Annotated in this window: 101 protein-coding genes, 1 tRNA gene and 10 pseudogenes (2 of these 112 running past the window's edge); 52 read left to right on the top strand and 60 right to left on the bottom strand. The window is 70.1% G+C overall.

All coding sequences use genetic code 11. The features are described 5' to 3' along the window. The 8 genes from pseB to VAB18032_RS09185 all read left to right on the top strand — a co-directional run. On the top strand, positions 1-63 hold the 3' portion of the coding sequence (pseB, locus tag VAB18032_RS09220) for a UDP-N-acetylglucosamine 4,6-dehydratase (inverting) (protein ID WP_013732532.1). The gene continues 948 nt to the left of window position 1, outside the view; only the last 63 of its 1011 coding nucleotides appear in the window; its start codon lies off the left edge, out of view; its stop codon occupies positions 61-63. Next, positions 60-1217, top strand: coding sequence for a DegT/DnrJ/EryC1/StrS family aminotransferase (locus VAB18032_RS09215; RefSeq protein WP_013732531.1), 1158 nt, complete (start codon positions 60-62; stop codon positions 1215-1217). Before pseB ends, VAB18032_RS09215 begins: the two co-directional genes overlap by 4 nt. 9 nt (positions 1218-1226) lie before the next feature. Then, positions 1227-2066 carry a hypothetical protein gene (locus VAB18032_RS09210; RefSeq protein ID WP_013732530.1) on the top strand — a complete coding sequence of 280 codons (840 nt, stop codon included), beginning with the start codon at positions 1227-1229 and terminating at the stop codon, positions 2064-2066. Next, entirely contained in the window at positions 2063-3886 is a 1824-nt protein-coding gene (locus VAB18032_RS09205; protein ID WP_013732529.1) for a class I SAM-dependent methyltransferase, read from the top strand. Before VAB18032_RS09210 ends, VAB18032_RS09205 begins: the two co-directional genes overlap by 4 nt. After that, positions 3879-4613 (top strand): cytidylyltransferase domain-containing protein, encoded by a 735-nt coding sequence (locus VAB18032_RS09200; RefSeq protein WP_013732528.1) that lies wholly within the window; start codon positions 3879-3881, stop codon positions 4611-4613. Before VAB18032_RS09205 ends, VAB18032_RS09200 begins: the two co-directional genes overlap by 8 nt. After that, complete coding sequence (locus VAB18032_RS09195; protein ID WP_043720179.1) at positions 4610-5659, top strand: PseG/SpsG family protein; 1050 nt, start codon at positions 4610-4612, stop codon at positions 5657-5659. Before VAB18032_RS09200 ends, VAB18032_RS09195 begins: the two co-directional genes overlap by 4 nt. Positions 5660-5679: 20 nt before the next feature. Further along, positions 5680-6315, top strand: coding sequence for an alpha-ketoglutarate-dependent dioxygenase AlkB (locus VAB18032_RS09190; RefSeq protein ID WP_013732526.1), 636 nt, complete (start codon positions 5680-5682; stop codon positions 6313-6315). Between the two features lie 171 nt (positions 6316-6486). Next, complete coding sequence (locus VAB18032_RS09185) at positions 6487-7830, top strand: uracil-xanthine permease family protein (protein WP_013732525.1); 1344 nt, start codon at positions 6487-6489, stop codon at positions 7828-7830. A gap of 85 nt (positions 7831-7915) precedes the next feature. Here VAB18032_RS09185 and VAB18032_RS09180 read toward each other — a convergent pair whose 3' ends face one another. The 7 genes and pseudogenes from VAB18032_RS09180 to VAB18032_RS33480 form a co-directional block, all read right to left on the bottom strand. Continuing rightward, positions 7916-9292 (bottom strand): RICIN domain-containing protein, encoded by a 1377-nt coding sequence (locus VAB18032_RS09180; RefSeq protein WP_081476060.1) that lies wholly within the window; start codon positions 9290-9292, stop codon positions 7916-7918. A gap of 209 nt (positions 9293-9501) precedes the next feature. After that, positions 9502-11583: pseudogene (locus tag VAB18032_RS33340) on the bottom strand (DNA gyrase subunit A); the annotation flags it as partial. A gap of 393 nt (positions 11584-11976) precedes the next feature. Then, a pseudogene (locus VAB18032_RS33335) lies at positions 11977-12585 on the bottom strand (LAGLIDADG family homing endonuclease); the annotation flags it as partial. 66 nt (positions 12586-12651) lie between these two features. Continuing rightward, positions 12652-13272 (bottom strand): annotated as a pseudogene (locus VAB18032_RS33495) (DNA gyrase subunit A); the annotation flags it as partial. 31 nt (positions 13273-13303) lie between these two features. Further along, a pseudogene (locus tag VAB18032_RS33490) lies at positions 13304-13942 on the bottom strand (toprim domain-containing protein); the annotation flags it as partial. Positions 13943-13948: 6 nt separating this feature from the next. Next, positions 13949-15421: pseudogene (locus tag VAB18032_RS33485) on the bottom strand (Hint domain-containing protein); the annotation flags it as partial. Beyond that, positions 15395-16914: pseudogene (locus VAB18032_RS33480) on the bottom strand (ATP-binding protein); the annotation flags it as partial. The pseudogenes VAB18032_RS33485 and VAB18032_RS33480, both read right to left, overlap by 27 nt. 235 nt (positions 16915-17149) lie before the next feature. On the opposite strand from VAB18032_RS33480, the gene VAB18032_RS09165 reads away from it, so the two are divergent. Continuing rightward, positions 17150-18409: an SGNH/GDSL hydrolase family protein gene (locus VAB18032_RS09165; protein ID WP_013732521.1), complete on the top strand. Its 1260-nt coding sequence runs from the start codon at positions 17150-17152 to the stop codon at positions 18407-18409. 44 nt (positions 18410-18453) lie between these two features. Here the strand turns inward: VAB18032_RS09165 and VAB18032_RS09160 are convergent, their stop codons facing one another. Further along, complete coding sequence (locus VAB18032_RS09160; protein ID WP_013732520.1) at positions 18454-18894, bottom strand: RrF2 family transcriptional regulator; 441 nt, start codon at positions 18892-18894, stop codon at positions 18454-18456. Between the two features lie 146 nt (positions 18895-19040). Between VAB18032_RS09160 and VAB18032_RS09155 the strand changes: the two genes are divergently transcribed. The 4 genes from VAB18032_RS09155 (at position 19041) to VAB18032_RS09140 (ending at position 22395) form a co-directional block, all read left to right on the top strand. Then, positions 19041-20252, top strand: coding sequence for a globin domain-containing protein (locus tag VAB18032_RS09155; protein ID WP_013732519.1), 1212 nt, complete (start codon positions 19041-19043; stop codon positions 20250-20252). 89 nt (positions 20253-20341) lie between these two features. Further along, positions 20342-21193 carry an alpha/beta hydrolase family protein gene (locus VAB18032_RS09150; protein ID WP_013732518.1) on the top strand — a complete coding sequence of 284 codons (852 nt, stop codon included), beginning with the start codon at positions 20342-20344 and terminating at the stop codon, positions 21191-21193. Between the two features lie 82 nt (positions 21194-21275). Next, positions 21276-21905 (top strand): hypothetical protein, encoded by a 630-nt coding sequence (locus tag VAB18032_RS09145; RefSeq protein WP_013732517.1) that lies wholly within the window; start codon positions 21276-21278, stop codon positions 21903-21905. Positions 21906-22014: 109 nt separating this feature from the next. Further along, on the top strand, positions 22015-22395 hold the full coding sequence (locus VAB18032_RS09140) for a hypothetical protein (RefSeq protein ID WP_013732516.1): 381 nt from the start codon (positions 22015-22017) through the stop codon (positions 22393-22395). Between the two features lie 77 nt (positions 22396-22472). Here the strand turns inward: VAB18032_RS09140 and VAB18032_RS09135 are convergent, their stop codons facing one another. Then, positions 22473-23375: a DUF72 domain-containing protein gene (locus VAB18032_RS09135; protein ID WP_013732515.1), complete on the bottom strand. Its 903-nt coding sequence runs from the start codon at positions 23373-23375 to the stop codon at positions 22473-22475. A gap of 117 nt (positions 23376-23492) precedes the next feature. Here VAB18032_RS09135 and VAB18032_RS09130 point away from each other — a divergent pair, with 117 nt between their 5' ends. Both VAB18032_RS09130 and VAB18032_RS09125 read left to right on the top strand, forming a co-directional pair. After that, positions 23493-24539, top strand: coding sequence for an NAD(P)-dependent alcohol dehydrogenase (locus VAB18032_RS09130; protein ID WP_013732514.1), 1047 nt, complete (start codon positions 23493-23495; stop codon positions 24537-24539). A 32-nt stretch (positions 24540-24571) separates the two neighbouring features. Beyond that, positions 24572-25087 carry a 2'-5' RNA ligase family protein gene (locus VAB18032_RS09125; protein ID WP_013732513.1) on the top strand — a complete coding sequence of 172 codons (516 nt, stop codon included), beginning with the start codon at positions 24572-24574 and terminating at the stop codon, positions 25085-25087. 136 nt (positions 25088-25223) lie between these two features. Here VAB18032_RS09125 and VAB18032_RS09120 read toward each other — a convergent pair whose 3' ends face one another. From VAB18032_RS09120 to VAB18032_RS09105, 4 genes are read right to left on the bottom strand one after another with little or no spacing between them, the layout of a single operon-like run. Beyond that, positions 25224-26189 (bottom strand): siderophore-interacting protein, encoded by a 966-nt coding sequence (locus tag VAB18032_RS09120; RefSeq protein ID WP_013732512.1) that lies wholly within the window; start codon positions 26187-26189, stop codon positions 25224-25226. A 33-nt stretch (positions 26190-26222) separates the two neighbouring features. Continuing rightward, positions 26223-28331: an iron ABC transporter permease gene (locus tag VAB18032_RS09115; RefSeq protein ID WP_013732511.1), complete on the bottom strand. Its 2109-nt coding sequence runs from the start codon at positions 28329-28331 to the stop codon at positions 26223-26225. Continuing rightward, positions 28328-29314 (bottom strand): ABC transporter substrate-binding protein, encoded by a 987-nt coding sequence (locus tag VAB18032_RS09110; RefSeq protein ID WP_013732510.1) that lies wholly within the window; start codon positions 29312-29314, stop codon positions 28328-28330. The genes VAB18032_RS09115 and VAB18032_RS09110 overlap by 4 nt, the downstream gene beginning before the upstream one ends. Positions 29315-29347: 33 nt before the next feature. Next, a complete protein-coding gene (locus VAB18032_RS09105; protein WP_013732509.1) occupies positions 29348-30181 on the bottom strand; it encodes an ABC transporter ATP-binding protein in 834 nt (277 codons plus the stop codon). 292 nt (positions 30182-30473) lie between these two features. Here VAB18032_RS09105 and VAB18032_RS09100 point away from each other — a divergent pair, with 292 nt between their 5' ends. The 4 genes from VAB18032_RS09100 (at position 30474) to VAB18032_RS09085 (ending at position 36242) form a co-directional block, all read left to right on the top strand. Beyond that, a complete protein-coding gene (locus VAB18032_RS09100) occupies positions 30474-32159 on the top strand; it encodes a hypothetical protein (protein ID WP_013732508.1) in 1686 nt (561 codons plus the stop codon). Between the two features lie 134 nt (positions 32160-32293). Next, entirely contained in the window at positions 32294-35062 is a 2769-nt protein-coding gene (locus VAB18032_RS09095; protein ID WP_013732507.1) for an AAA family ATPase, read from the top strand. A gap of 112 nt (positions 35063-35174) precedes the next feature. Further along, on the top strand, positions 35175-35687 hold the full coding sequence (locus VAB18032_RS09090) for a hypothetical protein (protein WP_050814572.1): 513 nt from the start codon (positions 35175-35177) through the stop codon (positions 35685-35687). Positions 35688-35708: 21 nt separating this feature from the next. Further along, the gene (locus tag VAB18032_RS09085; RefSeq protein WP_013732505.1) at positions 35709-36242 is read left to right on the top strand and encodes a DUF3558 family protein; all 534 of its coding nucleotides are present in this window, start codon (positions 35709-35711) and stop codon (positions 36240-36242) included. Positions 36243-36257: 15 nt separating this feature from the next. Here the strand turns inward: VAB18032_RS09085 and VAB18032_RS09080 are convergent, their stop codons facing one another. Continuing rightward, positions 36258-37454 carry an FUSC family protein gene (locus VAB18032_RS09080; protein ID WP_013732504.1) on the bottom strand — a complete coding sequence of 399 codons (1197 nt, stop codon included), beginning with the start codon at positions 37452-37454 and terminating at the stop codon, positions 36258-36260. 245 nt (positions 37455-37699) lie between these two features. Here VAB18032_RS09080 and VAB18032_RS09075 point away from each other — a divergent pair, with 245 nt between their 5' ends. The 5 genes from VAB18032_RS09075 (at position 37700) to VAB18032_RS09055 (ending at position 42489) form a co-directional block, all read left to right on the top strand. Continuing rightward, positions 37700-39799, top strand: coding sequence for a cellulase family glycosylhydrolase (locus tag VAB18032_RS09075; protein WP_043720172.1), 2100 nt, complete (start codon positions 37700-37702; stop codon positions 39797-39799). A gap of 95 nt (positions 39800-39894) precedes the next feature. After that, positions 39895-40275 carry a YccF domain-containing protein gene (locus VAB18032_RS09070; RefSeq protein ID WP_013732502.1) on the top strand — a complete coding sequence of 127 codons (381 nt, stop codon included), beginning with the start codon at positions 39895-39897 and terminating at the stop codon, positions 40273-40275. 95 nt (positions 40276-40370) lie between these two features. Next, positions 40371-41108: a polysaccharide deacetylase family protein gene (locus VAB18032_RS09065; RefSeq protein WP_013732501.1), complete on the top strand. Its 738-nt coding sequence runs from the start codon at positions 40371-40373 to the stop codon at positions 41106-41108. 68 nt (positions 41109-41176) lie between these two features. Continuing rightward, entirely contained in the window at positions 41177-42304 is a 1128-nt protein-coding gene (locus tag VAB18032_RS09060; protein ID WP_013732500.1) for a UDP-N-acetylglucosamine--LPS N-acetylglucosamine transferase, read from the top strand. A 2-nt stretch (positions 42305-42306) separates the two neighbouring features. After that, a complete protein-coding gene (locus tag VAB18032_RS09055) occupies positions 42307-42489 on the top strand; it encodes a hypothetical protein (protein WP_013732499.1) in 183 nt (60 codons plus the stop codon). On the opposite strand, the gene VAB18032_RS09050 is transcribed toward VAB18032_RS09055, so the two are convergent. Then, positions 42447-44792 carry a flippase-like domain-containing protein gene (locus tag VAB18032_RS09050; RefSeq protein ID WP_013732498.1) on the bottom strand — a complete coding sequence of 782 codons (2346 nt, stop codon included), beginning with the start codon at positions 44790-44792 and terminating at the stop codon, positions 42447-42449. The two genes, VAB18032_RS09055 and VAB18032_RS09050, sit on opposite strands and share 43 nt — an antisense overlap. A gap of 126 nt (positions 44793-44918) precedes the next feature. Here VAB18032_RS09050 and VAB18032_RS09045 point away from each other — a divergent pair, with 126 nt between their 5' ends. Continuing rightward, positions 44919-45524: a DedA family protein gene (locus VAB18032_RS09045; RefSeq protein WP_013732497.1), complete on the top strand. Its 606-nt coding sequence runs from the start codon at positions 44919-44921 to the stop codon at positions 45522-45524. Between the two features lie 25 nt (positions 45525-45549). On the opposite strand, the gene VAB18032_RS09040 is transcribed toward VAB18032_RS09045, so the two are convergent. The 10 genes from VAB18032_RS09040 to VAB18032_RS08995 form a co-directional block, all read right to left on the bottom strand. Beyond that, positions 45550-46170 carry a vitamin K epoxide reductase family protein gene (locus VAB18032_RS09040; RefSeq protein ID WP_013732496.1) on the bottom strand — a complete coding sequence of 207 codons (621 nt, stop codon included), beginning with the start codon at positions 46168-46170 and terminating at the stop codon, positions 45550-45552. Continuing rightward, the gene (locus VAB18032_RS09035) at positions 46167-46823 is read right to left on the bottom strand and encodes a DsbA family protein (protein ID WP_043720167.1); all 657 of its coding nucleotides are present in this window, start codon (positions 46821-46823) and stop codon (positions 46167-46169) included. Before VAB18032_RS09035 ends, VAB18032_RS09040 begins: the two co-directional genes overlap by 4 nt. 114 nt (positions 46824-46937) lie before the next feature. Beyond that, positions 46938-47852, bottom strand: coding sequence for a cation diffusion facilitator family transporter (locus VAB18032_RS09030; protein ID WP_013732494.1), 915 nt, complete (start codon positions 47850-47852; stop codon positions 46938-46940). A gap of 150 nt (positions 47853-48002) precedes the next feature. Then, positions 48003-48326 (bottom strand): DMT family transporter, encoded by a 324-nt coding sequence (locus tag VAB18032_RS09025; RefSeq protein ID WP_269764244.1) that lies wholly within the window; start codon positions 48324-48326, stop codon positions 48003-48005. 78 nt (positions 48327-48404) lie between these two features. Further along, entirely contained in the window at positions 48405-49778 is a 1374-nt protein-coding gene (locus VAB18032_RS09020) for an FAD-dependent monooxygenase family protein (protein WP_013732492.1), read from the bottom strand. A gap of 174 nt (positions 49779-49952) precedes the next feature. Continuing rightward, entirely contained in the window at positions 49953-50849 is an 897-nt protein-coding gene (locus tag VAB18032_RS09015) for a bile acid:sodium symporter family protein (protein ID WP_013732491.1), read from the bottom strand. Between the two features lie 68 nt (positions 50850-50917). After that, positions 50918-51658, bottom strand: coding sequence for a cellulose binding domain-containing protein (locus VAB18032_RS09010; protein WP_043720164.1), 741 nt, complete (start codon positions 51656-51658; stop codon positions 50918-50920). A 247-nt stretch (positions 51659-51905) separates the two neighbouring features. Then, complete coding sequence (locus VAB18032_RS09005) at positions 51906-52508, bottom strand: LutC/YkgG family protein (RefSeq protein WP_043723555.1); 603 nt, start codon at positions 52506-52508, stop codon at positions 51906-51908. After that, positions 52505-53914 (bottom strand): lactate utilization protein B, encoded by a 1410-nt coding sequence (locus VAB18032_RS09000; RefSeq protein ID WP_043723550.1) that lies wholly within the window; start codon positions 53912-53914, stop codon positions 52505-52507. The genes VAB18032_RS09005 and VAB18032_RS09000 overlap by 4 nt, the downstream gene beginning before the upstream one ends. A gap of 17 nt (positions 53915-53931) precedes the next feature. Further along, on the bottom strand, positions 53932-54699 hold the full coding sequence (locus tag VAB18032_RS08995; RefSeq protein ID WP_013732487.1) for a (Fe-S)-binding protein: 768 nt from the start codon (positions 54697-54699) through the stop codon (positions 53932-53934). Between the two features lie 184 nt (positions 54700-54883). On the opposite strand from VAB18032_RS08995, the gene VAB18032_RS08990 reads away from it, so the two are divergent. After that, positions 54884-55450, top strand: coding sequence for a nucleosidase (locus VAB18032_RS08990; protein ID WP_043720163.1), 567 nt, complete (start codon positions 54884-54886; stop codon positions 55448-55450). Between the two features lie 37 nt (positions 55451-55487). On the opposite strand, the gene VAB18032_RS08985 is transcribed toward VAB18032_RS08990, so the two are convergent. The 5 genes from VAB18032_RS08985 to VAB18032_RS08965 form a co-directional block, all read right to left on the bottom strand. Then, positions 55488-57071, bottom strand: a complete 1584-nt coding sequence (locus VAB18032_RS08985) for a GGDEF domain-containing protein (RefSeq protein WP_013732485.1) — start codon at positions 57069-57071, stop codon at positions 55488-55490. Between the two features lie 109 nt (positions 57072-57180). Continuing rightward, the gene (locus VAB18032_RS08980) at positions 57181-57708 is read right to left on the bottom strand and encodes a hypothetical protein (RefSeq protein ID WP_013732484.1); all 528 of its coding nucleotides are present in this window, start codon (positions 57706-57708) and stop codon (positions 57181-57183) included. 116 nt (positions 57709-57824) lie between these two features. Next, positions 57825-58235, bottom strand: a complete 411-nt coding sequence (locus VAB18032_RS08975) for a VOC family protein (RefSeq protein WP_013732483.1) — start codon at positions 58233-58235, stop codon at positions 57825-57827. Positions 58236-58293: 58 nt separating this feature from the next. Next, positions 58294-60678 carry an ATP-binding cassette domain-containing protein gene (locus tag VAB18032_RS08970; protein ID WP_013732482.1) on the bottom strand — a complete coding sequence of 795 codons (2385 nt, stop codon included), beginning with the start codon at positions 60676-60678 and terminating at the stop codon, positions 58294-58296. 37 nt (positions 60679-60715) lie between these two features. Further along, positions 60716-61162: a helix-turn-helix transcriptional regulator gene (locus tag VAB18032_RS08965; protein ID WP_013732481.1), complete on the bottom strand. Its 447-nt coding sequence runs from the start codon at positions 61160-61162 to the stop codon at positions 60716-60718. 276 nt (positions 61163-61438) lie between these two features. Here VAB18032_RS08965 and VAB18032_RS08960 point away from each other — a divergent pair, with 276 nt between their 5' ends. Together VAB18032_RS08960 and VAB18032_RS08955 are read left to right on the top strand one after the other, a co-directional pair. Next, positions 61439-66901, top strand: coding sequence for an ATP-binding protein (locus VAB18032_RS08960; RefSeq protein ID WP_013732480.1), 5463 nt, complete (start codon positions 61439-61441; stop codon positions 66899-66901). Between the two features lie 96 nt (positions 66902-66997). Next, entirely contained in the window at positions 66998-67561 is a 564-nt protein-coding gene (locus VAB18032_RS08955) for a GNAT family N-acetyltransferase (RefSeq protein ID WP_013732479.1), read from the top strand. 58 nt (positions 67562-67619) lie between these two features. On the opposite strand, the gene VAB18032_RS08950 is transcribed toward VAB18032_RS08955, so the two are convergent. Continuing rightward, entirely contained in the window at positions 67620-67886 is a 267-nt protein-coding gene (locus tag VAB18032_RS08950) for a metal-sensitive transcriptional regulator (protein WP_013732478.1), read from the bottom strand. Between the two features lie 167 nt (positions 67887-68053). Between VAB18032_RS08950 and VAB18032_RS08945 the strand changes: the two genes are divergently transcribed. The 4 genes from VAB18032_RS08945 to VAB18032_RS08930 all read left to right on the top strand — a co-directional run bounded on the left by VAB18032_RS08945 (position 68054) and on the right by VAB18032_RS08930 (position 72331). Next, positions 68054-68644: a rhodanese-like domain-containing protein gene (locus VAB18032_RS08945; RefSeq protein ID WP_013732477.1), complete on the top strand. Its 591-nt coding sequence runs from the start codon at positions 68054-68056 to the stop codon at positions 68642-68644. Continuing rightward, on the top strand, positions 68641-70404 hold the full coding sequence (locus VAB18032_RS08940; protein ID WP_013732476.1) for a SulP family inorganic anion transporter: 1764 nt from the start codon (positions 68641-68643) through the stop codon (positions 70402-70404). Before VAB18032_RS08945 ends, VAB18032_RS08940 begins: the two co-directional genes overlap by 4 nt. Beyond that, positions 70401-70826, top strand: coding sequence for a carbonic anhydrase (locus VAB18032_RS32775; RefSeq protein ID WP_013732475.1), 426 nt, complete (start codon positions 70401-70403; stop codon positions 70824-70826). Before VAB18032_RS08940 ends, VAB18032_RS32775 begins: the two co-directional genes overlap by 4 nt. A gap of 122 nt (positions 70827-70948) precedes the next feature. Next, positions 70949-72331, top strand: a complete 1383-nt coding sequence (locus tag VAB18032_RS08930; protein ID WP_013732474.1) for an MBL fold metallo-hydrolase — start codon at positions 70949-70951, stop codon at positions 72329-72331. 27 nt (positions 72332-72358) lie between these two features. Here the strand turns inward: VAB18032_RS08930 and VAB18032_RS08925 are convergent, their stop codons facing one another. Both VAB18032_RS08925 and VAB18032_RS08920 read right to left on the bottom strand, forming a co-directional pair. After that, a complete protein-coding gene (locus tag VAB18032_RS08925; RefSeq protein ID WP_043720160.1) occupies positions 72359-72880 on the bottom strand; it encodes a hypothetical protein in 522 nt (173 codons plus the stop codon). 81 nt (positions 72881-72961) lie between these two features. Further along, positions 72962-73084, bottom strand: a complete 123-nt coding sequence (locus VAB18032_RS08920; protein WP_013732472.1) for a 50S ribosomal protein L36 — start codon at positions 73082-73084, stop codon at positions 72962-72964. A gap of 117 nt (positions 73085-73201) precedes the next feature. Here VAB18032_RS08920 and VAB18032_RS08915 point away from each other — a divergent pair, with 117 nt between their 5' ends. Then, the gene (locus VAB18032_RS08915) at positions 73202-73633 is read left to right on the top strand and encodes a cold shock domain-containing protein (protein WP_043720157.1); all 432 of its coding nucleotides are present in this window, start codon (positions 73202-73204) and stop codon (positions 73631-73633) included. A 4-nt stretch (positions 73634-73637) separates the two neighbouring features. Here the strand turns inward: VAB18032_RS08915 and VAB18032_RS08910 are convergent, their stop codons facing one another. The 12 genes from VAB18032_RS08910 to map form a co-directional block, all read right to left on the bottom strand. Continuing rightward, positions 73638-74183 (bottom strand): GrpB family protein, encoded by a 546-nt coding sequence (locus tag VAB18032_RS08910; RefSeq protein ID WP_013732470.1) that lies wholly within the window; start codon positions 74181-74183, stop codon positions 73638-73640. 57 nt (positions 74184-74240) lie between these two features. After that, a complete protein-coding gene (locus VAB18032_RS08905; RefSeq protein ID WP_050814571.1) occupies positions 74241-75887 on the bottom strand; it encodes an ammonium transporter in 1647 nt (548 codons plus the stop codon). Between the two features lie 27 nt (positions 75888-75914). Continuing rightward, positions 75915-76940, bottom strand: coding sequence for an urea transporter (gene yut, locus VAB18032_RS08900; RefSeq protein ID WP_043723534.1), 1026 nt, complete (start codon positions 76938-76940; stop codon positions 75915-75917). A 17-nt stretch (positions 76941-76957) separates the two neighbouring features. Beyond that, positions 76958-77878 carry an urease accessory protein UreD gene (locus tag VAB18032_RS08895; RefSeq protein ID WP_013732467.1) on the bottom strand — a complete coding sequence of 307 codons (921 nt, stop codon included), beginning with the start codon at positions 77876-77878 and terminating at the stop codon, positions 76958-76960. Next, positions 77875-78504: an urease accessory protein UreG gene (gene ureG / locus VAB18032_RS08890; protein ID WP_043720154.1), complete on the bottom strand. Its 630-nt coding sequence runs from the start codon at positions 78502-78504 to the stop codon at positions 77875-77877. The genes VAB18032_RS08895 and ureG overlap by 4 nt, the downstream gene beginning before the upstream one ends. A gap of 33 nt (positions 78505-78537) precedes the next feature. Beyond that, positions 78538-79215, bottom strand: a complete 678-nt coding sequence (locus VAB18032_RS08885) for an urease accessory protein UreF (protein ID WP_232510760.1) — start codon at positions 79213-79215, stop codon at positions 78538-78540. A gap of 20 nt (positions 79216-79235) precedes the next feature. Continuing rightward, complete coding sequence (locus tag VAB18032_RS08880; RefSeq protein ID WP_013732464.1) at positions 79236-79799, bottom strand: urease accessory protein UreE; 564 nt, start codon at positions 79797-79799, stop codon at positions 79236-79238. Between the two features lie 47 nt (positions 79800-79846). Then, the gene (locus tag VAB18032_RS08875; protein WP_013732463.1) at positions 79847-81565 is read right to left on the bottom strand and encodes an urease subunit alpha; all 1719 of its coding nucleotides are present in this window, start codon (positions 81563-81565) and stop codon (positions 79847-79849) included. 38 nt (positions 81566-81603) lie between these two features. Further along, positions 81604-82062, bottom strand: coding sequence for an urease subunit beta (locus VAB18032_RS08870; RefSeq protein WP_013732462.1), 459 nt, complete (start codon positions 82060-82062; stop codon positions 81604-81606). 32 nt (positions 82063-82094) lie between these two features. Then, complete coding sequence (locus VAB18032_RS08865) at positions 82095-82397, bottom strand: urease subunit gamma (RefSeq protein ID WP_013732461.1); 303 nt, start codon at positions 82395-82397, stop codon at positions 82095-82097. A 187-nt stretch (positions 82398-82584) separates the two neighbouring features. Continuing rightward, complete coding sequence (locus VAB18032_RS08860; protein ID WP_050814570.1) at positions 82585-84042, bottom strand: sugar porter family MFS transporter; 1458 nt, start codon at positions 84040-84042, stop codon at positions 82585-82587. 52 nt (positions 84043-84094) lie between these two features. Further along, positions 84095-84874 carry a type I methionyl aminopeptidase gene (gene map, locus VAB18032_RS08855; RefSeq protein ID WP_013732459.1) on the bottom strand — a complete coding sequence of 260 codons (780 nt, stop codon included), beginning with the start codon at positions 84872-84874 and terminating at the stop codon, positions 84095-84097. A gap of 72 nt (positions 84875-84946) precedes the next feature. Between map and VAB18032_RS08850 the strand changes: the two genes are divergently transcribed. Continuing rightward, complete coding sequence (locus tag VAB18032_RS08850; RefSeq protein WP_013732458.1) at positions 84947-85213, top strand: helix-turn-helix domain-containing protein; 267 nt, start codon at positions 84947-84949, stop codon at positions 85211-85213. Positions 85214-85282: 69 nt separating this feature from the next. Continuing rightward, positions 85283-85882, top strand: a complete 600-nt coding sequence (locus VAB18032_RS08845; RefSeq protein WP_013732457.1) for a hypothetical protein — start codon at positions 85283-85285, stop codon at positions 85880-85882. Between the two features lie 81 nt (positions 85883-85963). On the opposite strand, the gene VAB18032_RS08840 is transcribed toward VAB18032_RS08845, so the two are convergent. The 4 genes from VAB18032_RS08840 to VAB18032_RS08825 all read right to left on the bottom strand — a co-directional run bounded on the left by VAB18032_RS08840 (position 85964) and on the right by VAB18032_RS08825 (position 89176). Further along, a complete protein-coding gene (locus VAB18032_RS08840; RefSeq protein ID WP_013732456.1) occupies positions 85964-86161 on the bottom strand; it encodes a helix-hairpin-helix domain-containing protein in 198 nt (65 codons plus the stop codon). A 36-nt stretch (positions 86162-86197) separates the two neighbouring features. After that, the gene (locus tag VAB18032_RS08835; RefSeq protein WP_013732455.1) at positions 86198-87100 is read right to left on the bottom strand and encodes an LLM class flavin-dependent oxidoreductase; all 903 of its coding nucleotides are present in this window, start codon (positions 87098-87100) and stop codon (positions 86198-86200) included. Continuing rightward, complete coding sequence (locus tag VAB18032_RS08830; RefSeq protein WP_013732454.1) at positions 87097-88005, bottom strand: NADP-dependent oxidoreductase; 909 nt, start codon at positions 88003-88005, stop codon at positions 87097-87099. The genes VAB18032_RS08835 and VAB18032_RS08830 overlap by 4 nt, the downstream gene beginning before the upstream one ends. Before the next feature lie 106 nt (positions 88006-88111). Continuing rightward, entirely contained in the window at positions 88112-89176 is a 1065-nt protein-coding gene (locus VAB18032_RS08825) for a bifunctional NAD(P)H-dependent oxidoreductase/GNAT family N-acetyltransferase (RefSeq protein ID WP_043720149.1), read from the bottom strand. 31 nt (positions 89177-89207) lie between these two features. Between VAB18032_RS08825 and VAB18032_RS08820 the strand changes: the two genes are divergently transcribed. Beyond that, positions 89208-89678 (top strand): MarR family winged helix-turn-helix transcriptional regulator, encoded by a 471-nt coding sequence (locus VAB18032_RS08820; RefSeq protein ID WP_013732452.1) that lies wholly within the window; start codon positions 89208-89210, stop codon positions 89676-89678. Between the two features lie 827 nt (positions 89679-90505). Next, positions 90506-91330 (top strand): HAD family hydrolase, encoded by an 825-nt coding sequence (locus tag VAB18032_RS08815; protein WP_013732451.1) that lies wholly within the window; start codon positions 90506-90508, stop codon positions 91328-91330. Between the two features lie 72 nt (positions 91331-91402). Here VAB18032_RS08815 and VAB18032_RS08810 read toward each other — a convergent pair whose 3' ends face one another. Further along, a complete protein-coding gene (locus VAB18032_RS08810; RefSeq protein WP_013732450.1) occupies positions 91403-92491 on the bottom strand; it encodes a hypothetical protein in 1089 nt (362 codons plus the stop codon). Between the two features lie 137 nt (positions 92492-92628). Here VAB18032_RS08810 and VAB18032_RS08805 point away from each other — a divergent pair, with 137 nt between their 5' ends. The 3 genes from VAB18032_RS08805 (at position 92629) to VAB18032_RS08795 (ending at position 94786) form a co-directional block, all read left to right on the top strand. After that, entirely contained in the window at positions 92629-93180 is a 552-nt protein-coding gene (locus VAB18032_RS08805; RefSeq protein ID WP_043720146.1) for an SMI1/KNR4 family protein, read from the top strand. A gap of 73 nt (positions 93181-93253) precedes the next feature. Continuing rightward, positions 93254-94036 carry a class I SAM-dependent methyltransferase gene (locus VAB18032_RS08800; RefSeq protein ID WP_013732448.1) on the top strand — a complete coding sequence of 261 codons (783 nt, stop codon included), beginning with the start codon at positions 93254-93256 and terminating at the stop codon, positions 94034-94036. Between the two features lie 54 nt (positions 94037-94090). After that, a complete protein-coding gene (locus VAB18032_RS08795; RefSeq protein ID WP_013732447.1) occupies positions 94091-94786 on the top strand; it encodes an Ntn hydrolase family protein in 696 nt (231 codons plus the stop codon). 322 nt (positions 94787-95108) lie between these two features. Here VAB18032_RS08795 and VAB18032_RS08790 read toward each other — a convergent pair whose 3' ends face one another. Then, positions 95109-96314, bottom strand: a complete 1206-nt coding sequence (locus VAB18032_RS08790) for a M14 family zinc carboxypeptidase (RefSeq protein WP_198408926.1) — start codon at positions 96312-96314, stop codon at positions 95109-95111. Positions 96315-96491: 177 nt separating this feature from the next. Here VAB18032_RS08790 and VAB18032_RS31575 point away from each other — a divergent pair, with 177 nt between their 5' ends. From VAB18032_RS31575 to VAB18032_RS08770, 4 genes are all read left to right on the top strand, one after another. Next, a complete protein-coding gene (locus tag VAB18032_RS31575; RefSeq protein ID WP_148272225.1) occupies positions 96492-96695 on the top strand; it encodes a hypothetical protein in 204 nt (67 codons plus the stop codon). 333 nt (positions 96696-97028) lie between these two features. Further along, positions 97029-98192 carry a polysaccharide deacetylase family protein gene (locus VAB18032_RS29975; protein WP_013732445.1) on the top strand — a complete coding sequence of 388 codons (1164 nt, stop codon included), beginning with the start codon at positions 97029-97031 and terminating at the stop codon, positions 98190-98192. Between the two features lie 228 nt (positions 98193-98420). After that, positions 98421-99464 carry a hypothetical protein gene (locus VAB18032_RS08775; protein WP_013732444.1) on the top strand — a complete coding sequence of 348 codons (1044 nt, stop codon included), beginning with the start codon at positions 98421-98423 and terminating at the stop codon, positions 99462-99464. Continuing rightward, positions 99461-100042, top strand: a complete 582-nt coding sequence (locus VAB18032_RS08770) for an HD domain-containing protein (RefSeq protein WP_013732443.1) — start codon at positions 99461-99463, stop codon at positions 100040-100042. The genes VAB18032_RS08775 and VAB18032_RS08770 overlap by 4 nt, the downstream gene beginning before the upstream one ends. 105 nt (positions 100043-100147) lie before the next feature. Here VAB18032_RS08770 and VAB18032_RS30580 read toward each other — a convergent pair whose 3' ends face one another. From VAB18032_RS30580 to VAB18032_RS08765, 3 genes and pseudogenes are all read right to left on the bottom strand, one after another. Next, on the bottom strand, positions 100148-100444 hold the full coding sequence (locus VAB18032_RS30580) for a hypothetical protein (RefSeq protein ID WP_013732441.1): 297 nt from the start codon (positions 100442-100444) through the stop codon (positions 100148-100150). After that, positions 100441-100812: pseudogene (locus VAB18032_RS33325) on the bottom strand (hypothetical protein). Before VAB18032_RS33325 ends, VAB18032_RS30580 begins: the two are co-directional and overlap by 4 nt. A gap of 401 nt (positions 100813-101213) precedes the next feature. Further along, positions 101214-102410, bottom strand: a complete 1197-nt coding sequence (locus VAB18032_RS08765; protein WP_043720139.1) for a helix-turn-helix domain-containing protein — start codon at positions 102408-102410, stop codon at positions 101214-101216. Between the two features lie 804 nt (positions 102411-103214). On the opposite strand from VAB18032_RS08765, the gene VAB18032_RS08755 reads away from it, so the two are divergent. From VAB18032_RS08755 to VAB18032_RS31555, 5 genes and pseudogenes are all read left to right on the top strand, one after another. Next, a complete protein-coding gene (locus VAB18032_RS08755) occupies positions 103215-103583 on the top strand; it encodes a hypothetical protein (protein ID WP_148272224.1) in 369 nt (122 codons plus the stop codon). Then, entirely contained in the window at positions 103580-104347 is a 768-nt protein-coding gene (locus tag VAB18032_RS31565; RefSeq protein WP_148272223.1) for a hypothetical protein, read from the top strand. The genes VAB18032_RS08755 and VAB18032_RS31565 overlap by 4 nt, the downstream gene beginning before the upstream one ends. Before the next feature lie 276 nt (positions 104348-104623). Then, a pseudogene (locus tag VAB18032_RS32770) lies at positions 104624-104866 on the top strand (transcriptional regulator); the annotation flags it as partial. Beyond that, a complete protein-coding gene (locus VAB18032_RS08750) occupies positions 104863-105444 on the top strand; it encodes an HD domain-containing protein (RefSeq protein ID WP_013732436.1) in 582 nt (193 codons plus the stop codon). The pseudogene VAB18032_RS32770 and the gene VAB18032_RS08750, both read left to right, overlap by 4 nt. 1063 nt (positions 105445-106507) lie before the next feature. Beyond that, positions 106508-107362 (top strand): DUF6414 family protein, encoded by an 855-nt coding sequence (locus VAB18032_RS31555; RefSeq protein WP_148272222.1) that lies wholly within the window; start codon positions 106508-106510, stop codon positions 107360-107362. A gap of 288 nt (positions 107363-107650) precedes the next feature. Here the strand turns inward: VAB18032_RS31555 and VAB18032_RS31550 are convergent, their stop codons facing one another. The 3 genes and pseudogenes from VAB18032_RS31550 to VAB18032_RS33640 all read right to left on the bottom strand — a co-directional run. Then, positions 107651-107905 (bottom strand): hypothetical protein, encoded by a 255-nt coding sequence (locus tag VAB18032_RS31550; RefSeq protein WP_148272221.1) that lies wholly within the window; start codon positions 107903-107905, stop codon positions 107651-107653. Between the two features lie 48 nt (positions 107906-107953). After that, entirely contained in the window at positions 107954-109006 is a 1053-nt protein-coding gene (locus tag VAB18032_RS30560) for an ATP-dependent nuclease (RefSeq protein ID WP_232510759.1), read from the bottom strand. A gap of 285 nt (positions 109007-109291) precedes the next feature. Beyond that, positions 109292-109465: pseudogene (locus VAB18032_RS33640) on the bottom strand (AAA family ATPase); the annotation flags it as partial. Positions 109466-109839: 374 nt separating this feature from the next. On the opposite strand from VAB18032_RS33640, the pseudogene VAB18032_RS33320 reads away from it, so the two are divergent. Further along, a pseudogene (locus VAB18032_RS33320) lies at positions 109840-111040 on the top strand (tyrosine-type recombinase/integrase). A gap of 75 nt (positions 111041-111115) precedes the next feature. Here VAB18032_RS33320 and VAB18032_RS08740 read toward each other — a convergent pair. Further along, positions 111116-111187: transfer RNA gene (locus VAB18032_RS08740), tRNA-Val, on the bottom strand. 50 nt (positions 111188-111237) lie between these two features. Next, the gene (locus tag VAB18032_RS33470) at positions 111238-111912 is read right to left on the bottom strand and encodes a TIGR02611 family protein (RefSeq protein WP_415877996.1); all 675 of its coding nucleotides are present in this window, start codon (positions 111910-111912) and stop codon (positions 111238-111240) included. 300 nt (positions 111913-112212) lie between these two features. Here VAB18032_RS33470 and VAB18032_RS08730 point away from each other — a divergent pair, with 300 nt between their 5' ends. Then, a complete protein-coding gene (locus VAB18032_RS08730; protein WP_007457244.1) occupies positions 112213-112644 on the top strand; it encodes an SsgA family sporulation/cell division regulator in 432 nt (143 codons plus the stop codon). A 123-nt stretch (positions 112645-112767) separates the two neighbouring features. Here VAB18032_RS08730 and VAB18032_RS08725 read toward each other — a convergent pair whose 3' ends face one another. After that, positions 112768-113544 (bottom strand): glucose 1-dehydrogenase, encoded by a 777-nt coding sequence (locus VAB18032_RS08725; protein ID WP_013732433.1) that lies wholly within the window; start codon positions 113542-113544, stop codon positions 112768-112770. 190 nt (positions 113545-113734) lie between these two features. On the opposite strand from VAB18032_RS08725, the gene VAB18032_RS08720 reads away from it, so the two are divergent. Next, positions 113735-114225, top strand: the 5' portion of a protein-coding gene (locus VAB18032_RS08720) for a helix-turn-helix domain-containing protein (protein ID WP_013732432.1). It continues 400 nt past the right edge of the window; the window shows 491 of its 891 coding nt (coding positions 1-491); it begins with the start codon at positions 113735-113737; its stop codon lies beyond the right edge, outside the window.

Here is a 114225-nt window from a genome sequence, read left to right as displayed (position 1 = left end):
CCGCAGTTGCGCGACATGCTCGGCATCACGGCGGCGAGCCTGCCGCCCGGTGGCGAAGCATGACCTCACTCCTGCCGTACGGCCGGCAGTCGGTGACCGACGACGACGTCGCGGCAGTGGTCGCGGCGCTGCGCAGCGACTGGCTCACCACCGGCCCCGAGGTCACCGCCTTCGAGGCGGAGCTGTCCCGGTGGGCCGGCGGGGCCGGGGTGGCCGTGGTCGCCAACGGCACGGCGGCGCTGCACGTGGCGTACGCGGCGGCCGGGGTCGGCCCCGGCGACGAGGTGATCGTGCCGCCGATGACGTTCGTCGCCACCGCCAGCAGCGCGGTCGCGTTGGGCGCGCGGGTGGTCTTCGCCGACGTCGAGGAGGAGACGTTCACCCTCGACCCGGCGGCGGTGGCGGCGGCGACCACCGGGCGGACGGCTGTCGTCGCCGCGGTGGACTACGCCGGTCACCCAGCCGACTACGACGCCCTGCGGGCCAATCTCGCCGGCAGCGACGCGCTGCTGCTCGCCGACGCCGCGCACTCCATCGGCGCCACCTACCGGGGCCGTCCGGTCGGCTCGCTGGCCGACCTGACCACGTTCTCCTTCTTCCCCACCAAGAACCTGACCACCGCCGAGGGCGGCGCGGTCGCCACCGGCGACCCCGAGCTGCTCACCCGGGCCCGCCGCTTCCGCACCGTCGGACTGGTCCGGGAACGCGACGAGCTGCGGTGGCCCGACGAGGGCGGCTGGCACCAGGAGGTGCACGCCTTCGGGCTGAACTACCGGCTGCCGGACGTGCTCTGCGCGCTGGGCCGCAGCCAACTGCGCCGCCTGGATGCCTTCCTGCGCCGCCGCGCCGAACTGGTGGCCCGCTACGACGAGGCCCTCGCCGACCTGCCGGGCGTGCTGACGCCCGGGCGACGGGACTGGGCGAGCCCGGCCTGGCACCTGTACCCGATCCGGGTGCTCGACGGTCGACGCCGCGAGGTGTACGACGCGATGCGCGCCGCCGGCATCGGAGTACAGGTCAACTACCTTCCCGTGCACTGGCATCCGGCGTTCGCCGACCTCGGCTACCGGCGGGGCAGCTGCCCGGTGGCCGAGGGGTTCTACGCCCAGCAGTTGTCGCTGCCGCTGTTTCCGGGGCTGCGCGACAGCGACCAGGAGCGTGTCGTCGACGCGCTCGCCGCGGCCCTGCGCGGCGTCCCGGTCCGCCCCGTCACCTGAGGGACGCCGATGCACCACGCGAACCACTTCTACGGCCACGCCCACGTGCTGGCCCGTTACGCGGGCCTCGGCGACGGGCATCCACCGCGGATCAACGGGTACGTCCAGCACGGCTGGAACATCGGTGACGGCCTGGCCCCCGGACACCCGTACGCCGAGGGCACGCCGAGCCTGCTGTGGTCGGAGCAGACCCGGCGGCGGGCCTGGTCGGTCGGGCGGCGCAACGTCACCGTGATCGGGGCACCGTTCGGCTACCTGCTGGCGATGCGCCCCGAACCGCAGTCGCCGCCGCAGCGGGCCGGCACCATCTGGTACCCGTTCCACGGCTGGGAGGGCCAGCACGTCGAGGGCGACCACGACCGGCTGATAGCCCAGATCCGCCAGACCGAACCCGGACCGGTCACGGTCTGCCTCTACTGGCACGAGCACCGGATGCGCCGGGTACGCCGCCGGTACGAGAACGCGGGTTTCCGGGTCATCTGCCACGGCTATCGCGGGCACTGGTGGTCCGGCACCGACCCGGATTTCCTGGACCGCCAGCTCACCGAGCTGCGCCGGCACGCCCGGGTCGCCTCCAACCGGCTGACCAGCGCCGTCTTCTACGGCATCGCGGCCGGTTGCGAGCCGGCGGTGTACGGCAACCCGATGGTGCTGGCCGGCGAGGATCCGACCTTCGGCGGCACCGCCCGGATCCGCCGGCAGTGGCCCGAGCTGCACGGCGAACAGGTGCACCTGCCGACCGCCGTGGAGATCGCCCGCGCCGAACTGGGCGTCGACCACCGCTACCCACCGGCCGCGCTACGCGAACTGCTCGGCTGGACGGCTGCTGTGCAGGAGGAGAGCGCGTGACGACCGAGACGGCGGTGACGCTGCCCGGCGGCGAGATGTTGACCTGGTCCGACCAGCGTGCCGACGCCGGCAACCCACCGTTGGCCGCGCTGGTGGCCCGGCTGGTGCCGCCCGGCGCCGACGTGCTGCTGGCCGGGCCGGTCGATCCGGCGGTGCTCGACGCGCTGGGTGGGGCCCGGGTCACCGGTCTGCTGCGCGGCTACCCGGACGCGGCGGTGCTGGCCGGCCGGGTCGACCGGGTGGTGGCCGCCGGTGCAACCGGCCTGCCGGCCGATGAGGTGTACGACGTGGTGATCGCCGCCGCCGGGCTGGACGCCGTCGAGTCGGTCGAGGGGCCCCGACTCGGCTGGGACGGGGTGCTGGGCCGGTTGGCTGCGGCGGTACGCCCCGGCGGTGTCCTGCTGCTGCGGCTGGACAACCCGCTCGGCGTCCACCGGCTGGTGGCGACCTCCGGCTGGTACGTCGGCCGTGACGACGCCGAGTGGACGGTCGGCGGGGTACTCGACACGGGTCGCCCGGCGAACCTGGACCAGTTGCGGCTGCGCCTCGACGCGGTGGGGCTGCGGGTGGCGGGAAGCTACGCCGGCTATCCCCGCCCGGCGTCGACCACCGCGTTGCTGGCGACCGACGAGTTGGCTCGGCGGACCACGTCCGGGCTGTTCGAGGCGGTCCTGCAGGAGAGCTGCACCCACGGTTACGCCGGCCGGTTGGTGCTCGCCGATCCGGCCCGGCTGGCGGTCGACGCGCTGTACGCCGGCCGGGCGGGTGATCTGGCCCCCTCCTGGTTGGCCGTCGCCCACCGTCCACCCGCCTTCGACGACGAATGCGACCGGCTCACCGCCACCCGTACCCCGCTGCCGGCGGCGGTGCTGTCGACGGGCGACCGCGCTGCGCGGATCGTCGAGGTCGTCGACGGTCCGCACGGCTGGCACTGGCATCGACCGGGGCCGGTGGCGGTTGCGGCGACGCCTGCGCCGTACGCCAGTCGGGAGATCGCCCGCCTCGACCCGGCAGCGCCGGACGGGCCGGTGCCCGACGGGCGGCTGCTGCACAGCCTGCTGCTGGACGGCTGCCTGCGTCGCGACACAGCTCTGCTGCGCCGGCTGTTACGCGGCTACGCCGACTGGCTCACCAACCAGGCCGGGACCGACCGGCTCACCGGTGCGGTGGCGTTGGCCGGGGTGGACAACCTGGTCGTCGCCGGTGACCGGTTCGCGGTGCTCGACCCGAGCTGGCGGGCCGACGAGCCGTTACCTGTCGACGTGGTGCTGGCCCGCGCCCTGTGGCGCTTCGCCACCGAACTGCTCACCGGCGGCTACGCCCACCCGTGGACCTCCACACTGGACGCGGTCGGCCTGACCGTGGTCCTCGGTGGCGTGGCCGGACGGGACTTCGACCGGGCCGTGGTCGACGCCGCGCTGGACGTCGAAGCCGCCGTCCGACGCATCCGAGAGGCAGAACACCGGGACAGCCGGGACGCGGAGCGAGGCGGTGGCCCCGAGGCCGGACTGCGGACGGTCACGTCCACCGACCCGCCGCCCGGACGGCACAGCTACCAGCAGCTGCGCGACGCCTGGCTGCGTCAGCGGGACGAGAACACCCGGCTCGCCGCAGCGCTCAAGTGGACCGAGGACCTGCTCGCCTCGCGGGAGAAGGCGCTGCGCCGGGCCGAGGCGAAGCTCGACCTGCTCAGCGGGACGGTCAGTTACCAGCTCGCCCGGCTGGCCATCACCCCGGCCCGCATCGCCCGCCGAGGGGCGCGGGCCGCGAAACGACGGGCCCGTGCGGCCATCACCCGGAAGGACGGCAACCGTGAGTGACCGGATCGTGGGCATCGTCCAGGCCCGGATGGGTTCGTCCCGGCTACCGGGCAAGGTGCTGCGCCCGCTGGCCGGACGCAGTGTGCTCGGCCGGGTGGTGCGGGCCGCCCAGGACAGCGGGGTGCTCGCCGACCTGGTGGTGGCGACCAGCATCGACTGCTCCGACGACGCGGTGGTCGCCGAGTGTGACCGGCTCGGGGTGGCCTGGCACCGCGGACCCGTCGACGACGTGTTGACCCGGTTCGTCGGGGCGCTCGACGCGCATCCCGCCGACGCCGTCATGCGGTTCACCGCCGACTGCCCGCTGCTCGACCCGGAGATCGTCGCCCTGGTCGCCGGGGTGTACCGGGGCGCGCCGGGGCTGGACTACGTCAGCACGTCGATCGCTCGTACGCTGCCCCGCGGGCTGGACGTCGAGATCATCCGGGCCGACGCGTTGCGGACCGTGGACCGGCTCGCCACCGCACACCACCGGGTGCACGTCACCTCGTACGCGTACCGTCATCCGGAGTTGTTCCGGGTGCTCGGCGTGACGCTGACCCCGGATCGTTCCGCGCTGCGGCTCACCCTGGACACCGAGCCGGACTGGCAGCTGGTGCGGGCGGTGGTGGAGCAGTTCGGCGACGTCAGCGTGCCGTTGGCCAAGCTCGCCGACTGGCTCGACGGGCAGCCGCAGTTGCGGGCCCTCAACGCCGACGTCCGGCAGAAGCGGTTGGAGGAGAGCTGAACACGCCACGGGTCGGTCTGCGGTGCGACGCCGGACCGCAGCGCGGGGTCGGGCACCTGGTCCGCTGCCTCGCCCTCGGCGAGGAGTTCCGGAGCCGGGGTGCTCGGGTCCAGATGTTCGGCACGGTGGCCGGCGTCGGCTGGGCGGCCGACCAACTCGCCGCCCGAGGCATCCCACTGCGTCCCGGCCCGGAAACCCCCGAGGAACTGGTCGAGACGGTACGCCGACACGAGGTGGACGTGCTGGTGCTCGACTCGTACGAGTTGGATCCGGCAGCGGCCGGCGCGGTGCGTGCGGCGGGGGTGGTGACCCTGGCGATCGTCGACGGCGACACCCGGGGACAGGACGCCGACCTCTACCTCGACCAGAACTTCGACACCGACCTGGTGGTGCCGGCGGGACGGCTGCTGGCCGGCAGCGCGTACGCCCTGCTGCGGGGTGAGGTGCTGGCCGCCCGGCCGACGGCGGCCCGCCCGGCGGTGCCGGTGGACCGCCCGACGGTGCTTGCCTTCTTCGGTGGCACCGACGCGGCCGGCGCGGCACCGCTGCTGACCGAGATGCTGCTGTCCACCGGCCGGCCGATGGCGCTCACCGTCGTCGCCGGCCGTCCCGAGCTGGCCGACCGGCTGGCCCGGCTCGCCCCGGCGCCGGGGCAGACGCTGACGGTGCTGCCGCCGACCGGCCGGTTGCCGGCCCTGATCGCCGCAGCCGACCTGGTGGTCAGCGCGGCCGGCACGTCAACCTGGGAGCTGTGCTGCCTGGGTGCGCCGTCGGCGCTGGTCTGCGTGGTGGACAACCAGCGCGAGTCGTACCACCGGGTGGTTTCCGCCGGGCTGGCCGCCGGGCTCGGCGACCTGCCGACCCTGGTCGTCGACCCGTCCGCCCGGGCCGCCGCCGCGCGGACCCTGGATTCGCTGCTGGGCAGTGCGGAACGCCGGGCGGCGCTGTCGCAGCGGGCCTGGTCGGCGGTTGACGGGCGGGGGCGGGCCCGGGTGGTCGACGCCGTACTCGACACGCTCGACAGTTCGGTCGAACGCTTGTGCTAATCGCCTGCTAGGGTGCCCCTATGTCGCAGGCCTCCTACCAGCCGTCGATGCTGGACGTCACCGACGCGGAGCCGACGCTCGGGTCGCTGCCGGGACGACTGCGCCGGCATCCGTTGAGTCGGGGCGCCTGGGTGGACCACCTGCCGGGCTGGGTGCACGGCTCCGACCAGGTGCTCGACGTCCTGCTGCGGGAGGTGCCGTGGCGGGCCGAGCGACGCACCATGTACGACGCCGAGGTCGACGTCCCCCGCCTGCTCTGCTGGTACGGCGCGGGCCGGCCGCTGCCGCACCCGGTGCTCTCGGCCGCCCGCACCACGCTGACCCGGCACTACGCCGACGAGCTGGGCGAAGCGTTCGTCACCGCCGGCATGTGCCTCTACCGCGACGGCCGCGACAGCGTGGCCTGGCACGGCGACACCCAGGGCCGCTCCGCACACACCGACACCCTGGTCGCCATCGTCTCGTTCGGCTCCCCCCGCCACCTGCTGCTGCGCCCGCGCGGCGGCGGCGCCAGCCTGCGCTTCCCCCTCGGCCACGGCGACCTGGTCGTGATGGGCGGCTCCTGCCAACGCACCTGGGAGCACGCCGTGCCCAAGACCACCCGCCCGGTCGGCCCCCGCGTCAGCGTCCAGTTCCGCCCCGCCGGCGTCGCCTGACGGTAAGGAAGGGCACCTTATTAACGCCTCGGGTAGAGGAAGGGCCCCTTCTTAACGCCGCAGCCCGCCGCAGCCCGCCGCAGCCACCCGCAGCCACCGGCGACCGGCCGTGCTAGAAATTACCTCCAGGGTCGATCGCCCCCGTCAGCACTGCGACGCGAAGGGCCATCCATGACCCAGTCCCCCACCGAACCGCGTTCCCGCTGGTCGCCCTGGTCCCTGCACGGCGACGGCCGCACCGTACGCCCCGGCGACGTGGTGCAGCCCGACGAGCGGCTCTCCTGGCCCCGTACCCTGGGCATCGGCGTGCAGCACGTGGTGGCGATGTTCGGTGCCACCTTCACGGTGCCGCTGATCACCGGTTTCCCGCCGGCCACCACGCTCTTCTTCTCCGGGCTGGGCACCCTGCTGTTCCTGCTCATCACCGGCAACCGGCTGCCGTCGTACCTCGGCTCGTCGTTCGCCTTCATCGCCCCGGTGCTGGCGGCCAAGGCCGGCGGTGACATCGGCCCGGCCCTCGGCGGCATCGTGGTGGCCGGCGTCGCGGTGGCCCTGGTCGGCCTGGTGGTGCAGGTCGCCGGCGCTGGCTGGATCACCCGGCTGATGCCGCCCCTGGTCACCGGCGCCATCGTGATGCTGATCGGGTTGAACCTCGCCCCGGTGGCCTGGGACGGTGGCGGCGACGGCGGGGTCAAGGCCCAACCCCTGATCGCGGTCGTCACGCTCGTGTCGATCCTGCTGTTCACGGTGCTGTTCCGGGGCTTCCTGGCCCGGCTGTCGATCCTGCTCGGCGTGCTCGTCGGTTGGCTACTCGCCGCGTTCACCGGCGGGCTGGACCCGGCGACGGTCACCGGACTACGGGAGGCTGCCTGGATCGGGCTGCCCGAGTTCCACACCCCCAGCTTCAGCCTGCGCGCGGTGGTGCTGATCATCCCGGTGGTGCTGGTGCTGATCGCGGAGAACGCCGGCCACGTGAAAGCGGTCGCCGCCACCACCGGCCGGAACATGGACCGGGACATGGGCAGGGCGTTCATGGGTGACGGCCTGGCCACCGTGCTCGCCGGTTCCGGCGGTGGCTCCGGCACCACCACGTACGCCGAGAACATCGGCGTGATGGCGGCGACCCGGGTCTACTCGACCGCCGCGTACTGGGTGGCCGGGCTGGCCGCGGTGCTGCTCGGGCTCAGCCCGAAGGTCGGCGCGCTGATCCTCACCGTGCCGGCCGGGGTGCTCGGCGGTGCCACCACCGCCCTGTACGGGCTGATCGCCATCCTCGGCGCCCGCATCTGGCTGGACAACCGGGTCGACTTCCAGGACCCGGTGAACCTGCTCACCGCCGCCGTCGCGGTGATCATCGGTGCCGCGAACTACACACTCACCGCCGGCGACCTCTCCTTCAACGGCATCGCCCTGGGCACCGCCGCCGCCCTGATCGCCTACCACGGCATGCGCCTGATCGCCCGCCTGCGCAACACCACCCCGACCTCCGGCCAGGGCCCCGAGCCGGAACTCTGAGCAGATCCACCACCCGCCACCGGCGTCAGGGCTGGACCGGGTGTCGAAGTCCCCGGCCGGTGCCGGGGACTTCGACACATCCGGATCAGAACTGCGAGAAGAACCGCCAGACCTCGCCCTTGGTCCAGGTCCTGGCGCCGCTGTCGCCGCCACCGTCCACGTGACCGGGGGTGTGACCGCCGTCGAACGCGCCCCACTGCACCGGATACCCGGCACGGCAGCCCGAGTAGACGGTGGTGATGTGCGTCCGGCTACCCGGCGCCGGCTCCGGCGCATTCTGCTGGTTGCAGCCGTTGTTGCGGACGAACCTGTCGCGCAGTGCCCGTCCGCTGGCGATGTTGTCGGAGATGCCGTGGATGCCGAAGTACGCGACCGGCTGGGTGCCACCACTGCACCCGCTCAGCTCACGTGGCGCACCGTACACCGCGACGGCCCGGAACACGTTCGGTCGGGCGCAGGCGAGCGCGTAGCTCATGGCACCGCCGTAGCTGAAACCGAGGGCGAAGCGCTGCGTCGTGTTCACGCAGAGGTCGCTCTCGATCCGCCGGATCATGTCGTCGACGAAGGTGACGTCCTCGCCGCCGGAATTGGCCCAGCCGTTGCCGATGCCCTGGGGGGCGACCAGGATCGCGCTGTTGTTCGACTGCTCCTGCTGCCCGTAGTAGGCCCAGGCGGCCCCGTCGGCGCCACCGTAGGCGACATCACCGGAGGTGCCACCCAACCAGTGGAACGCGAACATCAACCGGTAGCGGGTGTTGTTGTTGTAGTTGGCGGGAATCCGCAGGATGAAGCTGCGGCTCTTGCCACCGCTCTGGATCGTGTGCGAGCCACTGCTCAGCGTCGGCGCCCTGCCGCACCCGGCCCCCGGTTCGCCCGTGGGCGGTGGTGTGGGTCCGCCGCCGACCGCCACCAACTGCCACTGCTGGTTGGCGCCGTTGTGGTCGGCATATTGGACGATGTTCGCCCCGTCGGCGGTCGAGGCGCCCTGCACCTCCACCGCCTTGTTGCTGTGCCGGGTGATCAGCCGGACGTGGCCGGAGTCGGAGTCGGCCAGCCGGAACTGCTGGTTCGCCCCGTTGTGGTCCGCCCACTGCACGATGGCGCCACCGTCGGCGGTCGACGCCCCTGACACGTCCAGGACCTTGCCGGAGTGGCGCGACTTCAGCCGGTAGTAGCCCCCACCGGAGTCCACGAACTGCCACTGCTGGTTGGCCCCGTCGTTGCGCGACCACTGGCTGATCCGCGCGCCGTCGTTGGTGGCCAGCCCGTACACGTCCAGTGCCTTGCCGCTGTTGCGGTTGACGAGCACGTACCAGGCATTGGTGTCCGGCGTCGCGGCAGCGGCGGGGGTCGCGTCGACCGCGACGAGTGTGCTGGCCACCAGGAGCGCCGCACCGGCCGCAGCCACTGCGGGCCACCGTCGGCGTCTTTCAGGAGAGGCGGGACGAACCTCACCGGTCATTGACTGACTCCTTCGACTGGGACCACGCGCGCTCAGGACAGGCGCACGTCGCCGCAGGCGCCGACGTCCGGGTGGTGGTGCAAACACGTCAAGGCTGCCCCTGCGGACAGCCTCAACGTAGCGTCGTCATACGTCTTACGTCAATGACGAACATCGATATGACTCCGACCTGCCCGATTCACCCGTCCAGGCCAGACCGGGACCTCCAGCTACTGGCGATCGATCTGATGACCGATCACGGTGGGGCCGAGCATCACGGCGAAACCGGAACCGTCCCGACGCGGATCGGCGGTCGGCAGCTCGACCGGTTCACCATTTGCCGTCGAGCCCACCGGCCGAGGACCGATCCAGGCGACGACCACGTCGGTCTCACCCTTGAGGAACCGCTGCGCGCGCACCCCGCCGGTCGCCCGCCCCTTCGCCGGGTACGCCGCAAACGGCGTCACCTTGACGGTGGCGCCGGTGGAGGTGACCACCATCGGCTCACCGTGCTGCGGATCGTCGGTGCGCACCGCACCGAAGTACACCACCTGCGCCCCATCCGGCAGGGCGACACCGGCCATGCCGCCACCCTTGAGCCCCTGCGGGCGAACCGTGCCAGCGGGAAAACGCAACAGCGACGCCGCGCTGGTCAAAAACGCGAGGGACTCGGCACCGTCGGTCAACCAGGTCGCCCCGACCACCTCGTCGCCGTCACGCAGCCCGATCACCTCGAACTCGTCGGAGCGGACCGGCCAGTCCGGGGCACACACCTTGACCACCCCCTGACGGGTGCCCAACGCCAGGCCGGGTGAACCCTCGGCCGTCGGACCGAGCGGTGCCAGACCGACCACGCTCTCCCCCGGCTCCAACGGCACCAACTCGGCCGCGGACATCCCACCCCGCAGCGACACCGTGCCCGCCTGCTCCGGCAACACCGGCAACGGCAACACGTCCACCTTGAACGCGCGACCGGCGCTGGTCACCAGCAGCACCCGACCCCGGGCGGTGGAGTGCACCACCGCGCGTACCGCGTCATGCTTGACCCGGCCGTGCCGGCGCCGCCCCTCGGCGGCCTCCTCCGACTCGGCCGCGGTCCGCGCCACCAGGCCGGTGGCGGACAGGATCACCTGACACGGGTCGTCGGCCACCTCCAGCGGCCCGGCCGGCGCGGAGGCGGCGAGCACCTCCTTGAGGTCACCGTCGACAAGCGTGGTCCGACGCGGGGCGGCGAACTGCTTGACCACCGCGGCCAACTCGTCGGAGACGAGCTTCTTCAGCACGTTCTCGTCGTCCAGAATGGTGGACAACTCGGCGATCTCGGCACGCAGCTTCTCCTGCTCGGCCTCCAACTCCAGCCGGTCGTACTTGGTCAGCCGACGCAGCGGGGTGTCCAGGATGTAGCTGGCCTGGATCTCGGAGAGCTTGAACTTCTGCATCAGACCGTCCTTCGCGGCCTGGGCGTCCTCGCTGGCCCGAATCAGCTTGACCACCTTGTCGATGTCCAGCAGTGCGATCAGCAGACCGTCGACCAGGTGCAACCGCTCCTGACGCTTACGCCTGCGGTACGCGCTGCGCCGGGTCACCACCTCGTAGCGGTGCGCCAGGAACACCTCCAGCAGCGCCTTCAGCCCCAGGGTGCGCGGCTGCCCGTCGACAAGCACCAGGTTGTTCACACCGAAGGACTGCTCCAGCGGAGTGAGGCGGTACAGGTCGGCCAACAGCGCCTGCGGGTTAACCCCGACCTTGCACTCGATGACCAGGCGGGTGCCGTTCTCCCGGTCGGTCAGGTCCTTGACGTCGGCGATCCCGGTCAGCCGCTTGGTCTTGGTGACCTCGTTGGTGATGGCCGCGATGACCTTCTCCGCGCCCACCCCGTACGGCAACTCGACCACGGTGATCGCCTGCCGACCCCGACTGCCCTCCAGCGGGCCGATCTCCACCTTGCCGCGCATCCGCACCACACCCCGGCCGGTCTCGTAGGCACGGCGCACCTCGTCGAGGCCGAGCAGCAGCCCACCGGTGGGCAGGTCAGGGCCGGGCACGAACTCCATCAGCTTGTCGAGGGTGGCGTTCGGGTGCCGGATCAGCCAGCGCGCCGCCGACACGACCTCGCCCAGGTTGTGCGGGATCATGTTGGTCGCCATCCCGACCGCGATCCCGGAAGTGCCGTTGACCAGCAGGTTCGGGAAGGCGGCCGGCAGCACGGTGGGCTGGGTCAGCGAGCCGTCGTAGTTGGGCTCGACGTCGACGGTCTCCTCACCCAGCTCGCCGACGAGCAGCATCGCCTCCCGCGACATTCGAGCCTCAGTGTTGTGGTTGACGAAACCGCCAGCGAGGAATGAGTGGTCTTCTGTGTCGACCCTGATTGAGTAGACCTCGGCCGGCTCGCACGGGGTCACCTCGGTGATCCGCTCGAATCGGTAGCCCGAGTCCATCACAGGCAGGATCGTCGCCAAGATCTCGGGATCCTTGATCCGATCGACGATGCGAAGCCGTTCAGTCTCCCAACGCTCTACCCGGTCGAAGTTGTGCCGAGTCAGCCACTTGCGGCCCGAACCACGCCTGTCGAAGGCGAGCGCCCCACGAACGTACTCGGCCACGAAGGGCGCGTGGTCTTTACTGAGTCGATGCGGGCGCAGCGGTGAACGCTTGAGCACCCTGTGCAGCACAGCCTGCTTGGTACGGAGGAACCCGACTCGATTGGCGAACGCCGCGATGTTCCGCATCCCTGAAATGACCAGTCGATGCTCCACCGAGCCACTCGGACGCGTATATTGCCGCCAACACGCGATGACGCCGAACTCCGCCAACAACTCTTGGACGTCCCGAGTAAGGCGTTCACTGAAGCTCGTGTACTGAATGGTGAAGCTGTCCTTCGCTACCCGTACGCCGCCGTCTCCTTCAAACAACGCCGTCAGGAACGCACGCTTCACACCCCACCCTCCGGTCCAGACGAACTGCGGAACGAACTTGTCCCGCGCCTGATGTCCGATGAGTTCGGCTAGCGGGCTGGCACGGAACGCGGCCATCCCCCCGGCATACTCCTGTACATCCAGCTCCTGGATGCGTTTGCGGTCGCGGCGGGTATGCCGCTCGCTGACGTAGCGCTGCCCGCCTACGACTTGGTCGTATGCATGCAGAACCTCGCCGAAGAAGTGCTCATCCGTATTGTTGAAGCCCGCTCGCGACTCACTCGCGAACCCTTCGGATACCCAGGCACCCCCGAGTACTCCCAGCATGTACTCCCGAGCCGTAGGGGTTACCTGGTACCAGGCGTTTCGCGCGATGCAGACGACCGTGTCGGGGGCCACCTCGTCGAGACGTCGCCATTGGAACACTGGCACGCCGAGCGGTGCTTCCAGGCACAAGACCAGGTGATTCTCGCTGCCCCGGAGTGAGAACCCGGCTTCGGTACGGATCTGGATGGTGGGATGGACTCCCGAGTTGAAAACCTTGCTTGCCCGGACGGCCTTGCCGTCCTTGTCGAGCACCTCGAAATCGACGTCAGCCTCACTATCGGGAGCGAGATCCACCAGCTCGCCGATTCGAGGACTCGAACCGTCCGCCAGGCGAATTCGAGTATCGCCCGTCACGCAGTAACGCGCCGCAGCCGGTCCATCGTCTGGACTCCCAAAATTTCCATGCCCGTCGATGAGTGGGACGTTGAGGGAGAAGTCCTGCGCCATCCGAACCATGGCGTCGTAGATCGCGGTGTCGCCGTGCGGGTGGTAGCGGCCCATCACGTCACCGACCACGCGGGCCGACTTGACGTGCGCCCGGTCGGGCCGGAAGCCCGACTCGTACATGGCGTAGAGGATGCGCCGGTGCACCGGCTTGAGGCCGTCGCGGGCGTCCGGCAGGGCGCGGGAGTGGATGACCGAGAAGGCGTACTCCAGGTAGGAGTCGGAGACCTCGGTGACCAGCGGGTTGTCGAAGACCCGCGCGCCGGCCCGGTCGAACGCGGAGTGGTCGACCTTCGTTTCCTTGCGGCGTGCCATGGCTCAGCTTTCCTTCCGAAGAACCCGTTGGTCAGGCGTCGATGGCGTCGCGGTCGACGCGGTCGGCGGAGTCGATCAGCCAGTTGCGGCGCGGCTCGACCTTCTCCCCCATCAGCAGTTCGAGGATCCGCTCGGCGGCGTCGACGTCCTCCAGGGTGATCCGGCGCACCGAGCGGGTGGCCGGGTTCATCGTGGTCTCCCACAACTCGTCGGCGTCCATCTCGCCCAGACCCTTGAACCGGGGGATCGGGGTGACGATCTGCTTGCCGGCCTGCTCCAGCTTGCGGACCGTCGCCTCCATCTCCGCCTGGGTGTAGGTGAAGATGGTCTCCGGGTTACGCCCCTTGGTGGTGATCTTGTGCAGGGGCGGCATCGCGGCGTAGAGCCGACCCGCCTCGATCAGCGGCCGCATGTACCGGGCGAACAGGGTGATCAGCAGGGTCCGGATATGCGCGCCGTCGACGTCCGCGTCGGCCATGATGAGCACCCGGCCGTACCGCATGGCGGACAGGTCGAAGGTGCGCCCGGAGCCCGCGCCGAGCACCTGCACGATCGCCGCGCACTCGGCATTGTCCAGCACCTGCTGAAGGTTGGCCTTCTGCACGTTGAGGATCTTGCCGCGAATCGGAAGAAGCGCCTGATATTCCGCGGTACGGGCGACCCGAGCGCTGTTGTGCACGAAGACGCCCGCCTCCAACGCGAAGTTGTGGTAACCCTCGACCGTCAGGTCATACACGTCCGCCGTCTCATCGAGCGGTTCGACGGACACCACCTGGTGATTGACCAGGGCAGCAGCCTCACGAAGGCGGGCATAGTCACCGTCGTAAAGCTTGAGGAGCCGGTCGAAGCGCAGCCCGGTACGGGCCGAACGCAGGCGCTCAGCCTCGTACGCCGCCGCGAGGTCACCGTCTTCCAAGGCGAGCATCGGCGCGAGTCGGCGCAGCGCGGCAAGCCGACGCCCGTCCTGCTGGCGACTCACCCGTTCGCCACGCGGCACGGTCGCCACGTACCGGGCTCGTCCAGCCTGCACCTTGGCGAGGTGGTCGTTGTTCGGATCGGTCAGCCGCTGCTTCATCCGGCGCGAGTGATGCTCGCCGAACTCCGGATTGTCCGCGTGCCAAGCCAACACCGCGTTGCGCTGCCGGGTCCTTTCCGCAGGGTCCGAGAACTGCTCGATCGTCTTCTGCGACCGCCAGGCACGCAGCTCGGAGTCCTGCCACTGCCGCACGGACCGCTCCCGCCACTGCTCACGCCGGGCCGGGTCGGCGAAGTACCGCCTGACCCGCTCCGCAGCCGCCGCCCGGTGCTCCGGATTCGACCAGTAACCAGCCTGCCGCTGGCGCATCCGGTCTGCGTAGGCACGCCGTTGGTCGTCACTGAGCGCGGCGTACCAATCCTGGAATCCCTGCTCGAACTTTGCCCGGAAGGCGGGTGACTCGTTGAGCGCGAAGAGCCGAGCCAGGCATGCTTCACGGAAATCAGGGTCCCGCCACTGAGCCGTCAGCATCGCCGACTTGAACTCACGACCACCGTTCGCGAACCACTCACGCCACCCGGCATGGACATGTTCGCCCATCATCGAGGCGTGCAAGGCCGAGTGGTCGGCCCAGGTCATGCGCTGAATGTTGCGCGGGTCGTTGTTGCGCTTGTCGATGTCGATGTGGTGCCGCACGTTGCCGTTGGCAGCGCTGTCCCGGCCGTGCCTGAGATTCCACGCGTCGGCGAGGTAGTGGGTGTAGACCCACTCGTCCTTGTCATTCATCCAGACCCGCTCGTATCCCTGTAGCTTCTGCCCAGCAGCCTTGCTGGACAGGCTGCGGTAGAGCGGCATGAGGGAATCGCCGGGCGTGAGGGCGTCGGCGCGCCGGTAGGAGCCGTCGCGTAGGCGGAAAAGGTGATCCGGGGTGCATCTGACCGACTCGCCGTTGTCGAGGGTCACCCGCACCAGCGGCGCGGCCCGCTTGGTCAGGCGCGGCTCGACCAGTGGCGCAACGACGACCCGACCCGCCTTGTTGGTGGTGTAGCCGAAGTGGGTGACGCCCCGCTGCCAGTCCTCGGCAAGATCCGCGAACGAGCGGCTGATGCCCGAGGCCAGCGCAACCATGGTGTCACCGGTAAAGCACCCGAGCGCGCTGTCTCCCTCGACGATGAACAGCTCGCTGCGGTCCACGCCGGTCGCGCGGCAGTCGACCAGTTTGGCCGGCATGGCGGCGCCTTCGAGGGCGGTCTTGCGGCGGGCGGCGTCCTTCTGCTGCTTCTGGGTCAGGCGCACCCGCGCGGCGTCGACGATCTTCTGCAGGACCGTACGCGCCTCGGTCTTGGTCTTACGGTCGTCCAGCCAGGACTTGAGGTGCTGCTCGACCAGGCCCTGCACCACCTTGGTGACGCCGGCGGTGGACAGCTCGTCCTTGGTCTGCGAGGTGAACTGCGGCTCGGGCACCCGCACGTGCACCACCGCGGTCATGCCCTCCAGCACGTCGTCCAGGGTGGGCGCGTCCTCCTTGGCCTTGAGCAGGCCACGGGTGTTGCGCACGGCGTCGGCCAGGGTACGCGCCAGGGCCCGCTCGAAGCCCTTGCGGTGGGTGCCGCCGTGCGCGTTGCGGATGGTGTTGGTGAAGCACTCGACGGTGCGCTCGTAGCCGGTGCCCCAGCGGAACGCCACCTCGATCTCGGCGCGCCGCTGCACGTTGGACTGCATGACGCCGTTGGCGTCGGCGGCGTTCTCCCGGTAGGTGCCCTCGCCGGTGACCAGCAGGGTGCCGGAGACCGGCCGGTCGCCGGCCGGGGCGAGGAACTCCACCATGTCGGTGAGCCCGTTGGGGTAGTGGAACTGCTCCTTGGTCGGTTCCTCGGCGGTGAGGTCGCGCAGGGTGTAGCTGACCCCGGGCACCAGGAAGGCGGTGTGGCGCAGCTTGGCGCGGACCGCGTCGTGGTCGAGGGTGGCGCCGGTCTCGAAGTAGCGGGGGTCGTACCAGTAGCGGATCGAGGTGCCGGTGCGCTGGCCACGCTTCATCGCGCCGACGACCTGCAGGCCGGGGCCGGGGGTGAACGGCGCGTCCGGGCCGTCGCCGTCGAAGATGCCCGGTACGCCGTGGCGGAACGACATGGTGTGCACCTTGCCGCTGCGGCGCACGGTGACGTCGAAGCGGCGGGACAGCGCGTTGACCGCCGAGGCGCCCACGCCGTGCAGACCGCCGGAGGTCTTGTAGCCGGAGCCGCCGAACTTGCCGCCGGCGTGCAGCCGGGTGAGCACCAGTTCGACGCCGGAGATGCCGGAGCGGGCGTGCACGTCGGTGGGGATGCCCCGACCGTCGTCGTCGACCTGCACCGAGCCGTCGGCGTGCAGGGTGACCTCGATGGTGGTGGCGTGGCCGGCGACGCCCTCGTCGGTGGAGTTGTCGAGGATCTCGTTGACGAGGTGACCCACGCCACGGCTGTCGGTGGAGCCGATGTACATGCCGGGCCGTTTGCGGACGGCGTCCAGCCCCTCAAGGTGCGTGAGGTCGTCGGCCCCGTACAGGGTCTCTGGCTCTGCGGTCAACTCCGTCGTACTCCCCGGTCTCGGCGATGCGCTGCCCCGCACCGTCGGTGGTTGGCCCAGCGTGGGACGGCCGCAGCGAGCGTAGCCGTACGCCCCGACAGGTGATGCGGACACCCGCGCGGCGCGCCGCAGGAGGCCGCCGCTGGTGGTACCTGCCGCGGTCAACGCCCCGGCGTCGCGCCTTATGCCCGGCGCCGCCTCCGGTGTGGGCTGGGATTTAACTCCCGCCTGACCCAGATGTCACATCTGTTTCCCGTTGTTGACGTACGTCACACCTGCGTGATTCCATCACGCACAAGAGGATCTTTCATATTTCGATGAATGGATGGGGATGCCATGTCCGGGTTGCGTCGTACCGCCGCCGCGATGGCTCTGGCCGTCGCTGCGGCGACCCTTTCCACAGCCGTGACCACCGCCGCTCCCGCGGCCGCGGCGCTGCCCACCGCCGCGGTCGCCCTCGGCGACAGCTTCATCAGCGGTGAGGGTGCCGGGGCGTACCAGCCGGTGGTCGACTCCACCGGGGTCGCGCGCAGCTTCCCGGGCTGGACCGCGGCGAACAGCAACGCCTTCTTCTGCCACCGGTCGGCCAACGCCTCGTTGCACAAGGCGTCGCTGCCCGGCATCCAGGACCGGTTCAACCTGGCCTGCTCCGGCGGCCAGCCGCACGACATCGCCGCCGCTTCCTCGGCGCGCACCAGCGGTCGTCAGGTGGCCGCCCAACTCGACCAGCTCCGGGCCGTCGCCCGCACCCACGACATCGACCTGGTGCTGATCGGGCTGGGCTCCAACAACAGCTCGTTCACCTTCGGCGGGGTCGCCGAGAAGTGCGCCAACCGGTTCATCGCCGACGCCTGGACCGGCTGGTGGGAGTTCTGGGCGTACCTCAACGGCCCGGTGGAGCAGAAGCCCTGCACCGACGCGGACCTGGCCACCGCCGCCCAGATCAGCGCCGCGACCGCCGAGACCACCGCCGCGGTACGCCAGATCCTGACCACCCTGCGCGAGGTGGACGCCGACGGTCAGCACCGGGTGGTGCTCCAGGACTACACGAACCCGCTGCCGCTGGACCTGGCCTCGCCGTACCACTCCGAGGACAGCCGGGACGACACCCGGGACAAGTTCCGCGCCCTCGGTGCCGAGCGGTACGCCGCCGGCTGCCCGATCCACCGGGCCAGCCTCGCCCCCGGTCACCGCTTCTCCCAGGGGCTCGGCACCATCGTGCGCTCCACCCGGGACACCCTGGCCGCCGAGTACCCCGGTGCCGACCTGGTCTACCTCAACGTCCAGCGGGCCTTCGACGGCGCCCGGCTCTGCGAGACCTCGAACAGCCCGACCGGCACGCTGGCCACCCCGATCCGGTTGATGGACAACCCGCCCAACGGCACCTTCGTCACCAGCCTCTCCGGCAAGGACAAGATCGCCATCCAGCGGATCGCGAACACCTGCGTGACCTACTTCCAGACCTGCCAGGAGTCGTGGCACCCGAACGCCGCCGGGCACCAGGTGCTCGGCCAGTGCCTGGCCGGAGCGGCCACCACCACGGCCCGCTCAGTGGCCTGCGTACGGGCCTCGAACGGCACGATCAGCGTCTCCTGACCATCCGGGACCGGCCCGCATCCCGAGGTGCGGGCCGGTCGCCGTCACCGCTCAGGCGCAGGCGGGGCACCGAGTGCGAGCAGCACCGGGCCGGTCGGTGAGTCGACGAGATCCGCCAGGCTGACCCGGTCGAGCACGGCGAGGAACGCCTCCTGCGCCCGGCGCAGCTCGATCCGCAACCGGCAGGCCGCCCGCAGCGGGCAGGCCGGCGCCTCGCAGTCGACCACCTCACCGTCGCCCTCGAACGCCCGGACCACCTGCCCGACGGTGTAGGTCGCGCCGTCCGCGGCGAACGCCACCCCGCCGGAACGGCCGCGGATGGTCACCAGCACGCCGAGGTGCTGCAACCGCTGCACCACCTTGGCCACGTGGTTGCGAGGCAGCGCCAGTCGCTGCGCCAACTCGTCCACAGTGGTCCTGCGGCCGGAGGCGGCGGTCAGCATGGCGATCCGCATCGCCATGTCGGTGGACCGGTTGAGCTTCACCTTTCGACCTTACGGTGGCCCCGGGCCGCACCGGCCGCCGGTGTGATCCGCGCGACCGGTGATCCGGGACCTTCGACCCTAAAGAGGTACCTGCAATACCTGTTTTTGTGGGCGCGTCCGTAAGGTTCGTCCCGAAGGAGAACATCGTGCTCACCCAGTCCTCAGCAGAGGTGGTTACGGCGACCCTGCCCGCCGTACGGGCGCACGGCGAAGCCATCACACGCCGGTTCTACCAGCGGATGTTCGCCGCGCATCCCGAGCTGCTCGACCTGTTCAACCGGGGCAACCAGGCCAGCGGCAGCCAACAGGCGGCCCTGGCCGCCGCCGTGGTCGCGTACGCCGAGCACCTCATCGGCGCGGGCGCCACGCCGTGGGGTCCGGTGCTGGACCGCATCGCACACAAGCACGCCTCCCTGGGGATCACTCCGGCCCAGTACACCGTCGTGGGCCGGCACCTGCTCGCCGCCGTCGGCGAGGTGCTCGGCGAGGCGGTCACCCCGTCCGTCGCCCTCGCCTGGGACGAGGTCTACTGGCTGCTCGCCGTCGAACTGGTCGCCCGGGAGGCCCGGCTCTACGCCGCCGCCGGGCTGACCGAGGGCGAGCCGGTGTGGCGCCCGTGGCGGGTGACGGCGCGCCGGCAGGAGACCCCCGACGTGGTCTCGTTCACCGTGACGCCCGACGACTCCGGCGAGGTGCCCACCTTCGTGCCGGGCCAGTACACCTCGGTCGCGGTCGACCTCGGCGGCGGCCGCGGCCGGCAGATCCGCCAGTACAGCCTCGCCGGACGCCCGGGTGCCGCGCACTGGCGGATCGCCGTCAAGCGGCTGCGCGGGATCGACGGCGCACCGGACGGCCAGGTCTCGACCTTCCTGCACGAACACATGACGGTCGGTACGACGCTGCAGCTCAGCCCACCCTTCGGCGAGGTCAACGCCGTCGCGGGCGACGGCCCGCTGCTGCTGGTCAGCGCCGGTATCGGGCTGACCCCGGCGATGGCCGCGCTGGAACATCTGGCGGTCACCGCGCCGCAGCGCCCGGTGGTGCTGGTGCACGCCGACCGGGCCGGCGCCGCCCACGCGCTGCGCGGCGACCTGCCGCGCCTGCACGCCGCGCTGCCGAACCTGCGCACCAGGCTGTGGTACGAGGACACCAGCGACGTCGCACTGCCCGGGGTAGCCGTCGAGGTGACCGGCGGCCGGGTGGACCCCGAGTCGATCCCGCTCTCCCCCGACGCCCACGTGCACCTCTGCGGGCCACTGCCGTTCATGAACATCGTCCGGGGTGGACTGTTGCGCCGGGGCGTACCGGTGGAGCGGATCGCCTACGAGGTGTTCGGTCCGGGCATGCTGCGCGGCTAGTGCGCCGCCCCCGGCGGGTCGAGCGACCCCGCCGGGGGCCGCCCCCACCGCACCCTACTCGCGGGTAACCTGTACGGGTGAGCGCGACTGTGGAATACGTGCAGGATTTCGTCCAGGTCGACGGCGCCCGCCTCGGCATCCAGGTCTACCCGGAGCCGGTCGGCCCGGCAGGAGCACCGGTGGTGCTGGTCGCGCCGGCCATGGGGGTGCGGGCGCGGTACTACCGGCCGTTCGCCACCGCCCTGCGCGCCGCCGGGCTGGCCGTGGTCGTGGCCGACCTGCGCGGCACCGGCGAGAGCACCCCCCGACCGAGCCGGGCCTGCCGGTACGGCTACACCGAACTGGCCGCCGACATCGGTGCGGTACGCACAGCGCTCAAGGCCCGCTTCGACGGTCGGCCCACCCTGCTGCTCGGGCACTCCCTCGGTGGGCAGGCCGCCGTGCTGCACCTGGCCCTGCACGGCGAGCAGGAGGTCGACGGGTTGGTGCTGGTGGCCGTCGGCATCCCGTACTGGCGGGACTTCACCGGCCCACGGCGGTACGGCGTGTTGCCGTACACCCAGGGCATCGCCGCCACGACCCGGCTGCTCGGGGTCTGGCCCGGCTGGGGATTCGGTGGCCGGCAGGCGCGCGGGGTGATCCGCGACTGGGCGCACACCGCGCGGACCGGCCGCTTCCCGCACCTGGACGGCGTCGACACCGAGGCGGCGGTGCGGCAGATCCGCACCCCGGTGCTGGCGGTCAGCGTCGACGACGACCAGTACACCCCCCATCCGACGCTGGACCGGCTCTGCGCCAAGCTCGCCGCGGCTCCCGTCGTACGCGAGCGGCACGGTGGCCCGGACGGCGTCGCGCTGGACCACTTCACCTGGGTACGGCACGCCGCCGAGCCGCTGGCCGCGCGGGTCGCCGCGTTCGCCGCCACCCTCCCCGCACGCTGACCCAAGCCGTCCCCGACCCCACGATTAGTGCCCCGCATCGGGGGTAAGCCGCAGCGCTCGAAACGGCTGAGGGGGACACATCATGTCGGACACGCACACCACCCTGCGATCCATGCACGACCTGGGCCTGGCGGCCTGGTTCGGCGGCTCCCTGATGGGGGCGTTCGGCGTCAACGGCGCCGCGGCCCGGGTCGGCGACTCGACCCAACGAATTCCGGTGGCTTCGGCCGGCTGGTCCAAGTGGACGCCGGTCAACGCCGCCGCCATCGGCGCCCACCTCGCGGGCGCGGTCGGTGAACTGGTCACCGAGAGCCCGCGGATGGCCGCCCAGCGCGGCGTCGGTCGGGCGAGCACGCTGAAGACGGCCCTGACCGTCGGCGCCCTCGCGGCGACCGGGTACAGCCGGATGCTCGGCAATCGGCTGTCCAGGGCAGGCGGCACCAGCGTGGCCGGCGTCACCGAGCCGAACCAGCAGACGCCGCAGAACGTGGCCGCCTGTCAGCGGCAGCTCAAGCTGCTCCAGTGGGCGATCCCGGCGCTCACCGGCGCGCTGATCGTGGTCACCGCGTACATGGGTGAGCAGCAGAAGCCCGGGCAGGTGCTGCGCGGCATGCTCGGCCGGGCCAACGGGCTGATGCACACGCCGAAGACGATGGCCAAGGGCGGCGGCCTGATGCAGATGTCGAAGGCGATGAGCCGCAACGGTCACTGAACGGCGGCGACGCGGGCGGTCCGGCGGCGCAGGGCTATGTCGGCCGCTGAGGCCGACAGCAGCATCCGACCGCCGGCCGGCAAAACCGGCCCCGATCAGCGAGGTGGCCATGACGGACAGGAACAGGCAGGACCGGGGCCCCGAGGGCGTCGAGCCCTGGGGGACCACGGACGGCTTCGACGCCGACCCGCCGTGGGGTGTCGGCGAGGACTCACCGATGGACGAGGGCAGTGAGCCGACCGCCGTGGCGGAGGGTCGGCGTGGTGAGCGGCGGGCGGGTGAGACCCCTCGGGAGCATCCGCCCGCCGGCCGGCACGGATTCGGGTCGGTGGAGCCGACCCGGACGCCGGCGGCCGGTCCGGGCGCGCCGCCGGATCCGGCGCCGCCGCGCCGCTCGTTCCCGGAGGAGGTGGCCGGGGAGGATCTGCCGGACAACGCGCTGGAGGAGGCGACCGGCATGCGGCCGGAAGGGATCTCCCGGCGCGGCTGAGCGCGGCCTCGGGGACGGGCTGAGCGCGGCCTCGGGACGAGCCCGCGGGGCTGAAGACGGCCTCGGGGGCGGCCCGCTCAGCGGCGCGCCGACCGTCCGGCGGGTACCCGCCGGGCAGCGAGCAGCTCGGTGAGCCGTTCGGCGTCGCGCTGGGCCTGCCCGGCACAGCAGTTGTTGAACAGCACGTGCAGCTCGTCGGCCTGCTCGGCGAGCTCGGTCAGCAGGTCCGACCAGATGCGCAGTTCCCGGTCGCCGTAGGCGTACCGGAAGCGCTCTTCCTTGTCTCCGCTGTCCCAGGCGGTGCTGTGCCCGTGCATCCGCACCATCGCCAGCTCGGCGGTGGCGTGCAGGATCGGTGGCACCGACTCGCGGTGGCCCTGCGGCATGTCCACGCAGCAGAACGTGAGCCCGCGGTCGCGGAGGAAGGCCAGCGTCTCCAGCGCCGCCCGACCGTCGAACCAGGACCCGTGCCGTAGCTCGACGGCGACCCGCCACGGCCGGCAACGGTCGGCCAGTTCCGCGATCCGCCGCCGGGCCGCGTCGCCGCGGGCCAGCCACGGCGGGAACTGCAACAGCACCGCGCCGAGCCGGTCGGCCGCCGCGATCGGGTCCAGCGCCGCACGGAACCGCCGCCACAACTCGTCGTACGCCGTCGGCGGCAGGTCACGCCGACGGATCTGAGCCGGCCCGCCGACCGGGCGCAGGTCGGCGGGGAGGGTGGCTACCGGTGTCGGATGGCCGGTGAAGAGGCGGTACGCCTTGACGTTGAAGGTGAAGTCGTCTCCGGTGGCGTCCACCCAGCCCTGGGTCGTCTCCGGTGCGGGCACGGCGTAGTACGACGTGTCCACCTCGACCAGAGCGAACCGGCCCGCGTAGTAGCTCAGCCGGCCGGCCGGGGTGTTCGCCTCGCGCGGATACCACCCGGAGCGCAACAGCGTCCGGTCGGCCCACGAGGACGTGCCCACCTTGATGACAGTCATGTAATTCAGTGCACCGCCACCGGCGGGAATCGGCAACCGGTGGCGGCGCCAGTGGGTTTGGGCCGGCGTCCACCGGGGAGCCCACTGGTTGGCGACAGCGGACGACAGGAGGCAAGGATGCGTGCGCTACGGCTGCCTGCATGGAAGAGCGACCCGGAACTGGTCGAGGTCGACGAGCCGACACCCGGCCCGGGTGAGGTGGTGGTGAAGATCGGCGGCGCCGGCGCATGCCACTCCGACCTGCACCTGATGCACGACTTCGAAGCCGGTTCCCTGCCCTGGAATCCGCCGTTCACGCTCGGTCACGAAAACGCCGGCTGGGTGCACGCCCTCGGCGCCGGTGTGACCGGACTGGAGATCGGCCAACCGGTCGCCGTCTACGGCCCCTGGGGCTGCGGCGTCTGCGCCCGTTGCCGGGTCGGCGCCGAGAACTACTGCGAGAACCCGGCCGCCGCACCCATCCCCGGTGGCGGCGGCGGTCTCGGCCTGGACGGCGGGATGGCCGAGTACGAGCTGGTGCCGGCCGCCCGGCTGGTGGTGCCGCTGCCCGAGGGGCTGGACCCGGTGCTGGCGGCGCCGCTGACCGACGCGGGTCTGACCCCGTACCACGCGATCCGCCGCTCCTGGGCGAAGCTGCCGCCCGGCAGCACGGCCGTGGTGATCGGTGTGGGTGGGCTCGGTCATATCGGGGTGCAGATCCTCAAGGCCACCACCGCTACCCGGATCATCGCCGTGGACACCCGCGACGAGGCGTTGCAACTGGCCGAGGAGTGCGGCGCCGACCAGACGCTGCGCTCGGGTGAGCGGACCGTCGAGGAGATCCGCTCGGCCACCGGCGGGCGGGGCGCGGACGTCGTGCTGGACTTCGTCGGCGCGGACGCCACCATGAAGATGGGCGCTGCCGCCGCGCGTACCGTGGGTGACCTGACCATCGTCGGCATCGGCGGCGGGTCGCTGCCGGTGAGCTTCTTCTCCGTGCCGTACGAGGTCAGCATCCAGACCACCTACTGGGGCAGCCGACCGGAGCTGATCGAGGTGCTGGACCTGGGCGCACGTGGGCTGCTTCGGCCGAAGACCACCACGTTCTCCCTGGACGACGCGATGAGCGCGTACCGGAAGATGCAGGACGGCACCCTCGAAGGCCGCGCCGTGATCGTGCCCTGACCGCCGGTTCCCGCGCCCTCTAGGATGATCATGTGGTCGCCGCGCTGGAGCTCTACCTGGACCCGGTCGCCACCCGCCGGATCCGGGTGCTCTGGGACGCCCTGGAGGCCGAGGGGGTGCAGAGCCTGCGGTCGCTGTTGGAGCAACGGCACCGCCCGCACGTCTCGCTCGCGGTCGCGCCCCGGTTCGACCCCGAGCAGGTGGCGGCGGCGTTGGCCGGTTTCACGGTGGCCGCACCGCTGCGGCTGTCGTTCCAGCACGCCGGGCAGTTCGTCGGCCGGGTGCTCTGGCTGGGCCCGGCCCCCACGGCGGAACTGCTGGCACACCACCGACGGGTCTACGACCGACTCGCCGCCGCCGGCATCACCCTGCACGAGCACTACCACCCGGGCCGCTGGATCCCGCACTGCACCCTGTCGATGCGCGTGCCGAACACCCTGATGGCCGCCGCCATCCGCCGCTGCCTGGAAGTCCTCCCCCTGGAGGCCACCATCACCTCAGCCGCCCTGACCGACCACGCCCACAACATCTCCCACCCCCTCCCCTAACCCCACCCACACCCCTCTTTCCCCGTCGATCTTGCACTTCTGGTCGCGCATCTGCCCTACTTAGGACCGATTCGCGGGGACACAAAGTGCAAGATCGACGGGGGAGGAAGGGGCGCGTGGGGAGGGAGGGGTGGGGTTAGGAGGTGGGGTCGGGGCGGCCTTGGCGCCAGTAGCCCATGAAGGCGACGGCGCGGCGGTCGAGGGCGCAGTCGGAGACCAGGTGGCGGCGCAGGGTACGGATGACGCCCGCCTCCCCGGCCAGCCAGGCGTAGAGCGGGGCCGACGGCGGTACGTCGGGGACCTCCCAGAGGATCGTGGTGTCCACGTCCACGTCGTCGACCGGCGCACCATCGGCCATCCCGTCACCGGCCACGGGCACGTGCGGCTGTGGGGTGGACTGCCGATGCTGGCCACCGCCTGACGCGGCGAGCAGGTCCCGGGCCGCGTCGGCGACGGCGCCGATCAGGCGGTCACCGTACTGACCGCCGTTGCGGGGCAGCCAGGTGACCTCGACACCGGGGGGCGCGACCAGCGGCAGCACGTCCGCCGGATCGGGAACCTCCAGCAGCACCCGGCCGCAGGCGTCCAGCGGCAGCCGCTCGCAGATGCCGCTGATCGCCGGGACCGCCGTCTCGTCCCCGGCCAGCAGCAGGCACCCGGTCGACGGCGGCCGGAACTCCCGTCCACCGTGGTCGCCCTCGTAGCCGGCGTCCGGGCCGGCGATGGCGATCTCGTCGCCGGGGCGGACCTGCTGGGCCCACCGGCTCGCCGGGCCACCGTCGCCGTGCAGCACCAGGTCGACGTCGAGTTCGTGCAGGTGCGGCCGGACCGCTCGGGCGGTGTAGGTGCGGATCGGGTTGCGCCGGTGCTCCGGCAGCGCCCGCCACTGCGCGTACCAGTCGGGGCCCTGCGGCAGGTAGACCGCCCGCTGCCCGGGCAGCGGCAGGGCCAGCTTGATCCGCTGGTCGTAGCCGTTGTCGGCGAAGCGGTCCAGGTCCGGGCCGGTGAAGGTGACCCGGACGAAGGAGGGGCTGAGCCGGCGTACCGCGCGGATCTCGACGGAGAACAACCGCCACGGTGCGACGGGCAGGGTGTTGGTCATGCTGCCTTCCAGGGTGCGGGCCACGCGGACCGGTTACCGGGACTGAGGGGCTGAGGCACGCGAGCGCCACAGCAGCCAGACGAAGTACGGGGTGCCGATCAGGGCGGTGACCAGACCGGCGGGGATCTGCGCCGGGGCGATCACGGTGCGCCCGAGGGTGTCGGCGACGCTGACCAGGGCCGCGCCCAGCAGTGCGGCGACCGGAAGCACCCGGGCGTGCCGGCCGCCGACCAGCGCGCGGGCGGCGTGCGGGGCGACCAGACCGACGAACCCGATCACGCCGACGGCGGAGACCGCGGTGGAGGTGAGCAGCGCCGCCGCGCCGAGCGCGACCAGTCGGGTACGTTCCAGCCGGACTCCGAGCACCCGGGGGGTGTCGTCGTCCAACGCCATCAGGTCCAGCTCGCGGCGGGCGGCGAGCACGGCCGGGGTGAGGACCAGCAGCGCGATCGCCACCGGCAGCACCTGGGTGGCGGTGCGTCCGTAGGTGGAGCCGGACATCCAGGTCAACGCCTTGCCGGTGTTCCACGGGTCGTGGGCGACGATCAGGAAGGTGATCAGTGCCATGCCGCCCTGCCACGCCCCGAACCCGATCAGCACCAGCCGGTCGGAGCTGAGCCCGCCTCGCCAGGCCACGCCGTAGACCAGGGCGAAGGCGAGCATCGCGCCGAGCCCGGCCACCCCGGAGACGGCCCAGACGCTGGCCAGCGGCACGAAGGTGATCAGCGACACCGCGCCCAGTCCGGCACCGGCGGTGATGCCGAGGATGCCGGGTTCGGCAAGGGGGTTGCGGCAGACCGCCTGCACGGTGGTGCCGGCCACCGCGAGCGCCGCGCCGGCCAGCAGCGCGGCGGCGACGCGCGGCCACCGCTGGTCCAGCACGAAGGTGTACGCCGGACCGGTGTTGCCGTTGACCCAGTTGACCAGGTCACCGAGGAGCACCCAGGTGTCCCCGGCCAGCATGCCGACCACCACCGCGACGCCGGCGACCGTGGCCACCACGATGACGACGGTGCGGTGGAAGCCGGCCGAGCGGACGGCGGCGTGACCGCCCGGCGGTCGGCGGGTGGGGCCGGCGTCGCGGTGCCGTCGGGCCAGCCAGATCAGGATGGCCGCGCCGAGCAGGGTGGTTACCACGCCGGTGGGAATGTCGACACCGGCCTGGGCACCCATCGCGGCCCGAAGCAGCACGTCGGAGCCGAGCACGATGATCATTCCGGCGATGCCGGAGAGCGGCAGCAGCACCCGATGGCGGTGTACGCCGGGCACCAGTGGCCCGAGCAGCCGGACGATCACCGGCGCGCAGAGGCCGACGAATCCGACCGGCCCGGTGAGGGTGACCGCCGCGGCGGAGAGCAGAACGGCCAGCACCGTGACGATCAGCCGGGTACGCCGCACGTCGAGACCGAGCACGGTGGCGGTGTCGTCGCCGAGGGCGAGGATGTCGAGGCGGTGGCCGAGCAGCATCAGTGCCACGATGGCCAGGCCGATGACCGGGGCGAGCTGGGTGAGCGCGTTCAGGTCGCTCTGCACCAGCGAGCCGTTGCCCCAGGCGAACAGGCCGATGGTGGCCTGTTCGAAGAGCAGGAGCAGCAGCATGGTCACCGAGCTGAGCGCCAGTGCGGTGGCCGAGCCGGCGAGGATCAGCCGGGTGGTGCCGGCCTGCCCGCCGGAGGACATCGCCATCACCAGTCCCGCCGCCGCGAGACCGCCACAGAAGGCGAGCCCGCCGGCGGGCAACGCGGGCAACGCGATGCCGAACGCGGCGACCGAGACGATGGCCAGGTGGGCACCGGCGTTGACGGCGAGGGTGTCCGGCGAGGCGAGCGGGTTGCGGGCGATGGACTGCAGGGCCGCACCGGCGAAGCCGAGCGCGACGCCGATGGCCAGCCCGGCGAGCAACCGGGGCATCCGAGAGGCGACGAGCACCCGTACGGTTTCGTCGTCGCCGCCGGTGAGCAGCCGCAGCAGGTCGAGCGCGCCCACGGCGGAGGTGCCCTGGGTGAGGTGCACGACGGCGACCACGAGCGCCAGCGCGGTGGCCGCGATGAAGGCCCCGACGACGCGGGTACCGGACAGGCGTCCGGCCGGAGCCGGCCCGAGGGCCGGCTCCGAACGCGGAGGCGCGGACAGCTCGGTCACACCGCGTAGGTGTTGACGAACTGGTCGATGTACTGCTTGGCGGAGAGCGGCCCGCCGAAGGTCCAGATGCCGTCCGGCATCCGGTGCAGGTTGCCCTGCTTGACGAAGGGCAGCGACTTCCAGATCGCGTTGTCGGCGAGACCGTCGGCGAAGACGTCGGTGCCGTCCGAGGCGTTGTAGAAGAAGTGCAGGTCCGGGCTCTTGAGTGCGGTCAGGCCCTCGACGTCGGTCTGCCCCAGGCCCCACACCTCGTCGACCTTGCCGTTCCAGGCGTTGGTGAGGCCGAGCTGGATGCCGAGCTGGGAGACGAACGCGCCCTGGCCGAACATCCGGATGCTGACGGTGCTGCCTTCCTTCCAGCCGTCGGCGATGGCGAACGGCTTGCCGGCGGCACCGGCGTCGGCGATCTTCTTCTTGCCGTCGGCCAGGGCGGCGTCGAAGTCGGCGAGCAGCTTCTCCGCCTCGGCGGTCTTGCCGACCGCCTTGGCGATCATGTTGAGGTCGGCGCGCATCCGGCCCACGTTGTCGGTGGCGTCACTGCTCTTGGTCACCAGCACCGGCACGTACTTCTCGAGCTGGTCCAGCAGGGTGGCGCCGCGACCGTCGGAGACGACCACCAGGTCGGGGGCGAGCGCGACGATCGAGTCGACGCTGGGTTCGCCGCGGGTGCCGACGTCCTTGACGGCGGGGTCGAGCTTGGCGGCGGTGACCCAGGTGGCGTAGCCCTTGGGGTCGGCGACACCGACCGGCATGACGCCGAGGCTGACCAGCATCTCGACCTCGCCCCACTCCAGGCCGACGACCTTGGTGGCGGGGCTGTCGAGCTTGATCTCCTTGCCACGGCTGTCGGTCACGGTGACCGGTCCACCGGCGGCGGAGGCGGAGGGTGCGGGCTCGGCGGTGTTCTCGGTGGTGCCGCAGGCGGCCAGCAGCAGGGCGGTGGCGGCAGCAGCGACCAGGGCGGTGACACGGGTACGGAACATGGTGTTCTTTCTCGTTGCAGGACCGGTCCGGGTTCAGACCGGGATTCGGGTCAGGTGACGTCCCACGGGGCGGGTGGTCACCAGACCGGTGAGGGGATCGGTGGCGACCTCGATGCGGATGCCGTACGTCTCGGTCAGGTCGGTCTCGGTGAAGACCTGCGCCGGGGTGCCGGTGGCACGGATCCGGCCGTTGTGCAGCAGGACGACCTCGTCGGCCACCGCGGCGGCCTGGTTGAGGTCGTGCAGCACCACGCCGACCGCGACGCCGTGCTCGTCGGCCAGGTCGCGCATCAGGTCGAGGATCTCGACCTGGTAGCGCAGGTCGAGGAAGGTGGTGGGTTCGTCGAGCAGCAGCACCGCGGTGTCCTGGGCCAGGCAGGTGGCCAGCCAGACTCGCTGGAGTTCGCCGCCGGAGAGTTCGTCGACGGGCCGGTCGGCCATCGCGGCCACCCCGGTGACCGCCATCGCGCGGGCGATCGCGGTCGGGCCCTCGGGGTCGTCGGTGCGCCAGCGGCCCCGGTAGGGGTGGCGGCCGTAGCCGACCACGTCGCGGACGGTGACGCCGTTGGGCACCGGTCGACTCTGGGCGAGCAGGGTGACCCGGCGGGCGAACTCCTTGGCCGGCAGGCTGGCCGCGGCGATGCCGTCGGCGCAGAGCACCGTGCCGGTGTCGATCGGGTGCAGCCGGGCCAGCGCGCGCAGCAGGGTGGACTTGCCGCTACCGTTCGGGCCGACGAGGGCGGTCACCTTACCGGCACGGAGCCCTATCGAGGCACCGTGAACCACTGCCGTACCGTGGTATCCCAGGCAGAGGTCGACGCCGCGTAGGCGCTGGTCAGCGTCGTTCGACGCCAGTCCGCTCGACATGCGATTAGGTTAGCCTAACCTAATCGGGTGTCAAGACGCGGGCCTCCTTCACGTTCCGCGGTACCCCGCCCTGGTCGGTGTCCCTCGATGCCACCGACCGACTCCGACCGCCTTCGGTCGCCGGCCGGACACACTCGGCAACCTTCGCTGGGCACACCTGCGAAACCGGCACCCGGGGAACGCGAAAACGTACCGGGGTGGGACGACAGATCGACACGAGCGGCGGTAGCGTTGCGCGTCATCGCCGCCGGGTCGCCGGTGCGCCGACCCGCGATCGTACGGAGGATGAGGCATGTCCATCGGCGAGGAGCCGTACGCCATCCGCGACGACCTGGCCTCGCGGCCGACCTTCGAGGTGACCCTGCGCGGTTACGAGAGAAAGCAGGTCGACCGCTATGTGGAGCAGTTGGACGGTCAACTCAGCACGGTCTCGGCCGAGCGGGACCGTGCCCTCGGGCGGGCTCGGGAGCTGACCGCCAAACTTCAGGCGGCCCAGGCCGAGGTCGCCGACCTGCGACAGCGTCCGGCGCAATTGGACAAGGCGACCTTCCAGGATGTGGGCCCGATGGTCGGCCAGATCCTGGACCTCGCGGAGAAGCAGGCCGCGGCGATCATCGACACGCACACCCAGCGGGCCAACAAGCTCCAGGCGGAGGCGGAGAAGACCCTCGCCAACGCCCGGGAACGCACCGTCAAGGCGCTGGCCGATCTCGAAGAGGAACTCGCCGCCCGCCGCGCCGAGCACGACAAGAAGTACGAGGAACTCCGCGCGGCCGCCGACGCCGAGCTGGCGGAGAGCCGGGAGCGGGCCGACAAGCTGCGCGCCGACGGTGAAGCCGCACACGAGCGGGCCCAGCAGGAGGCCCACCGTATCGGGGAACAGTGCCGCCAGCAGGTGGAGCAGGCCCGCGCGGCGGCGGAGGCGTTGACCACCTCCGCGCGTACCCAGATCCACCAGGAGATCCAGGCGGCCCGGTCGAAGAGCCAGCAGGAGCTGGCCCAGCGGCGGACGGCCGTCGAGGAGGAGCTGGCCGAGCGGCGCGCCGCGGCCGAGGAGGATCTGGCCGAGCAGCGCGCGGCCGTCGAGCGCGAGCTGGCCGCCCAACGCAGCGCCGCCGAGCAGCGGGTCAGCTCGATGATCGCGGACGCCCAGCAGTACTCCGCGGAGATCCGCAAGCGCGCCGACGAGCAGGCCGCCGAGGTCCGCAGGCACAGCGACGAGCAGGCCGCAGCCGCCGAGGAGCAACTGCACGCCGTGCAGCTGGAGATCGGCGAGCAGCAGGACGCGTTGGCCGGGGTACGGGAGGAACTGGACACCGCCCGCCGGCAGCTCGACGAGACGCAGCAGGGCAGGGAGACCACCGAGGCCGAGCTGACCCGGCTGCGGCAACAGCTGGAGGAGACCGTCCGGGACCTCGCCGCGGAAAGCCAGCGACTGGACGAGGTACGCCGGGCAGTCGAGGCCGCCGAACGGCACGCCAAGGAGACCCGGGCACGGGTGCAGCGGGAGGCCAAGCGGGTCGCCGACCTCGCCGCCGCAGCCGTGATGGCCGCCGCGGCCGGCGGTGGCGAGACCGCCGAGTATCCGGTGGTCGGTGCCCGCGCCGGGCAACGCCCGCCGACGCCGGCAGCGGAGGCCGAGCCGATCGTGCACGACGCCACGCCCGAACGCGGTGCCCACGAGGCGAACGCGGGTGACGGTGGTGCCGGAGCCGACGGCCAGCCGACGACGAGCCCGACTGCCGACGCCCGCCCGACGCCACCGAGCCTGGAAGCACCCGGCGGCGAACCGACCGTCGAGGGCGAACCGGCGGGACAGACGCACCTCGGACCGACCGTCGCGATGCCGAACGCCGCGCTGGCGCGGGCCGAGGCGGCGCTCGCCGGCGGTCCGGCGGGCATCAACTGGTTCGCCGGGCAGCCCGAGGGGCAGGAGGACGACGCGGCCGATCGCGCGCCGCAGCCGTCGACACACTGATCACGAGCCCGGCCCCGTGCGCCACTGTGGAGCATGGGGCCGGGCATCTCTCGCGTCTGACACCGCTGAACGTGCTCGGCGCGTCAGGCGTCCGCACGATGGTCACCGGCGGTGCACGGTGCCAGAATCGCCCCATGCGGCGTGCGCTCGTCGGCCGGGACGAGATATTCGACCAGGCCTGGCGCTCGCTGGGCGAGCCTGGGCAGGTGCTGCTGGAAGGGCCCGCCGGCATCGGCAAGACCGCGCTGTTGCGGGCGCTGACCGCCGAGGCGGCCCGGTCGGGCTGGCTCGTGCTCTCCTGCGCGCCGACCGAATGCGAAGCCGAACTCCCCTTCGCCGCCCTCGCCGACCTGCTCCGCCCGCTTGCCGACCTGGCGGCGGAGCTGCCGCGCCCGCAGCGCATCGCCGCCGAGACGGTCCTGGTCACCGGCGACAGCGACGAGACGATCGACGAACGCGTGATCGGGGCGGCCACCCGGTCGCTGCTGGAGGCGGCGCTCGCCTCGGGCCGGCCGGTGCTGCTGGCCGTGGACGACGCGCCCTGGCTCGACCGGCCGAGCGAACGCGCCCTGCGGTTCGCCCTGCGCCGGGTCGGCCCGGGACCGGCCACCCTGGTCAGCAGTCGCAGCGCGAGCGGCCCGGCGGTGCCGGCGGCCCCGCTCGGGCTCGACGCGGGTTCCGGCCGGCTGACCCGGCTGGCAGTGACGCCGCTGGGCGTGAACGCGCTGCACCATGTCCTGCGCGAGCGGGTCGGTGCCGATCTCGACCGCCCGCTGCTGGCCCGCATCGCCCGGGAAGCCGGCGGCAATCCGCTTGTCGCCATCGAGGTGGCCCGCGCGGTGCAGCGGCTGCCGAAGCCACCGGAGCCGGCACAGGAGCTGCCCGTCGCCTCGTCCATGCATCAGCTGCTCGCCGACGTGCTCGCCGAACTGCCGGCCCGGTGTCGCGACGCCGTCCGGCTCGCGGCACTGCTCACCGTCCCCCTGCTGCGGGACCTCGCGGCGGCGGGCGTGGGGCCGCGCGCCTTCGACGGTGCCGAGGAGGCCGGACTGCTGGCGGTGACACCGGCCCGGGTGGAGTTCACCCATCCGGTGTACGCGGCGGCGGTGCGGGCCGGCATCCCGCCCGGTGTCCGCCGAGGGCTGCACCGCAGGCTGGCCGGGGTGGTCGCCGACCCCGACGAACGGGTACGCCAGCTGGCCGCCTGCACCACCACCGCCGATCCGGTGGTGGCCGATGCCCTCGCCGCCGCCGCCGCGAGGCAACACGCCCGAGGTGCGCCGGACGCGGCGGCGAACCTCTATGAGGCAGCCGCGCGGCTCACCCCGGCCGACGACCGCCCCACCCTCGGGCAGCGGCTGCTGGCGGCGGCCCGGTGCCGGTTCGACTGTGGCGACCATCCGGGTGCCCGGACGGCCGCCGAGGAGGTGGCCGCCAGCTTCACCGGTCACGTCCGCGCCGAGGCGCTGCTGCTGCGCGCCGTGGTCGCGTGGAGCGCCGACGAGCCGGGCGGCACCGCGCTGGCGGCCGCCGGTCGGGCGCTGGCCGCCACGCAGCCCGATTCCCTGCTCGCCGGTCGGATCCACGCCCACCTGGCCCTCTTCGTCGACCTGCCGGACCCGGCCCGTACCCACGCGGAGTCGGCCATCGCTCTGCTCAGCGGCCCGGGTGGGGACCGGGAACTGCTGGCCGCGGCGCTGCTGCACCTGTTCAACAGCGAGGTACGCGCCGGTGCGCCACCCCGCACCGAACTGCTCGACCGGGCACTGGCCATGGAAGGGCCGGAACCGTCCTGGCTGGCGGGCACCATTCCGGCGGTCTGGTGGAAGGGCATCGACGATCCCGACCGGGCCCGGGAGCGGCTGACCCGGCTGCTGGACCGGGCGGCGGCGCGCGGCGACGAACCCTCCCAGTACGAGCTGCTCAAGCATCTCGGTGAGACCGAACTGCTCGCCGGGCGTTGGTCGATGGCCGAGCGGCACATCGCGGCGGCCCGTGACCTCGGTGAGCTGCTGGGCACCGAGTTGACCGCGGAGACCTGGCTGACCGGGCTGCTCGACGCCCTGCGGGGGCGGCTCGACGCGGCGGCGCGGGTGGCGCAGGCGGGCGTACGCCTGGGCGAGGAACTCGACGACGACTGGTGCCGCCGGATCCACCTGCAACTCGGCGCGTTCGTCGCGCTCTGCGCCGGCCGGGCCGCCGACGCAGCGGCCGGTTACGGTCGGCTGGCCGCCTTGGTGGACCGGATGGGGCTGACCGAGCCGTTGGCGCAGCGCTTCGAGCCGGACTGGATCGAAGCGTGCGTGGCCGCCGGTGATCTCGCCACCGCCCGCGTCGCCCTGCACCGGCTGACCGAACGGCACCGCCGCCTGCCACGGCCGTGGACGCTGCTGGGCCTGGCCCGCAGTCGGGCCCTGCTGGACAGCGCCGAGGGCCGGGACCCGTCGGCCGCCCTCGACGATCTCGCCGCCGCCCGCGCGGCGGTGGCGCCGCACGTGCTGCCCCTGGACCGGGCCCGCTGTCTGCTGGTCGCCGGAGTGGTGCACCGGCGGCTGCGCCGTAAACGGCCGGCCCGGGAGGCGCTCACGGCGGCAGCGGCCGAATTCGACGCCCTGGACGCGGCGGCGTTCGCCGCGCGGGCCCGGGCGGAGGCGGCCCGGCTGGGCGGCCGGCCTCCGGCACCGTCGGCGTTGACCGCCACCGAGGAGCGGGTGGCGCGGCTCGCCGCGCTCGGACGGACCAGCCGCGCCATCGCCGACGAACTGTTCGTCAGCCCCAAGACGGTGGAGACGAACCTGTCCCGCGTGTACCGCAAGCTGGGCATCTCCCGACGGGCCGAACTCAACGCGGCACTGGCCCGGATCAGCGCCGACGTGGTGCCGACCGGCGGCCACAAAGGCTAGGGAAACACCGGATTCCTTCCCCGGGCGACGGCCGTACCGTCGAGTGCACCCCGACTGCCGCAGGCGCTGGTGCGCAGCGTCTGCGCCCGGGCGGAAGAGGGGGAACTGACCGGTGCGACGACTGATTCTGCCTGTGCTGCTCGCGACGGCCCTGGCACTGACCGGCTGCGGCGGCAGCGAACCGGCGGCACGGGGCGCCGGTCCGGACGCCGGGTCGGACGCCGATCTCGATCTGCCCGTCGACGGTGCCGACACGGTCCGGCCGGCCTGCCCCTTCACCGCCGAGCAGGTCACCGGGATCGTCGGCCAGCAACTCGACGACAAGGGCAACTGCAGCTTCGGCGACGGCATCGCCCTGCTCACCGTGACCACCGCGTCGCGGGTCGCCGGTGAGATGACCTACGACTACCAGCGCCAGCAGGCCGACCAGACCTACCAGTCGGTGACCGACCTCGGCGTCGGCGACAAGGGCTACCTGGCGGTCAAGGACATCGAGGCGGAAGCGGTAGTGATCAACGGTGCGGGCAGCTTCACCGTGACGCTGAGCAGCTTCCAGCGTCTCGGCGCCCAACCCGACGGATATGCCCAGGCGATGCGCAAACTTGCCGACGCCCTGCCGAACTGAAGCCCCGACGAAGGAGACACCGTGCGGCACCTGACCTGCGTCGCCCGACTCGCCGTGGCGGCCACCGTTCTCACCGTCCTGGCCGGCTGCGGCGGTACGGAGCCCGCGGCGGCACCGCCGGCACCGGCGCAGCCGTCGGAAGCCGCGGCACCGACCGAGGCCACCGAGGCACCCGAGCCCTCTGCCGCGGCGCCGGTCGACGCCTGCGCGCTGGTCTCGAAGGAGGACGCCGAGAAGCTGGCCGGTACGCCGCTGGAAGACCCGCTGCCGAGCGGGGAGACCTGCTGGTTCACCGGGCCCGTCTCCGGGCCGGTGGCACAGGTCGAGGTGCACGTCGGCGACGGGGCGAAGAAGATCCTGGACATCGACCGCGACCTGAAGCACGAGTTCGAGACGCTGTCCGGCATCGGGGACGAGGCGTACCTCGAGGAGGGGATGGTCTTCGTCAACGTCTCCGGGGTCTGGGTGGCCATCCGGCTGGTCCGCACCGACGACATGGCCAAGTACGACGAGCGGCTGACCGAGTTGGCGCGAACGGTCGCCGGCCGACTCTGATCCGCCCCGCTTCGGTCACGTCGGGTCGGGCTGCCCGGTGATTTCGTACCGCGCGTCGAAGCGTTTCCGGATCACGTCGCTGGCCTCCTGTTCGTCGCAGCCGAGGCTGCGCAGCAGGTCGGTGGCGACGGTACGGATCTGCGCCACCACCACGCTGCCGGAGAAGCCGACCCCCTCGGCGTACGCCTCGGCGGCCCGGTCCACCGCCTTAAGGATCAACTGTTCGGACCGGTCGGTGGGGCGCCCGCTCTCCGCCTCGACCTGGAGCAGCGCGAGGGCGTCACCGAAGTAGTGCACGGCGGCGGCCAGCCCGGATGGCACGGGCTCGTCGTCCCGGATCGCCGTGGCCGCCCGGCGCAGCATCTCCTGGCCGCCCCGGATGGCCAGGGCGAGATAGCGGGTGCCGCGTTCGTAGTGCTCGAACTCTTTACGCCGGTGCCACCGCGCCGGTGATATCGCCACCGCCTCCCCGGCCCCGGAGACCGCGTCCTTGAGCAGCTTCAGTTGGGGGTCCAGCCCGCTCAGCGCGTCCCGGGCCTGGGTCACAGCCGGGTAATCGCTGCGGGAGATGCCGTCCGCGGCGTCGTGCAGGTGCTCGATCAGGGCCGCGAAGAGCGGACGCGCCGCCCGCTGGATGATCCGTACCGGGTTGACCGGTAGGACGGCGACCACCACCACGGCGGTCACTCCGCCGATCACGGCGTCGACGATGCGGGGCACCTCCAGTCCGCGCTGCACCGGAGCCAGCGTGGCGATCAGCACGGCGGTGCCGCCGGCCTGGGTGACCACCTGTCCGCCCCGGCTCAGGCTCAACGCGAGCAGGATGGCCAGGGTGACCACGGTGCCGGTCTGCCAGGGGCCGGTGCCGATCACCGCGATCAGGGCGTCGCCGACCAGCAGCCCGGCCAGCACGCCGAGCAGCAGTTCGACGGTACGCCGGGTGCGTCGGCCGATGGCGGCGGCGATGGTGCCGACAGCGGCGGTGGGGGCGAAGACCGGTGACGGGTGGTGCAGCAGGTTGTGCGCCACCCACCAGGCGAGCGCGGCGGCCACCCCCGCCTGCACGGCGAGGATCGCGTACAACTCCAGGGTCCGTCGCCGCTCCCGCCAGTCGACCCGGACGCTGAGTGCGGCAACCGTGCCCGCGATCCGGTCCCTCGCCGAGCCGGCGGCGCCACGCGCCCAGCTCCCGTTCCGCTCGCCCGCCGCCACGCGGCCGAGTACCCCGGCGGGCCACGCTCATTCACACCGACTGTTCCCGAACAGATCGCACGTTCAGGCGGCACGGACCGAATTGTGAAGTACGGTGCCACCTGCACAGAAGCCCCGTACATCGCGTTGCGTCGATTGACAAAGTTCATGATCCCAACTTATTGTGCGAGCCGGCCGGATGTTGCCGGCGATCCGGTGACACGCGGCCAGCCACCCGTCGACACCATCACCACACGAGGAGCGTCATGGCCGGGCTGCGCGGCACACTACGAAGGACACGATGGCGACTGGGCGTGGTCGGCGCCGGGGTCGCCGCCCTGCTGGCCGGGGTCGGACTGGTCAGCGCGGGCGCCGCCCACGCGGCGGCCGGCTGCCGGGTGGTCTACTCCGCGCCGAGCCAGTGGCCGGGCGGTTTCACCGCGAACGTCGACCTGACCAACCTCGGCGACCCGCTCAACGGTTGGCGGCTGACCTGGACCTTCCCCTCCGGTCAGCGGGTGACGCAGGCGTGGAACGCCACCGTCACCTCCGCCGGCAACGACGTCACCGCCACAAACGTCAGCTACAACGCGGCGCTCGGCACCAACCAGTCGGTGTCGTTCGGCTTCAACGGCTCCTGGTCGGGCAGCAACACGGCCCCCACCTCGTTCGCCCTCAACGGGGTCACCTGCACCGGCAACGTCGGCCCGACCACCCCTCCCCCGACCACGCCACCGCCGACCACCCCACCCCCGACGACCCCGCCGCCGACCGGTGACGCGATGGCCTACGTGGCCGCGATGCAGCCCGGCTGGAACCTCGGCAACACCTTCGACTCCGTCGGCGCCGACGAGACCGCGTGGGGCAACCCGCGGGTCACCGAGGCCCAGTTGGACGCCATCCGGGCGCAGGGATTCAACAGCATCCGGATCCCGGTCACCTGGAGCAACCGCCACGGGCCCGCGCCGTCCTACACCATCGACGCGGCCTGGCTGAACCGGGTCAAGGAGGTCGTCGGCTGGGCCCTGGACGACGGCTTCTACGTGATGATCAACCTGCATCACGACTCGTGGCAGTGGATCCACGAGATGCCGACCAACCGGACGACGGTGCTCAACCGCTACAACGCGCTCTGGACCCAGATCGCCGCGGCGTTCCGGGACGCCTCACCGAAGCTGCACTTCGAGAGCGTCAACGAGCCGCAGTTCGCCAACAGCTCCGGTGACGCCCAGAACGCGCAACTGCTGCACGAGCTGAACGTCAACTTCCACCGGATCGTGCGCGCCTCCGGCGGCAACAACGCCACCCGGATGCTGGTCCTGCCGACCCTGCACACCTCCTCCGAGCAGGCCCGGATCAACGAGCTGACCACGACGATCAACCAACTCAACGACCGCAACCTGATCGCCACCGTGCACTTCTACGGCTACTGGCCGTTCAGCGTGAACGTCGCCGGCGGCACCCGCTTCGACGCCACCACCCAGCAGGACCTCGTCGACGCCTTCGATCGGGTCCACAACGCCTTCGTCACCCGGGGCATCCCGGTGGTCATCGGCGAGTACGGCCTGCTCGGCTTCGACCGGCACACCGGCACCATCCAGCAGGGCGAGAAGCTGAAGTTCTTCGAGTACTTCGGCTACTACGCCCGGCACCGACAGCTGACCACCCAGCTCTGGGACAACGGCCAGCACTTCAACCGAACCACCTTCGTCTGGCGGGACACGGAGCTGATCAACCAGATCAAGTCGAGCTGGACGACCCGCTCCGGCACCGCCTCGTCCGACCAGGTGTACGTGCCGCGCACCGGCACGATCACCGCCAAGACGCTGACCCTCAACCTCAACGGCACCACCTTCTCCGGTCTGCGCCAGGGCAGCACCGAACTGGTCCGGGGCACCGACTACACCGTCTCCGGCAACCAGCTGACGCTGACCGCCAGCGCCGTGACCCGACTGGTCGGCAACCGGGCGTACGGCGTCAACGCCACCCTCCAGGCGCGCTTCTCGGCCGGCGTACCGTGGCGGATCGACGTGATCAGCTACGACCCACCGGTGCTGTCCAACGCCACCGGCACGACCGCCTCCTTCGCCATTCCGACCCAGTTCCGCGGCGACCAGCTCGCCACCATGGAGGCGCGGTACGCCGACGGCAGCAACGCCGGACCGCACGACTGGACGTCGTTCAAGGAGTTCGACGTCACCTTCTCCCCCGACTACACCGGCAACCGGATCACCCTCACCGACACCTTCTTCGGCGAGGTACGCGACGGCAGCCCGGTCACCCTCACCTTCCACTTCTGGAGCGGTGCCCAGGTGACCTACCGCGTCACGAAGTCCGGCGGCAGCGTCACCGGCCAGACCGGCTGACCCGCCGCGCGCCACCGGCCTCCCCCGGCCGCCCCCTGCGGGGTGCCCGGCCCTCCCCCCGGGGGCCGGTGGCGCGCACCGGTCATGATTGGTTCATGATCCGATTCGTACTGAACGTGCTCTGGCTCATCTTCGGCGGCGGGCTCGTGCTGGCGGTCGGCTACGGCATCGCCGCTCTGATCTGCTTCGTCCTCGTCGTCACCATCCCCTTCGGGGTGGCCTCGCTGCGGCTGGCGTCGTACTCGCTGTGGCCCTTCGGCCGCACCCTGGTCCCCAAGCCCGGTGTCGGTGTCGCCTCCGGCGTCGCCAACGTCATCTGGGTCGTGCTCGCCGGGTGGTGGCTCGCCCTGTCCCACATCGTCGCCGGCGTCAGCCTCTGCCTCACCGTCATCGGCATCCCGTTCGGCGTGGCCAACTTCAAGCTCGTCCCGGCCGCGATCTGGCCGCTGGGCCAGGAGGTCGTCCCCGCGCCGTAGGCCGGACCGACACAGCCGCCGCACCGAGCCGGTGCCGCGATCGGCGGCCCGCACGGCCGACCGCTGGGTATAAAGAGGGTGTGCCGTCTCTCCGGATGCTCGCCGGCACGACGGCCGCCGGGTTCGCGCTGCACGCCGTACCGGCGCTGACGTCCGTGGCGCCGGTACGCCGTCGGCTGCTGCCCGAACTGAGCGGGATCGGCCGGCCCGGGCACGTGGCGCTGACCTTCGACGACGGGCCGGACCGTCGGTCCACGCCCCGCTTTCTGCACCGGCTCGACCGGGCGGACGTACGCGCGACCTTCTTCCTGCTCGGCAGCCTGCTCGACCGCGATCCCGGACTCGGCCGAGAGATGACCGCGCAGGGCCACGAGGTGGCGGTGCACGGCTGGGAGCACCACAACCTGCTGTGCCGCACCCCGTCGGCGACGTACGCCGACATCGCCCGCGCCCGGGACCGCATCGCCGAACTGACCGGCCAGCCGCCACGCTGGTACCGCCCGCCCTACGGGGTGCTCACCACGGCGGCCCTGCTGGCCTGCGCCCGACTGGGTCTGCAACCACGGCTGTGGACGGCCTGGGGCCGGGACTGGCGGGCGGATGCCACCGCCGGCTCGATCTGCCACGACGTCCTGCGAACGCTGCGTCCCGGCGGCACCATCCTGCTGCACGACTCGGACCACGTCGCGGCTGCCGGATCGTGGCACGCAACGTTGACGGCGCTCCCCGCCCTGATCGACTGGGCCACGCAACGGAACCTGACGCTCGGCACACTCAGCGACCACCAGCCCGTCGGTGCTCGGCCGGTGACAGCGCCGCCCGGCCGGGCGTGACCTGCGCAACGACGGGTATCCGCGCCTGCGTGACGGAGTGCAGGCGCCAGACACAGCGGGCAGGTCCGGTGGTCGACGACTGGACGGAAGTGACGCTGGGTCGCACCGGCGGCGCTTCGAACGCGCCCGACGGCCGGATCGTGGTGGTCTCGGCGGACATCGGGGCCGGCCACGACGCCGCCGCCGCCGAACTGGAACGCCGGTTGACCGATCAGGGCCGGCAGGTTGACCGGCTGAACTTCCTGTCCCTGCTGCCCGGACCGCTCGACGTCACGGTGCGCGAAAGCTACCGGGGCATGTTGCGCTGGCTGCCCTGGTGCTACGACGCGCTGTTCAGCGCGACCGGCCGCTCGCCGGCATCGGTGCAGCTGTTGCGGGCCGCCTTGCGTCCGGTGTTCCGCCGCATGCTGGCCCGCCTGCCGCCGGACACCCGGGCCGTGGTGACGACCTTTCCCTTCGCCAACCAGATCCTCGGGCCGATGCGGGTCGCCGGGCTGGTCAACGCGCCGCTGGTGACCTACGTGACCGACTTCGCGGTGCACCCGACCTGGATCGCGCCGGGCGTGGACCTGTACTGCGTCGTGCACGAACTCTCCCGTCAGCAGGCCATCGCCGGCGGCAGCGCCCCGGTCCGGGTGGTCCGCCCGCTGGTCAACGCCCGGTTCGCCGCTTCTGCCCAGCTGAGCACCCAGGCCGCACGGCGACAGTTCGGGCTGCCCGAACAGGGTCGCCTCGCATTGATCGTCGCGGGCTCCTGGGGCATGGGTGACGTGGCCCGGACCGCGACGGAGGTGCTGGCCACCGGCTGCGTCGAGCCGGTCGTGGTGTGCGGACGTAACCAGCGGTTGTACCGCCGGCTGCGGCGGTTCCCCGGGCACGTGCTGGGCTGGGTCGACGACATGCCCACCCTGATGCGGGCGGCGGACGTCGTGGTGGAGAACGCCGGCGGGCTCACCTGCCAGGAGGCCCTCGCCTCGGGCCGCCCCACGATCACCTACCGGCCCATCGCCGGGCACGGCCGGGCCAACGCAGACCTGCTCAGCCGCTCGGCCCTGACCAGTTACATCGACTCCGCGCAGCGACTGCGACCGGCCCTGACCGAGCTGCTGGCCGCAGCCGAGGGCGGCGACCCAGGTGCCGACGCGCGCATCGACATGGCCGGCGTCGTGGCCGACGTACTGACGCCGATGAGGTGAGGATGGCCGGGCTGACGCGCAGCCGACGCCGGGACCTGCTGCGCGGCGGCGCTCTGGTCACGTTCGGGGCCGGACTCGGGGTGGTCGACTTCGCCGAGGCGGCGGACGTGGCCGACCGGAGGCTGCCGATCCGGGCCGCGCCTCAGACCAGCCGTTGCCGGGCCAGGATCCGCAGCGCCACGTAGCCGAGCGGGGCGGGCAGCCAGAACGTCGCGAGCCGGTAGAGCAGCACGCCGGCGACGGCGGTGTCGACGGGTACCCCGTAGAGCAGCAGCCCGGAGACCAGGGCCGCCTCGGTGGCGCCCAGGCCGCCGGGAGTGGGTGCGGCCGAGGCCACCCCCTCCCCGACGACGCACACCAGGATCACCGGTGCCAGCAACGCGAGATCGATCGGCTCACCGACGGCGAGCAACCCGAAGTAGAGGCTGAACCCGTACGCGAGGGTGAGCGCCAGGGCCGCGCCGATCAGCCGGGTCAGCCGATGCCGGCGGGGCAGCGCGCGCAGGGCGGCGATGCTCTCCCGCAGCACCGCACGGCCACGACGGCGCAGCTGAGGTACCGCCAGCACCGCCGCGACGGCGAGCAGCACCAGCAGCACACCGAGCAGCACGGGCAGCGCCCTGGCCGTGACGGCCTGCTCGGCGGCGCGGGTGGGTCGGCGGGCGAAGGGCAACAGCACCGGCAGCAGCAGCGCCACCGACACCACGCCGGCCACCCGTGAGACGACCACGGCGGTCGCCGACTCGGCGGCACGCAATCCCTTCTGGTGCAGATAGCGCAGGCTCAGCGCGGCGCCGCCGACACTGCCGGGCGCGAGCCGGTTGGCGAACGACGCGGCCACCTGCACCGCGGTGGCCTCACCGAGCGGCACCCGGTTGTTCGACGCCAGCCGCAGTACGACGGCGCTGAGCAGGTAGGTCGCGGCCGAGCCGAGCAGGGTGGCGGCCAGGGCCAGCGGATGTGCGTGCAGCATCAGGCGCAGCGCGGCGCGTACCTCGCCGAGCTGCGGCAGCAGCAGGTGTACGAGCAGGCCGAGCGCGATCAGCAACAGGACGCCCCGGGGCGTGATCCGGACGACCCGGGCCAGCCGTTGTTCCCGCTGCGGGCAGCGGCGCATGATCTGGCCGCGTAGCTGCTCCAGCAGGTCAGGGGTATGTCGCAGCAGGTCACGGCTGGCCCGGGAGAGCACTGCCGGTTGCAGGTACGGCAGGCTTCCCGCGATGTCGTCGACACCGAGTTCGGCAATCGCCACGTCGACCGCCGTGCCCGGATCCACCCGGCCGGCGAGGGCGACCAGCAGCTCGACGATGTCCCGGGCCCGCTGGTCAGCGGCGGCGTCGTCGACGCCGAACCCGAAATCGACCAGGTACGCGCCGTCGCGGTCGACCAGGATGTTGGCCGCCCGCAGGTCACGATGGGCGATCCCGCCCCGGTGCAGCAGCGCCACCTGCCGGCACACGTCGGCGATCGACGCCGTCGGCAGCGGTCCGTACGTGGCGTCCAACGGTGCCGCGTCGATGAACTCCTGCACCAGCACGGCCTCCCCACCGGGCAGGGTGGCGGTGGTGACGACCGACGGAACCCGTACGCCCGCCCGTTCGGCCAGCAGCGTCAGGCAGGTCTCGTGCTCGCTCTGCTGCTTCGCGCTGAGGTACGGCGGCTCGTCGGCGACGTGCCGGTAACGCAACCGCCGGTACAGCTTGTAGGCCCAGTCGGCGTCCCGCTGCTGCCCACCGGTGACCTTGACGAACAACCGCCGCCCGTCGCCGGTGACCACCAACCACGGCCACGAGCCGCGGGCGTCGCCGCTCAGCGGCGCGAGCCGGACCACGTCGAAGCCACGGTGTCGCAGTGCCTCGCGCAGCACGCCGGTGGACCGCTGCGGACCGACCTCCCCGACGACCAGCCGGGTCAGACAGACCGCGAGCCAGCCGACGAGCAGCCCGCCGATGGCGTCCACCGGCAGATGGGCGCCGACATGCACGCGCGCCACGGCGACCACCGCAACCGCCGGCCAGAGCAGGCGCCGCCAGCGGGTGCCGCCGGCCCGCGCCGCGACCAGTGCCAGGGCGGTGGCGACCGCGACATGCCCGGAGGGATAGCCCAGCGAGCCGGTGACCCGATCGTGCAGCACGGCGTCGGCCAGCAGCGCTCCGGGCCGCTGCCGGGCCACCGCGACCTTGTTGACCACCGCCAGCCAGTACGCCAGGTTCCCGGCCAGCAGCAGGTCACGGGCGACCGCGAAGCGCCGCAGCACGGCGGCGAGCGCAGCCGTGCCGAACACCGTGAGGTACGAGCCGAGCTGCATGACCACGATCAGCACCGGCGTCACCCCCGCCGGCAGACGGTTGAGCAGGGTGAACACGTCCCGTTCCCAGGCCGCCACCGGGTGCTGGCGGACCAGCAGGCCCAGCCCGACCAGCAGGACGGTCGAGACTGCCAGGCTGACCAGCAGAGCCGGCGACGGACGATGCGTCCGGGATAGCACAGTCCTCGTCCCTGGGGCGTTCGTTGACCTGCTCTCGATTCGTACGCTACGGGCTGACCCACCGCCGGTTGGCGGTTTCCCGGTTCGCCCGCCCGCCGGGCCGTCGCGAAGCGCCAGAATCAGCAGATGGAACGGGTACTGGCTGGGATCGCCGCACTGCCGCCGTTGGTCGTGCTGGCTCTGGTGTTCCTGCTGCCCGCGCTGGAGTCCTCGACGCTGCTGGGGCTGCTCATACCCGGTGAGACCGTCGTACTTGTCGGCGGCGTGGTGGCCCACCTCAGTGGGCTGCCGCTGTGGGCGGTGATCGTTGCCGCGGCCGTCGGGGCCTGCCTCGGCGACCAGGTCGGCTACCTGCTGGGTCGCCGGTACGGGCCCGGGGTGCTGGCCCGCGCGCCGGCCGTGCTCCGTCGTCGCCTCGACCTGGACCGGGCCCGACGCCTGGTCGCCGCGCGAGGAGCGATGGCGGTGGTGATCGGCCGGTGGGTGGCCGTGCTGCGGGTGCTGGTGCCGCTGGCGTCCGGTGCCAGCGGCATGCGGCGCAGCACGTTCGGCTGGGCCAACGTCACCGGCGGGCTGCTCTGGGCGGTGGCGGTGGCGACGCTCGGCTACCTCGGCTCGGCCTCCTACCGCTATCTGGAGCGGGAACTGGGCATCGGCACGTACACGCTGCTCGCCGTGATCGTGGTGCTCGCTCTGCTGGCGTTCTGGCGGCACCGCCGGCGGGCGCACTGACCGCCGACCGTCGGGGCGGGCGGGCTCACCAGAGGGTGGACCAGTAGTCCCAGAAGCGGACCAGGATAGCCAGCATGATCAGCACGTACCAGGCGACCAGGATGAGGCTGTGATAGCCGGTGAGACCGGAGAGCCGGGCCAGCGGCGACCTCGGCGCGACCGCGCCGAGGTTACGCAGGCTGGTGTAAAGGAAGATCGCGATGGTGACGACCCAGACCACCATGCAGTACGGGCACAGCGCCGAGATCACGTAGAGGCTCTGGTAGATGAGCCAGTGCACGAAGACCACGCCGAAGGTGGCCCCCGCCTGCAGGCCCAACCAGCACCAGCCGGGCAGCCGCACCCGGGCCAGCAGCAGGACGCCGAGCGTGGTGACCACGGCGAAGCCGGCGATGCCGAGCAGCGGGTTGGGGATGCCGAAGGCGGCGGCCTGCGGCGTGGTCATCACCGAGCCGCAGGACAGGATCGGGTTGATGCTGCAGGTGGGCACGTAGTCGGCGTCGGCCAACAGGTTGATCTTCTCGACGGTCAGGGTGCCCGCGGCGAGCAGTCCGATGCCGCCGCCGACGGCCAGGACCCAGGCGGTGACCCGGGCGACGAATCCGGCCTGCGGCGTCTCGGGACGGCGGGCGACGGTGGCGGTCACTGGGCGAGCGCGGCGTCGATGGCGGCGACCATGTCCGACTGGGTACGGACCTCGGTCAACTGCCGGCCGTTGAGGAAGAACGTCGGGGTGCCCCGTACCCCGGCGGTCTCGCCGTCGGCCCGGTCAGCAGCCACCCGCTGGGCGGTGGCCGCGGCGTCGAGGTCGCGCCGGAAACGCTCCACGTCCAGGCCCAGGTCCCGGGCGTACCCGACGAACCTGTCGGTCTGTGGCGCGCTCTGGTGTCCCCACTGCGCCTGGTTCTCGAACAGCGTGGCGTACATCTCGGGGAACCGGCCCTGCTCGGCGGCGGCCTGCGCGGCGCGGGCGGCCAGGTCGGCGTTGGGGTGGCTGGCGATCGGGAAGTAGCGCACCACGAACGTGATCCGGTCCTGGTAGGTGTCCAGGATCTCGGTGATCGACGGGTAGACCGCGCCACATGCCTCGCACTCGAAGTCGAGGAACTCCACCAGGGTGACCCTGCCGTCGGTCGCCGTGCTGAGCCGGTGGCTGTCGTCGCGGACCAGCACGGCCGGGTCGACCGGCGCGCCGCTGGCGACGGGCCGGCTGGTGTTCCGGTTCACGGCGATCACAACGATCATGGCGAGAATGACCACCAGGATCATCGCCAGGGTCAGTCGCGTATTCCTCGTCATGCCGGAGCCAGCCTTTCGGTGCGGGTGCGCCCCATGCTGGCCGGGTTTCCTGTCAGCTTCCTGAAAGCACGCGCTGCCGGCCCCGCACCGGGCGGTCGTGGCCCCGCCCGGGTGTCACCAGTGCGCGCCGTGGCACACGTCCTCGGCGTCCTGCGGCTCCACCTGAAGGGTGGCGTGCTCGATGGCGAAGCGGTCGTGCAGGACCTGCCGGGCGGTGCTGAGCACCCGGCCCAGGTCCGCCCCGGCCGTCAGTTTCAGGTGCGCCGAGGCCACCTCCATGCCCGAGGTCAGGGTCCACACGTGCAGGTCGTGCACGTCGGCGACGCCGTCGAGGGCGCGCAGCCCGGCCCGTACCTCGGTGATGTCCACGTGTGGCGGCGCGGCCTGGACGAGCACCCGCAGGGCGGCCCGACCCAGCTTGTAGGTGCGGGGCAGGATGAACGCGCCCACCGCCACCGCGACGATCGGGTCGGCGTACCACCAGTCGGTCACCGCGATCACCACGGCGGCGACGATCACGCCGACCGAGGCGAGCAGGTCACCGAGGACCTCCAGGTACGCCCCGCGCACGTTGAGGCTCTCCTTGGAGCCGGAGCGCAGCAGCAGGAACGCCACGACGTTGGCGACCAGACCCGCCACGGCGACGATCAGCATCGGGCCGACCAGCACCTCCGGCGGTTCGTCGAACCGGCGTACCGCCTCGACCACCACGTAGACGGCGACCCCGAACAGCAGCACCGCGTTCGCCAGTGCCGCCAGCACCTCCATCCGGTACAGCCCGAAGGTGCGTTGGCCGTCGCGGGACGCCTTGCTCGCCGCGGTGATCGCGGCGAGGGCCATGCCGATGCCGAGCACGTCGGTGAACATGTGCCCGGCGTCCGACAGCAGGGCCAGCGAGCCGGTCACCCATGCTCCGACCGCCTCCACCACCATGAAGACGGCCAGCAGGGCGAAAGCCGCCCACAACCGCCCACGGTGCTTCTCTCCGGCGCGCAGCACCTGCCGCCCGTGGTCGTGCCCGGCACCCATCGTGCGTCCTCCCGCCCAGCAGTCGCCGATCAACATATGCGGGCATTGCAATAAGTGCAACTTTAGCGGTTGGCGGGCGACCGGTACCGCGGTTCGCGCAAAATGCTGCGGGGCCGGTCCCGGCGTGACCAGCGGGGTCACACCGGGACGTCAGTGCGCGCCGCGCAGGTTGAGCAGGACGACGCCGGCGATGATCAGACCGACCCCGACCACCTTGGTGACGGTCAGCGGTTCACCCAGCACGGTCGCGCCGATGGCCACGATCGCCGCGGTGCCCAACCCCGACCACAGGGCGTACGCGACACCGACCTCGATGCCCTTCACCGCCTGGGCGAGCAGCGCGAACGCCGTCAGGTAGGACACCGCCAGCCCGAGCGTCGGCCACAGGCGGGTGAATCCCTCGGTGGCCTTGAGCAGGCTGGTGCCGGTGACCTCGGCGGCGATAGCGAGCAGCAGGAAGACGTACGCCACCATGCACTCCGTTCCACTCCGGATGAGCCGACGGAGATCACTCTGCCGGTCGGGCGCGGCGATCACCAGAGGCGTGCCTCGTCACCGGGCCCGCAGGTTCGCGCGCAGCGCACCCAGGATGACCCCGGGCCTGGCCAGCGCGTTCGGGTGCTCGCACAGGGACACCACGTCGTTGAACCGGCGGGCGGTGGCGATGTCGGTGACGGTCGCGTCGACGATCTGCCGGCTGACCCAGCGGGAGAACCGGTAGCCACGCGGGTACGGGCCGTCGACGTGCGGCAGGGCCAGGTCGGCGGAGGTCGACATCGACCACGCGGCGTCGACCACGACCTGCTGCAGGGCCAGGAACTCGCGGGCCGGCTGCCGCAGATCCGGCCCGGCACGCAGGTACGTCGACAGGCAGGCGGCGTGCAGGGCCGCCGCCGTGATGCCCTGCCCGTACACCGGGTTGAAGGAGGCGACAGCGTCGCCGACCGGGACCAGCCCGGCGGGGAAGCGGCTCAGCTTGTGGAAGTCCCGCCGCCGGCTGTCGGCGTGCCGGTAGGTCTGCACGTCGCCGAGCAGTTCGCTGTCGGCGACCTCGTGGAACTCGGGTGGGAACTCGCGCAGCCGGCGAACGAAGTCCTCAGGTGTACGGCCCGGACGATTGTCCGCGTACCCGGCCATCATCGCCATCCACCGGCCGTCCTCGATGGCGAAGAACGCCGCCCCGGCCACCGCCGCCGACGTCCGCGGGCTGTTCAGCGCCAGCACGACGGTGTGCTGCGGCTTGTCCGCCCGACGCCGGAACAGCGCGGTGGCGTAGTTGAGGTGCACGCTCATCCGCCGCATCTCAGGGCGTTCCCAGCCCGCCTGCTCCAGCCAGTCGGAGAGCCGGCTCGACCGGCCCATGGCGTCCACCACGAGATCCGCGTTCTCGGTGCCGGCAGTGCCACCGACCTCGTAGCGGACCCCGCTGGTGACGGCGCCGTCGAAGACGAGACCGGTGGCGCGGGCGGTGATCGTCTTGACGTTGGGCAACCGCAGGACCTGCTGCCGGATCAGCCCTTCCAACAGCGGCCGGCTGCCGGCCAGGCTGTCGGCGTCGCCCGGCACGACGACCTTCAACCGCCCGTCGAGGTAGCTTCGGCGGGCCTCGGGTGGCGCCTCGACCGCTCCCTGGGCCACGGCCTGCCTGCCGAAGCCCGGGAAGAGCCGCTCGAGTTGCAGGAAGCCGCCCGGCAGCAGGGCGTGCAGTTGCGTCCCCTGCGGCACGCCGGGCCGGCGACCCGGGACGTGCAGGTCGTCCCGATCGATGACGACGACGCTCTGCGCGTGCTCCGCCAACGCCCGCGCGGCCAGCAGACCGGCGACACTGCCGCCGAGCACGACGGCCTTGTCGATGGACGGCGACGGCTGGTCGAGCGGTCGCACCGCGTTCAACGTGGCGAAGACCTGGGCCGGAGAGAGGGACATGGGCTCTCCAAAGAGGGGTACGAGACGGCGCCTGCCCGCGCGCGCCTGCCGTGGCGTCACGGCAGCGACAGAGCGGCGAAACGGGTGATGGCATGAACGTTCAACGATCGTTGTACCCGCACGGCGCGTCACCCGTTGCCCCACGGGCTGTCAGCGTCACGACAGTCGCATACCTCACACGGTGGTGGCACCGCTCGGAGAGGTGCTGGTCCGGGTGCCGACGCGGTTCACCAGATAGCCGAAGGCGGCGGCGGTGAAGAACATGACAACGCCGTACACGGCTGCCGGGATCGCCATCTGGCTGCTGTTGAGCAACGCCGGGCTGAGCGCGATCGTGATGGCCAGCGTGCTGTTGTGGATGCCGATCTCGAAGCCGGCCGCCTTGGCGGCACCCCGGTCGATGCCGGCCAGCCGGGGCACGCCGTAGCCGATCCCGAGGCTCACCAGGTTGAACGCGAGCACGGCGAGACCGACCGAGACGAAGTAGTCGGCCAGGTTGTCCCGCTCGCCGACCACGGCACCGGCGATCACCGCGACCAGCACGACCACGGACAGGATGCGTACCGGGCGGTTCAGGCTCTCGGCGACCCGGGGGACCCAGGCACGGACCAGCATGCCGATGGCGACCGGGACGAGCACGATGGCGAAGACCTGGAGCACCTTGTCGAACTGGAGACCGATGCTGCGCGCGTCGCCGAGGAAGTACGCCGCCGAGAGGTTGACCACGATCGGCAGGGTGAACACGGCGAGCACCGAGTTGATGGCGGTCAAGGTGATGTTGAGCGCGACGTGCCCGCCGAAGAGGTGACTGTAGAGGTTGGCCGTGGTGCCGCCGGGCGATGCTGCGAGCAGCATCATCCCGACGGCCAGTTCCGGCGGCAGACCGAAGGCGAGCACCAGACCGAAGCAGAGCGCCGGTAGCAGCAGCACCTGGCACGCCAGCGCGATCACGGCCGCCTTCGGATGGTGGGCCACCCGGCGAAAGTCGGCGACGGTCAGGCCGAGACCCAGACCGAGCATGATGACGCCGAGGGCGATGGGTAGTCCGATCAGGGTCAGGGCGGAGTCCATGACACAACATCGTTACCACCCGGTAACGCATTTACCATCATCCGTGTGGCCGGATGCTGTGGCAGTTGTCAGGACCACCGCTCGCAGGTGAGCGTGAACCCCGCCGGCACGCTGCTGGTCGCGGCCAGCAGACCGAAGGTCGTCGACGCACCCGGTGCGAGGACCCGGTTGTACTCGGCGTGCCGCGCCGTCACCTCGGTCGACGTCGTCTCCACCACCGCGTTCCAGATCGATTGGACGCTGCCGCCGCCGGGCCAGCTCCACCGCACGCGCCATCCGTTGAGCTGGTCCGCACCGGTGTTACGGACGGTGACCGTGGCGACGAAACCGCTTCCCCATCCACTGTCGACGGTGGCGGTCGCGCTGCACGGTGCCGGCAGCCCGGTCCGCGCCGGCCCGCCGATGACGTACCGGTCCCGCACCCCGTGTGCGTCGCTGAGCCGGAACCAGTACTCGGTGCCCGGGGTCAACCCGTCGATGGTGACCGTGCCGGAGCGCTCCGGTCCCGAGGTGCCCTGGGCGATCGGGTCCTGCCAGTCGATGGCGTCGTCGTGGCTGCCGAACAGGTGGAACGTGATCGGCGGGTCGTAGCCGCAGGGCGGGACGACGAACGCGCTGTAGGTGATGGTCACGCTGTTCGCGGTCGTCCCGGTCACCATGGCGTTGATCGGCAGCACCGGTGGGCAGACCGGGGTCGGCGACGGCGTCGGGGTCGCCACGGGTGCGGTCTGCGCGACGGCGGGTGTGGCGAGCCCGGCGGCCAGGGTCAGGGTCGCGGTGGCCAGCACCACGCCGAACATGCGTTTCATCCGTACCTCCCGGGTCGGCCACCGCTCGCGGCGGCCGGTCGTTCCAACTGGAGGAGGACGGCCCGGCACGGGGTTCTTCCCGTGCGTCCTCTTGCCCTGCAACGAATCGCGCGACTCCCCACGCGATCCACACCGAGTCTTTCAGTCGACGATCGTCGATACAACGGTTGTCGTGACGAAGATCCGGGGCCCGACCGGAGCCGGCCGTCGACCGAACGGGCCTTGCGTCGGCAGCGTGGTCGTCGGATCAGGGCAACAGGACGACGTGCAGGGTGCGCGGCCCGTGCACGCCCTCCACCCGGTCGAGTTCGATGTCGCTGGTGGCCGACGGACCGCTGATCCAGGTCAGCGGACGCCGCGGGGTGAGCCGGGCGAGCGCCTCGGGCACGGTCGCCACCACCTGGGCCGACCGCAGCACGCAGACGTGCCGGTCCGGCAGCAGGCTGAGCACCCGTCGACCCTGGTCGGGTGAGCCGTCGAGGACGACCGTGCCGGTCTCGGCGACCGCCACCGCCGCGGCGGTGACCACGGCGTCCGCCGCCGCGATCCGCCCGTTGTCGAGGTCGCGGTCGGGCCGCACGGTCACCGTCGACGGCAACCAGGCCGACGGCAACCCCGGCGGTACGACGACCGTCGCTCCCGCCGGCAGGATCGCGGCGATCGTGTCGGCGACGGCGTCCTCGCTCACCCGGTGCACCCGGGCCCGGTAGTCGATCAGCCGCGCGACGAACCGGTCCAGGTCGAGCGGGCCGGTGTGCCGGTAGTCCCGGGGCACCTCGACGGAAGCGACCGGGCCACCGGCGGCGAGGGCGGCGCGCAGCCGACCGAGCACCAGGTCCCGGGAGCTCATCGCCCGGCCCACCACTGGCGGAACGTCTGCGACGGCGGGTCGGGCAGATCACGACTTGCGGCCCAGCCGTCCAGCGGCGGCGGCAGCGCGCGCCCACGCCGTCCGGCGAGCCGGCTCAGCCGTACCGCCCGCTGCGCCGCCTCGTACAACCGCGGATGGTCCATCGTGTACGCGGCCGCCGCCATCGCCGCCGCCTCGGCGCGCGGGTGCGGTGCCTGGTCGCGCAACTGCACAAGCAACTCCGGAATGTTGATCATCACCGGGCACGCGTCGTAGCAGGCGCCACAGAGCGACGAGGCGTACGGCAGCGAGGCGTTGTCGGCCACCCCGGTCAGTTGCGGGGACAGCACCGCCCCGATCGGCCCCGGGTAGACCGACCCGTAGGCGTGTCCGCCGGTGCGCTCGTACACCGGGCAGACGTTCAGGCAGGCCGAGCAGCGGATGCAGTGCAACGCCCGCCGGCCGGTCGGGTCGGCCAGTACGGCGCTGCGGCCGTTGTCCAGCAGCACCAGGTGGAACGCCTGCGGCCCGTCCCCCGGCGTCACACCGGTCCACATCGAGGTGTACGGGTTCATCCGCTCCCCCGTCGAGGCGCGGGGCAGCAGTTGCAGGAACACCTCCAGGTCCTGCCAGGTCGGCACCACCTTCTCGATGCCCATCACGGTGATCAGCGTCTCCGGCAGGGTGAGGCACATCCGTCCGTTGCCCTCGGACTCCACCACCGCGAGTGTGCCGGTCTGCGCCACGGCGAAGTTGGCCCCGGAGACGGCCACCTTCGTGGTGAGGAACGTCTGCCGCAGGTAACCACGGGCGGCGGCGGCCAGGGCGGCCGGCTCGTCGCTCAACCCGGGATCCACACCGGGCATGGCCCGCAGGAAGATCTCCCGGATCTCGGCCCGGTTACGGTGGATGGCCGGCACCAGGATGTGGCTCGGGCGGTCGTCACCGAGTTGGACGATCAGCTCGGCCAGGTCGGTCTCCACCGGCGCGATCCCGGCGGCGACCAGCGCCTCGTTGAGCCCGATCTCCTGGGTGACCATCGACTTGACCTTGATCACCCGCTCGCTGCCGGTGGCCCGCACCAGGTCGGTGACGAGCCGGTTGGCCTCGGTGGCGTCGGCAGCCCAGTGCACCACTGCACCGGCCTCGGTCACCCGCTCCTCAAGCTGCTCCAACAGCTCGGGCAGGCGCGCCAGGACATCTGTCTTGATCGCCCGGCCGGCCTCGCGTAACTGCTGCCAGTCCGGCACCTCGGCGATCATCCCGGCCGATCTGGCCCGGATGGTCGCGGTGGCGTGCCCGAGGTTGCGCCGCAGTTGCGGGTCGGCGAGGCTGCGCCGGGCCGCGCTCGGGAACGGCTCCGTGCCGCGCAGGTGTCCCACGCCGGGCGGCGCGGTCGACGGCATGCCGAGGAAGGTGTGGGTCACGGCTGCACCGCCACACGCTCACCGGCGGTCGCGCTGCGCTCGGTCGAGGCCAGGATCTCGGCGAGGTGCACCGTCCGGACCCCGGTACGCAGCCGGGACAGGCCGCCGCCGAGGTGCATCAGGCACGAGGAGTCGCTCGCGGTGCAGACGTCCGCCCCGGTGGACAGCACGTGACGCATCTTGTCGGCAAGCATCGCCGTCGAGGTGTCGGCGTTCTTCATCGCGAAGGTCCCACCGAATCCGCAGCACTGCTCGGCGTCCGGCAGCTCGACCAGGTCCAGACCGCGTACCGCGCGCAGCAGTCGCAGCGGCCGGTCCCCGACCCGCAGCATCCGCAACGAGTGGCAGGTCGGGTGGTAGGTGACCCGGTGCGGGTAGTAGGCGCCCACATCGGTCACCCCGAGCACGTCGACGAGCAGTTCCGACAGCTCGTACGTCCGCGCCGCCACGTCCTCGGCCCGGCCGGCCAACCGGTCGTCGCCCGCTCGTCGGGCGACCAGCGGGTGCTGGTGGCGCACCGACCCGACACACGACCCCGACGGCGCCACGATCACGTCGTACGGGTCGAAGGTCCGTACGTGTCGACGGATCAACGGCAGCGCCTCGCGTTGGTAGCCGGTGTTGACGTGCATCTGCCCGCAGCAGGTCTGCTCGGTCGGGAAGACCACCTCGTGACCGAGCCGCTCCAGCAGCCGTACCGTGGCCTTCGCCGCCTCGGGGAAGACGGTGTCGGCCAGGCAGGTCACGAACAACGCGATGCGCACGTCCCACCTCCCGCCGGGTGACCGGCAGTACGGCGGCCCGGCCGGCCGCGCGATCACCTGAGTCTGCCGCACCGACCGTCGCCGGGCGAGCGAGGCGGCTCCGCGCGACAAGCTCGACACCTCGGGTGCGGTCGGGGCCGGCCGGCACCGCTGACCGGCCCCGGTCTCCGGCTACCATCGCCCGATGGATCTTCGAGGAACGATCAGCCCTGATCGCCCGCTGCTCGTGCTGGCCCTCGCGGAGGAGGCCGCCCACCTCGATGCGCGCCTGCCGGTGCTGCTCACCGGCATGGGCAAGATCAACGCGGCGTCCGCCGTCGCGGCGACCCTGGCCCGCACACCGCTACCCGCGGCGGTGATCAACCTCGGTACCGCCGGCGCGCTGCACCCCGGCTGGGCCGGCACCCACGAGGTGGGCAGCGTCCTGCAACACGACCTGGACACCGACTTCCTCCGCCGGCTGACCGGTCAGTCCGTCGGCGCGCCGCTGGCCCTCGGCGACGGCCCGGTGCTCGCCACCGGCGACCAGTTCATCGCCGACGACGACGCCCGCGCCGCCCTGGCCACCCGCGCCCACCTGGTCGACATGGAGGGCTACGCGGTCGCCTCGACCGCCCAGCGGTTCGGCGTACCGGTCCGTCTGATCAAGCAGGTCAGCGACGAAGCCGGCGACGGGGCGGCGCGTACCTGGCAGGAGTCGGTGGACCAGTGCGCCCGACTGCTCGCCGACTGGGTCCGCGACCACCTCTGAGCCACATCAGCCCTCAACCCGGCAGGGATCGGGCCGGTCAGACCGCCAGGCAGCTGGCCCGGTTGCCGCCCGCGCGCTTGGCCGCGTACATCGCGCTGTCGGCGTGGCTGAGCGCCTGCTCCAGGCAGTACGCCGGACCGTAGGCGACCCCGACGCTGACCTGCGCCGGCCAGGCGGTCAGGCCGGCGACGGCCTCCACGGTCCGCTGCGCCACCAGCCGGGCGAGCGTGGCGTCCGCGCCCGGCAGGATGGCGACGAACTCGTCCCCGCCCAACCGCGCCACGAAGTCGCCCTGCCGCACGCTCGTCGTGAGCAGCTGCGCCACCGCCCGCAGCACGTCGTCGCCGGTGGAATGGCCAAGCGAATCGTTTATGTGCTTGAACCGGTCGATGTCCACGGCGAGCACCGCCACCGGGTGGTCGGCGGCGTCGGGATGGGCCAGAGCACGCAGGAACCTGTCGAGACCACGGCGGTTCGCCACACCCGTCAGCGGATCGGTCTGCGCCGCCCGCTCGGCCTGCTCGTGCTGCCACCGCAGCGCGTCGTACGCCTGCATCGTCATCGCGGTGTGCAGCCAGTGGTGCCGTTGCCGCCACAGCAACTCGGCGAGGGTGTCGCCGTAGGTGAGCCCGGGTCGCGCACCGGCCGAGCCGGTCGCCGCCAGCAGCACCGCGTGGGTACGGTGCACCGCCGCCGAGATCAGGCAGTCGGTCTCGGGTGACAGCAGGGCGACGGCCTCCTCGATGACCCGCAGCGCCTCCTCGGGTCGCCCCGACCGGCGCAGCGCGACGGCGTGGAAGGGCCGGCACAGCAGGATCTCCTGATGCTGTTCGGGCAGGCCGTGAACGCGCAGCAGGTTGGTGTAGCGGGGAATGTCGACCGCCGCAGCGGCCGGGTCCTGCCGGTCGGCGCGGGAGCACGCCGCGTACAGCAGGGCCGAGAGCCGCCACACCTCCGCCTTGGGGCCGGACGCCTCGGCGACCGCCCGCATCGCGTACTCCTCCGCAGCGGTGGTGTGCCGTTCCGCCTCGGCGATCCGACCGACCTGGTACAGCTCCAACGCCCAGATCAGGTTGAGCTCGGCGAGGTTGCACAGCCACATCGCCCGGTTGCCGTTGTCCGGATAGGACGCGTGCCGGGTCGCCTGGTAGGCCGCCTCGAACTGGGGTGCGGCCAACTCGTAGAGGCGAAGCTGGGCGTAGCCGATCGCGATCCCGGTGTGCGCGTTGCCCGTGATCACCGGGTTGGGTTCGTCGGCCAGCAGGGCGGTTTCCGCGCTGACGAGATCGCGGAGCACCGCTTCGATGTCGTACTCGGCGAGGTCCTGACCGCCGAGGCGGAGCCGCCGGGTCGCCCGCAGCGACAGCGCGCAGGACCGCCAGCCGGCGCTGCCCTCACGGTCGGCGGCGGCCAGCATCAGATCGGCGGCGTCGATCGCGGCCCGCAGGTCACCCAGGCGGGTCAGGGCCACCACGCGGGCGAAGTGCATCGCCGCCGGGCCGTCGCCGATCTGCCCGGTGGGTTCGCGAAGTGCCGACTCCGCGGCGGTCAACACCTGCGCCGCGCCACCGGCCTGCGCCTCCTCAAGGAGGCGGAGCGCCCCGAGGGTCACCTCGTCCATGCGGCCTCCGCACCGGCCAGGTAGGAAATCAGCCCGATGGTACGGCAACGGCCTCACTTCGGGGAGTCACCGACATCGACCCTCGAGGACCGTCCAGGCGCGACAGTGGTTATTCCGGTGGTGGGGCCGGTGGCAACGGCAGTTCGACGGCGGCGGGCTCACCGAGCCGTACCGCGGAGTGGGCCGGCGGCTGCATCCGGGCCCGAGGCAGCCGGCTGTGCACCCGGCCTCGTCCGGCCGGATCCGGCCGGGCGGTCACCTCGCAGGTCACCATCTGGATCGGTGGCGGCGGTGGGGCGAAGCGGCCGGTGCCCCAGCGCAGCCAGAGCGGGATCCGTCCGGCTTCCGCCTCGGCGAGCAGCTTCTCCCAGGTGCGGCGGCGGGTGCCGTGGTCGATCTCGACCACGACCGGCGGCCCGTCGGGGCGGGCACAGGCCACGTCGAGCACCGACTGCTGGGCGGACATCGGCGGCGGCAGCGGCAGCACGCTCGGCGCCCGCCGGTAGACCCGCCAGCCGCGCCCCTGCGCCCAGTCGACCACGGTGTCGACCAACAGTGCGGTGACCTGGTCAGTGCTCAGATCGGTGAAGACGAGCCGGTCGACCCGCTCCGCCAGCCACCGTCCCTCCTCGCCCACCCCCGCAGCCTAACCACTCCCTCATTCCCACCCCGCCCACCTGGTGGTGGCAGTGGAGCTGGTCGGCACCCGGGGTGCGGACCAGCTCCACTGCCACAACGACGGCTGCGATGGGTTCAGGGCACCTGTTGGATGCGGACGAGGTTGCCGGCGGGGTCACGTACGGCGCAGTCGCGTCGCCCGTACGGCTGGTCGGTCGGCTCCTGGACCACCTCGACGTCGGCGGCCTGGAGCCGGTCGAAGGTCTTGTCCAGCTCCGGGGTGGCCAACAGGATGCCGGCGTAGGTGCCCTTGGCCATCATCTCGGCGATGGTGGCGCGTTCGTCGGCGGTGATGCCGGGGTCGACCGCCGGCGGCGTGAGGACGATGGAGGTGTCGGGCTGCCCGGGCGGACCGACGGTGATCCAGCGCATCCCACCGTGCCCCACGTCGAGGCGGACCTCGAAGCCGAGGATGTCGCGGTAGAAGGTCAGTGCCGCCTCCGGGTCGGTGTGCGGCAGAAAACTCGCGTTGATGGTGATGTTCATGCTGGTCACGCTAATCGCGCCCGGACCGGTGCGGCTTCTCGATTCCTGACCACCTGCCTCACCGGCCGACATAGCCGGCCAGGTGCTCACCGGTCACGGTGGAACGGGTGGCGACGAGATCGGCGGGGGTGCCCTCGAAGACGACCCGGCCACCGTCGTGGCCGGCCCCCGGGCCGAGGTCGATGATCCAGTCGGCGTGCGCCATGACCGCCTGGTGGTGCTCGATGACGATCACCGACTTGCCGGCGTCGACGAGCCGGTCGAGCAGCCCGAGCAGGTGCTCGACGTCGGCCAGGTGCAGGCCGCTGGTCGGCTCGTCGAGCACGTACACGCCACCCTTCTCGGCCATGTGGGTGGCCAGCTTGAGCCGCTGCCGTTCGCCACCGGAGAGGGTGGTGAGGGGCTGGCCGAGGCTGAGGTAGCCGAGCCCGACGTCGACCAGCCGGGCCAGGATGGCGTGCGCGGCCGGAACACGGGCCTCGCCGGTGCCGAAGAACGCCTCGGCCTCGGTGACGGACATGGCCAGCACCTCGCTGATGTTCCGCCCGCCGAGGTGGTATTCCAGCACCGCGGGCTGGAACCGCTTGCCCTCGCAGTCCTCACAGGTGGTGGCGACCCCGGCCATCATGGCCAGGTCGGTGTAGATGACGCCGGCGCCGTTGCAGGTCGGGCAAGCACCCTCGGAGTTGGCGCTGAACAAGGCCGGTTTCACCCCGTTGGCCTTGGCGAACGCCTTGCGGATCGGTTCGAGCAGTCCGGTGTACGTGGCCGGGTTGCTGCGCCGCGAGCCGCGGATCGGAGTCTGGTCGACCGCCACCACGCCGTCGCGCCCGGACACCGACCCGTGGATCAGGGAACTCTTGCCCGAGCCGGCCACCCCGGTCACCACGACCAGCACGCCGAGCGGGATGTCCACGTCGACGTCGCGCAGGTTGTGCGTCGCCGCGCCACGGACCTCCAACGCACCGGTGGCGGTCCGTACGCTCTCCTTGAGGCTGGCCCGGTCGTCGAGGTGCCGACCGGTGAGGGTGCCACTGCCCCGCAGACCCTCGACGGTGCCCTCGAAGCAGACCGAGCCACCGGCCGTACCCGCGCCGGGGCCGAGGTCGACGACGTGGTCGGCGATCGCGATGGTCTCCGGCTTGTGCTCGACCACGAGCACCGTGTTGCCCTTGTCCCGCAGCCGCAGCAGCAGGTCGTTCATCCGGGCGATGTCGTGCGGGTGCAGCCCGACGGTCGGCTCGTCGAAGACGTAGGTGACATCGGTAAGCGACGACCCGAGATGCCGGATCATCTTGGTGCGTTGCGCCTCGCCACCGGAGAGGGTGCCCGACGGCCGGTCGAGGGAGAGGTAACCGAGACCGATCTCCACGAACGAGTCGAGGGTGTGCCCGAGCGAGGTCAGCAGCGGCGCCACCGACGGCGCGTCCAGCGACCGGACCCATTCGGCCAGGTCGCTGATCTGCATCGCGCAGAGGTCGGCGATGTTGCGCCCGTCGATCTTCGAGGACCGGGCCAGCTCGCTGAGCCGGGTGCCACCGCAGTCGGGGCAGGTGCCGAAGGTGATCGCCCGGTCGACGAAGGCGCGGATGTGCGGCTGCATCGCCTCGCGGTCCTTGGACAGGAAGGACTTCTGGATCCGCGGGATCAGGCCCTCGTACGTCACGTTGATGTTGTCGACCTTGATCTTGGTCGGTTCCTTGTAGAGCAGGTCGTTCAGCTCGCGCTTGGTGAACTTGCGGATCGGCTTGTCCGGGTCGAGGAAGCCGCTGCCGCTGAAGATGCGGCCGTACCAGCCGTCGACGCTGTAGCCCGGGATGGTCAGGGCGCCCTCGTTGAGCGACTTGCTGTCGTCGTAGAGCGCGGACAGGTCGAAGTCGCTGATCCGGCCCATCCCCTCGCAGCGGGGACACATGCCGCCGGTGACGGTGAAGCTGCGGCGCTCCTTCGTCGTGGCGCCGCCGCGCTCGATGGTGACCGCGCCCGCGCCGCTGATCGACGCCACGTTGAAGGAGAACGCCTGCGGCGAGCCGATGTGCGGCTGACCGAGCCGGCTGAACAGGATCCGCAGCATGGCGTTGGCGTCGGTGACCGTGCCGACCGTCGAGCGGACGTTCGCGCCCAGCCGTTCCTGGTCGACGATGATCGCGGTGGTCAGCCCGTCGAGCACGTCGACCTCGGGACGCGCCAGGGTCGGCATGAAGCCCTGGACGAAGGCGCTGTACGTCTCGTTGATCAGCCGCTGCGACTCGGCGGCGATCGTGCCGAACACCAGCGAACTCTTGCCCGAGCCGGAGACCCCGGTGAACACCGTCAGCCGGCGCTTGGGGATCTCGATGCTGACGTCCTTGAGGTTGTTCTCCCGTGCGCCGTGCACCCGGATCAGGTCGTGGCTGTCGGCGACGTGCGACGACGGGGCGCCCGCGCTCGTGGTCCTGCTCATCGATCTCTCCATCCCCGTGAACGTTCGTGTGCGCCGGTCACGCTAGCTGCGGCCGGCCCACCGACGCTTCTCGAATCCTGATCGGCCGGGTCACCTGCTTCGACACGCACGCGGGCAGCTCTGCGGCGGCGGTGAGCGCCTGACGCCGGTAGGTGCTCGGCGGCACACCGACCAATTCGGTGAACCTGGTGCTGAACGTGCCCAACGAGCCACAACCGACCGCGAAACAGACGTCGGTGACGCTCAGGTCGCCACGACGCAGCAGCGCCATCGCCCGCTCGATGCGCCGGGTCATCAGATAGGCGTACGGCGACTCGCCGTAGGCGAGCCGGAACTGGCGGCTGAGGTGACCGGCCGACATGTTCACCCCACGGGCGAGCGCCTCGACGTCCAGCGGCTGAGCGTACTCACGGTCGATCCGGTCCCGGACCCGACGCAGCCGCGCCAGGTCCCGCAGTTGCTCGGCCGAGGCTCTGCTGGTCACCCGCGAAATCGTGCCATGACGCACCGACAGTTGCCCACTTCCGGCGACGACCCCGCCGTGTCGTCTTCGCGCCGACCGGGGGCGACGGGTCAAGGACCGGATCGCGCAGTTAAGGCGAAGACACCAAAAGGTTTTGTGTGGTTCCTACAACCCGGCCGCGCAGGCTTCGGCGGTTACGGCATGGCGCTACCCGTCTCCAGGCAGAACAGTGTTCACTGCCGGGGCTGCCGTCCTCGGCGCACCGTACGTCACAGGTCTACCGGAGGGGTCGGTCGGGTGTTCAGCCGTATCGCCATCGTCAACCGGGGTGAGGCCGCCATGCGGCTCATTCACGCGGCCCGAGAACTGGCTGCGCAGACCGGGACACGGATCGAGACCGTCGCCCTCTATACCGACGTGGACCGCACCGCCACCTTCGTACGCGAGGCGGACCTGGCCTACGAGCTCGGCCCCGCCTCCGCGCGGCCGTACCTCAACCTGGCGACCCTGGAGCGCGCCCTGGTGGCGACCGGGGCCGACGCGGCGTGGGTCGGTTGGGGCTTCGTCGCCGAGGATCCGGCCTTCGCGGAGCTGTGCGAGAAGATCGGTGTCACATTCATCGGGCCGAGCCCGGAGGCGATGCGCCAACTCGGCGACAAGATCGGTGCGAAGCTGCTCGCCGAGCAGGTAGGTGTGCCGGTCGCGCCGTGGAGCCGGGGCGCGGTCGAGAACCTCAACGCCGCGCGGGCGGCGGCTGCCGAGATCGGCTACCCGCTGATGCTCAAGGCGACCGCCGGCGGTGGTGGGCGCGGCATCCGGGTGATCACGAGCGAGGCCGAGCTGGCCGACGCGTACGAGCGCACCAGCCAGGAGGCGGCGCGGGCGTTCGGCAGCGGGGTGGTCTTCCTGGAGCGCCTGGTCACCGGCGCCCGGCACGTCGAGGTCCAGGTGATCGCCGACGGTCAGGGCACCGCCTGGGCGCTGGGCGTACGCGACTGCTCGGTGCAGCGGCGCAACCAGAAGATCATCGAGGAGTCGGCCTCGCCGGTCCTCAGCGCGGAGCAGGCCGCCGAGCTCAAGGCGTCGGCCGAGCGGTTGGCGCTGGCCGTCGGCTACCGCGGAGCGGCGACCGTCGAGTTCCTCTACCACCCCGGTGACCGGCTGTTCGCCTTCCTGGAGGTCAACACCCGGCTGCAGGTCGAGCACCCGATCACCGAGTCCACCACCGGGTTCGACCTGGTGAAGGCGCAGCTGTGGGTGGCGGCGGGTCGACGGTTGGAAGGCGAGGCGCCGGTCGAGCGGGGGCACGCCATCGAGGCCCGGCTCAACGCCGAGGATCCCGACCGCGATTTCGCCCCCTCCCCCGGCCGGGTGGCCCGGCTGGACCTGCCCGCCGGGCCCGGCATCCGGGTGGACACCGGCATCAGCGAGGGTGACACCATCCCGGCCGACTTCGACTCGATGATCGCGAAGATCATCGCCTACGGTCGGGACCGCGACGAGGCGCTCGGTCGACTCCGTCGGGCGATGGCCGAGACCACGGTGATCATCGAGGGTGGCGCGACCAACAAGAGCTTCGTGCTCGACCTGCTCGACCAGCCCGAGGTGATCGACGCCAGCGCGGACACCGGCTGGATCGACCGGGTCCGTGGTGCCGGCGGGCTCGTCGGGCACCGGCACTCCGCCGTCGCGCTGGCCGCCGCCGCCATCGAGGCGTACGAGGAAGAGGAGCGCGGCGAGCGGCACCGGCTGCTGGCCACGGCGGCCGGTGGACGCCCACAGGTGCAGCACGTCGGCGGCCGACCGTTGGACCTCAAGCTGCGCGGCGTCGGCTACCGCATGCGGGTGGCGCGCACCGGCGCGCACCGGTTCCGGGTCGGGATCGAGGCCGGCGGCGAGGTTCGTACCGCGGACGTCGAACTCGACCGTTTCGACAGGCACACCGGGCAGATCGTCGTCAACGGCGCTCAGCACCGCCTGCTCACCGCCACGCACGGGCCGATCCACCTGGTCGAGGTGGACGGGGTGACGCACCGGGTCAGCCGGGACGAGGGCGGCGTGCTCCGGGCACCCATGCCCGCGCTTGTCGTCGCCACGCCGTTGGCGGTGGGCGCGGAGGTCGAGGCGGGCGCGCCGGTGCTGGTGCTGGAAGCCATGAAGATGGAGACGGTGCTGCGGGCGCCGTTCCGGGCGCGGCTCAAGGAGTGCGCGGTCTCGGTGGGCAGTCAGGTGGAGGCGGGCGCGCCGCTGCTGCGGCTGGACCCGATCGCCGACGACGACGCCGAGCCCGGCACCGACCCGGCCGGTCCCACCGTCGAACTGGATCTGCCGACCGCCCCCGGGCAGGTCCCGGCGCTGGCGCGCGCCCGGCGCGGCCAGGAGGATCTGCGCGGTCTGCTGCTCGGCTTCGACGTCGACCCGCACAACGACCGGCGGGTGCTCGACGACTACCTGGTCGCCCGGCAGGAGGCCACCGAGGACGGTCACCGGCCGCTGGCCGAGGAACTGGACCTGCTCAACGTCTTCGCCGACCTCGCCGAGCTGAGCCGCAACCGGCCCACCGGCGAGGACGGCGGCAGCGCCCACGTGCACAGCGACCGGGAGTTCTTCCACACCTACCTGCAGAGCCTCGACGTCGAGCGGGCCGGCCTGCCGGCCACCTTCCAGGGCAAGCTGGCCCGGGCCCTCGGGCACTACGGCGTGACCGAACTGGACCGCTGCGGCGACCTCGAAGCCGCCGTCTTCCGGATCTTCCTCGCCCAGCAGCGGGCCTCCGCCGACGCCGCCGTCGTCACGGCGTTGCTGCGGGCGTGGCTTCAGGAGCCGCCGCCGGAGGAGTCGCTGCGCGAGCCGATCGGTCTGGCCCTGGAGCGGCTGCTGGCCGCCACGCAGGTCCGCTTCCCGGTGATCGCCGACCTCGCCCGGGGAGTGGTATTCGCCTGGTTCGCCCAACCGCTGCTGCGTCGCAACCGGGCCCGCGTCTACGCGGAGGTCCGCAAGCACCTGCGGCACCTGGACGCCCACCCGGACGCGCCGGACCGGGCCGACCGGATCGCCGCGATGGTACGCAGCACCGAGCCGCTGGTCCGGCTGCTCGGCCAGCGACTGCTGCGTGACCACCTCGACAACACGGTGATGCTGGAGGTGCTGACCCGCCGGTACTACGGCAACAAGCAGCTCATCGGCGTACGCGCCCACGAGGTGGGTGGCTGCACCTTCGTGGTCGCCGAGCGGGCCGACTCGTCGCTGGTCTCCGCCGCGGTCGGCTTCGACGCGCTGGGCGACGCGCTGCGCGGGCTCGCCGAGTTGGCCGCCGACGAGGAGGCCGTCAACGCCGACATCTACCTGGCCTGGGAGAACCAGCCGGAGGACTTCGACGCGATGGCGGCGGCGCTGCTCGCGGTGATCAACGCGCAGCCGTTGCCACCGCAGGTACGCCGGCTCACCGCCACCGTCGCGGGCAGCGGCGGGGCGGTCATGCACCACCACTTCACGTTCCGTCCGGCGAGCACCGGGATGGCCGAGGAGCGGTTGATCCGCGGTCTGCACCCGTACATCGCGCAGCGGATGCAGTTGGAGCGGCTGCGCAAGTTCGACCTGACCCGGCTGCCGTCGGCGGACGAGGAGGTCTACCTGTTCCAGTGCGTGGCCCGGGAGAACCCGTCCGACGACCGGCTCGTCGCGTTCGCGCAGGTACGCGACCTGACCGAGCTGCGCGACCACGACGGTCGACTGGTCGCGCTGCCGACCACCGAGGACGCGGTGGCGGCCTGTCTCGACTCGATCCGCCGGGCCCGGGCCCTGCAACCGTCGAAGACCCGCTTCCACACCAACCGCATCGTGATCTACGTGTGGCCGCCGAGCGGCCTGACCCGCGCCGAGATGGAGATGATCGCCGGTCGGGTACGCCCGACGACGGCGGGTGCCGGGCTGGAGGAGATCCTGTTCATCGCGCGGCAGCGCGACCGCGCCACCGGCCAGTTGACCAAGGTCGGGATCCGGATCACCTTCGACGCCACCGGCGGTGCCGAGCTGACCGTCGGTGAGCCGCCGATCGAGCCGATCGAGCCGCTGGACGACTACCGGCTGAAGGTGCTGCGGGCCAGCAGCCGCAACACGGTCTACCCGTACGAGCTGACCCGGCTGCTCGGCGACTTCGTCGAGTACGACCTCGACGACACCCACACGCTCGTGCCGGTGGACCGGCCGAAGGGCCGCAACAGCGCGGCGATCGTCGCGGGTGTGGTCAGCACGAAGACCGCCCGGCACCCGCAGGGCATCAGCCGGGTGATCCTGCTCGGCGACCCGACGAAGGCGCTCGGCGCGTTGTCGGAGCCGGAGTGCCGCCGGGTGATCGCCGCGCTGGATCTGGCCGAGCGGATGCAGGTGCCGCTGGAGTGGTACGCGCTGTCCGCCGGTGCCCGGATCTCGATGACCTCGGGCACCGAGAACATGGACTGGGTGGCGGCGGCGCTCAAGCGGATCGTCGAGTTCACCCAGGACGGCGGCGAGATCAACATCGTGGTGGCCGGCATCAACGTCGGCGCGCAGCCGTACTGGAACGCCGAGGCCACGATGCTCATGCACACCAAGGGTGTGCTGGTGATGACGCCGGATTCGGCGATGGTGCTCACCGGCAAGCAGTCGCTGGACTTCTCCGGTGGCGTCTCCGCGGAGGACAACTTCGGCATCGGCGGCTACGACCGGGTGATGGGTCCGAACGGGCAGGCGCAGTACTGGGCGCCGAACCTGCCCGCCGCGCGGGACGTGCTGATGGCGCACTACGACCACACGTACGTCGTGCCGGGCGAGTCGGCCCCTCGGCGTACGGAGACCACCGACCCGGTGGACCGGGACATCTCCGGCTTCCCGCACTCGGTGGCCGGCAGCGACTTCAGCACGGTCGGCGAGATCTTCTCCGCCGAGGCCAACCCGGACCGCAAGAAGCCGTTCGACATCCGTACGGTGATGCGGGCCCTGTCCGACCAGGACCACCCGGTCCTGGAGCGGTGGGCGGGGATGGCCGACGCGGAGACCGCGGTGGTGCAGGACGTCCACCTCGGCGGCATCCCGGTGTGTCTGCTCGGCATCGAGTCGCGGTCGGTGCCCCGGCACGGCTTCCCGCCCACCGACGGCCCGGACACCTACACGGCGGGCACCCTGTTCCCCCGGTCGTCGAAGAAGGCCGCGCGGGCGATCAACGCGGCCAGCGGCAACCGGCCGCTGGTGGTGCTGGCCAACCTGTCCGGCTTCGACGGCTCACCGGAGTCGATGCGCAAGCTGCAACTGGAGTACGGCGCGGAGATCGGCCGGGCGATCGTGAACTTCCGTGGGCCCATCGTGTTCTGCGTGATCTCGCGGTACCACGGTGGCGCGTTCGTGGTCTTCTCCAAGGCGTTGAACCCGAACATGACGGTGCTGGCACTGGAGGGCTCCTTCGCCTCGGTGCTGGGCGGCGCCCCGGCTGCCGCCGTGGTGTTCTCCCGCGACGTCGACGCCCGTACCGCCGCCGATGCCCGGGTACGGGACATGCAGGCCCGGGTCGCCGCCGCCGCCGGCACCGACCGTGCCGAGTTGACCGCGGAACTCGACGAGCTGCGTTCGTCGGTGCGGGCGGAGAAGCTCGGTGAGGTGGCCGCCGAGTTCGACCGGGTGCACAACATTCACCGTGCGGTCGAGGTCGGTTCCGTCGACGCCGTCATCCGCGCGGCCGAGTTGCGCCCCCGCATCATCGAGGCCATCGAGGCGCACCTGCGGTAGGTCGCTCGTGGCAGGGACGGTTCTCGCGCCGGCCCTGCCAGGGTGGACGACAGCCGCCCCCACCGATGTCGGTGGGGGCGGCTACAGTGCGACCCTGTGTCGTCGACCGAGGTCCTGACCGCCACTGCGGCGGATCGTCCGCAGGTGGTAAGCGCTCTCGTCGCCGCCTTCGCGGACGACCCGGTGCTGCGTCATCTCTTCCCCGACCCGCAGGACTACCCGCGGTTGGCCGCCGTGTTCTTCGGCCATCTCTTCGACAAGCGGGTCGGGCTGGGCACGGTCTGGACGATCGGGCCGGGTGCCTCGACCGCGGTCTGGCAGCCGCCCTCCGGCGGTGATCCGACCTCGACCGACCTGCTCGAAACCCACCTGCCCGCCGACGCGCTGGCCCGCACCCGCGCCTACGACCACGCGGTGCACGCCGCCCTGCCGGCCGAGCCGTTCTGGTACCTCGGTGTGCTGGGGACCCGCCCGGACAGCGCCGGGCGCGGGCTGGGGCGGGCGGTCATGGCGGCCGGACTGCGTCGGGCCGCCGCGGACGGCCTGCCCGCGATCCTGGAGACCAGCAACCCGGCCAACGTCGAGTTCTATCGCCGGGCCGGGTGGCAGGTCGTTGGCCGGGTCGACGAGCCCCTGCCGATCTGGGTGATGCGGCAGTGATCAGCCCCACTAGCGGCTGGGCCGGCGATCGGATCGGCTGGGTCGGCGACGGGATCGGTCAGGCCAGCGACAGGAAGAGCTTCTCCATCTGGTCGAGGTTGGCCTTGCGCTCCTCGCCCGGTGCGGCGGTGACGCACTGCTGGAGACCACTGGCGATGATTTTGAATCCGGCGCGGTCCAGGGCGCGCGACACGGCGGCGAGCTGAGTCACCACCTCGGCGCAGTCCCGCCCGTCTTCGAGCATGCCGATGACGCCTCGGATCTGCCCCTCGGCGCGGCGCAGCCGCTTGATCACGTCATCGACCGCATTCTCGTCGACCTGCATGTTCCCCCCTCTCGATCGGCCCGAATCAACGATACACCCCGGGGTATAAGCCCGACCTGCACCCATCGGTGACCTTCGTCGGTTTGCCGTCGCCGGCCGGCTCGGCCATACTCGATTCAGATACCCCCGGGGGTATCAATGCCCACGGATCACCAAGGAGCAGCCACATGAGTGCCAAGAATGCGTCACCCGCTGTCGACGTCGCCACCGCCCATGCCTTGATCGCCAACAACCCCGACACGTTGATCGTGGACGTGCGCACACCCGGGGAATACGACAGCGCTCACGTGCCCGGCTCGATCAACCTGCCGCTGGACCAGGTCGACGCGCACCTGGGGCGGATCGTCGACGACGCCGGCGGTCGGATGCTGCTGATCTGCCAGTCCGGCGCCCGGGCCACTCAGGCGTGCACCAAGCTGGTCAACGCCGGGCTGCCCGCGGCCACCGTGGTCACCGGCGGAATGAACGCCTGGATCACCGCGGGCGGCCCGGTCGAGCGGGGCCGTGAGCGGTGGAGCCTGGAGCGCCAGGTGCGCCTGGTGGCCGGTGCCATCGTCCTGCTGTCGATCGTGATCAGCATCTGGGTGCCGGCGGCGCGGTTCGTGGCCGGGTTCATCGGGGCCGGCCTGACCTTCGCCGCGCTGAGCAACACCTGCGCCATGGGCATGATGCTGACCAAGCTGCCGTACAACAGGGGTGCCGCCTGCGACGTCGACGCCTCCCTCGCCCGGCTGCGCGCACCGGGGCTGCGGGCATGAGCTCGACCTATCCGACCCAGGACCGCTCGGGCCTGGCCCGAGTGGTGCCGTTGGTGGGGTGGTTGCGCCACTATGACCGGAAGATCCTCCGGCACGACCTGGTAGCCGGTCTGACCGTGGCCGTCATGTTGGTGCCGCAGAGCATGGCGTACGCCACCCTGGCCGGAATGCCACCGGTGACCGGCCTGTACGCCTCGATCGTGCCGCTGGTGGTCTACGCCCTGCTCGGCACCTCCGGCTCCCTCGCCGTCGGCCCGGTGGCCATCACCGCACTGATGACGAGCGCGGCACTGGCCGGTCGGGCCGACGGTGACCCGGCCCGGTACGCCGCGCTGGCCGCCCTGCTCGCCCTGCTGGTCGGCGGCATCCAGGTGCTGCTCGGGGTGTTGCGGCTCGGGGTGCTTGTCAACTTCATGTCGCATCCGGTGCTGTCCGGGTTCACCTCGGCGGCCGCGATCGTCATCGCCGCCAGCCAGGTCAAGGACCTGTTCGGGCTGAACATGGGCCGCGCCGAGACCTTCCCCGAGATCGTCGCGGCGTTGTGGGGCGCGGTCACCACCGCACACGGCCTGACCATCATCGTGTCGCTGGTCAGCGTCGCCGCGCTGGTGCTGCTGCGCCGGTACGCACCACGGCTGCCCGGCGCGCTGCTCGTGGTCGCCGGTGTCACCGCGGTCAGCGCCGCGTTCTCGTTCGGCGACCGAGGCGTCAAGATCCTCTCGAACGTGCCGGCGGGTCTGCCGGTACCTGCGCTGCCGACCCTGTCCGGCCAGGACGTCCAGGCGCTCCTGCCGGCGGCGATCGCCATCGCGCTGGTGGCGTACCTGGAGGGCATCGCGGTGGCCAAGACGCTCGCCGCGAAGTCCCGCCAGCAGGTCGGCCCGGACCGGGAACTGGTGGCGGTGGGCGCGGCCAACCTGTCGGCCGGGCTGTTCCAGGCGTTCCCGGTGGCCGGCGGGCTGTCCCGCAGCGCGGTCAACTTCTCCGCCGGCGCTCGTACGCCGGTGGCGACGCTGGTGACCGCGGCGATGGTGGCGGTCACCGCGCTGCTGCTGACACCTGCCTTCCACCACCTGCCCCGGGCGGTGCTCGCCGCGATCGTGGTGGTCGCCGTGCTCGGCCTGGTGGACCGCAAGGGTGCGGCCACCACCTGGCGGGTACGCCGTACCGACGGCCTGGCACTGGCCCTGACCTTCCTGGTCACCCTGCTCGTCGGGGTCGAGCCAGGGCTCGCCGCAGGCGTGGCGTTCAGCCTCGGGGTCTTCGTGTGGCGCTCCGCCCGGCCGCACACCGCCGAACTCGGCCGGGTGCCGGACACCGACCGGTACCGCAACGTGCAGCGGTTCCCCGGCCTGCTCACCGACCCACGGTTCGCGGTGGTCCGGGTCGACGGCACGCTCTACTTCGCCAACGCCCAACGGCTGTCCGACCAGTTGCTCACCATGGCCGGACAACGGACCGGACTGGCGGCCATCGTGTTGGACGCCAGTGCGATCACCGACATCGACACCGACGGCGCGACCGCCCTGGCGGAGCTGCGCGAACGACTCGCCGGGCACGACGTGGTGCTGCACCTGGCCACCGTCCGGGGACCGGTCCGCGATCTGCTCGATCGCGCCGGCGTGTGGCGGTACGTCCGCGACGCGGGCCACGTGCACCCCGACATCCCCACCGCCCTGGCGGCGGCCGAAGGCACTCCCGTTGGGGACAGAACGACCCTCGCGGTGGTCGGTGGCGGCGCGGACCGGGAGGTGCGGTGACAGAGTCGCAGCGCTTCGCCACGATGGTCACCTGCATCGACGGGCGCATCCAGCGTCCGCTCGACGAGTGGGTACGACAACACCTCGACGTCGACTACCTCGACACGATCACGGAGCCGGGACCTGAGGCGGTGTTGGCCGCGACCGGCGAGCAGCGGCTGACCGCCGTACTGGAGAAGGTGGCGGTGTCGCAGCAGGCTCATGGCAGCGGCACGCTTGTCATCGCCGGGCACGCCGACTGCGCGGGCAATCCGGTGTCCGCCGAGGAGCATCGCGACCAGCTCCGTCGGAGCGTGGCCCGACTCGCGCGACGGTTGCCCGACACCCGGATCCTCGCGGTGCACGCCGGCCAGTGCGGGGAGCGCTGCTGGGATCCCGAACTCGTCGCGGAGGTCTCGCCCGCGCCCCGGCCACCGGTGTAGCGCGAGACACCGTACGGGTGGCGCGAAAGTTGCGTTGGTCACGACTGTCGTTCAGATACCCCCGGGGGTATACGTTAGGAGGCGGTACATCCGCCGCCGTCACTGTTGAGGAGTTGGCAGAAATGCTGTTCACCCAGTACTACCTGGACTGCCTGTCCCAGGCGTCGTACCTGATCGCCGACGAGAGCACCAAGCGTGCCGTGCTTGTCGACCCGCGCCGGGACATCGAGGAATACCTCGCCGACGCCCGGGCCCGCGGCCTGACCATCGACGGGGTGATCAACACCCACTTCCACGCCGACTTCCTCGCCGGCCACCTGGAGGTGGCGGCGGCCACCGGAGCCTGGATCGGCTACGGCCACCGGGCCGAGACCGAGTACCCGATCCGCAAGCTGCGCGACGGGGAGCGGATCAGCCTCGGCGAGGTGACCCTGGAGATCATGGAAACCCCGGGCCACACCCCGGAGTCGATCAGCATCCTGGTCCACGAGCGCGCCGACGCCCCGGTGCCGTACGGGGTGCTGACCGGCGACGCGCTGTTCATCGGTGACGTCGGCCGCCCCGACCTGCTCGCCTCGCTCGGCGTGACCGCCGACGAGCTGGGCCGGATGCTCTACGACAGCGTCCAGCGCAAGCTGATGGGCCTGCCCGACGAGGTGCGCGTCTTCCCGGCCCACGGCGCCGGTTCCGCCTGCGGCAAGAACCTGTCCACCGAACGGCAGTCCACCATCGGTGAGCAGCGCCGCACCAACTACGCCTGCGCCCCGATGAGCGAGGAGCAGTTCGTCGCCCTGGTCACCGGCGGGCAGCCGGCCGCGCCCGGCTACTTCGCCTTCGACGCCGTGCTCAACCGCAAGGCCCGCGAGCTGTTCGACCCGCACCGGGCCGCCCGCCCGCTCACCGCGGCGGAGTTCGCCCAGGCCCACGCCGAGGGTGCGGTGGTCGTCGACACCCGCGACCCGCAGGAGTTCGCCACCGGCCACCTGCGGGGTGCGATCAACATCCCGGCCGACGGACGGTTCGCCGAGACCGCCGGCAGCGTCCTCTCCCCGGAGCACCGGGTGCTGGTGGTGGCGCCGCAGGACCGCGAGGAGGAGATCGTCGTACGCCTCGCCCGGATCGGATTCGACCAGGTGCTCGGCTACCTCCGCGAGCCGGAGGCCGCCTTCCTGGAGATGATCGCCGAGATGACCCGGGCCAGCCGGGTCACCGCCACCGAGCTGCGCGAGGCGCAGGAACGCCCCGAGCCGCCCGTGGTGCTCGACGTACGCAACGCGGGCGAACGGGAGCAGGGTGCGGTCGAGGGCTCGCTGCACATCCCCCTGGCCGAGTTGACCCGCCGCCTCGACGAGGTGCCGACCGAGCGGCCGATCGTCGTGCACTGCGCCGGCGGCTACCGCTCCTCGGTCGCGGCCAGCCTGCTGCGCAGCGCCGGCCGGGTCGACGTCTCCGATCTGCTCGGCGGGTACGCCGCCTGGCAGTCGCTGCACGCCGCCGCGCGCTGAGGATGTGGTCGGTTCGGGGCCGGGTCGCTACGCCGCCCGGCCCCGACCGGCCGCCCTGCTCAGCAGCCGCGCCACGATCAGCGGCACCAGATGCAGCACGCCGACGAGCAGCAGCGCCAACGTGAGGATCTGGCCGACAGCAAGCCCGTGCAGCACCAGCACCAGGGCGGTGCAGGCGCCGGTGGACAGCAGGTGCCATCCGAGGCGTCGCACGATCGACCAGGTGGTGGGCGGTTCCGGCTGGTCGGCAGGGGTACGCAACGCACCGACCGCCGCGCCGATCGCAATCAGCACGGCCACCTGCCCGGCCCAGAGGGCGACCCGGCCGACGCCGGCGTCGTCGGTCACCGACGGTGCGACGAGGGTCGTGGCCGTGAAGACGACAAAAGCGGGCAGCGCGACGAAGATGAACGCCGTCGTCGCTGCCCGCGCGGCCCGTCCCGGCAGGCTCTGCTGCGGCTGGACCTGTTGCTCGATGCCGGCGCGCACGTCGTCGGGGGCCCAGACGAGATTGGTCGCCGGCTGCGGTTCGCGCCCCGAAGCTGACATGTCGCGAGACTAGTTCCGACTGTCAATGTCCGGCCGTCCGATTTGCCGGGCATCGCCGAGAGCATCAACCGCCGGGCGCGATCAGCCCTGGCGACTCTTCCACTGCGGGTTGGCGCGGTTCAGCACGACCACCCGGCCCCGGCGGCGTACCACCACCGAACCCGGCTTCTGCTTCAGCGAGCGCAGGGAGCTGCGTACCTTCATGGTGTCCCTCCTCCGTTCGAATGCCTGGGGGAACGCCTCCTCGACCTGCGGGATTCCCCCGCCGCCCCCGGACCGGATAGCCTGCCGAGAGCGGGACCTGGTGAGTGTGCGTTGAGTATGGGGTGGGTAGTTGTGGCTGCAGTGGGCAAGATAATCCGGTTTGACGAGGTTCGCGGCTACGGGTTCATCGCGCCGTCCGCCGGCGGGGAGGACGTCTTCGTCCACGCCAACGACTTCGGCGAGCACCGCCACCTGGTACGGGTCGGCCTACCTGTCGAGTTCGAGGCCGTGGACAGCGATCGTGGCCTGAAGGCCGCGTCGGTGCGGATCGTCGAGTCGGAGCCGATGGCCGTCGGCGGCGAACGGCGGCTGCGCCCGCGCGTCGAGGGCGACGAAGAGCTGTGCGACGTCCTGTCCCCCACCGAGTTCACCACCGCGGTGACGGAGGTGCTGCTGCGCTGCTCACCGTCGTTAACCGGCGCCCAGATCATCGCGGTACGGGAACGGTTCGTCGAGTTCAGCCGCGCCCACGGCTGGGTCGACGGCTGACCGGTCAGGCGTCGCTCGGTCCGGGCGTCCAACCGATCCGCTGCGCCCACCCGTCGGCACGCCGAACGATCTGCCAGACGAACGGATCCTTGGCCTGGACATACGCCTGCCGATCGTGCCGGAACTGTTGGGCGTATCGGCGCTTCACCGTGGCGTACTCGGCGGCCGCAGCTGGGTGGGCTCGCAGATAGTCGCGAAACAGCAGTGGCAGCTGCTGCGAGAAACTACCGAGCTGCCGTACGTGCACATGCGTGCGGCGACGACCCGGCGGTTCCCGGAAGTAGCGTTTCGTGCGCTCCGGATTGTCGGCTCGGTAGACGTAACCCAGCCGCTCCAGCGGCAGTCGGAAACCGTCGACCGGCTCCAACGTGAGTACGGAGATCTGGATGTCGATGACTGGCTTCGCCGCCAGGCCCGGTACGGCGGTGGAACCGATGTGGTCGATCCGCTGCGCGGCGTCGCCGAGCGCGATGCGCAGCGCAGAGCCCAACTCGGTGAAGTCCACGCCCCAGGCGGGCTGGTAGTCGACGATCTCCACCGCCCCGGACATCGCTTCATGATGCCAGCGATGCACCGTCGCCGGGGCGACCAGGGCCGTCCGTGGCGGCTACCTGACCACCACCGGTGCCACGTCGGACGCCCAGACCAGGCGCGGCTCGTAGCGGGAGAGCAGGTCGACGACGGCCTGCTCGGCTTCCGCGGGCACCAGCACGTCGAGCCGTAGACGCGCCAGCAGTGGCTGCTCCTGCCAGTAGCCGCGCGGCAGCACCTGGCGCACCGTCCCCTCGGTCGCCGCCGTGGTGTCGGAGACGGTAAGCGAGATCGCACCGGCACCGAGCAGTTCCTCGCGCAGCATCCCGCTGTCGGACACCCGGGACGGGTCGAGCAACGCGCTGACCAGCTTGACCGGATGCCCGGCCGGCACCGGGGCCGCACCGGCACCGCCCGGCCTGGGCCGTCGCTGTGGTCCGCCCGGCGCGGCCAGGCTCGTCACGCCACCCAGGTGGTAGGCGTCGGTGCCCTGCTGCGCCTGGTCGAGCCGGTCCTGGTCCTTGTCGGGCACCCGCAGGCCGATCACCGCCTGGATCCCGGCGGCGATCAACCAGGTCAGCACGAACGAGAAGGCCACCACGCTGACCACCCCGACGAGTTGGTCCCACAGCAGGCCCCCGCCACCGCCGAGGAAGAGACCGTCGCGGCCGAGCGGGTTGATGCCGTTGTCGCCGAACAGGCCGAGCAGCAGCGAGCCGAGCATGCCGCCGACGAAGTGCACCGCGAGCACGTCCAGCGCGTCGTCGAGCCGCAGCAGGTACTTCAGTCGCAGCGCGAAATGGCAGACCAGGCCGGCGATCGCACCGATCGCGACGGCGGAGAGCGTGTTGACGTACCCGGCGGTCGGGGTGACCGTCGCGAGCCCCGCGACCGCCCCCGACACCCCGCCGACCACCGTGCTGTGGCCGTCGGAGAACCTTTCCACCAGCAGCCAGACGAGCATCCCGGCGGCGGCGGCGAGGTGGGTGTTGAGCACCGCCTGGGCGGCAACCCCGTTGGCCTGGAGCCCGTCGCCGCCGTTGAAGCCGAACCAGCCGAACCAGAGGATCCCGGCGCCGAGGATGGTCAGCGGGATCGAGTTGGGCGGTGCCGCCGCGTGCGGCCAGTTCCTGCGTCGACCGACGACCAGCAGTACGGCGACGACCGCCGCGCCGGCACTGGCGTGCACGACCATCCCGCCGGCCCAGTCCTGGGTACCGAGCTTCGCCAACCAGCCACCGGGATGCCAGAGCCAGTGCGCGATCGGCGCGTAGACCACGATGGACCAGATCGCCAGGAACAGCACCCAGCCGCCGAACTTCAACCGGCCCGCGGTGGCCCCGGTGACCAGCGCGGGCGTGATCACCGCGAACATCATCTGGTACGCGACGAAGGCCAGCGCCGGAATGGTGATCCGGGCGTCGACCACGTGCAGGTGGGGTGCGGGTGGCACCTTCAGGTCGGTCAGTCCGAACAGTTCGAGGTTGCCGAACAGGCCGCTGCCGGCGTCGTCGCCGAAAGCGATGGTGTAGCCGACGAACACCCAGGTCAGGCTGACCACGCCGAGGGCGATCATGTTCTGCTGGAGCATGGCCAGGACGTTGCGGCTGCGCACCATTCCGCCGTAGAAGACGGCCAGGCCGGGCGTCATGAACAACACCAGCCCGGTGCAGACCAGCACCCAGGCGGTGTCGCCCGGATTCACGGCGACATCAGCGGACACGACCTGCCCCTTTCTGCGTACGGTCGGTCAGACCGAACGCCGGACGGACGACACGACGGTCTCTTTGACCCGCTCGTGATTGGGCACCGGCGCGAAATGCCGGTCGGGCAGCAACAGCAGCCAGGTGGCGACGTTGAACGGGCCGGTCAGCACCGGGATGCCCAGCGGGGTCAGCACGGAGGCCATCGCCATCTGGATGAACAGCGTCAACGCGATCCCGAACAGGGTGTATCCGGTCACCAACAGGCCCGGCCGATGCAGCACCGCACCCACCGCGATCGCGGTCAGCACGGCGTTGAAGCCGAACAGTCCCTTGTCGAGGCTCGTGCCGTCGGCGCCGAACCAGAGCGCGAGCAGTGTCGCGCCGACCGCGCCGACGATGGCGAAGACCGCCGACCAACGGGAGTTGATCAGCAGCGCGATGATGATCAGCAGGCCGCTGACCCAACTGTTGATCAGGAAGACCTGGGAGATTCCGCGCAGGAAGATCGGCACCAGGTCCCAGTTGAAGTGCCCGCCGGTCAGCGTCCCCTCGCCGGGGAACTTCGGCGTCAGCTGGGTCAGCACGGTGAATCTCTCGAACTGGTACGCGGCCAGCAGCAGCACCCAGGTGGTGAGCACGAACGGAAAGGTGAACGCGGTCAGACCCCACCGTTTGAACACGGCGTTGAGGGCGAGCGTCACCACCGTGGTTCCCGCGGCACCGAGCACCAGGTAGAGCCACATCAGGGGCCGTTGGTCCAGGAACGTCGGTACGGCGATGCCGGTCAGGAAGGGGCTGAAGCCGAACAGCCCCTTGCGCCAGGAGGCCCGGTCGACCTGGAGTGCCAGCGCGGTCGCGGTGCCGACGACCAGCCCGAGCACGCCACCACCGAAGATCCGGGGGTGCCCGCTGTCGAACGCCCCCCAGGCGACCGCGAGGAGGATGACCACGCCGGTCAGGGGGTTGTTCTGGAACACCACCTGCGCCGGTCCGCGAAGGCAGGCGTCGATGAACTGGACGAGCGGGTTGTGGTCGGCCAACCCGTCCCAGCGCCGCGCGATCGCCGTCACGTCGGTCTCCTGTCCGATCAGCGCCAACTGAAGGCGGGTGGGAAGGTGCAGCCGACCACCTCTTCGCGGGCGGCGGCGCAGAACGCCCGGACCGCCGCCCGGACGGGCTCGGTTTCCTGGCCGAGGACCTTGAAGACGAGACCTGCGTCGTTGGGCAGTCGGCTGACCGCGCTGGCCAGCGGGGTCTGCTCGTCCCAGACGGGGGCGGCGGTCCGTTCGTAGACGCGTGCGGCCCGGTCGGTGTCGGTCAGCAGCATGACGTTGCCGAAGACGTGGAAGCGGTCCATCATCGCGATCCGGTCGACCGGGAACTGGCCGGGCGAGATGACGAACTTCTCCACGAACAGCCCTCGCCCGTCGGGCCGCTCCGCCCGCAGCTGGGAGGAGAACAGGTCGTAGGCGAAGATTTCCCCGTCGCGGTAGTACTTGCGGCCGGGTTGGAGCACCTCGGCGTAGAGCAGGGTGGCGCTGGCCGGCAGCCGTACCCGGGTGTGCGAGACGAACCGGCTGCGCCGGAACGGGATCACCGGCTCCGGCAGGAACTCCAGGTAGGCGTCGTCGGCGAGGGTGATGTTCTGCTGCTGGGTGCCGTAGTTGGCGTCCATCTCCTGGATCTTGGTGGCGGACTGGGTGACCAGGTGCGCCTGCGCCTCGGGGCCCAGGTCGACGTCCATGGACAGCCGGTCACCCTGGAGCACCCCGCCGGAGGTGGTCAGGATCATCACGCACGGCAGCCCCGGCATCTCCTCGTCCCAGTACAGTGCCCGCTGCACCAGCAGCGGCGACTGTCGGTAGAGGTCGCGCAGGATGGTCCGGTCGCCGCGCCGCTCGAAGCCGAGCCGCAGCATCCCGACCTTGCCGTTTGCGGCGGCGGGCAGCTGAGCCGGCTGATCCTGGTACGGCGCGAGTTCCCGGACCAGATCCAGGGATGTCGTCATGCCAGCACTTCGGCGTCGAACAGCACGTTGCGACGCACCAGATCGACCAGCTCGTCAATGCCCGCACCGGTCTTGCAGTTGGTGAAGACGAACGGCTTGCCGTTGCGCATCAGCTCCGCGTCGCGGGCCATCACGTCCAGGTCGGCGTCGACGTACGGCGCCAGGTCGGTCTTGTTGATCACGAGGATGTCGGACTTGGAGATCCCCGGACCGTTCTTGCGCGGGATCTTGTCGCCGGCCGCGACGTCGATCACGTAGATGAAGTAGTCGACGAGCGCGGGGCTGAAGGTCAGGGTGAGGTTGTCGCCGCCGCTCTCGATCAGCACCACGTCGCTGTCGGGGAACTTCGCCTCCATGTCCTCCACCGCCGCCAGGTTCATGCTCGGGTCCTCGCGGACGGCGGTGTGCGGGCAGGCACCGGTCTCCACGCCGACGATGCGCTCCTCGACCAGCACCCCGGTCAACGCGCGCCGGACGTGCTTGGCGTCCTCCGTGGTGACCACGTCGTTGGTGATGACCAGGACGCGTAGTCCCTGCTCCACCAGGCGGGGCACGACGGTCTCGATGATGGCGGTCTTGCCGCTGCCCACCGGGCCACCCACGCCGATACGGCTTGCTGACTTCATCTCTGCTCGACCCTTCTCGAAGTAAGTCGCGGTTCAGCTCATGAACATGCGGACATGCGCGTGCTGGTGTGCGGCGGCGAGGATGTCCAGATGCGGGGCGAAGCCCTGCATGTCGTCGAGGGTGGCGCCGCGGATGTCCTGGTAGTCGTCGTCGACCCGCTCGTTGACCGCGAACAGGATCGACTGCGCGTCGAGGTGGTCCACCCGCAGCAGCCGGATCGCCGCGCTCAACACCATCGACGCCGCACCGTACTGGTGGGCCGCGAAGGCGCCCTGCTCGTCGACGCCGAGTTCGGCGAAGAGCACGCCGAGTGCCACCGGATAGGTCACCGGGACGAGGCTGTCGCTCTCGCCGGCCCGCTTCTTGAGCAGGGACTCACCGATGACCCGGTTGGCCGCCTCGGCGAGCTTGCGACCCATGCGTACCGACATGGTGCGCATCTCTTCGTTGATCTTGCGAAGATGGACGGCCTCGTCCGCCCGCCGGATCTGGTCGAGGTCGCCGAGGGCCGCGCCACGGTGCCCGACGAGTACGCCGACCCCGTCGCCCGTCGCGGCGAGCCGGGTGATCGTCCGGACGTACTCCTGCAGGCTGCTCCGGTCGTGCACGGTCCCGTGCTGGACGGCCATCTCCAGACCGTTGGAGAAGGAGAAGGCGCCGACGGGAAACACCGAGTCGCCGAACTGGAGCAGCCGCAGCGCCTCGGCCATGCTGGGCACAAGAGGCTCCTTCAGTTGAGCTCGGCGGGCAGGTGCGAGTGCGGGGTGGAGTCCGCTCCGCCGAACAACCGCCGCGACTCGTGCGGGGCGAGGTAGGCGATGACCTCCGTACCGGCGATGAACTCGTGCGAGATGCCGGTGAACGAGTGGGTCCGCATCACCGAGTCCATGACCTTGCGGTCCACGGTCAGCGGCACGTACATCTTGGTGCCCTTCACCACGGCCGGCCAGTGCTGGTTGCCGATGGCGTGACCGAGTTCCACTGCCGAGCGGATCACCATGTCCAGGGATTCGCCGTGCAGCTTGTCCAGGTGCACGACCATCACCTCGCCGAGCGCGATGCGGGCCACCACCGCCGTCGCGGTGAGTTCGTCCCAGGCGAGGATGTCGCCGTCGCGCAGGCGTACGCCCCGGGACAGGGTCAGCGCGAGTTCGGTGCCGAGGCTTGTCGCCTTGCGCAGCCGGCTCTTCTGGGCCTCCCACTGGTCGAGGACCAGGTCGTCGACCTTGGCGTTGCTCAGCCGCTCGGTCCAGTCCGGCTCGGCCACGTTGCCGAGTACCGCTTCCACGATCATGTGTCGTCCTTTCACGCGATCCGCGCCCGGGCGGTGCCGCGTACGCGTCAGCTGAAGAAGTAGAGCTGGCTCATCGGGAGGTTCTTGGCCGCCGGCACGGTCGCGTGGACGCCGTCCATCTTCACCGCGAAGGTCTCGGGGTCGACCTCGAGCTTCGGGGTCCGGTCGTTGCGCACCATGTCCCGCTTGGTCAGGTTGCGGCACTGGTAGACCGGCATGACCTGCCGTTGCAGGCCCAACTGTTCGCCGATGCCGTTCTCGTGGGCGGCCTTGGAGACGAAGGTGACGCAGTTCTTGGCGACCTGGGTGCCGGTCGCGCCGAACGAGGGCCGGTAGTAGACCGGCTGGGGTGTGGGCAGCGAGGCGTTCGGGTCGCCCATGATCGACCAGGCGATCATGCCGCCCTTGAGCACCATCTTGGGCTTCACGCCGAAGAAGGCGGGTTCCCAGAGCACCAGGTCGGCCAGCTTGCCCGGGGTCACCGATCCGATGACGTGCGAGACGCCCTGGGTGATGGCCGGGTTGATGGTCATCTTGGCGACGTAGCGCAGCACCCGGAAGTTGTCGTTGCTTGACGAGTCCTCGGCGAGCTTGCCGCGGACGTTCTTCATCTGGCCGGCGAGCTGGATGGTGCGCAGCCAGGTCTCCCCCACCCGGCCCATGGCCTGCGAGTCGCTCTGCATCATCGAGATGACGCCCTCGTCGAGCAGCACGTCCTCGGCCGCGATGGTCTCGGTGCGGATGCGGCTCTCCACGAATGCCACGTCGGAGGGGACCTTCGGGTTGAAGTTGTGGCAGACCATGATCATGTCGTACAGCTCGGACTGGCTGTTGATGCCGTACGGCACGGTGGGCGTGGTCGAGCCGGGCAGCACGTTCATCTGACCGGCCACCTTGATGATGTCCGGCGCGTGGCCGCCACCGGCGCCCTCGGTGTGGAAGGTGTGGATGGTCCGGCCCTCGAAGGCGGCGATCGAGTCCTCGATGTAGCCGCTCTCGTTGAGGGTGTCGGTGTGGATGCTGACCTGCACGTCGTACTCGTCGGCGACCGCCAGGCACGAGCGGATCACCGCAGGCGGCGCACCCCAGTCCTCGTGGATCTTGAAGCTCGGCACCCCGGCCATGATCTGCTCCACCAGCGGCGCGCGCCCACTGCTGTTGCCCTTGCCCAGCAGGCCGATGTTGATCGGCAGGGTCTCGAAGGCACGCATCATGTTGTGGATGTTCCACGGGCCCGGCGTGATGGTGACGCCGTTTGTGCTGTCGGTGGGGCCGGTGCCGCCACCCCAGAGGGTGGTCACCCCGTTGCTGAGCGCCGTCTGCACCTGGAACGGCGTGACCAGGTGGACGTGGGCGTCGATGCCGCCCGCGGTCAGGATCAGGTGTTCACCGGAGATCGCGTCGGTTCCCGGTCCGGTCACCAGAGCGGGAGTGACCCCGTCCATGATGTTCGGGTTGCCGGCCTTGCCGATGCCGGCGATCCTGCCGTCCTTGATGCCGACATCGGCTTTGATCACGCCGAGCAGCGCGTCGAGGACGGTGACATTGGTGATCACCAGGTCCAGCACCCCTTCGGCGCTGGTGGCCTGACTGCTGCTGCCCATGCCGTCGCGTAGGGTCTTGCCGCCGCCGTACATGACCTCGTCGCCCAGGACCCGCAGGTCCTTCTCGATCTCGATGTAGAGGTCGGTGTCGGCCAACCGGATCTGGTCGCCCGTGGTGGGGCCGTACATCCCGGCATACTCTTGCCGCGAAATCTGACTCATTCTCTTCCGCTCCAGGTTCCGTACGCGCTCGTCGGCGCCTACTGCTTCTTGTTGTCGCCCTGGTCCTGCGCGCTGAACTTGAAGCCGCGTGTCCTGGCGTTGTGCAGCGACTCGGCGCGATCCGGTCGGTAGTCCGGCGGCGTCGGGTCGTCGCCGGTCCAGCCCTGGACCAGGCCGTTGAACCCGTACACGCGTTGCAGACCTCCGAACGGGATCAGTTGCACGGTCTTGCGGTCACCCGGTTCGAACCGGATCGACGTGGTCGCCGGGATGTTGAGTCGTTTGCCGAAGGCGGCCGGTCGATCGAATTCGAGGTACCGGTTCGCCTCGAAGAAGTGGAAGTGGGAGCCCACCTGGATGGGCCGGTCACCGGTGTTGTGCACGACGACTTCGATCACCGGGCGGCCGGCGTTGAGCTCCAACGGCTGGTCGCTGAGCTTGTATCCACCGATCGGACGGAGGTGTTTGGAGTTCGGTCCCGGATGTTGTTTCGCCATTTCTGCCTCGCTCTGTCACGAAAGGGAGCGCCTCATTGAATGGGCGAGTGGATGGTGATCAGCCGGGATCCGTCGGTGAACACCGCCTCGACCTGGAGCATCGGGATCATGTCCCCCACGCCGGGCATCACGTCGTCGGCCTTGAGCACGGTGCGCGCGTCGTTCATGACCTCTTCGACGGTCTTTCCCTCGCGGGCGCCTTCCAGGGCCGCGGCGCAGATCACCGCCACCGACTCGGGATGGTTGAGCTTCAGACCCTTCGCCCGTCGGGCATTGGCCACCATTGCCAACGAGAGGATGGTGAGCTTGTCGAACTCTCTCGGAGTGAGATGCATTTCCTGATCCTTCTCAGCAGTCGCCGGATGGCGTCGCCGGCCGGTTGGGCGGACCCGTCGGTACGGGTTCGCGCCGAGCCACCCTGCTGCCGCGTCTGGCGTTCCCGCTCATCGACCTACCGAATGCCAAGTCCGACTGTAGGACTAGTTAGACCGGTTTGCGGTGGTTTGATCCGAGAGGCAGGATTTAAGGCTTTCGGTGACCGTGCGTCCTGCCGCCGGCGGCCCACATGTCCTGGATCTGTTCCAGCGTCTTGCCCCTGGTCTCGGGCAGGTAGCGCCAGACGAACAGGAACCCGAGCGCGCACAGCCCGGCGAAGAGCGCGAACACGCCGGCCCTGCCGAGCGCGTCGAGCAGGCTCAGGAAGAACTGGGTGATCACGTACTCGGCACCCCAGTGGGTCGCCGAGGCGATGGCGACGCACCGCCCCCGGATCGGGCCGGGATAGATCTCGTTGATGATGGTCCAGGTCGCCGGGCCGATCGTCATGGCGTAGAAGGCGATGAACAGGATCACCCCGGAGAGCAGGAAGACACCTGCGTCGGGCAGCCCCGGTGTCTCGGTTCCCGACCGACCGGAGCCGAGCTTCAGGAAGCTCACACTCACCATGACCAGCGCGGCAGCCATACCCAGCAGCCCCACCAGCAGCAGCGGACGTCGGCCGACCCGGTCCAGCAGACCCACGGCCACCACGGCGAAGACGGTGTTGACGGCGCCGATCGCCCACGTCGTGGCGGACAGTTGCGCCTCGGCCGTCCGGAAGCCGGCCGCCGCGAAGATCGAGTCCGCGTAGTAGATGATGCCGTTGATGCCTGTCGTCTGCTGGAACAGCGCCAGCCCGATGCCCAGTGCCAACGGCCGCCGCCACTGCGCAGACAGCAGCTCCCGCCAGCTCGCCCGCCTGCCCCGCAGGCTCTTCTCCATGTCCTGGAGCCTGGACTGCACCTTCGCCCGAGGCACCGTACTCGCCAACGCACGCTGCGCCCGATCCCGGTCGCCCCGGCGCAGGTACCAGATCGCGGAGTCCGGTATCACGACGGTGATCAGGATCAGGGCCACGCCCAGCAGCACCGCGACGCCCAGCAGATAGCGCCACGACCCGGATCGGGTGAACAACTCGTCGGCGAGGTAGCCGATGAAGATCGCGGCGGTGATCGAGAGTTGGTAGACCGCCACCAACCCGCCCCGGATCCGCTCGGGGGCGGCCTCGGCCGCGAACATCGGCCCGGCGACCGACGCCACCCCGATACCCACGCCGAGCACCAGCCGCGCACCGGACAGTACGGCGATGCTCGGCGCGGCAGCCTGGACGATCGTGCCGACGATGTACGTGGCGGCGGCGACCCACAGGGCGCCCCGCCGACCTACCCGGTCCGCGAGATGACCACCGACCAGCGCACCGACCAACGCGCCGATCGTCACCCAGCTCGCCGCTGCCTCGACGGCGAAGGTGTCCGCGTGGAAGGCCTGACGGATGTCGCTCAGGGTTCCGCTGATGACGCCCTGGTTGTAGCCGAAGAAGGCGCCGGAGAGCACGACGATCGCGATGATCGCCACGAGATTGCGTCTGGGGGGCTTGGTTCGACCGGCCGCGCTGTCACCCGCTGTCACGGTCACCTCTTCCGCCCGGAACCACCACCTCATCCCTTTTGTAGCAAGAATGAGAGGTTTACGGATCTGGACGGAAAAGTCCCTGTCAGTGGCCGGGCGCGGGCCGCCGGGTCAGCACCTGCGGGCCGGCCGCGGTGATGGCGACCGTGTGTTCGGAGTGGGCGGTGCGGGAGCCGTCGGCGGAGCGGATCGTCCAGCCGTCGCTGTCGTACCTGATCTTGTCGGTGGAGCGGCAGAACCAGGGCTCGATGGCCAGGGTCAGGCCGGGGTCGAGCTTCAGCCCGCGGCGGGGACGGCCGTCGTTGGCCACGTGCGGGGCCTCGTGCATGGTGCGGCCGATGCCATGTCCGCCGAACTCGGCGTTGACCCCGTAGCCGTACGCCTCGGCGACCTCGCCGATGGCGGCGGAGATGTCACCGAGGCGACCGCCGGGCTGGGCGGCGGCGATGGCGGCCTCCAGTGCGACCTCGGTGGCCTCGATCAGCCTCAGGTCGGCCGGGTCGGGGGTGCCGACGACGAAGGAGAGCGCCGAGTCGGCGACCCAACCGTCGATGCCGACCGCCATGTCGATGCTGAGCAGGTCGCCGTCGCGCAGCACGTAGTCGTGGGGCAGGCCGTGCAGCACCGCGTCGTTGACCGACAGGCACAGCACGTTGCGGAACGGCCCCCGACCGAACGAGGGAGCGTAGTCCCAGTAGCAGGATTCGGCGCCGCGTTCGGCGATGCGGCGACGGGCGTGGTGTTCGAGGTCCATCAGGTTGACACCGACTGCGGCGACAGTGCGCAACTCGGCGAGCAGTTCGCCGACGAACTGGCCGGTCACCGCCATCCGACCGATCTCCTCGACGGACTTCAACTCGATCACGACTACCCCCCTCGATGAAGCGGTATTTTTATACCACGACCCGTCGGGGTGCCGGCGGACTATCCTGCTGGCATGGTTCGCCAACCACTCACCGCCGAACAGATCGCGGCGGGCCAGCGCCTCGGAACGGCGCTGCGGGCCGCACGCGCCGGCCGCAGCCTCGTCGAGGTGGCCCTGGCAGCCGGCATCTCCCCCGAGACCCTGCGCAAGATCGAGGCCGGTCGCCTGCCCGCACCGGCGTTCGGCACGGTGGTCTGCCTCAGCCAGGCCCTCGACGTCCCCCTCAACGAGCTGGCGGACGTCTGGCTGGCCGACATGCCGACCCGTCAGGCGTCCTGAAACCCCGTTGAACCGGTGAGCCCGCCGGCACGTCATGCCAGAAGCTTCCCGACCCACGGAGGGACTTCGATGACCTATCCAGACCCCGGCGGCGCCAACAACGAGTTCTACACCGACCCGCCACCTCCACGGACTGCTCGTGAACTGGTCACCCAGTTGGGCATCGAGGAGGCCCGAGCGTTCCTGCCCGAAGCGCAGCAACAAGCCTTTGACACCGCGAACCCGTGGACCGACATCGTACGAGCAGACGAACGCCTCGCCCAGCGTCAGGAAGAACTGGCGGCCTTCGATGGTGATGTTCAGCGGCACATCACCGAACAGGGATACACCGTCGAGCAAGCCCGGGTCGTATACGCCCAGACGGCGGACGTACGACAACCGCTCCAGGACGCGGTGAACCGCGCCGCTCAGAGGGCGAGCAACGCGTACAACACCTACGAGGCGAATCTCGTCAATTTCATCGAGAGTCGCCGGCTGACGCAGATAGTCGCGTACCAGTCGGGTCGGTACAGCATGCAGGATCCCCGAGTTGCGGCGGCGGCCTCACTGTCGTCGTCGGGCAACAACCGACACGACCGACGCGACCGGCGCGACCGGGACGGACGCGGCGGCGGCCGCGCTCCCCTGGGGCAGATCAGCGGTAACCAACGACACACCCCCGCCAGGTGACCGGGAGCAGGCGGTGGGACCCGGTCCCACCGCCTGCTCCGCGGGCTCGTCCGCACGTACCCGCGCACGCCTGCCCGCGCGTCACCTACCGAGAGTCAGGTTGTGCTCCTCCAGTGCGCTCTGGATGATCCCGAGTGCCTTCGGTCCCATGCCGTGCAGCTCGGCCAACTCGGCACGCGACACCCCGACGAGATCGCGCAGCGTCGCGTAGCCGGCGTTGTGCAGCGCCCGTGTCGCCGGCGCACTGATCTTCGGCAAAGTGTCGAGATCGGAATTCATGCTCTTGATCCTAAGCTGGCGGACAAAATCCGCGAATCACTCGTCACCCGGTCCTGGTAACCGGCGGCGAACCTCGGCGAGGAGATCGACCTGTGCCCGCCAGTCCGGGCCGGACAATCCGATGACCACATGGTTCGCGCCGTGGGCGGCGTACTCCGCGAGGCGTTCGGCGGCCTCGTCCGGCCCGCCGGTGATGGGAAGTTCCTCGGCGTCGCGGGCGGTGTGCCGGTACGCGCCGGCCAGCCCTGCCGCCAACTCCGCGCGGGAGGGCGTGCCCGGGGCATCGCCCAGCGCACCGGTGGCACCGATGGTCACCGTCGGCACCGGTCGGCCGGCGGCGACAGCCACCCCATCGAGCCGGGCCCGACCCTGGGCCAGTGCCGTGGGAGTGATCAGTGACGGGAACCAGCCGTCACCCAGCCGGGCCGCCCGGTCGATCGCCACGGTCGAGGCATTGCCCACCCACAGTGGCGGAACCTCGACGCCGGGCGAGAGCGTGACCACGCTTCCGTCCGGCGTGGTCACCGACTCGCCCGCCAACAGTCCGGGTAGCAGCCGCAGCGCGGTGTCGGTACGCGGGCCGCGCTCGCGGAAGGCGACACCCGCCGCCGCCCACTGGGCGGCGCCACCACCGGAGCCGACACCGAGCAGGAGGCGGTTGCCGGAGACCAGTTGCAGGCTCGCCACCTGCTTCGCGGCCCACACCAGCGGGCGGATCGCGGGAATGAAGACACTCGCGCCGATCCGGATGCGGGCGGTGGCGGTAGCGGCGACGGCCAGGGCGATCGTGCAGTCCACGGTGGGCATCCCGACGGCGAGATGATCGCCGTGCCACACGCTGTCCAGACCAGCGTCCTCCGCGTGGCGGGCGGCGGCAGCAAGGTCGAGGGAGTCTCGCCGTTGGATCGTCAGCGAGGGCAGGATCACGCCGACCTTCATCGGACCAGGACCACCTTGCCCCGGCCGTGGCCGGTCTCCACCTCCCGATGGGCGTCGGCGGCCTTCGCCATCGGATAGGTCCGACGGACAAGGAAGCGCAGGTCACCTGTGGCATAGAGGGCAGCAAGAGCGGCGAGGCGGGCAGCGGAACGCAGGTTCGGGGTGGTCCGGATGCCGAGGTCGGCAGCGCGGGCATGCTCGGTCAGGGTGAGGATCCGGGAACGGTCGGGGCACAGGGCCAGGGACGCGGTGAGCGCCTCGCCCCCGGCACCGTCGAGCACCAGATCGGCGCCGCCCGGCAACAGGCCGCGGAGACGGTCGACCAGGTCAGGGCCGTAGACCACCGGCATCGCGCCGAGGGTACGCAGATAGTCCTGGTTGGCGGTGCCGGCGGTGCCCACCACACGGGCTCCGGCCCGCAGCGCGAGTTGCACCGCCACCGCGCCGACGGCACCGGCCGCGCCGTGCACGAGCAGGGTTTCGCCGTACGCGGGCCGGATCTGTTCGAGGGCGATGTGCGCGGTCTGGGCCGCGCCGCTGAACCCTCCGGCGACCTCCCAGGGCATGGCGGCCGGCTTGGCGGTCACCTGGTCGGCGGGTACCACGATGAACTCGGCCGCGGCGTTCATGAAGCCGAAGCCCAGCACCTCGTCACCGACGGCCACGCCGTCGACCCCGTCACCAACCTGATCGACCACTCCGGTGAACTCGTTGCCCGGCACCGCGGGCAGTGGGGCCCGCGCCCAGTCGGGCGTACGTCCGGCGCGTACCGCGCAGTCGATGGGCTGCACGCCGGCCGCCCGCACGCTCACCCGGACCTGGCCGGGGCCCGCCTCCGGCGTCTCGACCTCAGCCCATTCCAGCACCTCTGGCCCGCCGACCTGCCTGAACACCACTGCCTGCATGCGTAGCCTCCCCGTGATCCGTCGCCGCCGGGGCCAGTCTCAAACCTCAACCACACGTGAGGTCAAGGATCGATCGCCGACTGGTTGCGCGCGCCGCGGCGATTCATCAGGCTGCCGGCTTGGTCAGGCAGGTGGTGCCGTCCGGGCTGGCGAGCGACACCGGCCGGTACCCCTCGCTGTGGTAGAGGTCGATGTTGCGCTGGCTCCTGGCCCCGGTGAACAGCACGATGCGGCGGCAGTCGGGATCGGCGGCGGCTTCGGCGGTCCGCAGCAGCCACCGGCCCAGCCCCTGGCCGCGCAGGTCAGGAGCGACAGCGAGCCGGCCCACGTGCCAGTCGGTGTCGACGCGACGGGATCGCACCATGCCCAGTAGCCGGCCGTCCCGCCAGAGGCCGGTGGCGTGCCAGCTGGTCAGCCACTCGCGCACCTGCTCCGGCGACTCGTGCAGGGCCGGTATGTCCATGGTGTCGTTGGCGAGGGCCTCGTCCACCCAGCAGCACCGCTGGAGCACCGTCACCTGGCCCACGTCGTCGGCCGTCAGTCGCCTCGCGTAGGAGCCAGGCAGCGGACCGGCGCAGGATCCGACGTGCGCGCGTTCCCGCATCGGCCGCAGCGCGTGGGCGACCCGGACCAGTTCCTCCAGCAGGCCGACACCCGCCGCATGGTGGGCGGCGTCGGGCCGCAGCCGGCCGTCCTGCATGGCCGCACCGATGCGGATCGCGACGGTGGCACCCAGCGGGACCAGACGCAACGTGGTGACCACCTGCTTGGCGTGCTGGACCGCCCGGGTGCCGGCCGAGGTGTGGCCGTAGCTGACGAACCCGATCGGCTTCCAGGCCCACTCGCGACTGAGGTAGTCCAGCGCGTTCTTCAGGGTCGCCGGCATCCCGTAGTTGTACTCCGGGGTGATCGCGATGAAGGCGTCCGCCGCGTCGACGGTCTCGCTCCAGCGGCGGGTGTGCTCGTGCCGGTAGTCGCCCGACGACGGATGCCCCTCCTCGTCCAGGAACGGCAGGTTCAGGTCGCCGATGGCGACCGGTACGAGCTCGACGCCGAGCTCCGCAGCCCGTGGGGTGAGCGTTTCGATCAGCCACTGCCCGACAACCGGGCCGAGGGCACCGGGGCGGGTGCTGCACACCAGGGCAAGAACACGAATCGGTCTCGTTGACATGGAAACGAATCGTAGGTGCTAGATTGATTACATGTCAACGAAACCGGCAGCGAGGCCCCGCTGGCTGAAGCCGGACGAGGAGCGGGCGTGGCGGGCGTACCGGCGGGTGATGGTCGCCGTCTCGACCGGCACGAGCCGCGATCTCGCGGCGATCGGGCTCTCCGAACCCGACTACGAGGTGCTGAGCACCCTCTCGGAGCGCCCCGACCACACCAGTGGCCTGGGTGAGCAGGCCGACAAGATGGGCTGGTCGCGCAGCCGACTCTCCCGGCACGCCACCCGGATGGAAGCTCGCGGTCTGCTGCGGCGTACCCCCGACCCGAACGACGGTCGCGGCTGCCTCCTCACCCTCACCGCGCAGGGTCTGACCGCACTCGAAGACGCCGCACCGACCCACGTCGAGTCGGTACGACGTCATTTCATCGACCGACTCGACCCGGAAGACCTCAGTGCCATCGAACGGATCGCCCGAAAGCTGGAAGAACGCACACGGCGAGAATGACATTCCCGTCGCAGGGAATGACGAACGCCGGAACCAGCCCTCTTTTCGGATCAAATGCCACTTGCCGATAAGCCTCACGGCCATTCGGCAGACCGCGGAGATCGAATTCCACGAGCCCTGCAAGCAGATCGAAGCGCCTAGCCGGCAGCGAGTATCAGCAGCTCCAGAGCATGATGCTGCCGGCTAGGACTGCTCGGTGCGTCAGCAACAAGAGCAATTCCTTGTCGCTGACACCGGTTCACTGACCGTCAGACCGCGTTGGCCACTCCACGAACGTCACCCTTCACCGTGATCACCTCCTAGAATTAGGGACCGCGTGATGGTGAATCAGCGTACGCGCATGCCTTCACGATCGACACACGCAGCACGAGTTCTTTTCTCAGTCCGTCAAGGGCACATCAGTTCCCCTTGCCAACAACCGAGCACAGAACAGCAGGTAACGCGCTGAATGGTCGCGCTCGTCAATACCGGCGCGTTACAGTCCGAACTGGACACTGCTGCGGACGTGTTCTCCGGAGTCGGCGACCGGTTGCGCGTACGCCCGCCGGGCGGTCACCCGCTCCCCCCGGTCGCATGTTGCTCTCAACACCTGCTGCCACCCGAGAACTCTCCCGCCATGAGCGACTCAAGGTCGCAGCAACCTCCGCGCCACCGCGCCGCTCCGATTCGACGACTGCCAGTTCACCCTCTGCGCAACGACGGTCGCCTGGCCACACCAGCCCGCCGTCGTCGATTACCACGCCACCGAGGGCCGCGATCAGCTCATCGCCTGGGACCCGTCCCTGTAACAACGATGTCAATTGTCCTGCGTACGCCAGGATGGTGGCATGCTGCGATCGCCTCGTGCGCTTCTGCTGGACTTCGGTGGCGTCCTGGCCGACGCTCCGCGACAGTCACCGGCTCCATCGGACCTGGTCCGGCGGCTGTCCGACCTGGTCGGCGACACCGTGTCGGTCGAGCAGATCACCACCGACCTGACCGAGGGCGGCAGGGCGTACGCCCGGTGGCGCGACGACAGCGGCCACCTCGACGATCCGATCGAGCTGCCCCACGCCCAGGTGTGGGCGGACTTCGTCACCCACTCCTGGCCCGCGCCGGCCCGCACGGCGGTCGAGGACGCGGCGACCCCGCTGGCGTACGCCTGGGCCTGGCGACCGGATTGGCAGGTCCGACCCGGGATCCCGGAGGCGTTGCACGCCGCGGCGGCTGCGGGTCTGCCGATGGCCGTGGTCAGCAACGCGCTCTGCGGGGCCGCGCATCGCGATTTCCTCGCGACCGCCGGATTGTCCGACCTGTTCGCCGCCGAGTTCTACAGCGACGAAGCCGGACTCCGTAAACCCAACCCGCGGCTGGCCTGGTCGGCCGCCGACGCCATCGGCGTACCGATCGGAGAGTGCTGGTTCATCGGCGACACTGTGCACCGCGACGTTGCCTGCGCCCGACGAGCCGGTGCCGGTGCCGCGATCCTCATGCGCTCACCTCGCACCGACCACGAACCACCGCACCCCCAGTTGCGACCGGACGCCCGCATCGACGACGGCCACGGCCTGGTCACCCTGCTTCACCAGAGCCGGGGCACGGTAGAGGGTCGGCCCGAACGTGACGATGGTCTGCTCGGCCGCGCCACCGCACAGACACCTCGGCGAGGTTGACCACTGTGCGGAATCGGCCGCCGCAGCGTCGACGGTGGCCTGCCCCAGGGCCACCGTCGACGCTTCCCGGCGTCAGACCCGGGAGGTGAAGGTGGCCAGGAAACGGTGCGGGGTGATCACGCCGGCGTTGTCGAAGCAGATCACGTCGACCTCGGCGTCAGTGGTGTACGACCAGGGTTGGGTGAGGTGGCAGTAGTTGCTGCCCGGCCCCTGCGCCACGACCTGGGCGTGCGTCTCCCTGACGCCGAGCTGCGGGAAGGTCGCCAGGAAGCGGCCGGTGGGCGCCACCGGCACCACCGTGTTGGCACCGACACCGACCATCGAGTTGTCGTTGGTCGGTCCGCCGACGGCGGTACCCAGGTATCCGATGTAGTTCGGCGGGCCGAAGGAGCCGATCACCGACCGCCGGCGGTGGTACGAGAGGACGAAGTCGGTGTTGGTGAACGCGCCGGCCTGGTCGTAGCAGAAGACCTCCACCTGCACGTAGGTGCTGACCGGGCCCCAGGAGTTGACCTTGCATCGGCGGGGAAGGGCGTTCGGTTGCACGGCGGTGACCTGGACGTTGCCGGCGAGCAGGTCGGGCAGCCCCACCCCGGGCAGCCGCACCGCGTACTGCCCGACGCCGAACGCCCCGGCCGCGTTCGCCATGCCCGTGGAGTTGTACGACTGCGTCAACGCGCCGCCGGCCCACTGCACGTACGCGTAGGAGTTGCCGGCTGGCAACACGCCCGAGCTAGTGGTCCAGAGCACGGTGAACGGGGTGTCCTCGCGTGCGCCGCCGGGCCGGTGGCACTGCACCTCAACGATCTGGTCGGCACCGGACTGGCCCCAGCGAACCACCTCGCAGTAATGCCCGCTCCGGTTCACCGGGGTCACGTGCGGCACGCCCCGCGGACCGGCACCTACCTGCGGAAAGCGGACCTGGAACAGGCCAGGTGCAAGCTTGGCGCCCTGGGCCCAGGCGGTCGGGAATGCCGTCTTCCAGCTGCCCCACTGCCGGGTGGTGTCGAGCACGGTCCAGGCCGGCACGGTGGGGTCCTTGACGTAGGCGAACCCCCAACGGTCAGCGGTGGCCGCTGCGGCAGGTGCCATCGGCATGAGTGCGCCGGCGGCGGCCAGGACCGCAGCCAGCGCTGTGCTGACAAATGATCGGAGACGCATGTGTTCCTCCGTTCGACCGGAACATGACGCACAGGAGTGTGCGAGCGGTAACGACGGGGTCACAATCAGCGGCATCAATGTTTCGGTGTCGTGAAACAACCGCCTCCGGCATGTATCAAAGTCGGCTATCGCGACTCATGCATAGACGCGCTGTCTCCACCGGCTACCGTCGACCGGTGCTCGATCCCGCAGCCGTCTTCGACGGAACCGGCCCGCTGGAAGACCCGCTCACCGACGAGGTCCTGCGGTCGGTCCAGGCGCAGCTTGGGCGTCGACTGCCCACCGCGTACGTCGATCTGGCCCGTCGGCACAACGGCGGCTCGTTCGCCCGTACCGCCCACCCTGCGCCCAGCCGGACCTCATGGGCGGAAGACCACGTCGGCGTGGACATGCTCGCCGCGATCGGTCGAACTGCTCGTTTCAGCTTGTGCGGCGAGTTCGGCAGCGCGTTCTGGGTCGCGGAATGGGGCTACCCCGACATCGGCGTCTACATCGCCGACTGCCCGTCGGCGGGCCACGACATGATCGCCCTCGACTACCGTTCGGTCGGCGAGCCGGCCGTCGTACACGTCGACCAGGAGTGGAACTACCGGATCACGGTCCTCGCCCCCGACTTCGAAACCTTCGTGGCCGGCCTCGTCGACGAATCCGAACTCGAAGCGGAGGCCCGGGCGGATCCGACACCATGATCACCACGAGTGAATGACGATGCCCTCAGCAGAATCGCTCGCTTCCCGACCTGTGTCGCCGCAGGCTGTCGACATGAAGGCAAGCTTCAGCGGTGAGGTGGCGACGTACTACGCCCGGCACCGACGCGGTTACCCGCCCGAGGTGCTCGACGCCCTCGTCGAGGCGTTCGACCTCGGTCCCGACGACACAGCTGTCGACCTGGGCTGCGGCACCGGCCAGTTGAGCCTCCCGCTCGCCGCCCGGGTCGGGACCGTCATCGGCGTCGACCCGGAGCCGGACATGCTGGCCCTGGCCCGCCATGCTGCCCTCAACGCCGCAAGACCCAACACGATGTGGCTGCTCGGCGATGACAGCGACCTACCCACACTGGGCCGGCTGCTCGGCGACCGGACGATCGGTGCGCTGACCGTGGCCGTCGCCATCCACTTCATGGACCGCGACGCGCTGTTCAGGACCGTCCGACCGCTGCTGCGTCCCGGCGGCGGCATCGCCGTGATCACCAACGGTGCACCGCTGTGGATGCAGGACACCGAATGGTCCGGGGCACTGCGCGAATGCCTGCAACGGCTGCTCGGGCACCCCGTCACCGCAACGTGCCAGACCGACGAGCCCGGCCGCCTGCACCACCAGAACGCCCTCGTCCGCGCCGGCTACCGATACGCGGAATCGTTGGTGCAGTACGACGCAGTGCTCACCATCGACGACATGATCGGCGGCGTCTTCTCCGCCATGTCGGCAGAACGGCTGCCCTCCGCACAGGGCCGAGCCAGGTTCACCGACGAGCTCCGCGACGCCCTCGGCGGGCGCGACAGGGTCACCGAGCGCGTCCGCGTCTGGGTGCAGTTCGGGGTGTAGGCAGACGGACGGCCGGGTACCTCGCGACCAACCCTCACCCTGCCAGGAGGACCCATGACCGTCGTACTCGCCGTTGTCTGCAGCGACGGGGTGGTGATCGGCGCGGACTCCCAGATCACCGAGAGCGACCGCGGTCTGAGCTTCCCCGCCCAGAAGCTGCACCCGCTGGGCACCTGCGCCGCCTGGGGCGGCAGCGGCGCGCGGGGAGTCCTCAACGACCTGCGCCCCCTCCTTGAGGAGTCGGCCACCGCCATCCTCGAAGCACCCGAGATCGGCGACGAGTTGCAGGAGCGTGTCCTGCCGGTCTTCAAGAAGCACTACCAGAACTACATCCCGGACGTGCCCGGCGAGGACAGCGGCGGCGGGGTGTCGGCGTACCTGCTCGCGGCCGGCTACAGCCAGGGCGGACCGTGGATCGTGGAGATCAACCCCAACGGGCTCATCGGCCGCTACGAGGACGTGGGCTTCCACGCCATCGGCTCCGGCGCACCCATGGCCCAGCAGGCCGGCGCGCTGCTGTCCCACTTCCGGATGACCACACGCACCGTCGAGTACGGCGTGGTGGGCGTGGCACGGGTACTGGAGGCCCTGGAGCGGACCTCACCGTCGGTCGGCAGGCCGTTCAGCATCGCGTGCATCCGTGAGGAGGGCGCCCACCACCTCGACGAGAAGGAGATCGCCAAGGCGCTGAAGGACGCCCAACGCTGGCGCGACCTCGAACAGGAAGCACTCGACCGGCTGTTCGACTGACGCCGTCAGGTGATCGCAGGTCAAACTCCGTCACCAGTCGCTGGCTGCCCCGCGGCTTTCGCAAAGGCGCCGGGATCAGTTCAGCTTGGGAATCGTGTTGATCTACACGCCGGGTGACCACGAAGCGTCGGTCCAGCACTCGGCGGGCACACACGGCTTCAGACCGCCGCCGCTGTTGACCCAGCTTGCCCCCAACATCGGGTACGGACCGGGCGCGCTCAACGGCCACCGCCCATGCCGGGCGGTGGCCGTTGATTCATGTGGTGATGTCAGGGTCCAGGTGATTGCCGTGGTTCGTTGATTACTGCATCGACTCTGTGGCTCACCAGTACTTGGGCAGATCGTAGAAGTGGTTGCCGTTCAGGTTGTCGACGGACTTGTCCGCCATCCGGTCCGCGATTCCGAAGAGGCCGGCCTGCACGACCTGGGTCAGCATGCCGTTCTGCTTCTGGCCCCACGCGTGCGACTGGCCACGTACCTCGAACAGCACCGTGGCGCTGCCGTTGAGGGCGAAGGCCGACCTGGCCTGGCCGGCGTAGTCCCGGTCGTAGCTGTATCCGTCGGCGACCTGGTAGTGGACGTAACGGCTCACCCCACCGACGAAGGGCGAGTTGGTTCCCGATCCGTTACCCCCGTGGTCGATCATGCCGAGGGCGGCAGCCAGCGCGTGACGGCGAGAGGCATCCTGGTCGAGCAACGGCCAGTCGGCGTACCGCGGGTTGCCGTCGACCTCCGAGCCGAGCGGCGGGAAGTCCAGCGACACCGTCACGTACTGCTCGGTGTCGTTGTTCTGGTTGCACGGGCCCATGTGGTGCAGGTCGACGTAGGCGTGGACCTTGCCGAACTCGTCCCGGAGGTCGACGTACAGGTCACGCAGCGCCCGGGACTCGTTGGTCAGGTACATGCCGGGGAGGGTTTCGTTCGTCGGCCGGGTCTCGGGGGACGGCTCGGCGGTGAGGTCGGCGCTGAAGTCCCGGTTGATGTCGAAGCCCTGTGCGCCGTTGTTGTAGTAGTACGGCGGGTTCGTTCCGGCCAGCTGCGGGAACTTCTGGACCACCTCGCTCCACGGGAAGTCGTTCTGCCGACGGTTCAGCTCCGCACCGTCGGGGTTGAACTTCGGGACAGCGACGATGGTCAAGTTCTCGCGGATCGCCTTGGCCTGTGCACTGCCGCTGGATCCGAGGGTCTTGAGCATCTGCAGCAGGGCCTCGGTGCCGGTCTTCTCGTTGCCGTGAATCTCGCTCGTGATCAGCAGTACGCGGTCACCCGTGCCGACCCGCGCCGCGTAGATGTCCCGACCCCGATTCGACTCTCCGATGACGTCCACGTTGACGCGGCCGTGGCTGGTCGCCTCGATCTGGGCGAGTCGCTTGCCGAGTTCCTCGTAGTTGGTCCAGCCGGAGGTGGCCCGCTCGCCGGGAAGGTTCTTGCAGTCGGCGTTTCCGTTCTCAGCCGACGAGGACGGCGCGGAAAGCGTGACAGCACACAGCGTTGCGACGGTTGTCGACACCAATAGGCGTCGTTTCATCATGACCTCCTACAGTTGTAGAAGTAATGAACTTGAATCGTTTTTCCGGTAGGGCGGCCGCGCCAATCGGATGCGAAGAAACTAAAGGCGTCAGTGAATTTAAATGCAGCTAAGCGCAGCATTTGAGGAAATCTTGAGCTTTCGGTGTCGAGTCAGGGCCCCGGCAAAGTCGTGACGATGTCCGAATACCGTGCCGTCCTCGACCGGCCAAAGTGGCGCGTCACTGTCCGCGCGGGCCTCGGCCCGACCAGCGACTTCATCGGCGTGCAGACTCTGGTCGGCGTACCCGGCAAACGTCGTCGCCCCATCCAGGACCTCGGTTGGTTGTCAAGCCCCGGGTTTGCTGGAGAGTTGGTGAGCCGGTTTCCAGGGATGCGGTGACCGGGTGGGTCATCGCGTGTCGTGCTTCGTGCTCAGCCGGTGGGACGTGTCCGAGTTCGCCCTGCAGGCGGCGGTTGTTGTACCAGTCGATGCACTCGACGGTGGCCATCTCCAGCCAGCCCCCCTTACAGGGCCGCGCCAACGCCGCCGTACGCGTGCCAGCCTGGGCGGTCGCGGCCGACCAGCCGACCCTTTCCGGAACTTCCGGAAAACTTCCGGAAATCATTGACGTGTTCGAAACGCCGTTGCAATACTCCGAACGCGATGGCATCAACTCCTGTCGATTACAACCATGCGTCGTCAGGTGCCATCCGTCCCAAGGAGGACCTGCACATGTACGCCAGTATCGGCGGCTCCCGCCGCCCGTCCGCCCCCCGAAAATCGCGTCTCACCGTCCGGTTGGCCGCGCTCGCCTCCACCGTGGCGCTGAGCGCCACCGGTCTCGCGGTCGCCGCCACTCCGTCCAGCGCCGCCGTCTGCAACGGGTACGTCGGCATCACCTTCGATGACGGGCCGAACAGCAGTACCAGCGCACTGCTGTCCGTGCTTCGCGCGAACGGCGTACGGGCGACCATGTTCAACGTCGGGCAGAACGTGCAGAGCAACCCGTCCGCCGCGCGGGCCCAGGTCGACGCGGGCATGTGGGTGGCCAACCACAGTTGGAACCACGCGCACATGACCTCGATGAACCAGAGCCAGATGCAGTCGGACCTCTCCCAGACCAACTCGGCGATCCAGGCGGCGACCGGCGTCCGGCCGCAGTTGTTCCGCCCGCCCTACGGGGAGACCAACTCGACTCTCCAGTCGGTCGCCTCGTCGCTCGGCCTGCGCCAGGTGATCTGGGACGTCGACTCCCAGGACTGGAACGGCGCAAGCGTCAGCCAGATCGTCTCCAACGCCAGCCGTCTCCAGGCCGGCCAGGTGATCCTGATGCACGACGGCATCCAGAACACCCGCAACGCGATTCCGCAGATCATGGCAAACCTGAGCAGCCGTAACCTCTGTCCGGGCATGATCTCACCGAGCACCGGCCGAGCGGTGGCACCGGACGGCACTCCGCCCCCCACCACTCCCCCGCCGACCAGCCCGCCGCCGACCACGCCTCCACCCTCCGGCTCCGCCAGCCAGATCGTCGGCAGCCAGTCGGGTCGATGCATCGACGTACCCAACGCCTCCCAGAACAACGGCACCCGGGTACAGCTCTACGACTGCCACGGACAGACCAACCAAGCCTGGACCTACACCTCGGACAAACAACTACGGGTGTACGGCAACATGTGCCTCGACGCAGCAGGCTCCGGCAACGGCGCCGCCGTCCAGATCTACACCTGCCACAGCCAAAGCAACCAGCAATGGAACGTCAACTCCAACGGCACCATCAGCAACGTCCAGTCCGGACGCTGCCTGGACGCCTGGAGCACCGCCAACGGAGCACAGGTCCAGCTCTACGACTGCCACGGCGGCACCAACCAGCGATTCAGCCTCGTCGCACGATGACCATCGCTGATCCACTGTTCGCCGGCGCCCAGGACGACAGGCTGGCGGGCTAGGCCCAACACCGGAGAACCGGACCGAAACCGGGCGGGCTCGACCTCACGTCGGGCCCGCCCGCTCGACACACCAGCAGCCATCCGCCACGAGAGGCGAAATGACAAGGCTCTGACCGCGTTCAGTCAGAGCCGGCAGGCCGGTCGGATCGGGTGTCGTACGAGGTCATCCGGCCTGGTGGCGCTCCTGCCGGTCGGGTTCAGCTGGCACGGTTGCTGTACTTCGCAGAGCTGGGAGTCCGGGCGTCGGCCCTTCACGGCGGTACCGCTCGGGCAGGCGTTCGCCGTCCGACGCAGGCTCGGTCGGCTCGGAGCGAACGTGACCCTGCTCGCCGCACTCGACGACGCCGCCGAGGCAGACTTCATCCTCGCCGCAGTCCTGGACGGCCAGGTGGATCGGTGCGACATCGCCGAACAGCCGCTCGGCTGGTGCGTACTCACCCACCGTCTGACCGATCTGATCCTCTGGGCTGTTCTCGGGCAGACACCGACCTTCGCCAGAGGCATACCCGTCGCCCATGCCCGGCGAGGTCCGGTGGCGTCGGGGCCGGCCCTGCCCGCCGACGAGCAACGCGCGTTCTTCACCCGGCTTCACATACTCGCCGAACGGGCAGCCGCCGGACGTGACCCGAGCGTTCTGCTGCATCGACAAGCGTGCTTCCTCGCCGGCATGGACCCCACCAGGACAGCCGCAGGATGGCTCTCCCAGACCACCACCCGTACCCGCAGGGCGATCACGTTCCGAACCTGGTCACCGCTGTGGCCCGACGCCCGCTCCGTCGTCACATCCCTTGCGAACCAGGGCGACCCGGAACCCTTACGAGACTTCCTCGCCCGCGCGCATCCGGACGACGCCTGCGAGCGAGCAGCCCTCAACTACTCGGCCTACTGGGTCGGCGAGATCCCGTACCGCCAACACGACGACTCATTCATGCCTGCACCGCTCGCAGACTGGCACGGCTCGGTTCTCTTCCGGCACCTGGTCCAGCGCCTCAACCCCACGCACCCCTTCGTCGACCTCAACGTCCACAACATCTGGGCTCTGCTCGCCGTACGCCGCAGGCTCACCCTCGACAACCCCGCCGAGAGCCGCGCGCTCCTCAAACGCAGTACCCGGATCCTGGACAGCGACCACATCTCTCCACAATCCCGGCAGGAACTAACCTCTATCGTCTACAGCCTGCGAGCAGACGGAGTCACCGGCACAGGGACGGGCACATGAACGACGACCACGACGCCGCCGGAGCCATACGCTTCATCTTCGAGGCCGGCGTACTCAAACGCGCCGCCCGCACCGGCTGGTGGTTCGCCGGCATCAAGCACCCCGAATCCATCGCCGAACACTCCTTCCGCACCGCGCTCATCGGGATGATGCTCGCCGCCATGGAAGGTGCCGACCCGGCCCGGGTATCGATGCTGTGCGTTCTGCACGACACCCAGGAAACCCGGATCACCGACATCCCACACATCGCCAAGCGCTACCTCACCGCCGCGCCCAACACCACCGTCACCGCCGACCAGGTCGCCGCCTGCCCACCCGCCGTCGCTGACCTCATCAACGCCGCCGTCGCCGAATACGAAGCAGGAGAGACACCAGAGGCCATCGTCGCCCGCGACGCCGACAAACTGGAATGCCTCATCCAAGCAGTCGAGTACCGCCACCAGGGCATAGACAACGTGCAACGCTGGATCGACAGCTCACGCGCGGCACTCAAGACCACCAGCGCTCACCGCCTCGCCGACGCCGCCCTCACCGGACAACCCCTCGCCTGGCTCACCCCTCCCCCACCACCGGCATAACCACCAGCACCAGGCACAGACCTACCATCGAGCCGATCACCTGAAGCAGGTTGACCCCTCGCTTGTAACTCACGGCAGGCCGGTCGGATCGGGTGTCGTACGAGGTCATCCGGCCTGGTGGCGCTCCTGCCGGTCGGGTTCAGCTGGCACGGTTGCTGTACTTCGCTGCTGTACTTCCGGTGACTGCCTGGCCCAACCGATGAAGCGCCGGTGCAGCGCACCGGCCGGTGCCCAGGGCATGTCCTCGGCAGCCTGGACGAGACAGACACCGGGATAGAGAGCCAGCGACACCGGCGCGTCCGCGTACTCCGCGCGCAACTCCCGCCGCCGCGTCGGGCACGGCCAGGGCAGGTCACAGCCACCGCAGCTCCAGATCGGCATCACCGGGCCGTGGCTGGTCACCGCACACCGCCGAGGAACCGGGCCACGCTCGCGCGAGCCTGCCGACTGGTCGCCCATTCCACCTGCCAGCACGGGTACGGCACCAGCCGCGCCCACCACACCCGGCAACCAGCACACATGCCGTCGAGCCCACGAACGTGTACGGCGAGGATCGTCCGTTCCGGCCCGCCGGCCACTGCTCACTCTCCTGCGGCCAGTGCCCGCGATTGATCGGAATTCGGTGCCGGGCACGGCAGGGCAGATCGGACCCACATCGACAGGTCCACCGCCACCGCCGCCAACACCAGACCGGCCGATGCCGACGGGCAAAGGTCAACGCAGTAGCCGACAGGTACTCGTCGTAGGAGACGCGCCGGCCGCTCAGAGATGACCGCCCGGACGAATCGGCCACGCGTCGGATCACCGGAGGCCCTCCGATCGGCGTGGGCTGAGCCGAGCTGCCGAATCGTGGTGGCCCTGGCACCGCCGTAGTTGCCTCGCGTGGTCGAGCAGCCGCTGTTGCGCCGCCGCCTGTTCAACGTCCTGGTACCGCTGCCCGGTCCCGGGCGGTGGCGGCGGTTGAGGCCGCCGAAACAGCCACCGCATCGACGCGCACAGTTCAGACCAGGTCGCCACAAACACGCCCCCTCGATCGAGCAACAGGGGGCGGCGACGAGACTCCGTCCGGCTCTATCGGGTGTCAGGCAGGCACAGGCTCGCCGCCGCCAGTGACGGGAACGCTACGAGTGGTCACCGGCTGTGGCAGGGAGAGTTTGTACCTCAGGGAGAGTTACCCGATAATGCCGATGGCCAAGGCCAACTCTCGGGCGTCCTCACCGACCGTGCCCGGCCGGTTCGACAGTTCCAGGGCGACAGTGCGGGCGTACGGGTTGTGTCGCACCGTGTCGACGCTCTCCCGCAGTGCCCGGCCGAGCAGGTGCACCGCCGCGACCTCGCCACGGTCCAGCATGTGCGCCCGAGCGGCATCGATCAGCGCCGCAGCCCGGCGGGTCTGCGAGGGCAACGCCCGATAGTCGGTTGCGTCGGCCCGCCGCACCGCCTCACCCGTGCGGCACAGGTCCGTCTCGATGGTGACCGCGTACGCCGCACACGCCGCCGATCCGAACATCAGCCACGGATGGACGTACCCACCGCCGAGTCGGCTCGCGGCCGAGTCGGCGGCATCCCACGCCCGCCACGCCCGACCGGCCCGGCCAGCCTTGCTGTGGCCCAGCGCGATACCGAGTTGCACCTGACCCCATCGCGCCAACTGCTCACCACCCGCCGCCGGATCGACCAGATCCGCAGCCTCGGCCAGCACCTGCTCGGCGGCGTCGACCTGGTTCGCGCCCCGATAGACGTGCGCGTAGTACCAGGCAGCCACCGCCGTCGCCGCCGGGTCGTCGGCGTCCTGGGCGGCCGACATCGCCCGGTCGGCGGCGAGCCACACCAGTTCCGGATACGGCTGGTGCGCCAGGTACAACTGCACCAGGTGATACACCCGCGCCAACTCCGCCGACGCCAGCCGACGGTCTCCGCCATCGAGCATCCGAGCGCTCCGCTGCGCATCCGTCAGCAACCCCGGAAGCACCGCCGCCACCGCCGTACGCTCAGTCGTCGACCGATGCCACAACGCCCATGCCTGATCCACCAGATCGCGCATCACGACAACCGGTGTCACCGCGCCCCCCGGCACCGACGCCCGCTGCATCACCGCCGCCACCTTGCCGACCTCGGAATGCCCCGCCCTGGTCACCGACACCACCGGCAACGACTGATCGCCAGTCAGATCCGCAAGATCCGAGATGTCGAGCACCTCGGCCAGCCGCAGCAACATGGGCAGACGAGGCGGCAGTAGCCGACCATTCTCCAACGCCTTGACCCACTCCGCGCTACGCCCCACCAGCCCACCGAGAACCGGTCGGGTCTTTCCCGCACGCTCGCGATACATCCGAAGGCGCGCACCGAAGGCCGCAGGTTCGCTCATCATCGTCTCCCAGGTAGCGGTCTGGGCAGCGGACCACCAGCCACTACCCGGCAGACCACCACAGTCGACGGTACTCCCGCCCATCGTCTCGACGCGCCCCACCACGACAGCTAATGCCGCAACCGCCAGGCGAATGCTTCCGACCTTCGCCACAAACCGACCAAGAGTGACCCCTCGCTTGTGAGTTCTGGTCGCGCCGTCCGGTGGAGTTCGTCCGCATACGCAACCTCAGACGGCTGGCTGCCTGCGGCCGCTGGCGGCTGCTCTCCTCCCGGCCGCTGCTGTCACCGCTGCTGTCCGCGACCTCCATGCGAGAACGATCAGATTCGGTGATGAGGTTCCGTCCCGGAAACGTCGTCGTACGGAAGCCCGACGCCCAAGGCGCGCCAGAGGTCGTGGAGCACCCTCCGGAGCCTTTCGCTGTCGCCGCTCGACAACTGAGCGATGGGCATGCCGGCGGCCTGGTGCTCGCCGACGGAGGCAAGCCGGCTGCCTGGAACCGTTTCTCCTTGCCTAGGCGTGCGATCACCCTTCGTGCCCCTGGCGCTTGTGCTGTACCTTCTACGGCGACACCCCGGAGGTGTTCCGCCTACCGTCATGTTGGTGCGTCATCCAATGACCGCTCGCCCTCCAGCGCCCGAGGGCCAGGGTAGTCATGCGTCGGGAGGCCCCGAAGTGACTGATGAAGTCGCACCGAGGGATGTCAGCACTGGCAACAAAGCTCTAGGGAGTAGGACCAGGAAGGGCCTTCCCCAACCGGGTGCAGGAAGCGCAGGCTCCAGCCCGGATAGACGGGACGACGCGTTGCATGTGGTCGTACCTGGCGCGTCCGATCTCCATGGTGCCACCCACCAGGCCCTTGCCGAAGCTCTTGCCAAACACGGTCGCGCGCTCCTCAACGAGGCAAGCCGCCTTGAGGCCGCCGCCAATCCCGGGCTCGCGGCTCCCATGATCACGCCGGGGATGATCCACGACGCGGAAACCCTGCAGCGGATCGGCTACGCCCAATCCGGCAAGGCAGCTGACCGTCGAAACTGGATGCTCGGCAGCCTTGCGGCAACCTTCGTAGGCGGGTTCTTCACCAACAACTTGACCGAACCGTGGGGAGCGATCGGATTCGTAGTCTGCGGCGCCCTGGCGCTTGCATTCTTTAACAAGGGGTCGCAGACATGACAGCAAATGATCGCGGAAGCCCAGACCTCCAACTCACGGAGGACGGGAAGGAACTTCTGACCAACACCTTGATGGAGTTGCGCTCGGAGGCCCTGTCCCTGGCCGCCAGTCGAGCGGCGGGGGAAGGGTCAAACAAAATCTCCTCTTCGGACGTGCGGGCAGCCCTGATGGAGCTCGGCGTAATTTCAGCTGCCGTGTTGGACCGCAAAGAAGCCACACGGAGACGCTATCGAGCCTTTGTGGTTGTTATTACCGCTCTAGCGACATCCGCTTCTGCACTCATTGCCATCCTCCTTTCAGGCGGCTGGGACGGCGATATACCACTTGACCGCGCTGACCAAATTGCGGCCAGCATTGGCCTGATGGTGGCAACAGCGTCAGCGGTCGTGGCCGGTTCCGCTTTCTTCCGCGCAAAGCAGGCCACGAATGAGGCAGGAAAAATGGCCCATGTAATTCAGGATAGGGTCAGAGCTGCCGACTTCCTCACTCTTTGGGGAGAACTTGAGACTCAGATTCGGACTGCGGTAGCCGAGAGTTCAGAGCACGCAAAGCGAGAGATTCCCATTGGCGTTTTGTTCAAGCATTATGCTCAGCTAGCCAGACTGAGCGACTCCGAGCGTGAGTCGCTGACGAGCGTTCTGAACCTTCGAAATATGGTTGCCCACGGCCGAGTTGATTACACGAGCGCTGCTGACGACATCCGGAAGGGCTCCGTAACAATCGCTAACCACATTGAGCGTGCCAGGATGCTGGCAACGAAGTAGTGCGGCTCCTGCCATCTTCGTTTGCCATCGGCCCGCCCTCCTGGAGGCGGGCCGCCGCCCGGCCCGCCACGTCAAGCGGACCTTGACGCACGTTCGGACGCTGGCGGGTCGGGTGGTGGTCTGCTCGGCTTGCCCGGGTCGATGGTAGGCGGGGTGGCCTACCGCAACCACCCACGGACCGCGACCCGCCGACGGAGCCCGGCCATCCTGGAGCCTGAGCGCCCCCGCCGGAGGCGCCCTAACCGCAACCCCTCGACCGCCGCTCCCTCGCCGACGCTGGTCCAGCGCCTCGACCCCACGCACCCCTTCGTCGACCTCAACGTCCACAACATCTGGGCTCTGCTCGCCGTACGCCGCAGACTCACCCTCGACAACCCTGCCGAGAGCCGCGTACTCCTCAAACGCAGTACCCGGATCCTGGACAGCGACCACATCTCTCCACAATCCCGGCAGGAACTAACCTCTATCGTCTACAGCCTGCGAGCAGACGGAGTCACCGGCACAGGGACGGGCACATGAACGACGACCACGACGCCGCCGGAGCCATACGCTTCATCTTCGAGGCCGGCGTACTCAAACGCGCCGCCCGCACCGGCTGGTGGTTCGCCGGCATCAAGCACCCCGAATCCATCGCCGAACACTCCTTCCGCACCGCGCTCATCGGGATGATGCTCGCCGCCATGGAAGGTGCCGACCCGGCCCGCGTATCGATGCTGTGCGTCCTGCACGACACCCAGGAAACCCGCATCACCGACATCCCACACATCGCCAAGCGCTACCTCACCGCCGCACCCAACACCACCGTCACCGCCGACCAGGTCGCCGCCTGCCCACCCGCCGTCGCTGACCTCATCAACGCCGCCGTCGCCGAATACGAAGCAGGAGAGACACCAGAGGCCATCGTCGCCCGCGACGCCGACAAACTGGAATGCCTCATCCAAGCAGTCGAGTACCGCCACCAGGGCATAGACAACGTGCAACGCTGGATCGACAGCTCACGCACGGCACTCAAAACCACCAGCGCCCACCGCCTCGCCGACGCCGCCCTCACCGGACAACCCCTCGCCTGGCTCACCCCTCCCCCACCATCGGCATAACCACCAGGCACAGACCTACCACCGGAGCCGACCACTCCAAGCAAGTTGACCCCTCGCTTGTAAGTTCTGGGCGTTCCCTCCAGCAGGGTCCACTGATGCATCTGTCAGTCTGCGGTTACTGGCGGCACCCGTCCACCGGTGCCCACCGTCGTCCAGCCAGGTTTCGGCTGTCATGCAGGTCAGCCACTTAGCTAGCTGGGTACGCTGGTGCCGTTCCCGCTGCCTCGCCGCCAACCGTAAGGGCGAATAGACGGCGAGGGCACCTCACCCACCCCGCCATTGAGGCGGCGCAATCTGCCTCTGACTCCGCTAGGGTCCCATAAGCCGAGGCCGAGACCTGATACGGCCCTTACGGTCGCCTCGAACTGCCGAATGGTGGCCCTGTAGCTGTCCCATGCCTTGGACCAAGCGTCATCATCGTCGAAGTGGTCGTACAGATCGTGGTAGGCGTAAACAAGGCGCCGGCCTGCATCATGCAGCCCTGGCGGTGCTGGCGTCATGAAGAAGTTAGTGGTCGCTTCATGGCGCTCGGCACGAAGGGCCGAGGCCGGCCGTGGCATCTCATGAAACCTGGCGTCGATCATCTCCCCACATGTCTTGTTGATGACCATGGCGAAGGTCGCACTCGCGGCAAGGACTCTGTCCACTGCGCGGTCTCGCCGCTCTGATCGGCGGCGGAGGACCTCGCCGATCAGGACCAGCAATCCGCCTATGACCGCACCAAATAGAGCTGTCACCGCCTCCATAAGCACGATGATGGCCGGTCGGAGCAAGTGGATAGAAAGGTACAATCCACCAAAGCTGCGCTCCCTCACGGCCGCCGAACGATCACACGTTGAAGCGGAACCAAGGGCCACTGCTGCGCCCAGCGGCGATGCTGTCCCGACCCTCGTGCGGGCTCTCGCGTCGAGGGCTGTCGTCGTTCGGGCTCGATGCCGTCACCCCTTGGTCTCCCGCAGCAAACCCAGCCGGACTCAGAGGTCACACCAGGTGGAGGTAGACGGAGCTCGCTACAGTGGCCCTGCGTAGCCATACGGTCTGTCTATGTAGGACGAGGGATGCAGTGGGAACGTACCAGAAACCAAAAAAGAACCTTCATCGAGAGTTTATTTATCTGAACCACGATAGCGTCCTCAACTCTCTATCGGCGTTCGAAGCTGGTCAAGTTGACCAAATTCTCGAAAAGACCAGCGAGGCGTCTGAAGGTGGAGTTGACGCCGGGTTAGGATTCAAGGGCACCCGCGTAGGTGGGTCCAAAAAGCGGCAAGGCAGCATTCAGGAGGAGCTCGTCAGGACGAGAACAAGGTTCTCTTCGTTCGAATCGTGGCTACAGCGACTGACAGACGAGGGCGCTATAGGATCCTTCGACGAGTGGGATATGCAGGTGCGAGATCAAATCTCCGCAGGCGACACCATTCACTTCACTGCCGATGTCTACACGAGCCCTCTTTACAAGCTCGTAACTGCATTTTCGTCTTTCGCGGACAATCCTGCCATGTTTGGGACCAGACAACAGGACAACGCCTCCAACAAGCGTCAGGCGAAGATGATGGAGTCTTGGATCACGGGAAATGATGGCAATCTGTCGGTAGCTGTCTATCTTCGCCCCAACGGCGTTTCAAGACCACGCATTATCGCCCGACTTTCCGCCAATTATCTGGTATCAGGCTTGAGCAACATTGAAGAACGCTACCAAGTAATAGCACAAGTTCGCACCATCCTACGGCCAAATGAAAAAGAGTCCCTTCTGCGCATTTTGAAAAACGCTCCACCGGTTCCGATTGAGGTTGAAACGGTTACCGAAGCGATGAAGCACATGCAGGAGGGCGCCGCCCATCTGCGGGTCCCATTCGACGACGATGACTTGTCGTTCACGCACCCAGATGTAATTGTGCATCCCATCGCAATCTTCAAGTAACCGTTCCCATTCCGTGTGCCGTCGACCCGCCCTCCTGGGGAGCGGGCCGCCGCCCGGCGCGCCACGTCAAGCACACCTTGACGACGGCACGTCCGCTGGCGGGTCAGGCGGTGCTCTGCTCGGCTTGCCCGGGTCGACGGCAGGCGGGATCGCCCACGCAACCACCCACGGACCGCAACACGCCGACGGTGCCCCGGCCATCCTGGAGCCGGAGCGCCCCGCCGGAGGCAGCACGTCACTTGCCGGCGGGTGACACCAGACCTCTTGCTGACTTCTTGCTGACGAACGTCATGTCACAGTGTTCGCCGCTGCTGACGGAAGGCGCTGCCAGAGTTCAGGGTTGTATGCATGCTTGATCGCCTCCGCGAGTGCTTCCAGAGCCACACCATGCACCTGAGCCTGCCATTCACGTGGATCGTGCACTCCCGCTGCCCAGACAGCGCTAACGATCGTCTTCCCGGCTAGCCGTGCGCGGATCTCACTGCCCTCAACCGAGGTGACGATCTCGATCGGAGTAACCATGTCGGGAATTTCATTTGCCATTGTAAGTCCTCACGTTGTCGGACGGGACTCGGCATCTCGAATCGATACTTAGTGGTCGGCCACACCGTTAGGAACCCGACCGAGATCAAGCAAGGACCTTTCAATTGCGCGCAGCTTATCAATCACCTCCGACGCAGATTCAGCAAAAGCCTCCTTTGCCCCAGATTCGTCTTCGGCAATCCAGGCGAGAACCTTGCCAAGAAGCAGGCGCTTCGCTTCCCGACGCTTCTTCTTGTCTGCTTGTGCAAGTGCACGTTCAGCATCCTCCTTGAAAAACGAAGGATAGTAGAGCTCAAAGTCGGCGCGGTCGAAATTGATGAACCGGTCAGGTGGCCACCCGGAAAATTTCCGCTTTAGTCTTTCGATGACCGAGACGCCCGACTCGTCTCCGTCTGCGATGACCCATGCTCGACCGCGATACATCGGTTCAAGGTGAGCGAACAAAAATAGTTCTAAGTAGTCTTGCATAATCGGCTCAAGTCGTGAGGTGCCGCTGGCGGCCAGCGTTCTAAGACGAAGCAGCCGCGGAGCGAACCAGGGAATAAGAAACTCCCTTGCTAGGCGTTCGGCGCTGGACTCCTCAAAAATTAGCCAACCTTCCCCAAGATCGAGATCGGCCAACTCATAGCCAAGATCCTGCATCACGGATAGCCGTGAGCCCGGCGAATCGACTACTTCATAGGTACTGGTTGGTGGAATCTCCCCGTTGCTTCTACTGTGGAGGACCACAGCGCCAGGAACAACACCGAGCTTAGCCATCACGATGCTACTGTGAGTTGATATTACGAATTGGTTGGTAGCTGCGGCATCAAGGATTATATCCAAGAGGGCCTTCAGAGCCTGCGGATGTAGGTCATTCTCCGGCTCTTCAATCAGGAACAGCTTGTTGCGGCTGGAACTGAGACTGAGCAACAAGTTCAAAGCTGAAGTAATACCCGCGCCCATCGCGCTTAGCGGTATTTCGGTGAACCTATCCACCTGAACGCCTAGCCGCTGCTGCCCGTGCTCGTTCGTCAAAATATTTAAGTTGATGCCAAGAACATCTCGACATGCGGCACGGAACGCACGGGCCTCAGGAATTTCGGAAGTAGCAAGAGCCATCACCCTCGAAACCAGATTTGAGTCCGTTGGGCTTACAGTGATGGCGGATTCGCGTCGGACCTGCTCTTCGTAGCGCGACTGTCGTCGGCTAGCCAGCACTGGGTATATCGCATTCCTTGGCTCAACATTCGCGGCTAGCTGCACATAGGAATTTCCCTTTTCGCCAGTCCAGCCATTAACCGAATCGTGACTTCCCCGTAGGCGAAGAGTAGATCCAGGCTCAAGCCTACTGTTACCCACCCCGAGAAAGTTGTGCCAATCGCCCAACTTGAGGCTGATCTCGAATTGGGAAGCTCCAACCCGAGTGTCACCTTCTTCCCGCGGCGCCCCTTCCTGAGAGAGATAGAGTGCGCGAATTATGGTCGACTTCCCTGAATTGTTCCGACCGACGAGCAAAGTCACCGGGCCCAGTGGCATCTCACCAGAGTCGACGATTGAGCGAAAATTTTTGATCGACACCGAGGTAAATAACACTTTCCCCAAACCCTCCCCTGAGCTCTTGCCTAAACCATGTACAAGTAGATCGGACTCGACCAAGATCCGCGCCTATCCCCCGGCCTTCCGATCGCGATGCTCAGCGCCTCGACGCAGCTTAGGCCCTCATCTGCTGTCTGCCATCGACCCGCCCTCCTGGGAAGCAGGCTGCCGCCCGGCCCGCCATGTCAAGACGGCCTTGACGGCTCGTACGGACGCTGGCGGGTCGGGCGGTGGTCTGCTCGGCTCGCCCGGGTCGATGGCAAACGGGATGGCCTACCGCAACCACCGCGGACCGTGACCCGCCAGCGCAGCCCCGGCCATCCTGGAGCCGGAGCGTCCCCGCCGGAGGCCGCCTGATGCCCGCCCGTGCCCGCGCCAACGGCGAAGGCTCGATCTACGGCTTCGCCGCGTACGTCTGGGTCACCAAGCCGGACGGCAAGCGGACCCGCAAATACGTCTACGGCAAGACCCGTGAAACCGTCCACGACAAGTGGATCAAACTGCATCAGCAGGCCAAGGCGGGACCGGTGGCGACCAGTGTGCCGACCGTGGGCAGCTTCCTCGCCTACTGGCTCACCGAGATCATCGAGCCGAACCGGGTGCCGCTGACCTTCGCCACCTACGAGACGTTCGTCCGCCGTTACCTCTCCCCCGGGCTCGGATCCAAGCGACTCGACCGGCTCCAGGCGCGCGACGTGCAGACCTGGCTCAACCAGGTGGCCCGCACCTGCCAGTGCTGCGCCCAGGGCAAGGACGCCGCCCGCCGTAAGGAGAAACGCCGCTGCTGCGCGGTCGGCCGGTGCTGCCAGGCCGTCCCGTCGACCCGCACGGTCAGCGACATCCGGGCCGCACTGCGGGCCGCCCTCACCCACGCCCAAGCCGAAGACCTCATCACCCGCAACCCGGCCGTGCCGGTCACCCTCGCTACCGTCCGCCGTCGACGCGGCAAGTCCTGGTCCAGCGACGAGGCACGGAGGTTCCTCGAATCCGCCCGCGCCGACGCCGACCCGCGCTACGCCCCTGATCCTCGTCACCGGCCTGCGTAAGGGCGAAGCCCTCGGCCTCACCCGGGCCGACGTCGACCTCGACGCGGGCGAGCTGACCATCGGCCGGCAACTGCAACGCGTACGCGGGCAGTTCCTGCACCGCGACACCAAGACCCAGGCATCCGACGCCACCCTCCCACTGCCCGACATCTGCCTGGCAGCACTCCGGCTGCGCAAACACCAACGCGACGAGGCACGAGCAGCCGCCGGTAAGGCGTGGCACGAGAACGACCTCGTGTTCACCACCCGCTACGGCACACCTATCGAGCCGCGCAACTTCCAGCGCTCCTGGCAGACCCGCTGCGACAAAGCGGCAGCGAAGCCAATCACAGTCCACGACGCGCGGCGCACCTGCGCCACCCTCCTGGCCGACCTCGACGTCCACCCGCGAGTGGCCATGCAGATCCTCCGCCACGCCCGCTTCTCCGTGACCATGGAGATCTACACGCAGGTCACATCGACAAAGACCAGAGACGCTCTCAAGCGCCTCGGCGAATCCCTGACGCGATGACGAACTGCTGTACTTCGCTGCTGTACGGGCAGCAGAAAGGCCACCTCCCGGAGCCGGGAAGTGGCCTGAGCTGCGTGGGCGATACTGGGATCGAACCAGTGACCTCTTCGGTGTGAACGAAGCGCTCTCCCGCTGAGCTAATCGCCCTCAGCGCGGATGACTCTACCCGATCGTGCGACCGGACCGCGAACCCGGGGTCAGTGCGTCGCGAAGTAGTGCAGGACCTGGGCGATCACGTCGATGTCGAGGCTGAGTTTGATCGAGATCAGGGCCACCGCGCCGACGAAGACGATGCCGACCGCGCCGAGCACGAAGCGTACGGCCAGTGATTGTCGCTTCACCCAGTTGGCCCAGCCGTGGACGTGGCGGCGGGTGAAGGTGAGCAGTCGTTTGGCCCAGTGGAACTCGACGGCCCAGATGCCGAGGCCGGCGATCACGATCAGCCAGCCGGGGCCGGGTAGCGGGATGAGCAGGATGCCGACGGCGACGACGAGGGCGCCGAGCACCCCGATGATGACCCGCAGGGCGAGCCGGCCGGTGGGGTTGGATCGGATCAGTGCGAGGGTGGTGGACACCCGACGACGCCAGCGGGGTCGGTCACGTCGTTCCGGCATGGTGACACCCCTCCTCTCGCGCCGTGTGGCCTGGCCCGCCTGCACTCGCTCATCCTGCATGAGGGGGTGGTTACCCCGTCGGGCGGGAGCTTGCCCGTTGGCAGGGCGGCGTGGGTTGCGGCGGTTGCGGTCGCCGCCTGTCGGTCGGCGGTCGGCTGTTGACCGGCCGCGCTGGGCCTCCTGCTTTTTCGTCACCCCGTACCCCCGCTGTTCGTCTCGCGGACCGCGACGATCGACGGATCCGCCGTGCCGTGGGATCCACTCAGGATCACTCAGCGGCCATTTCACCACCTAGTGTGGCGCGGGCCCGTCACTGTAACGGCCGACTGGACGTTACCGGAGTAAGTCGACGACTGAACCACCCGATGCCGGGCGGGATCTACGCACTGGGCAGAACCGGAAATCCTAGATGAATTTTCACATTCTCGTGGCCTTTCCGACCCCCTTCCCACCACTGGGTGAAGTCAGCGTATGGCGGAGCGTAGCCAGGAGTAGCGGCTGAGTATGGGAAAAGCGGGACACGCGCGTTCCGCACGCGGTGCCGGGGGGAGAACGTCCATGAGTGTCATCCGACCGACGACCGTTGAGGTCGAGACGTCGCTAAGGCTAGTCGCGCCTGACGCCACCGCCTTGCCGGTGCGTGCCAGCCTGCGCTACGACCCTGCTGACCCGTATGCGGTCCATGTCCTGTTCCATGCCGAATCGGCCGGCGGCGAGGCGGTGAGTTGGTCGTTCGCCCGCGAGCTGTTGGTCACCGGGCTCGACGAACCGGCCGGCATCGGCGACGTCCGGGTCTGGCCATGGGCCACTCCGCGCGGCGACTTCGTCGCGCTGGCGCTGTCGTCGCCGGACGGCAACGCCCTGTTCGAGGTGCCGCGCAGCGTGCTGGTGCGGTTCCTGCGGCGCACCTACGTCGTCGTCCCGCGCGGTCGCGAGGCCGAGCACCTGGACGTCGACACGGCGGTCAACCGGCTGCTCGCCGGGCGCTGACCACGACCCGAGCCAGGGCCGCGCAGACCTTCGGGGTCCGCGCGGCCCCAGCATGTCCGACGGTACGCGGACAGCCTCCCGCCATCGGCCACGCGACCCGGATCCCCCCGCCCGGTCGCCGGCTCAGCCGTGCGTGGTGATGCCTCCGTCGACCGGGATCACCGCACCGGTCAGGTAGGCGCCGGCCCGCGACGCCAGGTAGATCGCGGTGCCCGCCATGTCCTCGGGTCGACCGATTCGTCCCAGTGGTACCTGCGACTCGATGGCGGCCCGCGACCCCGGGTCGTCAAGCGCGAACGCCATCATCCTGCTCTCGAACGGGCCGGGCGCGATCGCGTTGACGGTGATCCGCTCGCCGGCCAGCTGGTGGGCCAGGCTGCGGGTCAGCATGTGCACCGCCGCCTTGGTCGCCGAGTAGGCGTACACCTCCATCGACGGCACCCGCAGGCCGTCGACCGAGCCGATGTTGATCACGCGGGCCGGGTCGTCGTCGGTGGCGGCGGCCCGCAGCGCCGGCAGCAGTGCGGTGGTCAGCCGGAAGACGGCCTTGACGTTGATCGCCCAGAGCTTGTCGAAGGCGCTCTCCGGGTACTCCTCCAGCGGTGCGCCCCAGGTCGCGCCGGCATTGTTGACAAGCACGTCGAGGGTGTCGACCCGCTCGCGTACCGTCTCGGCGAGCGCCTGCGCGGCCTCGTCGCTGCTCAGGTCGGCGGGGATCGCCTCGCACCTGCCGTACGCGGACAGTTCCTCGGCCACCGCCGCGCAGGCCTCCGCCTTGCGGGACGAAATGATCACGCGTGCGCCGGCCTCGACGAAGCCTCGGGCGATCATCAGCCCGATCCCCCGCGTCCCGCCGGTGACCAGGACCGTCTTGCCGTGGACCGAGAACAGATCGGTCATGCCCATCCTCTCGCAGGCCGGCCTGCCGGCCGGGATCGGCGACCCGTGCCCGCGCGAGCAGCACCGCGGCCGGGGCGCTATCGATCGGAACCTAGTCGTCGTGTCCGGCCACGACAAGCCGGTACGAGGACGCGGACGCGCGGGCCGGAGAAGATGCATACCGCTGGCGGGCGGGCTAACGTCGCTGGTGATGGTCGCTTCCGGTCACCTCTCCCCCGCCCGGCTCGATCCCACCGGCGAGATCGAAACGGTCACGCTCTGCAGCCTCGCGCCCGACCCACGGTGGCGCCGGCCGATGCTGCTCGACCGGGAGCTGATCGTGCTGGCCACCAGCGGTCACGGGTACGCCGAGGTCGATTTCCGCCCACTGCCGTGCCGGCCCGGCACGTTACTACGGGTACGGCCCGGCCAGGTGCTGCGCTGTGCCCTGCCCGACCTGGACGCCACGGTCATCCGCTGGCACCCGGAGGCGCTGCACGGGTTGGACGTCGCCGCCGACGACGGGCCGGCCTGGTTCCAGCTCGCCGGGGAGGACGAGGACGCGGTCATCAACGAGGTGAGCCAGTTGACCGTGGACGCCCGCCGGCACCGGGACACTCCGGCCGGTCGGAGCCTGCTGCGCCATCAGCTGAGCGTGCTGCTGCTGCGGTTGAGCATGCTGCCGAACGCCGACTGGCGACC

This window comes from Micromonospora maris AB-18-032, from assembly GCF_000204155.1.
GTDB lineage: Bacteria > Actinomycetota > Actinomycetes > Mycobacteriales > Micromonosporaceae > Micromonospora > Micromonospora gifhornensis.
Note: the sequence above shows the minus strand (reverse complement) of the source record. Positions and strands in the feature narration are given on the sequence as shown.

Bases quoted from the DNA above. Each gene is read 5' to 3' on its own strand.
- VAB18032_RS09000 (WP_043723550.1), bottom strand. From the start codon at position 53,914: ATGCCGTCGACCGCGCCGCCCGGCGTGGGACACCTGCGCGGCACGGAG.
- VAB18032_RS09075 (WP_043720172.1), top strand. From the start codon at position 37,700: ATGGCCGGGCTGCGCGGCACACTACGAAGGACACGATGGCGACTGGGC.
- VAB18032_RS08725 (WP_013732433.1), bottom strand. From the start codon at position 113,544: ATGACCGATCTGTTCTCGGTCCACGGCAAGACGGTCCTGGTCACCGGC.
- VAB18032_RS08815 (WP_013732451.1), top strand. From the start codon at position 90,506: ATGCTGCGATCGCCTCGTGCGCTTCTGCTGGACTTCGGTGGCGTCCTG.
- VAB18032_RS31575 (WP_148272225.1), top strand. From the start codon at position 96,492: ATGTCCGAATACCGTGCCGTCCTCGACCGGCCAAAGTGGCGCGTCACT.
- VAB18032_RS09105 (WP_013732509.1), bottom strand. From the start codon at position 30,181: ATGTCGAGCGGACTGGCGTCGAACGACGCTGACCAGCGCCTACGCGGC.
- VAB18032_RS08845 (WP_013732457.1), top strand. From the start codon at position 85,283: ATGACCTATCCAGACCCCGGCGGCGCCAACAACGAGTTCTACACCGAC.
- VAB18032_RS08865 (WP_013732461.1), bottom strand. From the start codon at position 82,397: ATGCATCTCACTCCGAGAGAGTTCGACAAGCTCACCATCCTCTCGTTG.
- VAB18032_RS08950 (WP_013732478.1), bottom strand. From the start codon at position 67,886: ATGCAGGTCGACGAGAATGCGGTCGATGACGTGATCAAGCGGCTGCGC.
- VAB18032_RS31550 (WP_148272221.1), bottom strand. From the start codon at position 107,905: ATGGCAAATGAAATTCCCGACATGGTTACTCCGATCGAGATCGTCACC.
- VAB18032_RS08790 (WP_198408926.1), bottom strand. From the start codon at position 96,314: ATGAAACGACGCCTATTGGTGTCGACAACCGTCGCAACGCTGTGTGCT.
- VAB18032_RS09110 (WP_013732510.1), bottom strand. From the start codon at position 29,314: ATGTTCCGTACCCGTGTCACCGCCCTGGTCGCTGCTGCCGCCACCGCC.
- VAB18032_RS09145 (WP_013732517.1), top strand. From the start codon at position 21,276: ATGTCGGACACGCACACCACCCTGCGATCCATGCACGACCTGGGCCTG.
- VAB18032_RS09130 (WP_013732514.1), top strand. From the start codon at position 23,493: ATGCGTGCGCTACGGCTGCCTGCATGGAAGAGCGACCCGGAACTGGTC.
- VAB18032_RS09100 (WP_013732508.1), top strand. From the start codon at position 30,474: ATGTCCATCGGCGAGGAGCCGTACGCCATCCGCGACGACCTGGCCTCG.
- VAB18032_RS08765 (WP_043720139.1), bottom strand. From the start codon at position 102,410: ATGAGCGAACCTGCGGCCTTCGGTGCGCGCCTTCGGATGTATCGCGAG.
- VAB18032_RS09025 (WP_269764244.1), bottom strand. From the start codon at position 48,326: ATGGTGGCGTACGTCTTCCTGCTGCTCGCTATCGCCGCCGAGGTCACC.
- VAB18032_RS09065 (WP_013732501.1), top strand. From the start codon at position 40,371: ATGCTCGCCGGCACGACGGCCGCCGGGTTCGCGCTGCACGCCGTACCG.
- VAB18032_RS09185 (WP_013732525.1), top strand. From the start codon at position 6,487: ATGACCCAGTCCCCCACCGAACCGCGTTCCCGCTGGTCGCCCTGGTCC.
- VAB18032_RS09015 (WP_013732491.1), bottom strand. From the start codon at position 50,849: ATGGACTCCGCCCTGACCCTGATCGGACTACCCATCGCCCTCGGCGTC.
- VAB18032_RS08930 (WP_013732474.1), top strand. From the start codon at position 70,949: ATGCTGTTCACCCAGTACTACCTGGACTGCCTGTCCCAGGCGTCGTAC.
- VAB18032_RS08850 (WP_013732458.1), top strand. From the start codon at position 84,947: ATGGTTCGCCAACCACTCACCGCCGAACAGATCGCGGCGGGCCAGCGC.
- VAB18032_RS09020 (WP_013732492.1), bottom strand. From the start codon at position 49,778: ATGTCCCTCTCTCCGGCCCAGGTCTTCGCCACGTTGAACGCGGTGCGA.
- VAB18032_RS09190 (WP_013732526.1), top strand. From the start codon at position 5,680: ATGTCGCAGGCCTCCTACCAGCCGTCGATGCTGGACGTCACCGACGCG.
- VAB18032_RS08945 (WP_013732477.1), top strand. From the start codon at position 68,054: ATGAGTGCCAAGAATGCGTCACCCGCTGTCGACGTCGCCACCGCCCAT.
- VAB18032_RS29975 (WP_013732445.1), top strand. From the start codon at position 97,029: ATGTACGCCAGTATCGGCGGCTCCCGCCGCCCGTCCGCCCCCCGAAAA.
- VAB18032_RS08990 (WP_043720163.1), top strand. From the start codon at position 54,884: ATGGATCTTCGAGGAACGATCAGCCCTGATCGCCCGCTGCTCGTGCTG.
- VAB18032_RS09215 (WP_013732531.1), top strand. From the start codon at position 60: ATGACCTCACTCCTGCCGTACGGCCGGCAGTCGGTGACCGACGACGAC.
- VAB18032_RS08895 (WP_013732467.1), bottom strand. From the start codon at position 77,878: ATGACGACATCCCTGGATCTGGTCCGGGAACTCGCGCCGTACCAGGAT.
- VAB18032_RS08840 (WP_013732456.1), bottom strand. From the start codon at position 86,161: ATGAATTCCGATCTCGACACTTTGCCGAAGATCAGTGCGCCGGCGACA.
- VAB18032_RS09140 (WP_013732516.1), top strand. From the start codon at position 22,015: ATGACGGACAGGAACAGGCAGGACCGGGGCCCCGAGGGCGTCGAGCCC.
- VAB18032_RS09135 (WP_013732515.1), bottom strand. From the start codon at position 23,375: ATGACTGTCATCAAGGTGGGCACGTCCTCGTGGGCCGACCGGACGCTG.
- VAB18032_RS08860 (WP_050814570.1), bottom strand. From the start codon at position 84,042: ATGAGGTGGTGGTTCCGGGCGGAAGAGGTGACCGTGACAGCGGGTGAC.
- VAB18032_RS08970 (WP_013732482.1), bottom strand. From the start codon at position 60,678: ATGAGCAGGACCACGAGCGCGGGCGCCCCGTCGTCGCACGTCGCCGAC.
- VAB18032_RS08870 (WP_013732462.1), bottom strand. From the start codon at position 82,062: ATGGCGAAACAACATCCGGGACCGAACTCCAAACACCTCCGTCCGATC.
- VAB18032_RS08800 (WP_013732448.1), top strand. From the start codon at position 93,254: ATGAAGGCAAGCTTCAGCGGTGAGGTGGCGACGTACTACGCCCGGCAC.
- VAB18032_RS08880 (WP_013732464.1), bottom strand. From the start codon at position 79,799: ATGATCGTGGAAGCGGTACTCGGCAACGTGGCCGAGCCGGACTGGACC.
- VAB18032_RS08825 (WP_043720149.1), bottom strand. From the start codon at position 89,176: ATGTCAACGAGACCGATTCGTGTTCTTGCCCTGGTGTGCAGCACCCGC.
- VAB18032_RS08770 (WP_013732443.1), top strand. From the start codon at position 99,461: ATGAACGACGACCACGACGCCGCCGGAGCCATACGCTTCATCTTCGAG.
- VAB18032_RS09010 (WP_043720164.1), bottom strand. From the start codon at position 51,658: ATGAAACGCATGTTCGGCGTGGTGCTGGCCACCGCGACCCTGACCCTG.
- VAB18032_RS08820 (WP_013732452.1), top strand. From the start codon at position 89,208: ATGTCAACGAAACCGGCAGCGAGGCCCCGCTGGCTGAAGCCGGACGAG.
- ureG (WP_043720154.1), bottom strand. From the start codon at position 78,504: ATGAAGTCAGCAAGCCGTATCGGCGTGGGTGGCCCGGTGGGCAGCGGC.
- VAB18032_RS08805 (WP_043720146.1), top strand. From the start codon at position 92,629: ATGCATAGACGCGCTGTCTCCACCGGCTACCGTCGACCGGTGCTCGAT.
- VAB18032_RS08835 (WP_013732455.1), bottom strand. From the start codon at position 87,100: ATGAAGGTCGGCGTGATCCTGCCCTCGCTGACGATCCAACGGCGAGAC.
- VAB18032_RS08920 (WP_013732472.1), bottom strand. From the start codon at position 73,084: ATGAAGGTACGCAGCTCCCTGCGCTCGCTGAAGCAGAAGCCGGGTTCG.
- VAB18032_RS08975 (WP_013732483.1), bottom strand. From the start codon at position 58,235: ATGAACATCACCATCAACGCGAGTTTTCTGCCGCACACCGACCCGGAG.
- VAB18032_RS09210 (WP_013732530.1), top strand. From the start codon at position 1,227: ATGCACCACGCGAACCACTTCTACGGCCACGCCCACGTGCTGGCCCGT.
- VAB18032_RS08730 (WP_007457244.1), top strand. From the start codon at position 112,213: ATGAGTGTCATCCGACCGACGACCGTTGAGGTCGAGACGTCGCTAAGG.
- VAB18032_RS09045 (WP_013732497.1), top strand. From the start codon at position 44,919: ATGGAACGGGTACTGGCTGGGATCGCCGCACTGCCGCCGTTGGTCGTG.
- VAB18032_RS09035 (WP_043720167.1), bottom strand. From the start codon at position 46,823: ATGACGAGGAATACGCGACTGACCCTGGCGATGATCCTGGTGGTCATT.
- VAB18032_RS31565 (WP_148272223.1), top strand. From the start codon at position 103,580: ATGACAGCAAATGATCGCGGAAGCCCAGACCTCCAACTCACGGAGGAC.
- VAB18032_RS09005 (WP_043723555.1), bottom strand. From the start codon at position 52,508: ATGAGCTCCCGGGACCTGGTGCTCGGTCGGCTGCGCGCCGCCCTCGCC.
- VAB18032_RS08875 (WP_013732463.1), bottom strand. From the start codon at position 81,565: ATGAGTCAGATTTCGCGGCAAGAGTATGCCGGGATGTACGGCCCCACC.
- VAB18032_RS09120 (WP_013732512.1), bottom strand. From the start codon at position 26,189: ATGACCAACACCCTGCCCGTCGCACCGTGGCGGTTGTTCTCCGTCGAG.
- VAB18032_RS09055 (WP_013732499.1), top strand. From the start codon at position 42,307: ATGGCCGGGCTGACGCGCAGCCGACGCCGGGACCTGCTGCGCGGCGGC.
- VAB18032_RS08985 (WP_013732485.1), bottom strand. From the start codon at position 57,071: ATGGACGAGGTGACCCTCGGGGCGCTCCGCCTCCTTGAGGAGGCGCAG.
- VAB18032_RS08810 (WP_013732450.1), bottom strand. From the start codon at position 92,491: ATGCGTCTCCGATCATTTGTCAGCACAGCGCTGGCTGCGGTCCTGGCC.
- VAB18032_RS08940 (WP_013732476.1), top strand. From the start codon at position 68,641: ATGAGCTCGACCTATCCGACCCAGGACCGCTCGGGCCTGGCCCGAGTG.
- VAB18032_RS08910 (WP_013732470.1), bottom strand. From the start codon at position 74,183: ATGTCCGGGGCGGTGGAGATCGTCGACTACCAGCCCGCCTGGGGCGTG.
- VAB18032_RS09165 (WP_013732521.1), top strand. From the start codon at position 17,150: ATGTCCGGGTTGCGTCGTACCGCCGCCGCGATGGCTCTGGCCGTCGCT.
- VAB18032_RS08795 (WP_013732447.1), top strand. From the start codon at position 94,091: ATGACCGTCGTACTCGCCGTTGTCTGCAGCGACGGGGTGGTGATCGGC.
- VAB18032_RS09070 (WP_013732502.1), top strand. From the start codon at position 39,895: ATGATCCGATTCGTACTGAACGTGCTCTGGCTCATCTTCGGCGGCGGG.
- VAB18032_RS08750 (WP_013732436.1), top strand. From the start codon at position 104,863: ATGAACGACGACCACGACGCCGCCGGAGCCATACGCTTCATCTTCGAG.
- VAB18032_RS30560 (WP_232510759.1), bottom strand. From the start codon at position 109,006: ATGGCTCTTGCTACTTCCGAAATTCCTGAGGCCCGTGCGTTCCGTGCC.
- VAB18032_RS09095 (WP_013732507.1), top strand. From the start codon at position 32,294: ATGCGGCGTGCGCTCGTCGGCCGGGACGAGATATTCGACCAGGCCTGG.
- VAB18032_RS09030 (WP_013732494.1), bottom strand. From the start codon at position 47,852: ATGGGTGCCGGGCACGACCACGGGCGGCAGGTGCTGCGCGCCGGAGAG.
- VAB18032_RS09180 (WP_081476060.1), bottom strand. From the start codon at position 9,292: ATGACCGGTGAGGTTCGTCCCGCCTCTCCTGAAAGACGCCGACGGTGG.
- VAB18032_RS08830 (WP_013732454.1), bottom strand. From the start codon at position 88,005: ATGCAGGCAGTGGTGTTCAGGCAGGTCGGCGGGCCAGAGGTGCTGGAA.
- VAB18032_RS08915 (WP_043720157.1), top strand. From the start codon at position 73,202: ATGGGGTGGGTAGTTGTGGCTGCAGTGGGCAAGATAATCCGGTTTGAC.
- VAB18032_RS08885 (WP_232510760.1), bottom strand. From the start codon at position 79,215: ATGGCCGAGGCGCTGCGGCTGCTCCAGTTCGGCGACTCGGTGTTTCCC.
- VAB18032_RS08925 (WP_043720160.1), bottom strand. From the start codon at position 72,880: ATGTCAGCTTCGGGGCGCGAACCGCAGCCGGCGACCAATCTCGTCTGG.